Here is a 112,960-nt window from a genome sequence, read left to right as displayed (position 1 = left end):
AAGTGCGGACGCCCGCATTCGGTCTACCGCAAGTTCGGTCTGTGCCGGGTTTGCGTGCGGGACATGGCTCACCGCGGTGAGCTCCCCGGCGTGTCCAAGGCTTCCTGGTAACCGATAGCAACACCGCTTCGCCGTAGGCCTGCGCCACGTGGGAACCCCGGCGAGAAAGGTTGACGAACACCCATGACGATGACGGACCCGATCGCAGACATGCTGACGCGTCTGCGTAACGCCAACCAGGCGTACCACGACAAGGTGACCATGCCCTTCTCGAAGATCAAGGCGAACATCGCCGAGGTCCTCAAGGCTGAGGGTTACATCGCCTCCTGGACGGCTGAGGAGCCCGAGGAAGGCGCCGTCGGCCGGCGTCTGGTCGTTGAGCTCAAGTACGGCCAGAATCGCGAGCGCAGCCTCGCCGGCATCAAGCGCGTTTCCAAGCCCGGCCTCCGGGTGTACGCCAAGTCCGACGAGCTCCCTCGCGTGCTCGGCGGCCTGGGCGTCGCGATCATTTCGACGTCCCAGGGGCTGCTGACCGACCGGCAGGCCCGCAAGCGGAGCGTTGGCGGGGAAGTCCTCGCCTTCGTCTGGTAACTGGAGACTGAGAAACCATGTCGCGAATCGGACGTAAGTCGATCCCGGTCCCGGCCGGCGTCGACGTCACCATCTCGGGCCAGACCATCAAGGTCAAGGGCCCCAAGGGCGAGCTGTCGCACACCGTCTCCGAGCCGATCACGGTCGAGCAGGAGGGTGGCGAGCTGCACGTCAACCGCCCCAATGACGAGCGCAAGGCCAAGGAGCTCCACGGCCTCTCCCGTACCCTGGTCGCCAACATGATCGTCGGCGTCACCGAGGGCTACAAGAAGACGCTGGAGATCAACGGCACCGGTTACCGGGTCACGGCCAAGGGCAAGGACCTCGAGTTCGCCCTGGGCTTCTCGCACCCGGTCAACGTCGTGCCGCCGGCCGGAATCACGTTCTCGGTCGAGAAGCCGACCCAGTTCACGGTCGCGGGCATCGACAAGCAGCTGGTCGGCGAGGTCGCCGCCAACATCCGGAAGATCCGCCCGCCGGAGCCCTACAAGGGCAAGGGCGTCAAGTACCAGGGCGAGGTCATCCGCCGTAAGGCTGGAAAGGCAGGTAAGAAGTGACCGCCACGCTGCTCAAGCGTCGCAACGGCGCGGGTGCCGCCGCCAAGCGGGCTGTCGGAAAGGCGCGTCGGCACTTCCGGGTCCGTCGGAACGTTCGCGGTACCGCCGAGCGCCCCCGTCTGGTCGTCACCCGGTCGTCGCGGCACATCACCGCGCAGATCATCGACGACCTCAAGGGCCACACGCTGGCCTCGGCCTCTACCCTCGACACGTCCCTGCGGGGCACCGAGGGTGACAAGAGCGCCCTGGCCGGCAAGGTCGGCTCGCTCCTCGCCGAGCGGGCCAAGGCCGCAGGCGTGTCCAAGGTCGTCTTCGACCGCGGTGGCAACCGGTACGCGGGGCGGATCGCCGCGCTGGCCGATGCCGCTCGCGAAGCCGGACTCGAGTTCTAGGAGGAATTGACCAATGCCTGGTCAGCAGCGCCGAGGCGGCGGGTCCGGCGGTAACACCGAGGGTGGCAACCGCCGGGACAACCGCCGTGAGGGCGGTCGCGGCAACGCGCCCGTCGAGAAGACCCCGCATCTCGAGCGGGTCGTCGCGATCAACCGTGTCGCCAAGGTCGTCAAGGGCGGTCGTCGCTTCAGCTTCACCGCCCTGGTGATCGTGGGCGACGGCGACGGCACCGTCGGCATCGGCTACGGAAAGGCCAAGGAGGTGCCCGCGGCCATCGCCAAGGGTGTCGAGGAGGCCAAGAAGCACTTCTTCAAGGTTCCGCGGATCGGCGCCACGATCCCGCACCCGATCACGGGTGAGGCTGCCGCGGGCGTCGTGCTGCTCAAGCCGGCCTCCGCCGGTACCGGCGTCATCGCCGGTGGCCCGGTGCGTGCCGTGCTGGAGTGCGCGGGCATCCACGACGTGCTCTCCAAGAGCCTGGGTTCGTCGAACCCGATCAACATCGTGCACGCGACCGTCGCGGCCCTGAAGGGCCTCGAGTCGCCGGAGAAGGTCGCGGCTCGCCGTGGCCTGCCGGTCGAGGACGTGGCGCCGGCGGCCATGCTGGCGGCGCGTGCGGAAGCGGCGGTGCACTGATGGCCCGTTTGAAGGTCACCCAGATCCGGTCCGAGATCGGCCGCAAGCAGAACCAGCGGGACTCCCTGCGGTCGCTCGGGCTGAAGCGGATCAACGATGTGGTGGTCAAGGAGGACCGCCCCGAGATTCGGGGCATGATCTTCGCCGTGAACCACCTCGTGACTGTTGAGGAGGTCGAGTAATGGCGATCAAGGTCCACCACCTGCGTCCGGCGCCCGGAGCCAAGACCCCCAAGACCCGCGTGGGTCGTGGTGAGGGCTCCAAGGGCAAGACCGCCGGTCGCGGCACCAAGGGCACCGGTGCCCGCAAGAACACCTCGGCGGCGTTCGAGGGTGGGCAGATGCCCCTCCACATGCGTCTGCCGAAGCTCAAGGGCCTCAAGAACCGGCCCCGCAACAAGGTCGTCTTCCAGGTCGTGAACCTGGACCGCCTCGCCGAGCTGTTCCCGAACGGCGGCGAGGTCGGACCGGACGAGCTGTTCGAGGCCGGCGCGGTTCGCAAGAACCAGCCCGTCAAGGTCCTCGGCTCGGGCGAGCTGGGCGGCGTGTCGCTGACGATCAAGGCGCACGCGTTCAGCGAGTCGGCCAAGGAGAAGATCGCCGCAGCCGGTGGTTCGGTCACCGAGCTGTAGTTTTTCTTGAAAAAGGGCGGCCTGAGAAATCGGGTCGCCCTTTTTGGCAATGGCGAAGGGTGCCGCACGCGATCGCGTGCGGCACCCTTTCCGTTACCGGTCAGCCGGCGTCGGCAATCAGCCCGAGCAGGTGATGCGGACGTTGCTCGAATTCTTGACGAGGGTCGTTCCGCCGACCTGACGCGCCACCTGCTGGCCGCGATAGGTCTGTGTTCCCCGCCCGTTGCAGTTGAAGTCCAGGGAGCCGAATCCGCCGCCGCTGAGCGTGCGGCTGGCGACCGTTTCCCAGAACCCCGGGATCTGCTGACGCTGCAGGTTCAGCGTGGAGTTACCCGTACCGCAGTCGGTGTTGCGATTCCCGGTGACCCGGATGGTCGAGGTGCCCAGTTTCTGGGGAGCGGTCACGGAAATCGCACACGCGAACGCTTCCACCGGCGCGTCGGCCGAGGCCGGAGTGCTGGCGAATACGATTCCGGACGCGGCCAAGGTTGCGACGACCGCAACGGCCCTGATGCTGTGACGCATCTGATTCCTCCCGTAAACATCGGCCAACCCCGTGTTCGCCGATGCCCAAGGCAAACACAGCCATTCAGTGATGGTCAATGCGTATGGGGAGTGCACATTTCTATTCGGAATGAGCTTGTTTTGCAAAGCAATTCGGCCATGTCAATGTTCACAACCAATGCGGATCCTGCGGGTGTGCCGGTTCAGTGCGCTTCCGGGTTGATCGTCGTTAACAGGGGAGGGAGCGCCGCTCCGGGCCCCGGAAAATTTTTGTCCCCGCGCTCAGTCGCGCGGGCTGCTGGTTGCCGAGCGGGGCGTAACTGATACACTCCTCCGCTGGTAGCTTGTGCGACGAGAGTGCCTCTGGTGCTTAGTCGCAAGCTCGTGGGGGTGTCTTCCCGGCGCTGCGAACGCGAAGCTCGGGCAGCATCCCCTTTGTGGCGTCTGACCTGGTCTTTTACGGGCCTGGTCGATGCCTACGCGCGGTGACGGCTACCGTGACACACCGCGCTCCCGCAAGACTGTTAGAGTCCGTTCCCAGCTAGGGATATCGGTCGTCCGGACCGATGCCTTCCCCCATCCGCCGATTGCGGCGGTAACCTCGCGCAGGAGGAAGAAGTTGCTCTCCGCCTTTACTAGTGCGTTCCGGACGCCTGACCTGCGCAAAAAACTGCTGTTCACGATCTTCATCATCGCGCTGTACCGGCTTGGCGCCACCTTGCCCAGCCCGGGTGTGTCCTACACCAACGTGCAGCGGTGCATCGACATCGTGAACTCCCAGGACGCCGGCAACGGCGTGCTCAACCTGCTGAACCTGTTCTCAGGTGGCGCGCTGCTGCAGCTCTCGGTGTTCGCCCTCGGCATCATGCCGTACATCACGGCCTCCATCATCTTGCAGCTGCTGACCGTGGTCATTCCCCGCCTCGAGCAGCTCCGCAAGGAAGGCCAGTCCGGCCAGGCCAAGATCACGCAGTACACCCGGTACCTGACGCTCGGCCTCGCGGTCCTGCAGTCCTCGGCGTTCGTGGCCCTGGCGCGGACCGGTCAGCTGTTCGGCAACGCCTGCGACCAGAACGACGCCACGCTGCAGATCATCCCGGAGAACACCGGGCTGCCGATGTGGCTCACGCTCTCGGTCCTGGTGCTGACGATGACCGCCGGCACCGGCATGGTGATGTGGCTCGGCGAGCTGATCACCGACCGCGGCGTCGGCAACGGCATGTCCGTCCTGATCTTCACCTCGATCGCCGCCCGCCTCCCCGGTGAGGGCTGGACGATCAAGGAGTCGACCAACTGGGGCAAGTTCTCGCTCGTCATCGTTCTGGTTCTGGTCATCATCGCGCTGGTGGTCTTCATCGAGCAGGCGCAGCGGCGCATCCCCGTGCAGTACGCCAAGCGCATGATCGGCCGCCGGATGTACGGCGGCACGTCGACCTACATCCCGCTCAAGGTCAACCAGGCCGGTGTCGTCCCGGTCATCTTCGGCTCGTCGCTGCTGTACCTGCCGCAGCTGTACCTGCAGTTCTTCGACCCGAACAACCTCAAGGGCTACCAGCTCTGGATCCAGAAGTGGCTCGCCGACCCGACGAGCGCGCTGTACATCGGCGTCTACTTCCTGCTGATCATCTTCTTCACCTACTTCTACGTCTCGATCACGTTCAACCCGACCGAGGTCGCGGACAACATGAAGAAGTACGGTGGATTCGTGCCGGGCATCCGTCCGGGTAAGCCCACCGCCGACTACCTGGACTTCATCCTCAGCCGGATCACGCTGCCGGGCGCGTTGTACCTTGGTCTGATCTCGGTTCTGCCGAACTTCTTCTTCATCTGGCTGAATGCGCAGCAGTACCAGAACTTCCCGTTCGGTGGTACGGCAGTGCTGATCATGGTGGGTGTGGGTCTGGAGACGGTGAAGCAGATCGAGAGCCAGCTCATGCAGCGCAACTACGAAGGGTTCCTCCGGTAGTGGCGCCGCGGAGCCGGGGGGCTCTTGCGTCGAGGATCTCAATTCACCTAAGCGAGGCGATGTAGGTGCGGCTGGTGCTGGTGGGCCCTCCGGGGGCCGGCAAGGGGACCCAGGCTGAGTTCATCGCCGCCCATCTGGCCGTACCGAAGATCTCGACCGGCGACATCTTCCGGGCGAACGTCTCGCAGGGCACGCCGCTGGGCGTCGAGGCCAAGCGCTACATGGATGCTGGGCAGCTGGTTCCGGACGAGGTGACCATCAACATGGTCCGGGACCGGCTGGCCGAACCGGACGCCGGTGACGGCTTCCTGCTCGACGGCTTCCCGCGGACGGTTCCGCAGGCCTCGGCGCTGGACAAGCTGCTGGCCGACCTGGGCACCGCGCTCGACCTGGTCATGGAGCTCGTGGTCGACGACGACGAGGTCATCCGGCGGCTCTCGGGCCGGCGGACCTGCCGTGGCTGCGGCAAGATCTGGCACGTCGAGTTCGACCCGACCAGCAAGGAGAACATCTGCGACCGCTGCGGGTCGGAGCTGTTCCAGCGGGACGACGACAAGGCCGAGACGATCGCCAATCGCCTGGTGGAGTACGCGGAGAAGACCGCACCCCTGGTCGACTTCTACGGCGCTCAGGGCAAGCTGGTGGGGATCGACGCGACCGGACCGGTCGAGGACGTGACGGTGCGCGCCATCGACGCCCTGCGGTCGTACGGGGGCTGACATGCGCCGCCAGCAGCTGGACATCCAGCTGAAGACGCCCGACCAGATCGAGAAGATGCGCGGCGCCGGCCTGGTGGTCGCCGCCGCGCTCGACGCGATGCGGGAGGCGGTGGCGCCCGGAGTCTCGACGGCCGACCTCGATGCGATCGCCGAGAAGGTCATCCGGGACGCGGGCGCGGTTCCGTCGTTCAAGGGCTACCACGGCTTCCCCGCCTCGATCTGCGCCTCGGTCAACGAGCAGGTCGTGCACGGCATCCCTCGCGCTGAGCAGGTGCTGCGCGAGGGCGATCTGCTCTCGCTCGACTGCGGCGCGATCCTGGACGGCTGGCACGGCGACTCGGCGATCACCGTCGGGGTCGGCGAGACCGATCCCGCGCTGCTCAAGATGGCGCAGGTCGCCGAGGACGCGATGTGGGCCGGGATCGCGGCCGCGGCCCGCGGCGCCGCGAACGGCCGGGGCCGGCTGACCGACGTCTCGTTCAACGTCGAGAAGACCGTCCGTAAGGCGGGCCGCTACGGCATCGTCGACGGTTACGGCGGACACGGCATCGGCACCGAGATGCACCAGGACCCGCACGTGCTCAACCACGGCAAGCCCGGCAAGGGCCCGCGCCTGGAGCCCGGACTGTGCCTGGCGATCGAGCCGATGATCACGATGGGCTCACCCCGGACGGCCGAGCTGTCCGACGGCTGGACCGTGGTGACCCGCGACAACTCGATGGCCGCGCACGTCGAGCACACCATGTGCCTCCTCGAGGACGGCGTCTGGGTGACCACGGCCGTCGACGGTGGCCGGGGCCGGCTGGGCGAGCTGGTCACCTCGCGTCAGCCCTGACTACCGGTGGCTGTTTCCCTGGGGCATGCTGGGACGCATGGGACGGGGAGAGATGCGGGCCGGCGACGGAGACCGTAAACAGGTCGCGGAGCAGTTGAAGTCGGCGCTCGACGAGGGGCGTCTCGACCTCACCGAGTACGACGAGCGGTTGCAGCGGACGTACGCGGCCAAAACCTACGGCGATCTCGACGGGTTGCTCGACGACCTGCCCGGCACGACCCCGGTGCAGCATTCGCAGATCCAGCCCCTGGCCCCGCCGGCCGCACCGGTCGCCGCCGGGGCGCCCGCCCCGGACAATGCCCGGCCCTGGCTGGGCGGTTACGCGGGCGTGGTGGCGGTCTGTGTGCTCGTCTGGCTGTTCACGATGGTGGCGTCGCAGCACTGGATCTACCCGTGGCCCGTGTGGATGCTGATCCCGCTGGTGTTCGGCTTCTTCGGGCAGCGGTTCGGGCGCGGGCGCTGACCCCGCTCGTACTGGATGAGGGCTGTCACCATGGAGGGCATGGGCCGGGAGCAGATGCGGGCGGCTGATGAGGACCGCCGCAAGGTCGCCGAGCAGTTGCGGCTGGCGCTCGAGGAGGGCCGCCTCGACCTCGACGAGTACGACGAACGGGTCCAGGGTGCCTACGCGGCCAAGACCTACGCCGACCTCGACCGGCTGCTGACCGACCTGCCCAATGCGGCACCGGTGGTGCCGGCCACGCCGCAGCCCAGCCCGGTGCAGGTAGAGGAGAAGGCGACCGGCGCGTGGCTGGCCGACGTGTGGGGGCCGTGGGCCAGGACGGCCGCGTTTCTCACGCTGATCTGGGGCGTCGCCTTCCTGGCCAGCAATGACGGAGTCTTCTACTGGCCGGTCTGGGTGCTCGGGCCGTGGGGAATCGTGCTGCTGCTGCGGACTGCGGCCGGTCTGGCCCACGGCGAGCCGCGCAAGCACGCCGTCGAGCTGGAGCACCGGCGCCGCCTGCGCGCCCACAAGCAGGAACGCAAGTCGCTCTACCGCCGGGCGATCGCGGCCGGGGAGCTGCCCGCCAAGCCGACCAAGGAGCAGCGCAAGGCGTTCGTCGCGGAGGCGATCTCGCGTGGTGATTTGCCACCCAAGCCCCGTCGGCCCACCCCGGACGAGTGATCTGGGGGCTTTCGTCCGGTTTCCAAGGTCACGACACACCCGACCTCGGGTCAGGGCGACCTCGGTTTGGCGTGGCCCGTGCGGCGCGCGTACACTGGCTAGCTGGCGCGCAGCGTCCACTCCCGCATGTCTTCAGCGCTTCGAAGACCGCGGGTGCCGCGGCTGGTCCGAGTCCGTCAACGTACTCGGGTAAGACGTTGCACAGCCAGCCCCAAACCCCAGTGTCAGGTAGCGGAGGACATGCCTAAGAAAGACGGAGCCATCGAGATCGAGGGCCGCGTGATCGAGCCCCTGCCGAACGCCATGTTCCGCGTTGAGCTCGCCAATGGTCACAAGGTTCTTGCACACATCTCCGGCAAGATGCGGCAGCACTACATCCGCATCCTTCCCGAGGACAGAGTCGTCGTCGAGCTCTCGCCGTACGACCTCACCCGTGGGCGAATCGTCTACCGCTACAAGTAAACGGGTGCGGGGAGAACCGAGTTCCCGTCCGACTGAGAGTTAAGGCAAACCGTGAAGGTCAAGCCGAGCGTCAAGCGGATCTGCAACAACTGCCGGGTCATCCGGCGGCACGGTCGCGTCATGGTCATCTGCAAGACCGACGCGCGCCACAAGCAGCGCCAGGGCTGAGTCCCCGGTACAGCTGCCAGATCCGGCATCTGAACAAGCTCGTCCCAGCCACGTGAGTGGCCACCCCCGGTGCGGAGGCCGGGGCCCGTCCGGGCAGACGGGGTGGGAGGGGCACAGACCTCCGAACGATTCTGAGGAGCATGCCCACTTATGGCACGACTCGTCGGCGTCGATCTTCCCCGCGAGAAGCGGATGGAGATCGCGCTTACCTACATCTACGGGATCGGTCGCACCCGTGCCGTCGAGGCACTGACCGCCACCGCGATCGACCTGAACAAGCGCGCCAAGGACCTCACGGACGAGGAGCTGGTCCAGCTCCGCGACTACATCGAGGGCAATTTCAAGGTTGAAGGTGACCTGCGCCGCGAGGTCGCCGCGGACATCCGCCGCAAGGTCGAGATCGGCTGCTACGCCGGCATCCGCCACCGCCGGGGTCTCCCCGTGCGGGGTCAGCGCACCCGGACCAACGCGCGTACGCGCAAGGGCCCGAAGCGCACGGTCGCTGGTAAGAAGAAGCCGGGTCGGAAGTAATAGGAGCGCACTGACTTATGCCACCGAAGGCACGCGCAGGGGCCGCAGTCAAGAAGGTCCGGCGCAAGGAACGCAAGAACGTCGCCCACGGGCAGGCGCACATCAAGAGCACCTTCAACAACACCATCGTGTCGATCACCGACCCGACCGGTGCTGTCATCTCCTGGGCCTCCTCCGGCCAGGTGGGTTTCAAGGGCTCGCGCAAGTCGACCCCGTTCGCCGCGCAGCTGGCCGCCGAGGCCGCCGCGCGCCGGGCCATGGAGCACGGCATGCGCAAGGTCGACGTTTTCGTCAAGGGTCCCGGCTCCGGCCGTGAGACCGCGATCCGCTCGCTGCAGGCCGCCGGCCTCGAGGTCGGGCAGATCAGTGACGTCACGCCGCAGCCGCACAACGGTTGCCGCCCGCCGAAGCGCCGCCGGGTCTGAGGGAGAGACAGAGACAATGGCTCGTTACACAGGTGCGGACTGCAAGCGCTGCCGCCGCGAAAAGATGAAGCTGTTCCTCAAGGGCAGCAAGTGCGACGGGCCCAAGTGCCCGTTCGAGTCGCGTCCCTTCCCGCCCGGCCAGCACGGCCGTGGCCGGACCAAGGAGACCGAGTACCTGCTCCAGCACCGCGAGAAGCAGAAGGCCCGTCGCGTCTACGGCGTGCTCGAGAAGCAGTTCCGCGGTTACTACGAGGAGGCTGTCACCAAGCCCGGCAAGACCGGTGAGGTGCTGCTGCAGATCCTCGAGTCGCGTCTGGACAACGTCGTTTACCGGGCCGGCCTCGCGCAGTCCCGGGACATGGCCCGGCAGCTGGTCAAGCACGGCCACTTCCTGGTCAACGGCGTGAAGGTCGACGTTCCGTCGTACCGCGTCAAGGAGCACGACATCGTGACCACGCGGGAGAAGTCGAAGGAGATGACCCCCTTCGTCGTCGCCCAGGCGCAGGCCGGCCAGCGGCCCGTGCCGGCGTGGCTCGAGCCCATCCCGAGCGAGATGAAGGTTCTCGTTCACTCGCTCCCGGCCCGCGCTGTCATCGACACGCAGGTCCAGGAGCAGCTGATCGTCGAGCTCTACTCCAAGTAGCAGCTCTGCCCGGTGCCGGCCGCGTGGTCGGCACCGGGCTGCATCATCGGACGGCCATCAAATAGTGGGTGGCCTGACAGAAAGAAGAATTGCGTGCTCATCAGCCAGCGGCCGACCCTCTCCGAGGAGTCGATCAGCGAGACCCGCTCCCGGTTCACCATCGAGCCCCTGGAGCCGGGTTTCGGGTACACCCTCGGCAACTCGCTGCGGCGTACCCTGCTGTCGTCCATCCCCGGTGCGGCGGTCACCAGCATCAAGATTGACGGCGTCCTGCACGAGTTCACCACGATCCCCGGTGTCAAGGAGGACGTGGTCGAGCTGGTCATGAACGTCAAGGAGCTCACCGTCAGCTCCGAGCACGACGAGCCGGTCAGCATGTACCTGCGCAAGCAGGGCCCCGGCGACGTCACCGCGGGCGACATCCAGCCCCCGGCCGGTGTCTCCGTGCACAACCCCGACCTCAAGCTGGCCACGCTCAACAGCAAGGGCCGGCTCGACATGGAGCTCACCGTCGAGCGGGGCCGTGGCTACGTCACGGCGGCGCAGAACAAGAGCGCCGGCGCCGAGATCGGCCGCATCCCGGTCGACTCGATCTACTCGCCGGTCATGAAGGTGACCTACCGCGTCGAGGCGACCCGTGTCGAGCAGCGCACCGACTTCGACCGCCTGATCATCGACGTCGAGTCGAAGGCGTCCATCTCGCCCCGCACCGCGCTGGCCTCGGCCGGCTCGACCCTCGTCGAGCTGTTCGGCCTGTGCCGGGAGCTGGACGAGACCGCCGAGGGCATCGACATCGGCCCGTCGCCGCAGGACGCGCAGCTCGCGGCCGACCTGGCGCTGCCGATCGAGGAGCTCGACCTGACCGTCCGGTCGTACAACTGTCTCAAGCGTGAGGGCATCAACAGCGTTGGTGAACTCATCGGGCGGACGGAGGCCGACCTTCTGGATATAAGGAATTTCGGTCAGAAGAGCATCGACGAGGTCAAGATGAAGCTCGCCGGAATGGGCCTGGGCCTCAAGGACAGCGCGCCGTCCTTCGACCCCGCGCACGTCGTGGACTCGTTCGGCGACGTGGACTACGACACCGACGACTACCGCGAGACCGAGCAGCTCTAAGAGCCCCCGGTACGCCTTTTACAAGGAGCATTGGAAATGCCCACGCCCACCAAGGGAGCCCGCCTCGGCGGCAGCCCGGCGCACGAGAAGCTCATCCTGGCCAACCTGGCCACCGAGCTTTTCCGGCACGGGAAGATCAAGACCACCGAGGCCAAGGCGCGCCGGCTGCGCCCCCTGGCTGAGCAGCTCATCACCAAGGCCAAGCGCGGCGACCTGCACAACCGTCGCCGGGTGCTGGCCACGGTGAAGGACAAGGACGTCGTGTACGCCCTGTTCGAGCAGATCGCTCCGCGTTACGGCAACCGGCCGGGTGGCTACACCCGGATCACCAAGACCGGCCCGCGCAAGGGTGACGCCGCTCCCATGGCCGTCATCGAGCTGGTCGAGGAGCTGCAGGTCGCGGCGACCACCGCCCCGGCCAAGCGGACGGCCCGCAAGGCCGCCGCGCAGCAGGACAAGGTCGAGGCGCTGGCCCGCGAGGACGAGACGCCGGCTTCGAACGCGACCGAGGCCGACACCGCCGCCGACCAGGACGCCGAGCCGCCGGTGAACGCTTCCGGCGACAAGGGTGCCGAGGGTCCCGGCGACAAGGCCGAGGGCGAAGACACCGACGCCAAGTAGTTCTGCGAAATTGGGCCCGGCACCCCGTACGGGGAGCCGGGCCCTTTTCTTTTCTCAGGGAGCGCCACGATGACCGGAACCGTCCGCTTGCGGCTGGACGTCTCGTACGACGGCGCGGACTTCTCGGGCTGGGCGGTCCAGCCGGGGCGGCGCACGGTCGCCGGTGTGCTGGTCGAGGCACTGGGACGGCTGGTGGGTGCGGACACTCCGCTCGGCCTCACGGTCGCCGGTCGTACGGATGCGGGGGTGCACGCCTCGGGTCAGGTGTGCCACATCGACCTGCCCGTCGAGGCCTATGCGGAGCTCGAGGGGTCGCTGTTGCGCAGGCTGGCCGCACTGATGCCGTCGGATGCCCGCGTGAAGGCGATCACGCCGGTGCCGGAGACTTTTGACGCGCGCTTCTCGGCCACCTTCAGGCGGTACGAGTACCGGGTGGCCGACACCGTGTGGGGGCCCGAACCGCTGCGGCGGCACGACACGATCGGATGGGTCCGTCCGCTCGACGTGGGGCGGCTCACCGTGGCGGCGGCCGGGCTGACCGGCGAGCATGACTACGCGGCCTACTGCAAGCGCAAGGAGCACGCGACCACGGTGCGGGCGATCACCCGGTTCGACTGGCGGCGCGACCCCGACGGGGTGGTCGTGGCCACCGTGGAGGCCGACGCGTTCTGCCAGTCGATGGTGCGCAGCCTGGTCGGGGCGCTGCTGGCGGTGGGGGACGGGCGCCGCGATCCGGGCTGGCCGTCGACGCTGCTCACCCGTACGGAACGCTCCAGTGAGGTCACCGTGGCCCCGGCCCACGGGCTCACGCTGATCGCGGTGGGCTATCCGGCCGAGGACGCCTACGCGAGCCGGGCCGAGGCCACCCGGCGGCTGCGGGCCTGAGCGGGCTCAGAGGGCGGCCCCGCCGAGGTGGTTGTCCACGATCTCGGCGGTGATCCTTTTCGCGTACGGGTCGTCGTCGGGCACGAGTGCGCCGTCGGGCCGGGTGATCACGCAGTAGAGCAGCAGGTTGTCCCGCACGTGCCAGCCCACCGAGGCCGCCTCGGGGTCGCCGGAGGTCGCGGGCAGCGTGCGGAACCCGCCGAGCCCGCCCACCACCTGCTCGCGAACCAGATCGTTGACAGCGGCGGCGGCCCCGGCGTCGGCCAGCGCGAACACCCCGGCGGTGACCTGATATCCCTCGTACGGGGAGATCAGCCCGGCCCGCACCACCTCGGAGCAGCCGTGGCGGTCCAGCAGACCGCCCAGGTTGCCGGTGGTGGCGTCGGCGCAGTCCCGGCCGAAGTGCCGCATCTCGATCCGGTAGGCCCCCGCGGCGCCGGCCGGTCGCAACACGTCACTCGGGCCGAAGACGTCGCCCAGCGCGGGCGGCTGCGCGCCGGCCGGTTCCTGCTGCCGCCGGTCGGACCCCGTCACCAGCAGGCCGACCATCATGACCAGGCCGAGCAGGATGACCCCGGCCAGGCCCTGGGTCAGCCATTGCACGGCCCGTTGCGGTTCGACGGTGGGGAGCGCGACCACCGCCCGCCGCCGGCCGCGCTGAACCGGGACACGCGGGATCAGTGGCGCCGGCGGCGGCCGGTGCTGTCCGCCCGATCCGATGCCGCGGACCAGGAGCACCAGGCCGCCGTCGGCGGTCGCGCGGTGGGCTGGTCGAGAAGGGGTGCCGTACCGCATGCCGACCAGGCTAGAAGCGCACGGTGATCGATGAACGCACAGAATGTGCGGCACCCCGATGCGCGCTCGCGCGTTGTGCGGCGGCAGACTGGTCGGGTGAGCGCGGATCATTACTTCAGCGCCGAGCCGGCCACCCCCGACCGTCGCGGCGAGATCGAGTTCAGCGCGGCCGGCCGTGACTACCGGCTGGCCGTCGCGGCCGGCGTCTTCAGCGCGGGCCGGCTCGACCCGGGCACGGCCGTGCTGCTGCGCAAGGGCGACCTGCCCACGGCCGACGCCGGGGGGACCTTTCTCGACCTCGGCTGCGGCTACGGCCCGATCACCTGCGTGCTGGCCGCGGAGGCCCCGGCGGCGATCGTCTACGCGGTCGACGTCAACTCGCGGGCCCGCGAACTGACCGCGCTGAACGCCGGGACGCTCGGACTGTCGGCGCGGGTGCGGGTGACCGAGCCCGACGAGGTGCCCGACGGGGTGACGTTCGACCAGATCTGGAGCAACCCGCCGACCCACGTCGGCAAGAGCGAGTTGCGGGCGCTGATGGAACGCTGGCTGCCGCGCCTCGCCGACGGGGGTGTGGCCTGGCTGGTGATCAACCGGAATCTCGGTGGTGACTCGCTGCACACCTGGCTGGTCGAGAAGGGCTGGGAAGTGGAGCGTACGGCCAGCCAGAAGGGCTTCCGAGTGCTCAAGGTGACCCGGAAAACCGGCTGACTACCGCCGCCCGGGCCGGGATGATTGCCGCCATGGGTTACGTGGATGTCGCCGGAGCCGGTTTTGTGCTGCCCGACGGGCGCCGGCTCTTCGCCGACGTCGCCTTCCGGGTCGGCGAGGGGGCCAAGGTCGCGCTGGTCGGGCCGAACGGCGCGGGCAAGACGACGCTGCTGCGCATGGTCGCGGGCGATCTCGCGCTGCCCGAGGGCACGATCGCGCGCTCCGGCGGCCTCGGCGTGATGCGCCAGTTCATCGGCATGATCGGCGACGACCGTACGCTGGAGGATCTGGCTCTGTCGCTGGTCAAGCCCGAGCTCGGGGCGGCCGGTGAGCGCCTGGCCCGGGCCACCGCCGCGCTCGACGAGACCGAGCGCAGCCAACTGGCGTACGCGAACGCTCTGGCCCACTGGGGTGAGATCGGCGGCTACGACACCGAGGTGCTTTTCGACACGGTGGCCGTCGCGATCCTGGCCAAGCCGTGGGACGAAGTGCGCCACCGTCCGGTGCGGACACTGTCGGGCGGCCAGCAGAAGCGGTTCGCGCTCGACCTGCTGCTCCGCGGCGACGACGAGGTGCTGCTGCTCGACGAGCCCGACAACTTCCTCGACGTGCCCGGCAAACGCTGGCTCGAGGCGCGGCTGCGCGAGTCGCCCAAATCCGTGCTCTACGTCTCGCACGACCGGGAGCTGCTGGCCCAGACGGCCGACCGGGTCGTCGCCGTCGAGGGCGGCACGGCCTGGACCCATCCGGGCGGGTTCGCCTCGTGGCACGAAGCGCGCGTGCATCGCCACGACCGGATGGAGGAGAACCGCCGGCGCTGGGACGAGGAACACCAGAAGCTCAAGGACCTGGTGTTGTCGCTCAAGCAGAAGGCGACCTTCAACGACGGCATGGCCTCGCGCTATCAGGCCGCGCAGACCCGGCTGCGCAAATTCGAGGAGGCCGGTCCGCCGCCCACACCGCCCAAGGAGCAGTCGCTGCGGATGAACCTGCGCGGGGGGCGGACGGCCAAGCGCGCGGTGATCTGCGAGCAGCTCGAGATGGAAGACCTGACGTTCCCGTTCGACCTGGAGATCTGGTACGGCGACCGGGTTGCCGTGCTGGGCGCCAACGGCACCGGCAAGTCGCACTTCCTGCGGCTGCTGGCGGCCGGTGGCAGCGACCCCGAGGCCGAGAACAAACCGGTCGACGGCGCACCCCTGGCCCACGTGGCGCACAACGGGGTGGCCCGGCTCGGCGCGCGGGTGCGGCCCGGGCATTTCTCGCAGACGCACGACCGGCCCGAGCTGCTCGAACGCACCCTGGTCGAGATCCTGTGGCGCGGCGACGACCACCGGTCCGGAATGGACCGGGCGGGCGCGATGAAGGCCCTCAACCGGTACGAGTTGTCGGCCCAGGGCGACCAGCGGTTCGGCACGCTCTCCGGCGGTCAGCAGGCGCGTTTCCTGGTGCTGATGCTGGAGTTGTCGGGCGCGACGGTGCTGCTGCTCGACGAGCCGACCGACAACCTCGACCTGGCCTCGGCCGAGGCGCTGGAGGAGGGGCTGAACAAATTCGAGGGCACGGTGATCGCGGTCACCCACGATCGCTGGTTCACCAGGTCTTTCGATCGCTTCGTGCTGTTCCAGGGCGACGGCGAGGTCGTCGAGACCCCGGAGCCGGTCTGGGACGTGCGCTAGTTTTTTGGGCCTCGGCCGGGTTATGGTCCGAGGCAACACAACCCCACGGGAGTCCGGTGCACCGGGCTGAGAGGGGGGCTGACGCGGCCCCCGACCGTCGAACCTGATCCGGATCATGCCGGCGCAGGGAGGAGCGACAGTTGTTGTTGCCGCGTTTGCACATCGTCACCGACTCGCTCGACGTCGTCCGGGGCGTGCTGGGCCACGGCCCGGTGGCCGTCCAGATCAGAGTCAAGACCAACGACCGCGAGGCGTACGCCCTGACGACCGCCGCGCTCGAGCTGTGCCGGGCGGCCGGGGCGCTGTGCCTGGTCGACGACCGGATCGGGGTGGCCCTCGCGGCCGGGGCCGACGGCGTGCACGTGGGCGCCGACGACCTGCCGGTGGCGGCCGCCCGCCGGGTGCTCGGGCCCGGCCCGGTGGTGGGCGCGACCTGCCGCGATCCGGACTCCGCACGCGCGGCCGTCGCCGACGGGGCGACGTATCTCGGGGTCGGGCCGGCCTTCGCCACCAGCAGCAAGACCGGGTTGCCGGAGCCGATCGGGCCCGCGGGCGTCGCGGCGGTGACCCGGGCCGTGCCGGAGACGCCGGTGATCGCGATCGCGGGCATCACACCACCCCGGGTGGCCGAGCTCGACTGCTACGGGGTGGCCGCCATTTCCGCCGTCGTGGCCGACCCCGCCGGCGCGACGGCCGAGTTCCTGAAGGCGCTGTCCGGCTGCCCGAAGGTGCTGTCATGAGCGACATCACGGTCGTCGGGGGCGGGATCATCGGGCTGTCCATCGCGTGGCGGCTCGTGCGGCGCGGGGCCGACGTGACCGTGCTGGACGGCGGGGACGAGGGCGCCTGGCACGTGGCGGCCGGGATGCTGGCGCCGGGCGGGGAGTCCGAGCACGAGGACCCGGCCCTGATCGCGCTCCTGGAGCGATCCGCCCAGCTCTGGCCCGCGTACGTCCGGGAACTGGGGGTTGACGTCGGCTATGACGACACCGGGACCCTCGGCCTGGCGCTGACGGCCGACGACCTGGCCCAGCGCGCGCGTCTCTGGACCCGGCAGCAACTGCCCCTGCTGCGGCCGTCCGAACTGCGCGAGTTGGAGCCGGCGCTCTCCCCCCGCGTACGGGCCGGGGTCCTCGCCCCTCGCGAGACCCAGGTGGACCCGCGCAAAGTCGTGCACGCGCTGCGGGAACGGCTGGGGACGCGGATCGTGGTGAAGCGGGTGGAGTCGCTCGCCGATGTGGACTCACGGCAGGTCGTGGTGGCGGCCGGATGCGGCACGGCGGCGCTGACCGGATTGCCCATCCGGCCCGTGAAAGGCCAGGTGCTGCGGTTGCGGGGTGAACCCGGGCTGCTGCGGCACGTGCTCGACGGCTGCGAGGTCTACATCGTGCCGCGGGCCGACGGCGAGGTGGTGGTGGGCGCGACCCAGGAGGAGCGGGCCGATCGGCTGGTCACCGCGGGTGGCGTGCACGAACTGCTGCGCGCGGCGCTGGAGCTGGTGCCGGGCCTGGCCGAGTTCGAGCTGGCCGAGACCACCGTGGGGCACCGGCCCGGCACGCCCGACAACGCGCCGCTGCTGGGGCGGCTCGACGACCGGGTGATCGTGGCCGCCGGACACTTCCGCAACGGCATCCTGCTCGCGCCGGTCACCGCTGACCTGGTGGCCGGGCTGGTGCTGGACGGTCTCGACACTCCCGGCGACTTCGCGCCGCGGAGGTTCTCATGAAGCTGACAGTCAACGGGAACGTGGTCGAGAGCGACGCCGCGACCGTGCAGGCGCTGGTCGAGGCGATCACCGAGGCCCGGCGCGGGGTCGCGGTCGCGGTCAACGGCGAGGTGGTGCCCCGGTCGACCTGGGGGCTGACAGGGCTCGCGGCCGGCGACGTGGTCGAGGTGCTGACCGCGGCCCAGGGAGGCTGACGATGGAGTTCTTCGAGAAGTCCCGTCTCGTTCTCGGGACGGGTGGGGCCAACAGCCTGGCCGCGCTGGAGGAGGCGATCGTCGCGTCCGGCACCGGGCTGGTCACCGTGGCGCTGCGCCGGGTCGACGCGGCCGGGCCGGGCCTGCTGCCGATGCTCGACCGGCTCGGAGTGGCGGTGCTGCCCAACACGGCCGGTTGCTACACGGCGGGCGATGCGGTCAAGACCGCCCACCTGGCCCGGGACGCCTTCGAGACCGACCTCGTCAAGCTCGAGGTGATCGGCGACGAACGAACCCTGCTGCCCGACGGCGTGGAGCTGCTCAAGGCGGCCGAGACGCTGGTCGGGGACGGGTTCCGGGTGCTGCCGTACACGAGCGACGACCCCATCCTGGCCCGCCGCCTGGCCGATGTGGGCTGCGCCGCGGTGATGCCGGCCGGGTCGCCGATCGGCTCCGGGCTGGGCATCTCCAACCCGCACCACATCCGCCTGATCCGGCAGAGCGTCGACGTGCCGGTGGTGCTCGACGCGGGCATCGGGACGGCCTCCGACGCCGCGCTGGCCATGGAACTGGGCTGCGACGCGGTGCTGATCGCGAGCGCGATCACCCGGGCTGCGGCGCCGGCCGAGATGGCGTCGGCGATGCGGCACGCGGTGGTCGCGGGGCGGCTGGCCTTCTCCGCGGGGCGGATCCCGCGGCGGTTCCACGCCGTGGCGTCCACCTCGGATCTCGGGCTCGCGCAGTGGTGACGCCGGGCGGGCTGGTGGTGCTGACCGACCGGCGGATGGCTCGCGAGCCGGTCACGTCGGTGGTGCGGGCGGCGGTGCTCGGCGGCGCGGAGTGGGTGATCCTGCGCGAGCGGGATCTGCCGTACGCCGCCCGGGTTGAGCTCTGCGACGAGCTGCGGTCGGTCGTGCCGGCGGGGCGGCTGATCGTGGCGGGGCCGGATCCGCTCGGTGGGGATGCTGTTCATCTGGCTGCGACTGATCCACGACCGGGTTCTTCGGTGCGGTTGGTCGGACGGTCGTGCCATGACTCCTCGGGTCTGTCCGACGTGGACTACGTCACGTTGTCGCCGATCTATCCGACGGTGTCGAAGCCCGGATACGGGCCGGCGCTGGGGGCGTCCGCTGCGGCCCGGCTCGCGGGGAAGCGGGCCTGGCTGGCGCTGGGCGGGGTCGACTCCGCCGGGCGGGCCGCGGAGTGTGCGGCGGCCGGGGCGAGCGGGGTGGCGGTGATGGGGGCGGTCATGCGGGCGGACGACCCGGAAGGGGTGGCGCGGGAGTTGGCGGCCGCGTTTCGCCCGCAGGCGGTGTCGCCCTCGTGACCGGCTCGACGCCGCCGGTGGTGCTCACGATCGCCGGGTCCGACTCCGGGGGCGGCGCCGGCATCCAGGCCGACCTCAAGACGTTCGCGGCCCTCGGGGCGTACGGGACCTCGGTCCTCACCGCCGTGACCGCGCAGAACACCCTCGGCGTGACGGCGATCCACCCCATCCCGGTCGACGTCGTGGCGGCGCAGCTGGAGGCGGTGCTGGCCGACCTGCCGGTGGTCGCGGTCAAGGTCGGCATGATCGGAGACCCGGCGGTGGGGGAGCTGATCGCGTCGTGGGCCGACCGGCTGCCCAACCTGGTCGTCGATCCGGTGCTGGTGGCCACCTCGGGCGCGCGGCTGGCCGAGACCGCGTCGGTGGCGCCGCTGCTGACGTATCCGTGTGTGCTGACGCCGAACCGGCAGGAGGCGGCCGCCCTGGTCGGTGGGCCGGTCGTGACGATCGCGCAGATGGCCGCCGCGGCCGAGGAACTGGCCGGCCGGGGGGCACGGGCCGTGGTGGTGACCGGGAGTGAGCTGGCGGCCGATGTGCTGCGCAGCGACGGTGTCACCGAGACGCTGACCGGCGAGCCGGTGCCAACGGTCAACAATCACGGGTCGGGCTGCACGTTCTCGTCGGCGATCGCGGTGCGGCTGGCCCTGGGGGATCCGGTGCCCACGGCGGTGCGGGCCGCCAAGCGGTACGTGACTTCCGCGCTCGCCGGTGGGCGCGACTGGCGGCTGGGCGCCGGGCCCGGGCCCCTGAACCATTTCGCGGTCTGACAAAGCGATTCGACAGAGGACGCCGTCCACAGGGGACCAGTGCGTCCACCGAAGGGGAGGAAAGGTATATGAGGCGCAAAGTGTACGTCGAAGGAGTGCCGTTCACCGAGGTCGAGCTGAGCGACGGCAACGACCCCGTGCGGCTCTACGACACCTCCGGGCCGGGCAGCGACCCCACGGTGGGCCTGCCGCCGTTGCGTGCGCCGTGGGCCACCGGCCGCACCCAGCTGGCCGCGGCCCGGGCCGGTGTCGTGACCCCCGAGATGCAGTTCGTAGCGATCCGCGAGAACGTGCCGGCCGAGCTGGTGCGGGCCGAGATCGCGGCCGGGCGGGCGGTGCTGCCGGCCAACCGCAACCATCCCGAGTCGGAGCCCATGGTGATCGGGTCCCGGTTCCTCGTGAAGGTCAACGCGAACATCGGCACCTCGGCCGTGACGTCGTCGGTGGCGGAGGAGGTCGAGAAGCTGACCTGGGCCACCCGCTGGGGCGCGGACACGGTGATGGACCTGTCGACCGGGCCGCGCATCCACGAGACCCGCGAGGCGATCATCCGGAACTCGCCGGTGCCGATCGGGACCGTGCCGATCTATCAGGCGCTCGAGAAGGTCAAGGGCGACCCGGTCAAGCTGACCTGGGAGCTGTTCCGCGAGACGATCATCGAGCAGGCCGAGCAGGGGGTGGACTACATGACCGTCCACGCCGGAGTGCTGCTGCCGCACGTGCCGCTGGCCGCCGAACGGGTGACCGGCATCGTGTCGCGCGGCGGCTCGATCATGGCGGCCTGGTGCCTGGCCCACCACGAGGAGAACTTCCTCTACACCAACTACGACGAGCTGTGCCGGATCTTCGCGGACTACGACATCACGTTCTCGCTGGGGGACGGGCTGCGCCCGGGGTCGATCGCCGACGCCAACGACGAGGCCCAGTTCGCCGAGCTGCGCACGCTGGGCGAGCTCACCCACCGGGCCTGGGCGTACGACGTACAGGTGATGGTCGAGGGGCCGGGTCACGTGCCGATGCACAAGATCAAGGAGAACGTGGACCTGCAGGTCGAGCTGTGCGGCGGGGCGCCGTTCTACACGCTCGGGCCGCTCACGACCGACATCGCGCCCGCGTACGACCACATCACGTCGGCGATCGGCGCCGCGATGATCGGCATGTTCGGCACGGCGATGCTCTGCTACGTCACGCCCAAGGAACACCTCGGGCTGCCCGGCAAGGACGACGTGAAGGCCGGGATGATCGCCTACAAGATCGCGGCACACGCGGCCGACCTGGCCAAGGGGCATCCGGGCGCGCAGGAGTGGGACGACGCGCTGTCCAAGGCCCGGTTCGAGTTCCGCTGGGAGGACCAGTTCGAGCTGGCCCTCGACCCGCAGACCGCGCGCTCCTACCACGACGAGACGCTGCCCGCCGCGGCCGCCAAGACCGCGCACTTCTGCTCGATGTGCGGGCCCAAGTTCTGCTCGATGAAGATCAGTCATGAGCTCAAGGCGCGCGGGATGGATCAGAAATCGGCCGAGTTCATGTCCGCCGGCGGCCGGGTTTACGTGCCGGTAACAATTGCGTCGGATAAAACCGGGAACGGTTCCTAGGAGCCATTCCGAGCGCCATTTCCTGCGGATTCCCTGGAATTCACCGGCAGGGGCGACGGAATCCTTTCAGCGGCCGAGGCCGCTCACCCAGTCCGCGATCTCGCCGTCCGGGCCGGCCGGGTGATGGGAACGCTGCTGCTGCGCCGGCGGGGTGAAGCCGTCGAACGGGGGCATGGTGATGACCCCGGTGTCGGACGGCTTCAACTCGTGCTCGGGGCGCTGAGCGGCCACCGCGGCGTGGGCGGCCACCGAGGCCCGGCCGCTCGCGGTCCTCACGGCCGCCGTGCCCGCCTGCGGACCGGCCGCGGCCTTGGCGATGGCCGACTCGGGCTGGGCGTCGCGCTGCGGCAGGGGCGGGCGGTCGGGGGTGGGCGCGGCGCCGGGCGTGGCGCCGGGGAGCTCCGCGACCGGGCCGCGACGCAGCACCGCGGCGAGCACCGAACCGAAGACACCGGCGCCGGCCGCGGTCATGGCGCCCCAGTAGGGCACCTCCTGGAAGCGGCTCGCGCCCGGACCGGCGACCAGGTAGGCCACCGTGAGCAGGGCCGGACCGGGCAGGCCGGCCAGGGCGATCGCCGTCGTGGACAGCTTGCGGCGGCGGGCCGCGAGCCCGATGAGCAGGCCGCTGACCAGCGCGATGGCCGGCATCGTGAACAGGGCGAAACGCTCGATCAGGCCGTCGGGGACGAAGCCGGCGTCGAGCACGCCCAGCCGTACGGGGGGAAGGGTCTTGCCCCCGATCAGGGCGGGCGCCACCGAGACCAGCGCCACCAGCCAGGCCGCGGCGGCCACTGTGATCAGGCTCAGGTGCGACACGGAACGGCCCAGGGCGGCGTACGCGGCGAAGATGCCCGCGGCCGCGCCGAGCACGGCGCAGGCGCCGATCACGAACACGGCGTCGACACCCGCGATCTGGGCGCCGCGAGCGGGCTGCATGGTCAGCGGCACGATCGCCGCCGCGCCCAGACCGGCTGCGATGGCGCCGATCATCCGCGTGCCCGCACCGGCCGGCCGGGGCAGACGGGCCCGGCCGGCCAGACCACCGGCGGCGGCCGCGGTCATCGCGAACCACGCCACCCAGCCCAGCTGAAGAGTCCATTGATCACGCGCGGTTACGTCCACGACACGGGTGAAGCTGAGGATGCCCAGCCCGTAGGCGAGACCCAGCTGACCCGCGCCGACCAGCACCGCGGCGCCGAACGCGGCCCCTGCCACCTTCACCCATGTCCGAAAAGCCATGCCCGGCACGTTACGGTTTCCCCACCTGCGTGCTCAACCGCGGGACTCGATTCTTAAAATCCCGCTTAGATATTTATACAAAGAGTGACGGGCTACGCCATCAGCAGATCGTGCAGCAGGCCGCTGGCCCGGGCCACCTCGTCGGAGTGGGCCGTGCGGCCCAGGGTGCGCGGACGCGGGATGCGGACGTCGACGATCTCGCGGACCCGGCCCGGTCGCGGGCTGAGCACGACTACGCGGTCCGCCAGCAGCACGGCCTCGTCGATCGAGTGGGTGACGAAGACCGTGGTGGCCCGCTGCTCCATGTGGATGCGCTGCAGCTCGACGGAGAGCTCCTCGCGGATCAGCGGGTCGAGCGCCGAGAACGGCTCGTCCATCAGCATCACCTGCGGCTGCGCGATCAGCGCGCGGCACAGCGCCACCCGCTGCTGCATGCCGCCGGAGAGCTCGTGCGGCAGTCGTTTCTCGAAGCCGGTCAGACCGGTCAGCTCGAGCAGCTGGTGGGCGCGGTCGGTGAAGTCGGCCTTGCGCCGGCCGAAGATCTGCACCGGCAGCAGCACGTTGTCGAGCACCGAGCGCCACGGCAGTAGAGCCGGCCGCTGGAACATCATCGACACGTCGCGGCGGGGCTTGGCCACCGCGACCCCGCCGACCTCGATCGTGCCCCCGGTCGGAGGCAGCAGCCCGGCGATCATGCGCAGCAGCGTCGACTTGCCGCAGCCGGAGCGGCCCACCACGGCCACGAACTCGCCGTCGCCGACCTGCAGGCTGACGTCGCGCAGAGCCTCGACCGTGCCCGAACGGCCGGTGAAGGTGCGGGACACCTGGTCGATCCTGATCATGAGGCGAGCCGCCACCGGCCGCTGCGCGCCACCAGCAGGGTAAGCGCCTGCGGCATCAGGCCGGAGTGGTTGTCGGGGGTCAGGCGGATCGGGCCGGACAGACCGTCGACCTGTGACGTCTCGATGATCTCGCGGATCCGCGGCCGGTCGGCGCCGACCCGGGCCACCGCGTCGGCGATCAGGTCGGCGGCGTCGGCGGCGAACGAGGCCACGCCGGAGTAGCTGCCGTAGCGGGACGTGTAGTCGCGGAACCACTGCTTGCGGGACGACTTGGCCGGGGTCGTCGCGATCACGTCGTCGATCGCCAGGATCTGGGTGAACACCATCGTGGCGTTGTTCGTGGCGGCGACCGCCTCGCGCGGGATGAACAGGTCGCCCGCGGCCGCCGCGTCCAGGTAGACGCGGCCGCTGAAGCCGGCCGCGCGCGCGTCCCGGGCGGCCAGCTGGGCCAGGTCGGGCGGCGTGAGCACGACCAGCGCCTGCGGGGCGGCGTCGGTCAGCGTGCCGACGGACTGCGCGATGTCGGAGGCGCCGGGCTTGACCGAGCGGACCGCCTTCACGGTGATGCTCTCGGGGAGCGCGTTGTTGAGCGCGATGTTCGCGCCGCGTCCGTACAGATCGGTCGTGTAGAGCACCGAGATCGTCCGGATGCGCTGCCGGACCAGTTCGTTGACCAGTGCGGCGGTGCTGTCCTTGGAGTTCGGGCCGAGCTTGAAGACGTACTGCCGCTCGGACACCGGCGTCGTGACGGCGTCCGAGGCGGACAGGGCGATCGTCGGGATGGCCTTGTCGTTGATCGTCTTGGCCGCACCCACCACGCAGTCGTCGCACGAGCCGCTGACGACCGCGGCCACGGTCGGGTCGTCGGCGAACGAGGTGATGTTGCGCATCGACGCCGCCGGGTCGTTGCGGTTGTCCTTCGTGACCAGCCGCAGCTCACGGTCGCCCAGCTGCCCGGAGGCGTTGATCTGGTCGACCCGCAGCTGCAGGGCCCGGGCGTACGCGGTGTCGACCGACGAGTTGTTGAGGTCGGCCGCGATGACCACGACTTCGGCGCCGTCGGGGGCGTCGTCGTCGGAGGTGCAACCGGCCGCGCCGGCCAGAAGCATCGATGCCACGGCGGTGGCCGCGGTGATGCGGGGGAGCCGCACTGCGGTGCCTCCTATGGGGGCGGAAAGGCGGGGGCGCCAAGACATCGTGGTCGATGGGCGGGCGCGCCGGCACGGACAATGTGTCCGTTCGATCGCGCCAAACCTTGCCAACGTGAAGGCCCCTGGTCAAGCGGCTCACCATCGATGGATCGAGACGGTTGTCTCACATACTGGTTGGAATCTTGGGGGTTCAGCGTGACCGTGTCGTCACCCGATGTGTCGAGCGAGATATTCGCGCACGTCAAAGCGCATTCTTTGTCGAATGTAGAACGGGCAGGAAAACTTGCACTCGGACACCAAGTTCATTTCTGGGTGTTTCCTGGCTTCCCAAAGGGATGTCCGTTCTGATGAAATTCCCGGGCCGCGCGAGGTTCTGCGGGCGAAGAGCCACGGGGATGACCACGGAGGAGAAGTCGTGAGCACCGGATCTTCGACCCAGGTGACGCGCCGTGGTGTCTTCCCCCGCCTGCGAGACGCCCGGATCCGCGCCAAACTGGCTCTCATTCTGGTCGTTCCTCTGGTCGCGGTCATCGCCCTGGCGACCACGCGTCTGGTCGACGTCGGGCAGCGTGCCGCCGACGCCGGGCAGGTCGAGGAACTGACCAAGCTGGAGACCGACGTCTCCGCACTCACTCAGCTGCTGCACGTCGAGCGGATGGCCGCCGCCGCGTATCTCGGCAATCCCGTGCTCGACGCGCGCACCGACGCCTACCGGGCCGCCGTCCGGGCCAGCGACGCGCAGATCCAGGTCTACCGCGCGAACCGCGAGGAGATCGGCGAGCCGCCGGCCACCGTGCTCGACCGGCTCACCCGCATCGACGACCACCTGAACACGATGGACGCCACCCGCACGGCGGTGGGCGACCGCAACGGCATCGCCGTCGCCGAGGCCGTCTCGCGCTACAGCGTCGTGATCACCGACCTGGTCTCGTACGGCGAGGCGGTCAGCCAGTTCGCGGGCGACGGCGACATCGCCGACCGGCTGCGCGCGATCGCCGCGTTCGCCCGGGCCAAGGCGGGCACCGCCGAGCAGGAGGCCGTGTCCTACGCGGCCGCCGTCACTCGTGACCTCAGCGCCGAGCAGCGCGTCACGTTCATCGCCACCCAGACCGCCCAGCAGGAGGCGCTGCTGGCGTTCCAGCTGGTGGCCAGCCCGGAGCAGGCCGCCCTGGTCGACAACGTGGTCTCGGGCGACGCGGTCAACCTGGTCGACGGCGTCACCGCGCAGCTCGGCCGGGTCGCCAACGGCCAGGTCGTCGACGCCGACGAGGTCACCCAGTCCTTCGGGGCCGTGGTCGACCTGATGCGCTGGGCCGAGCAGGAGCTCGAGTCCGACGTGGTCGACCAGGCCTCCTCCGAGCGCGACAGCGTCGTCCGGCAGACCGCGATCGAGGCCGCCCTGGTCCTGCTCGTGCTGATCATCGCCATCACGCTGGCCGTGATCCTGGCCCGCTCGCTGAACATGTCGCTGCGGCGGCTGCGGGAGGGCGCCCTGGCGGTGGCCAACCGCGACCTGCCCGACGCCGTGGCCAAGCTGCGCGACGCCCGCAACCTGGGCGAGGGCGGCGCTGACGAGCTGGTCCGCCAGGTCCGCGACCCGATCAACCTGCCCAACAAGGACGAGGTCGGCCAGGTCGCCCAGGCGTTCAACGTGGTCCACCGCGAGGCGGTCCGCATCGCTGCCGAGCAGGCCGCCCTGCGCACCAGCGTCTCGACGATGTTCCTCAACCTGGCCCGGCGCAGTCAGTCGCTGGTCGACCGGATGATCGGCGAGCTCGACATGATCGAGCGCACCGAGGAGGACCCGAAGCGTCTGGCCCAGCTGTTCGAGCTCGACCACCTGGCCACCCGGATGCGCCGCAACGACGAGAACCTGCTCGTGCTGGCGGGCGCCGACTCCAGCGCCCCCCGCCGGGAGGACGCGCTCCTGGTCGACGCGCTGCGCGCCGCGCAGTCCGAAGTGGAGCTGTACAACCGCATCGAGTTCGGCACGGTCGACACCGACATCTCGATCGCCGCGCTCGCCGTCAACGACGTGGTGCGACTCGTCGCCGAGCTGCTCGACAACGCCACCCGGTTCTCGCCGCCGACCACCATCGTGGTCGCCGACGGCCGGCGGATCCGCGACTACGTCGTGATCCAGGTCGAGGACCGGGGCCTCGGCATGTCCGAGGAGCAGATGGACCAGCTCAACCGGCGCCTGGCCGAACCGCCGGGCGTCGACGTGGCCGCCTTCCGCCTGATGGGTCTGGCCGTGGTGGGCCGCCTGGCCTCCCGCTACGGCATCCGCGTCGAGCTGCGGGCCAACCTGGAGGGCGGCACGGTCGCCCAGGTCACGCTGCCGAGCAGCATCGTCGTGCTGCCGAGCCGCCGCCTCGACGCGCCGGTCCGGCCGCAGGAGCTGGGCACTGCGCCGTACGGGGGTGGCTGGGACGCCCGGTCCTCCCGGGCCGCCACCGCGACGCTGCCGACCATCTCGCCCGCATCCGCGCCCGAACCGGCGTGGCGCGAGCCGACCCCGCCGCCGCCGGCTGCGCACCCGCAGCTGCCGATGTTCCCGTCGCAGCGCCCGCCGTCCGAGCCGGAGACGCGTCCCACACCCAACCGGCCCCCGCTGCCGACCCGGGTGACGAAGACCATCGACGCGACGAACTCGTCGTCCACAATGAACGGTTTCGCCGCGGCCACCCCGGCCCCGCCGGTCGTCTCGGCGCCCCCGGTGGTGTCGGGCCCGCCGGCCCCCACGGGCAACGGGTGGGGTGCCGCCCTGGCCGCGATGCCGCCGGCGCCTCCGCCGCCGGTCGTCCCGTCGGCCGAGGAGCGCAACGACGCGCCGATCTTCGTGCAGATGCAGCAGAGCTGGTTCCGCAACCACGACAACGCGAGCCAGGAGGAGTGGGGCATGCCGACCGCCGGCTACGCCCCGCCGCCGAACGGAGCGACGAAGCCGACGTCTCCCGCTCCCGCGCCCGCCGCGGCCCCCGCGGCCGCACCGGCGCCGCCCCCGCCGTCGGCCGCCCCGGCGACCGGGCACAATGGACCGTCCGTGCCCAAGCCGCGTGCCGCGGCCGAGGACCGGTGGAAGACGACGGCCGACGAGGGGTGGCAGAAGGCGATGGCAGCGGCCGAGCCGGTCGACGCCGGCACGACGCGGTCCGGTCTGCCCAAGCGCGTTCCCCAGGCGCAGCTCGTGCCCGGGGGCGTGCAGTCCGGGCCCAAAACCCAAAACCGTCGCAGTCCTGATGAGGTCCGCGGACTACTTTCTGCGTATCACCGGGGAGTGCAACGAGGGCGGACGGACGGCACTGCCGAGTCCGCCACCTCCCAGGCTAAGGAGAACCAACCGTGACCAGGCCCCCCACCATGCAGGACATGGGCTGGCTGCTCAACAACTTCGCCAACAGCGTGGCCGGTATCGCCCACGTCGTGGCGGTCTCCGCGGACGGCATCCTGCTCGCCGCGTCGCGTGACCTGCCGGCCGACCGGGCCGACCAGCTCGCGGCCATCACGTCCGGTGTGGTCAGCCTGACCGAGGGCGCGTCGCGCATGTTCAACGCGGGCGAGGTCCAGCAGACGATCATCGAGATGGACTCCGGCTATCTGTTCCTCATGACGATCAGCGACGGCTCCTCGATGGCCGTGCTGGCCGCGCGCAGCTGCGACGTCGGTCAGGTCGGCTACGAGATGGCGCTGCTGGTCGAGCGGGTCGGCGCGTCGCTGTCGCCGGCCCCTCGGGAAACTGTCAATCACTAGTCGCCGGTTCGATGGAAGGGGGTGATCGCGCGATGGGCCAGCCGCAGGATCCGAGAGGCAACCTGGTGCGTCCGTACGCGGTCACCCGTGGACGCACCGAACCGCGCCGGGACATCCCGATCGAGGCGGTCCTGGTCGCCAGCCAGGCCGGTCTGCAAGAGGCCCGGTTCGCCGGGCATGACAAGTACCGCATCGCCGTGCTGTGCGAGGCGAAGGCGCAATCGCTGGCCGAGCTCTCGGCGCTCACCGGGCTACCGCTCGGTGTGGCGCGAGTCCTGGTCGCTGACATGGTGGCCGACGGACTGCTCTCGTTGCACAGCGCCGCTCCCAAAACTGGGTTCTCGGAGCGGATGAACCTGCTGGAAAGGGTGTTGAGTGGACTTCGCAAGCTCTGAGCGAGCGGGGGCGCAACCCAAAGAGATCACCTCAGCGAAAATTGTCGTCGCCGGGGGATTCGGCGTGGGCAAGACGACGCTGGTCGGGGCGGTCTCCGAGATCGAGCCGCTGACCACCGAGGCCGTGATGACCTCGGCCGGTCAAGGGGTCGACGACGCCTCCAAGGTGCCCGGCAAGGGGACCACCACGGTGGCGATGGACTTCGGCCGCATCACGATGGCCGACGACCTGATCCTCTACCTTTTCGGCACGCCCGGGCAGACCCGGTTCTGGTTCATGTGGGACGAGCTCATCCGGGGCGCGGTCGGCGCGGCCGTGCTGGTCGACACGCGCCGGATCGCCGACGCGTTCGCCCCGCTCGACTACTTCGAGAATCGGCACCTGCCCTACTTGGTCGCCCTGAACTGCTTCGACGGCGCGCCGCGCTACGAGCCCGACGAGGTGCGGGAGGCGCTGGCCATCCCGCCGCACGTGCCGCTGGTGATGTGCGACGCCCGCCACCGCGACTCGGTCAAGCAGGTGCTGGTGGCCGTCGTGGAGCACGCCATGGCCACGCTGATCAGCGAACAGGGCGGATATCCGGCACCCGTCGGCTGATTCGCGGCCTCAAGATCAAATTCCTTTGGTCCTCGCGGGGTGGGGGTACGGGCCGTCGCTCCCGCGGGGGCCCGGGCGGGCTGAGCAGGGCGCTGGCGCGCCCAGAACGCTCAACCCGCCCGGGCGACCTGCGTAAATGGTTGCGCCCGAAAACCAGAACCGTTGACCGGCCGCGCTGATCTTTTCCGCGCGCGGGTTACACCGGCAGCCGGTAGCCCCGTTTGACGACTGTCTGGATGACGCCGGGGGCGCTCAGGCCGGCCCGGAGGCGGGCCACGGCCATTTCCACGGCGTGTTCGTCGGCGCCCCGGGGGAGGGCGTGCAGCAAGGCGGCGCGGGAGAGCACGCGGCCCGGCACGGCGGCGAGGGCCCGCAGCACGGCCATCGGGGCCGGGGCCAGAGGGCGTAGTTCGCCGTCGACTATCGCGGCGTGGCCCCGCAGGGTGAGCGAGTGCCCGGCCACCTCGAGCGAGACGGCGCGCTGGGGCAACTCGTCGACGATGGTGCGGACCAGGGCGCTCAGCCGGGCCCGGGCCGGGGCCACCACCGGCACGTTGTGGCGGCGCAGCGGAGCGGCCGTGACCGGACCCACGCAGGCCGCCAGCACGTCGCCGCGCAGGGCGTCGAGCACGGCTTCGGAGCTGGGGCCGGCTGCGCGCAGCAACGCCTGCACGGCCGGGGCCGCGGTGAACGTGACCGCGTCGACCAGACGGGCCGTGATCAGGTCGACCAGGCGGTGCAGGGGAGCCGGGTCGGTCGGCGCGGCCCAGCGGTAGACCGGTACCTCGACCACCCGGGCGCCCGCCTGCTCCAGCGCCTCGGTGTATTCGGGCTGGCTCTCACCGTGCAGCTGCATCGCGACGGTCAAGCCGGCTATGCCGCGGGCCCTGAGGTGGTCGATCACCTCGTCGTAGCTCTCCCCTTCGGGGGACCATTGGTCGTGCAGCCCGGCCGACCGCACCGCGGCGCGTGCCTTGGGCCCGCGAGCGACCAGGTAGGCGTGCGACAGCACGCCCCGCAGCGGCTCGGCCAGCCCCCAGCCCTCGGCCGCCTCCAGCCAGCCGCGCATGCCGATACCGGTGTTGACCAGCACGATGTCGGGCGGATTGTCGAGGCAGGCCCGGGTGGCGGCGCGCAGCTCGGCGTCGTCGGCGATCGGGACGATCCGCAGCGCGGGGGCCAGCACCACGCGGGCCCCGCGGCCCTCCAGCAGGGTGGCCAGCTCGTCCCGGCGGCGGTCCGCGGTGACCCCGATCGTGTATCCGGACAGCGACGCGGCCGGCTCGGCCAGCGCGGCCGCCGTGATCACCGTCCGGCGCGTTCCCCCCGTGCGGTCGGTCATCGCAGCTGTTCAAGAAGTCGTGGCGCGGCCGTCCGGTCCACCGAAGGGCACGCTCGGATCCCGCCGTCCTCAGCGTCGACCCGCTCCCATGTCACGCCTGCGTTCTCCGCCGTACCTCCGGCCGGCGCGCGCCACGACTCCTCTTCGCCGGACCGGGAAGCCGATCCAGCGGTCACCGTCAGGTCCGTCCTCAACCCTGACGGTGGCTTCTCAATAGTGCGTCCTCTCCGCACGCGCGGGCCACGCCGGGCCTGCGTCGTGAAGGAGTCGGCGCCATTGCTCATGCCCCGAAGCGTGCCGGTGCGGAATTTCGCCCTTGCGTCCCGTTTGTTTCGAGCCTGCTAAGAGGCATCGACCTGTGACCTTCGCTACGCGTACGGGCCGGAAGTTCTTGACCATGGATCCCGCTGCCGGGCGCGTCACGGGAGCGGGTATGCTGGCAGATGGTTATTTTTGGAGGTCGCGTCCGCGTGCTGGGCGGGACCACCGATCGTGTGGACCCTTGCACGTTTTGACCACGCGCCGTGCAGCCGGGTATTGTTGCCTGCTGTTGTGCGACAGCTGCGAGCCCGCCCCTCCGGGTAGGCTCGGTGTTCGCGTTCTCCGCGACCAGCGCGCGACCCCAGACCGACGACAAGACAAGGTAATTCTGTGCGTACGTACAGCCCGAAGCCGGGTGAGATCGAGCGTCAGTGGCACATTATCGACGCTTCTGACGTCGTTCTGGGTCGCCTGGCCACCCACACCGCGAACCTGCTGCGTGGCAAGCACAAGCCGACCTTCGCGCCGCACGTCGACACCGGCGACTTCGTAGTGATCATCAACGCCGGCAAGGTTGCCCTGACCGGCAACAAGCGGCAGACCAAGGTCGCCTACCGCCACTCCGGCTACCCGGGCGGTCTCAAGCAGGTCGGCTACGAGGAGCTGCTGAGCAAGCGCCCCGAGAAGGCGATCGAGCTGGCCGTCAAGGGCATGCTCCCGCACAACAAGCTCGCGCGGCAGATCATCAAGAAGCTGAAGGTCTACCCGGGCGCCGAGCACCCGCACGCGGCCCAGCAGCCCCAGCCGTTCGAAATCACCCAGATCGCGCAGTGAGCGCGGGAGAAGGCAGCAGCATGTCCGACGTTATCGAGCCCGAGGTCGTCGAGACCGTCGAGGAGCCCGCCGGCACGGTCGTTGTCGAGACGCCCGCCGAAGAGACCGTGGTCGTCGTCGAGACGCCCGCGCCGGCCCCGGTCCGCGCCCCGCGCCCCGGTGACCGTCCGATCCAGACCGTCGGCCGCCGCAAGGAGGCCATCGTCCGGGTGCGTCTCGTGCCCGGCACCGGCAAGATCACCTGCAACGGCCGCGACCTCGAGGCCTACTTCCCCAGCAAGGTGCACCAGCAGCTCATCCGCGAGCCGCTCGTCACCGCGGAGAAGGAAGAGCAGTTCGACGTGATCGCGAACCTGCGCGGCGGCGGCATCACCGGCCAGGCCGGTGCGCTGCGCCTCGGCATCGCGCGGGCGCTGATCACGAACGAGCCCGACGACCGCCCCGCTCTCAAGAAGGCCGGCTTCCTCACCCGGGACGCCCGCGTCAAGGAGAGCAAGAAGTACGGCCTCAAGAAGGCCCGTAAGGCTCCGCAGTACTCGAAGCGCTGATTTTGCGCCGAGTCTGACAACGGCCGGGTTGTGCTCCTGGGTTTCCCGGGGGCACGCCCGGCCGTTTGCGTTCCCTCCCCTTTTATCGATGCAACGCACGCAAAGGAATCCGCATGGGTCGACTGTTCGGCACCGACGGCGTCCGGGGGCTCGCGAACGGCGAGCTGCTCACCCCGGAACTGGCCCTCAAAGTGGCGGTCGCGGCCGCGCGCGTCCTGGTCGAGAGCGACAGCAGCCACCAGCCGCTGGCGATCGTCGGGCGTGACCCGCGGGCCAGCGGCGAAATGCTGGAGGCGGCCGTCGTCGCCGGGCTGACCAGTGCGGGCGCCAACGTGGTGCGGGTCGGCGTGCTGCCCACCCCCGCGGTGGCGTTCCTGGTCGGGCAGACCAACGCCGACCTCGGCGTGATGCTTTCGGCCTCGCACAACCCGATGCCCGACAACGGCATCAAGCTCTTCGCGGCCGGCGGCACCAAACTGCCGGACGAGCTGGAGGAGCGCATCGAGAAGGCCATCGAGGACGGGCACGGGCTGATCGGCCGCCCCACCGGCGCCGGCATCGGCCGTGTGCACGACCTGCTGGACGGGGCCGAGCACTACGTGAAGCACCTGGTCGGGGCAACGCCGCACAGCCTTTCCGGCGTCAAGGTCGTGGTCGACTGCGCGAACGGCGCGGCCAGCGAGGTCGGCCCGGTGGCCTACGAGGAGGCCGGGGCCGAGGTCATCGCGATCCACGCCGATCCGGACGGCCTGAACATCAACGACGAGTGCGGCTCGACCCACCTCGACAAGGTGCGCGAGGCCGTGCTGGCCGAAGGGGCCGACCTGGGCCTGGCCCACGACGGTGACGCCGACCGCTGCCTCGCGGTGACCGCCGCGGGCGACGTCGTCGACGGCGACCAGATCATGGCGATCCTGGCCCTGGCGATGCGCGACGCGGGCACGCTGACCGACGACACGCTGGTCGCGACCGTGATGAGCAACCTCGGCCTGCGGATCGCCATGAAGCAGTCAGGCATCAAGCTGATCGAGACCAAGGTCGGCGACCGTTACGTGCTCGAGGAGCTCAACGCGGGCGGGCTGGCGCTGGGCGGCGAGCAGAGCGGGCACATCGTGATGCCGGCCTTCGCCACCACCGGCGACGGCGTGCTGACCGGCCTGCACCTGATGGCCCAGATCGCGGCGAGCGGCAAGTCGCTGGCCGACCTGGCCGCGGTGGTGCACCCGCTGCCGCAGGTGCTGATCAACGTGCGCGTCGGCGACCGGGACGCCGGTGCGTCGGCCCCCGGCGTGCAGGCCGCGGTGGCGCTGGCCGAGAACGAGCTGGGCGAGACCGGCCGCGTGCTGCTGCGTCCGTCGGGCACCGAGCCCCTCGTACGGGTGATGGTCGAGGCCGCCACCGAGGAGCAGGCCAGGTCGGTGGCCGAGCGGATCGCCGACGAGGTGCGCTCCGCTTCTCCCGCCTGACCTGGATCAGCGGCCCAGCTTCGACAGACGCTGGGCTGCTTCCTCGATCACGGACTCGCGCTTGCAGAAGGCGAACCGGATCAGGTGCCGGCCCGCGTCGCGATCGTCGTAGAAGACCTGCGTCGGCACCGCCACCACCCCGCAGCGCTCGGGCAGCTCCCGGCAGAACTCGATGCCGTCCGTGCCGCCCAGCGGGGTGATGTCGGCCGTCACGAAATACGTGCCCTCGGACGGCTGCACGGCGAACCCGGCCGCGGTCAGCCCGGCGGTCAGGTGGTCGCGACGAGCCTGCAACTCGTCGCGGAAACCGGTGAAATACGCCTCGGGCAGGCCCAGCGCCACGGCCACGGCGGGCTGCAACGGCCCCGCGTTGACGAACGTGAGGAACTGCTTGACCCGGGTCACGGCCGAGACCAGCCGGGCCGGGCCGGTCGCCCAGCCCACCTTCCACCCCGTACAGGAAAAGGTCTTGCCGGCCGACGAGATCCGCAGTGTGCGCTCGTGCATGCCGGGCAGGCTCGCCAGCGGGACGTGCGGCTCGGCGGCGTCGGTGAAGGCCAGGTGCTCGTAGACCTCGTCGGTCACGGCGTACGTGTCGAACTCCTGGCACAGGCCCGCGATCAGGCTCAGCTCGGCGCTGGTGAAGACCTTGCCGGTCGGGTTGTGCGGCGAGTTGAGCAGCACCAGCCGGGTGCGCGGACCGAACGCCGCCCGCAGCTCACCCTCGTCGAACGTGTAACGCCCGTCGGGGCCGGGGCGCAGCGTGACGGGCCGCCGGACGGCGCCGGCCAGCGTGATCGAGGCCGCGTACGAGTCGTAGTAAGGCTCGAACGTAACGACCTCGTCGCCGCGCTCGCACAACGCCAGGATCGCCGCGGCGATCGCCTCGGTCGCGCCCGCCGTCACGACCACCTCGGTGCCGGGGTCGCGGGGCAGGGCCCAGAAGCGCTGCTCGTGCTCCGCGATGGCGGCGCGCAGGGCGGGGATGCCGGGCAGCGGCGGGTATTGGTTGGCCCCCTCGCGCAGGGCCCGGGCGGCGGCGTCGAGCATTTCGGCCGGGCCGTCGGTGTCGGGGAAGCCCTGGCCCAGATTGATCGAGCCGGTGCGGGCGGCCAGGGCCGACATCTCGGTGAAGATCGTGGTGCCGAACGGGCGCATCCGTTCGACCAGCGGGTCACTCGTCACTGGAGGATTCTCACTCGATGGCGAAATGCGTGCACGACGCGGTGGCCACAGTCGACGAGCTCGAGGTGCGCTGCTTGACCTCGGCCCCGTCGACGAGGGCCCGGCAGGCGATCGTGCCCTCCGACGTGCCGACCCGCATGGCGACCACCGACACCAGGGCGGGCGTCTCCATCTCGGTCGTGAACTTCCACGGCAGGTTGACGTTCTGCAGCCGCTTGGGCGTCTCGCCGAGCTTCTCCACATACAGGATCTGGGAGGCCTGACCCTCGCCACTCACCTCGTACGTCACCGTGATCTTGCGGCCGGTCACGTCCGGCGCGTTCCCCGGGACGCTGGGCAGATCGGTCGGCAGATCGGGGATCTGCGGTGCGGCCGAGGGCAGCTGCGGCAGCTCGGGCAGCGCCTCCTTGGCCTTGTCGGTCACGTTGCGCACGAACATCACGCCCGCGGTGGCCACGCCGCCGCACAGCAGAAGGGTGACCGCGATCACGAGCAGGACCATCGGCGTCTTGCTCTTGCGCGGCGGCCGCGGCGGTTGTTGATAGCCGGGCGGGCCGTAGCCCGGAGGCGGACCGTACGCCGGCGGCGGCCCGTAACCCGGGGGCGGCGCTCCGTAACCCGGGGGCGGCCCGTAGCCGGGCGGCGGCTCAGTCCCGTGTCCGGGGGGCGGCCCGTAGCCGGGCGGCGGCTCAGTCCCGTGTCCGGGGGGCGGCCCGTAGCCGGGCGGCGGCTCAGTCCCGTGTCCCGGGGGCGGCCCGTAGCCGGGCGGCGGCTCGTAGGACTGCACCCGATACTGCTCCGTCGGCGCGGCCGGGAACTCCGACGTCGGCGGGTAGTCGGGGTTGGGTGGCTGCGGCAACGACGCGTACCCGGGTTGGAAGGTCGGCGGCGCGGGCGGCTGCGGCACGAAAGGCTCAGTCGTGCCGTCCGACGGCCGATTGTCCGGCTGATTGCTCATGTTTCTCCCGGTGCGTGCGCGCTGTTGTGGCGCGGTAGCCGACGGTACGCCAACGGCGCCAGCCGTGGGATGGGCCGGTCGGCCGTTCGGTCTGTTTTGCGCAGACGGTGTGCTCGAAAGGGTGCCTCTCGCGCATGACGGGTGAGCGGAAGTCCGCTAGAGTCACGGCCATGTGTGGCATCGTGGGGTACGTCGGCGGTCGTCCGGCGCTCAGCATCGTTCTTGACGGACTGCGCAGGCTGGAATACCGCGGATACGACTCCGCCGGTGTGGCGGTCGTCGACGACGGCGCCGTCCTGACCGAGAAGAAGGCCGGCAAGCTGGCCAACCTGGAAAAGGCGCTGGCCGAGTCCGGCGAATCGCGGATCGCGGCCGGGCTCACCGGCATCGGGCACACCCGCTGGGCGACGCACGGCGGCCCGACCGACCGCAACGCCCACCCGCACGTCTCGCAGGACGGCCGGGTCGCGGTCATCCACAACGGCATCATCGAGAACTTCGCCCGCCTGCGCGCCGAGCTCGAGGCGACCGGCGTCGAATTCACCAGCGACACCGACACCGAATGCGCCGCCCACCTGCTCGCGGCCGAGGTGCGCCAGCTCCGCGAAGCCGGCCTGCTCGAGGGCCCGCAGCTGCTGGCCGAAGGCATGCGCCGCACGGTTCGCCGGCTCGAAGGCGCGTTCACCCTGCTCGCCGTCGACGTCGACGTGCCCGGCGCGGTCGTCGCCGCCCGGCGCAACTCGCCGCTGGTCGTGGGCCGCGGCGAAGGCGAGAACTTCCTGGCCAGCGACGTGTCGGCGTTCATCGAGCACACCCGCCAGGCGATTGAGCTGGGCCAGGACCAAGTCGTGCTGATCACCCCGGCCGGCATCGAGATCACCGGGTTCGACGGCTCGCCCCAGGAGGGCAAGGAATACCACGTCAGCTGGGACGCCTCGGCCGCCGAGAAGGGCGGACACGACTACTTCATGCTCAAGGAGATCGCCGAGCAGCCCCAGGCGATCGCCGACACCCTGCTCGGCCGCCTCTCCGAACGCGGCGAGATCGTGCTCGACGAGGTGCGCCTGACCGACCAGGACCTGCGCGACGTCGATAAGATCTTCATCGTGGCCTGCGGCACGTCCTACCACGCGGGCATGGTGGCCAAGTACGCCATCGAGCACTGGGTGCGCATCCCGTGCGAGGTCGAACTGGCCAGCGAGTTCCGCTACCGCGACCCGATCCTCGACCGCTCCACCCTGGTCGTGGCGATCAGCCAGTCCGGCGAGTCGATGGACACGCTGATGGCGTTGCGCCACGCCAAGGAGCAGAAAGCCCGCGTGCTGGCGATCTGCAACACCAACGGCTCGACGATCCCCCGCGAGTCGGACGCGGTGCTCTACACCCACGGCGGGCCCGAGATCGCTGTCGCGTCGACCAAGGCGTTCCTGACCCAGCTCGTCGCCTGCTACCTGATCGGGCTGCACCTGGCCCAGATCCGCGGCGTCATGTACGCCGACGAGGTGTCCGCCGTGGTCGAGAAGCTGCAGCAGACGCCGGACAGCCTGCGCACACTGCTGGGCCGCATGGAGGAGGTGCGCGAACTCGCCCGCGACCTCAAGACGGCGTCGACCGTGCTGTTCATCGGCCGGCACGTGGGCTACCCGGTGGCCCTGGAAGGCGCGCTCAAGCTCAAGGAACTGGCCTACATGCACGCCGAGGGCTTCGCCGCCGGTGAGCTCAAGCACGGGCCGATCGCCCTGATCGACGAGGGCACACCGGTCGTCTGCGTGGTGCCCTCGCCGGCCGGCCGTGGCGTCATGCGCGACAAGGTCGTCTCCAACATCCAGGAGGTCCGCGCCCGCGGCGCCCGGACGATCGTGATCGCCGAAGAGGGCGACGAGGACGTGCGTGCCTTCGCCGACCACCTGATCCCGGTGCCCGCCACCCCGACCCTGCTGGCCCCGCTGATGACCACCGTGCCGTTGCAGGTGCTGGCGTGCGAGATCGCGGCCGCCCGCGGTCACGACGTCGACCAGCCCCGCAACCTGGCCAAGTCCGTCACCGTGGAATAGCCCACCGGCCTGCTGTGCCCGGCCGTCACCGCGCTGCCCCCGCGCGGTGACGGCCGTTCGCGTTCCCGCCCACCGGCACGTCCGCTGTCCGGGCCGGCCGCCGGCTGGGCCGCCCTCCTCGCCGGCTCCTTGGCTGTCCGCCGGCCGGGCCGTGGCCCCGTCGGCTCCTTGGTTGTCCGCCGGCTGGGCCGTGGCCCCGTCGGCTCCTTGGTTGTCCGCCGGCCGGGCTGCCTCCCGTCGACCCCCCTACCGGGCCGTCCCCAGGGTGATCGCCGTCAGCGTTTCCAGGGACGGGGAGCCGGGCTCCCAGTAGCCGACGTGGCCACCGCCGGGTGCGCTGGTGAAGACGTGGGCGCCGAAGGCCTCATCGCTCGGATTGTGGCCGAACCACAGGTCGCGCTCGGGCCGGCCGAAGGCCAGCAGCGCGCCGAGCCCGGGCACGGCGCCGGCCGTGCCCAGATCGCGCACCAGGCTGCCGGGGGAGACCGCCGCGTACTGCACGACGTCGTTGCGGGCGGTGCTCGACCACACCTCGCCCGAGGGCACCCGCAGATCGCGGGCCGAATCCACCCCGACCCCGGGCGAGCCGACGAACACCACACTGTCGGCGTCGAGACCACCGGCGGCGGCTGCCGTGCCGACCACCAGCGAGCCGTAGCTGTGCCCGAGCAGCACCTGCCGACCGGGCGGGCCCTCATGCGCGGCCCGCAGCCCCTCCTGGAAGTGCCGCAACGCGGGCGCCCCGGCCTCGGCCCGGCGGGCGCTCGCCGCCTCGTCGACGAAATCGGGCGCGTCGTAGTCGAGCCACATCACGGCGCTGGTCGCGACGGCCGGTCCGACCTCGGCGGCCCGCACGGCGACGCGTTCGGCCCGGGCCAGCTCGCCCCCGAACGAGGCCAGATCGGCCGTCATGCCGGGCACATGGGTGAGCACATTGTCGGCTCGGTCCGGATCGCCCAGCGCCACCACCGCGCGGCCCTCCTCGGCCACGTCGAGCCGGAGCAGATAGGCCCGCGGCCCGGAATCGTCGGCCAGCCGATGGTCGAGCGCGAACAAGCCGTTGCGGACCTCACGCAGCCGCTCGCGCTCCCGCCCGGTGGCCCTGGCGATCGCCCGGTCGAGCTCGGCCAGCCGGTCGTCGAGCAGGAGACGGTTCGCGATGTCGCGGTCGGCCGCGGGCAGCCCGTCGAGCCGGGCCAGCCCGGACGCCTCGGTCGCGAGCAGCCAGTTGCGCTGGTCGCGGGGGAGCCCGGCCCACCAGCGCCGCACCTCGGCGGGCGAAGCGGTGCAGTCGGGTCGACCGAGGGCGGGGCCGGGCGGCGCGGCCGGGGCACTGATCATGTCGGCCAGGCTGTGCAGGCGCTCGGTCGCCTCGGCGTCGGCCCGGGCCGCCAACGCGAGCGCCACGGCCGGCTCGCCGCCCGTGAGCGGGCGCGACAGCAGCGCCCTGGCCCGGGCCAGGGCGGCCGCGAACTCGCCGGCCGTCTGGTCGGCCCGCCAGCAGTGCAGGCGGAACAGGACCAGGCGGCGGCGCAGCTCCTCCAGCCGGTGGGCGGCGGCCGTAGCTGCGGTGCCGCGCCACACGGGCGGCAGGGCGGCCAGCCGGGAGACCAGCTCGGCGATCAGGTGACCGGTCAGCTCGGCCCAGCGGCGCCAGGAAAGGGCCAGCGCTCGCCACCGGGCCGGATCGGTGGCCTGCAGACGCGCTTGAACGGCGCTGGTCATCGGGCCGGCCTCCGGCGGGCAGCCGGACCGGCCGTCGTGGCGCCGGTCATCGGGTCAGCCGCAGGCGGGTGACGGCGCGGGCGTCGGCCAGCTCGTAAGCCTCCGCGGCCACGCTGATGCGGCGGGCCGTCTCCTCGATCTCGGCGCCGATCAGCGCCAGCTGGCGCGAGGCGGCCTCGCCGGCCAGCTGGGCCGCCTCGACGGTGGCCCAGCGCGGCACCTGTGGCGGCGCCGGGTCGTCGGCGGCCGCGGCGCTCACCCGGTCGCCGGTGGCCGCCACGCCTGATGCCGCACGGCGCAGGGCCTCGATGTCGGCTTCGAGATCAGGATTCATCAGCAACCTCCCGGAGGGGCGAACGGATGCGACGAACTTAGGGGCCGCAAGGCCGCCGTGGGGTGGCCTGTGGACAACGTCCGCGGTTGTCCACAGGCCCGGATGACGAGCGCTGACTACCGATAGGGTTGGGCGGTGATCGTGGCTGTCGGCATCGATGTGGTCCTGGTGGAGCGCTTCGCCCGCGCTCTCGAGCGGACGCCGCTGCTGGCGACCCGGCTCTTCACCGAGGGCGAGCGGCTGAGCTCCACCGGCAATCCGCGGTCGGCCGAGTCGCTGGCCGCCCGGTTCGCGGCCAAGGAAGCGGTGGCCAAGGCGCTGGGCGCGCCCGCGGGCATGCTGTGGCACGACTGTGAGATCGTCGCCGACCCCGACGGCCGTCCCTGGCTGACCGTCTCGGGCACGGTCGCCGCGGTCGCCGCCGAGCGCGGGGTCAATCGGTGGCATTTGTCGCTCTCGCACGACGGCGGCATCGCCTCGGCCATGGTGGTCGCCGAAACGTGACGCGTGCCCCCGGCCTGTGCGGGGGTGGCCGCCGGATCCTGACGCGGCCGGCATGCGTGGGTGGGTCGCCGGGCATGTGTGGGCGGGCGCCGGGCGGAGTCGGAGCGCGGCGCGGCGGTGGCGGGCGTGAAAATGTCGCAGCCTTGCGCTAGAACCGTCGGCAACACGAGATGGGTGGAGGACCGATGCGGCAGGCATGGCGGGTCGCGGATGTGCGCGCGGCCGAGAAAGCTCTCATGGCGACGCTGCCCGAGGGCACGCTGATGCAGCGGGCCGCCGCGGGCCTGGCCCGCCGTTGCGCGTTGCTGCTGCAGGACACGGGCGGCGTCTACGGCGCGCGCGTGGTGCTGCTCGTGGGCAGCGGCGACAACGGTGGCGACACGCTGCTGGCCGGGGCGGCTCTGGCCCGTCGCGGCGCCCAGGTGCGGGCCCTGCTGATGCGGCCCGACCGGGTCCACCTGGCGGGTTTGCGGGCGCTGCGTGCGGCGGGCGGTTTCACCGTCCGTGAGCTGCCCGACCGGGCCGACCTCGTGCTCGACGGCATCGTCGGCATCGGGGCCAGCGGTGGCCTGCGCAAGCCCGCGGCGGCTGTGGCCGAGCGGCTGGGCGAGCTGCGCGGCCGCGACGGGGCGCGGCCCGCGGTGGTGGCGGTCGATGTGCCGAGCGGGGTGGCCGTCGACACCGGCGATGTGCCGGGGGCGGCGGTCACGGCCGACGTCACGGTCACCTTCGGCTGCCTCAAGCCGGCCCACGTGGTCGGCCCCGCCTCGGTGCGCTGCGGCCAGGTCGAGCTGGTCGACATCGGTCTCGGGCCGGTGCTGCGGGCCGATCCGGCCGTCTCGGTGCCCGGCTCCGCCGACATCGCTGCCTGGTGGCCGCATCCCGGCCCCACTTCCGACAAGTACACCCGCGGCGTGGTCGGCATCGCCACCGGCTCGGCGACCTACCCGGGGGCCGCCCTGCTCGGCGTGGGCGGCGCCCTGGCCGGCCCGACCGGCATGGTGCGCTATGTGGGCAGCGCCCATGAGGAGGTGGTGCGGGCGCATCCCTCGGTGGTGGCCGTGCCTCGCCTGGCCAACGCGGGGCGGGTGCAGGCCTGGGTGTGCGGTTCCGGCCTGGGCACCGACGAGCAGGCCCGCACGACCTTGCGCAGCGTCCTGGCCACCGCGCTGCCCGTGGTGCTCGACGCCGACGCGCTGACCCTGCTGGTCGACGGCAAGCACGCCACGGATCTGCGCCGCGACGCCCCGGTGGTGGTCACGCCGCACGACGGCGAGTTCAAGCGGCTGGCCGGCGAGGCGCCCGGTTCGGACCGGGCCGGCGCGGCGCTCAAACTGGCCTCCTGGATGAACGCGGTGGTGCTGCTCAAGGGCGACCGGACGATCGTGGCCACCCCGGCCGGCGCGGTCTGGGCCAATCCGACGGGCACGTCCGCGCTGGCCACGGCGGGCAGCGGCGACGTGCTGGCCGGTCTGCTGGGGTCGCTGCTGGCCGGTGGGCTGCCGGCCGAGCGGGCCGCGGTCGCGGCGGCGTACGCGCACGGTCTGGCCGGCCGCCGCGCCGCGCAGGACGGCCCGGTGAGCGCCCCCGACATAGCCGCCGCTCTGCGTCCCACCGTTCGTGACCTGACCAGTCAGTAGGCTGGGATTCATGTGGCAGGCCGAGGTCCGGATCGATCTGGACGCCATCCGGGACAACGTCGCGTTGCTGCGCGCCAGGACGACCGCCGAGGTCATGGCCGTCGTCAAGGGCGACGGCTACGGGCACGGCATGCTGCCCTCGGCGCGGGCCGCCCTCGCCGGCGGGGCGACGTGGCTGGGCGTGGCGACGCTCGAGGAGGGCCTGGCGTTGCGCCGGGCCGGGTTCGAGGTGCCCGTGCTGGCCTGGTTGCATTCGCCCGGGCAGCCGTTGCACGAGGGCGTGGCGGCCGGCATCGACCTCAACGCGGGCAGCCTCGAGCTGCTCGGTGAGCTGGTCACGGCGGCCCGGCGCGCCGAGCGCACGGCCCGGGTCCACCTCAAGCTCGACACGGGGCTGTCCCGTGGCGGCGCCACCCCGGCCGAGTGGCCCGCGCTGCTCGAGGCGGCCGCGAAGGCTCAGGCCGACGGCGACATCGAGGTGGTCGGCGTCTGGAGTCACTTCGTCTACGCCGACGAGCCCGGTCACGAGACCATCGACCACCAGTTGGCCGTTTTCGCCGAAGGGCTGGCCACCGCCGAGCGTTTCGGCATCGCCCCGCGCTATCGGCACATCGCCAACTCGGCGGCCACGCTGACCCGCCCCGACTCGCATTACGACCTGGTGCGTCCCGGCATCGCGGTCTACGGCCTGTCCCCGGTGGCCGGTGAGACCTTCGGGTTGCGCCCGGCCATGACGGCGCGGGCGCGGGTCGCGCTGACCAAGCGGGTGCCGGCGGGCCAGGGCGTCTCCTACGGCCACACTTATTTCACCGAGCGCGAGACGACCCTGGCGCTGGTGCCGCTGGGCTACGCCGACGGGGTGCCCCGCGCGGCCTCCAACGCGGGTCCGGTGCAGCTCGGCGGCAGACGGCGTACGGTGGCCGGCCGGGTCTGCATGGATCAGATCGTCCTCGACGTCGGCGACGACCCGGTGGTGTCCGGTGACGTGGCCACGCTGTTCGGGCCGGGCGACGACGGCGGGCCCACGGCCGACGACTGGGCCGAGGTCGTCGGCACGATCAACTACGAGATCGTGACCCGGTTCGGCAGCACCCGGGTCCCGCGGGTCTACGACGGAGGTGCCGCGTGAGCCCGGCCGGCAAACGAGCCAAGCAGGTCGGCATCGCCGGCGCGGCCGTCGGTGTGCTCGCCGCGGGCCTGGCCACCGCGTTCGCCGTCGAGCGGGTGCTGGTGCGGCGCTCGATCAGCGCGCCCGGCGACCCGCACGCCGACGAGCCGTTCGGCGACCAGCCGTACGACCGGGAGGTGACCGTCACCGCGGCCGACGGCACCGAGCTGCACGTCGAGATCGTCGAACCGCGCGAGAAGAGCGACAAGCCGACGGTCGTCTTCGTGCACGGCTTCGCGCTCGACATGGGCACGTTCTACTTCCAGCGCAAAGCTCTCACCGAACGCGGCGACCACCGTCTGGTCTTCTGCGACCAGCCCGGTCACGGCCGGTCGAGCCGGCTCAACTCCGGCGACTACGACATCGCCGCGCTGGGCAAGTCGCTGGCCGCGGTGCTCGACCGCACGTGTCCCGAGGGGCACATCATCCTGGTCGGCCATTCCATGGGCGGCATGACGATCATGGCGTTCGCCGAGCAGTATCCGGAGTGGTTCGGCCGGCGCGTCACCGGTGTGGTGCTCATGTCCACCTCGGCCGGTCTGATCGACAAGACCAAGCTGGGCCTGCCGTCGCTGGTGGCCCGGGCCAGCGCGCCGTTCTTCCCGCTCTGGGGCAAGGCGGCCCATCTGGGCGGCACCACCATCGACCGGGCCCGGGTGGTCTCCTCCGACCTGGCCTGGCTGCTCACCCGGCGGTATGGCTTCGGTGAACCCAAGCCCAGTCCGTCGTTGGTCACTTTCGTGGAGAACATGAACTCCAAGACCTCGGTCGAGACGCTGACCAAATACCTGCACACGCTCTACACTCACAACCGCTTCCCGGCCCTGTCCGCCCTGCGCGGCACCCCGGTGCTGGTGATCGTGGGCACACGCGACTATCTGACCCCGGTGACCCATTCCGAGGAGATCCTGCGGCACCTGCCCGACGCCGAGCTCGTCAAGGTCGACAACAGCGGTCACGTCGTGATGCTGGAGAAGGCCGACGAGGTCAACGCCGCGCTGCTGCCGTTCCTGGAGCGGATCTCGTGAAGCTGCCCACGGTGGACGACACCCGCGCGTTCGGGCGGCGGCTCGCCTCCGTCCTGCGCCCGGGTGATCTGCTGCTGCTCACCGGCCCGCTCGGTGCCGGCAAGACCGCGCTGGTGCAGGGCATCGGGGCCGGGCTCGGAGTGACCGACGCGATCACGTCGCCGACCTTCGTGATCGCCCGCGTCCACCGAGGACGGATCCCGCTGGTGCACGCCGACGCGTACCGGCTGGGTGACAGCCCCGACCCGCGGGCCGAGATCGACGACCTCGATCTGGACGCCTCGGCCGACGACGCGGTCACCGTCGTCGAGTGGGGCGCCGGCCTGGTCGAGCAGCTCAACGACGAATATCTGCTGGTGCGGCTCGACCGCCTGGAGGACGACACCCGGGTGGCCGAGCTGATCCCGTACGGCGGAGACTGGGCCGCGCGCATCGCGCGCCTGCACACACTTGAGGAGAGACCTTGAATCTGGCGGAGTTGCTGCCGGCCGAGTGGCGAGCCGAGCTTGCCGGTTTTCTCGACGAGAAGGCCACGGCCGCGCTGGGCGAGTTCGTGGCCTCGGAATACGCGACCCACACGATCTATCCGCCGATCGAGGACCTCTTCTCGGCGTACCGGCTGTGCCTGCCCGAGCAGACCCGGGTGCTGATCCTGGGGCAGGACCCGTATCACGGCCCGGGCCAGGCCCACGGGCTCAGTTTCAGCGTGCGCGAAGGTGTGAAGATCCCGCCGTCGCTGCGTAACGTGTTCAAGGAGCTGGCCGAGGACGTCGCGGTCGCGCCGCCGGCCACGGGCGACCTCACCGGCTGGGCGCGGCAGGGTGTGCTGCTGCTCAACGCGGTGCTGACCGTGCGGGCGGGGGCAGCCGCATCGCACGCGGGCAAGGGCTGGGAGGCGTTCACCGACGCCACGATCCGGGCCCTCGACGCCCGCGACGACCGGGTGGTGTTTCTGCTCTGGGGCGGTTACGCACGCAAGAAGGCGGCACTGATCACCAACCCGGCCCACGTCGTGCTCGAGGCGGGGCACCCGAGCCCGCTCAACCGCGAAGGCTTCCGCGGCGCCCGTCCGTTCAGCGCGGCCAACAAGGCCCTCGCCGACGGCGGTCGTCCGGTCATCAACTGGGATCCGCGCACCGCGGGTTAGGGTCGAAACGTGCTGGTACTGGCTCTGGACACCGCAACGCCCGCGTCGACCGCGGCGCTGGTGGAAGTGACCGCCGACGGTCTTCGCGGCCTCGCCGAGCGGCGCACCGTCGACCCCCGCGCGCACGGGGAGAAGCTGGCCCCCGAGATCGAGGCCACCCTGGCCGAGTCGGGGGTGGGCCCGCGTGACCTCGGCGCGATCGTGGCCGGGCTCGGGCCGGGGCCGTTCACCGGTCTGCGGGTCGGCCTCGTCACGGCCGCGAGCATGGGGCAGGCGCTCGGCATCCCCACGTACGGGGTCTGCTCGCTCGACGGTCTGGGCCGGGCCGCCGGGCCGGGACGGGTACTGATCGCCACTGACGCCCGGCGGCGTGAGGTCTACTTCGCGACCTACCTCGACGGCGTCCGGGTGCTGGGGCCCGACGTCGCCCGTCCGGGTGACGTGGCCGCCGCGATCGTCCGCGCCGGCACCCCGACCCGCAGCCGCGCCCGCAACAGCGCCGCCACCGACGCCGCCGCCCTGGCCGAGTCCGAGACCCTGGAGGCCGCGATCTCGCTGGTCGGCGTGGACGCGGCCCGGGTCGCCGCCGCGCTGGCCCGGGCCGAGGCGGCCGACCTGATCGGCCAGGCCACCGCCCGCGACGACGGGGTCGACCTGACCGGCCGCCAGACCGAGGCCCCGGCCGCGGGCGTCGACGGACTGGTCGACCGGGCCGCGGGCGAGGGCGCCCTGAAGTACGGCGGCCTGTTCAATGTGCCGGTCGAGGAGCACCTGCTCTATCCGCCCGGCGCCGCCCTGGTCGCGCTGGCCGCCGAGCGTATCCGCGCGGGCGCGCCCACCGAGGCCCTGACCCCGCTCTATCTGCGCCGCCCGGACGCCGTCGAACCGGCCGGCCGCAAACCGGTGCTGACCTGATGCGGGTCGAGCGTTTCCGCTGGTGGCACATCGCCGAGGTGGTCCCGTTGGAACGAGACCTGTTCGGTGACGAGAAGTGGACGGCGGCGATGTTCTGGAACGAGCTCGCCCAGCGCAACTTCTACGTCGTCGCGCTCGGTGACGAGGACGAGGTGCTCGGCTACGGCGGGCTGGCCGCCACCGTGGACGAGGCGTGGGTGCAGAACATCGCCGTCCGCAAGTCCGGCCAGCGCCGCGGCACCGGGCGCAGGCTGCTCGAGGCGTTGCTCGACGAGGCCCACCGGCTCGGCATCAAGCAGACCCTGCTCGAGGTGGCGGTCGACAACGAGCCGGCCCAGCGTCTCTACGCCACGTACGATTTCGAGCCCGTCGGCATCCGGCGCGGCTATTACCAACCGAGCAACACGGACGCCCTGGTGATGATGCGCAATGGCTGACGAGCCCCTGGTCCTCGGGATCGAGACCTCCTGCGACGAGACCGGCATCGGCATCGTGCGCGGGCACACCCTGCTGGCCGACGCGCTGGCGTCCAGTGTGGACCAGCATGCCCGGTTCGGCGGCGTCGTGCCCGAGGTGGCCAGCCGGGCCCACCTGGAGGCGATCGTGCCGACCATGCAACGCGCGCTCGACGAGGCCAAGGTCACCCTGGCCGACATCGACGCGATCGCCGTCACCAGCGGACCGGGTCTGGCCGGGGCCCTGCTCGTCGGGGTGGCCGCGGCCAAAGGGTACGCGTTGGCCGCCGACAAGCCGGTCTACGGCGTCAACCACTTGGCGGCGCACGTGGCCGTCGACACGCTCGAACACGGCCCGCTGCCCGAACCCGCGATCGCCATGCTGGTCTCGGGTGGACACTCGTCGTTGCTCCTGGTCGACGACCTCACCAACGGGGTCACGCCGCTGGGGGCCACCATCGACGACGCCGCCGGCGAGGCGTTCGACAAGGTGGCGCGCCTGCTCGGGCTCGGCTTCCCCGGTGGGCCGATCATCGACCGTACGGCCAGGGAAGGGGACCCGGCGTCGATCGCGTTCCCTCGCGGTCTCACCGCACCCAAGGACCTCGCCGCCCACCGCTTCGACTTCTCGTTCTCCGGGCTCAAGACGGCTGTGGCCCGCTGGGTCGAGGCGCGCGAACGCGCCGGCGAACCGGTGCCGATCGCCGACGTCTCGGCCTCGTTCCAGGAGGCGGTGTGTGACGTGCTCACCGCGAAGGCGATCGAGGCGTGCCGGACCAACGGCGTACAGACCTTGGTCATCGGCGGTGGCGTGGCGGCCAACTCGCGGCTGCGGGTGCTGGCTGAGGAGCGCGCGGCCAAGCACGGCATCGAGGTGCGGGTGCCCCGGCCGGCGCTCTGCACCGACAACGGCGCGATGGTGGCGGCGCTCGGCTCACGGCTCGTGGCGGCCGGGGTGGCGCCGAGTCGTCTCGATCTGCCTGCAGACTCGGCGATGCCATTGACCGCGGTCAGCGTGGCGGGGTAGGAAGCCAACATGATCGCGCGGATGTGGGAGATACGCGCCTCGCTCAGCGGCTTCGACGAGCTGCTGTCGTGGGTGTGCGACGTGGCGGTGCCGCGTGTCGAAGTGCTGCCGCAACACGTGTCGAGCGACGTGTTCTCGTCCACCGACAACCGCATCGTGGTCATCTCGAAGTGGCGCCACAGCCCGGAAAACCTGCCCGCGCCGCCGCCCCATCTGATCGCCCGCGCGCCCCACGTGTGGGACTTCACACCTGTGGACCGCTGAGGAAAACGCGTCGCAAACTGTCGTACCCCGGTCGTAACGTCGGGGCTGCGATGAGGAACCTTCCCGAGGCCGATCCCGGCCCACCCGACGACCGCTCACCCGTCCGATATCTACGCTGGCTGATCAGCCGTTACCGGCGATCGGTGTACGCGGCGATCGTGCTGGCCATCCTCTGGATGCTCTGCCAGGCCTTCGTTCCCGCCATCGTCGGCAAGGCAATCGACGCCGCCACCGGTAGCGACCGCCGAGGCCTGCTCATCTGGAGTTCGGCGCTGCTCGCGGCGGGCATCGGGCAGGCCGCGTTCGGCATCGGGCGGCACCGGTTCGCAGTGGTCAACTTCGTGGGCGGCATGTTCAGCACGGTCCAGATCACGGTGCGCAAGGCGAGCCGGCTGGGGTCGGCGCTGTCCCGGCGGCTCGACACCGGCGAGGTCGTCGCGATCGGCACGGCCGACATCCGGCAGATCGGCGCCGCGATCGACATCACCGCCCGCGGCACCGGGTCGTTGCTGGCCGTCGTCACCGTCGCCGTCATCCTGCTCACCACGTCGGTGCCGCTCGGCCTCGTCGTGGTGCTGGGTGTGCCGCTGCTGATGTCGATCGTCGCCCTGCTCATCCGGCCCCTGCACGGCCGTCAGCAGGCCACCCGCGAGCAGCAGGGGCTGCTCACCGGGCGCGCGGCCGATCTGGTGGGCGGCCTGCGGGTGCTCCGCGGCGTGGGTGGCGAGGCAGTCATGGGCGAGCGCTACCGCGAGGAGTCGCAGGTGCTGCGTGCGGCCGGGGTGCGCACGGCGCGGGTCGAGTCGCTCCTCGAGGCGGCCCAGGTGCTGCTGCCGGGCATCTTCCTGGTGCTGGTCACGTGGCTGGGGGCCAGGTTCGCGCTCGACGGGCACATCACCGTGGGCCAGCTGGTCTCCTTCTACGCGTACGCGGCCTTCCTGGTCACGCCGTTGCGGCAGCTCACCGAGGCGATCGACAAGCTGACCCGCGGCCACGTCTCGGCCCGGCGGGTGGTGTCGATGCTCCGCGCGCGCACCGACCTGCCCGACCCCGCGGCCCCGGTCGGCGCCGACCGGTTGCGCGGCCCGCTGACCGACCCGGCGTCCGGGGTGACGATCCGGCCCGGCCGCACGACGGCAATCGTCGCCACCGTGCCCGCCGAGGCCGCCGCGATCGCCGACCGGCTGGGGCGGTATGCCGACGGCGCGCTGGCCGACGGGGTGCCGCTGGGCTCGTTCGAGCTGGCCGCCGTGCGCGAGCGGATTCTGGTCGCCGACAACGACGCCCGCTTGTTCACCGGGCCGCTGCTCGCCGACCTCGACCCAGGCGGCACCGGCCGTCTCCCTGACGCGCTGCACACCGCGGCGGCCACCGACATCGTCGAGGCGCTGCACGACGGCCTCGACAGCGAAGTGGCCGAGCGCGGTCGCACGTTCTCCGGCGGTCAGCAGCAACGCCTGCGGCTGGCCCGGGCGCTGGTGGCCGACCCCGAGACGCTGATCCTGGTCGAGCCCACGAGCGCGGTCGACGCCCACAGCGAGGCCCGCATCGCCGACCGGCTGGTGAGCGCCCGGGCCGGCCGCACGACGGTGATCTGCACGTCCAGCCCGCTCGTGCTCGACCGCACCGACCAGGTCGTCTTCGTCGACCAGGGCCGCGTCGTGTCCGTCGGCACCCACCGCGACCTGCTCCACGACGAGCCCCTTTACGCCCGCACGGTGCTGCGGGAGGAGACGGCATGAGCACCTTGCTGCCCGTCGCGGGCTCCGCCCAGGTCCGGCGCTACGCCCGTGACCTGCTGCGCCGCTATCCCCGAGCGCTCGGCCTGACCATCGGGCTGCATGTGCTGGCCGCCGTCGCGGGTCTGGTCGGGCCGCGCCTGCTGGGCGATCTGGTCGAGGCGATCCGGCACGGTGAGGGCATCGGCGTGGTCGACCGGCTGGCCGCCATGATCGCCGGGTTCGTCGTGCTGCAGGCGGTGCTGGTCCGCTTCGCCTATGTGGCGTCGGCCCAGCTCGGCGAGCGGATCCTGGCCCGGCTCCGCGAGGAGTTCGTCGAGCGGGTGCTCGCACTGCCGTTGTCCACGGTGGAGCGCGCGGGCTCCGGAGACCTGCTGACCCGGACCACCCGGGATGTCGACGCGCTGTCGCGATGTGTGCGGCTCGCGGTGCCCGAGACGATGATCGCGCTGATCACCGTGGCCCTGGTGGTCGGCGCGCTCGTGCTGACCGGACCGCTGCTCGCGTTGCCGCTGCTCATCGCCGTGCCCATCATCGTGGTGGGCACGCGGTGGTATCTGCGCCGGGCCCCCGCGGGCTATCTGCGGCAGAACGCGGTCTACTCCACTGTGACCGACGGGCTGGCCGAGACGGTCGAGGGCGCCCGCACGGTCGACGCGCTGCGCCGCCAACAACAGCGGATCGATCGCTCCGACGCCGACCTGCGTGTGTCGTGGGCCGCCGAGAAATACACACTCTTCCTCCGTACGGTGTGGTTCCCCGTCATCGAGGTGAGCTATGTGCTGCCGGTGGTCGCGACCCTGCTCGTCGGCGGCTGGCTCTATCTGCACGGCACGGTGTCGCTGGGCCAGCTGACGGCCGCGGTGATCTATGTGCAGTTGCTGATCGACCCGCTCGACCGGCTGCTCGGCTGGCTCGACGAGGTGCAGATCGGCGCGGCCTCGCTGGCCCGGCTGCTCGGCGTGGCCGCCGACGACGAGGCCCCGGCCGCGACCGCCGCCGAGCCGAAGGGGGCTCGCATCGAGGTCCGCGACCTGCGCTTCTCCTATGTGGCCGGGCGGGAGGTGCTGCACGGCATCGACCTGACCCTCGAACCGGGGGAGCGGCTCGCCGTCGTCGGGCCGTCCGGCGCGGGCAAGTCGACACTGGGCCGCCTGTTGGCCGGCGTGCATGAGCCGACCGGCGGCACGATCACGGTGGGCGGGGTGCCGCTGCCCGAGTTGCCGCTCGACCGGCTGCGCACCGAGGTGGCGCTGGTGACGCAGGAACATCACGTGTTCATAGGGACGGTCCGCGACAACATCGCGATGGTGCGGCCCGGCGCCGCGGAGGACGAGGTGCGGTCGGCGTTGTCCGCCGTGCACGCGCTGGAGTGGGCGCTCGCGCTGCCCGCGGGGCTCGAGACGGTCGTCGGCGCGGGCGGTCACCCGTTGACGGCGGCGCAGGCGCAGCAGCTCGCGCTGGCCCGGCTGGTGCTGGCCGACCCGCACACGCTGGTGCTCGACGAGGCCACGTCGCTGCTCGACCCGCGGGCCGCCCGCGATCTCGAACGTTCGCTGGCGGCCGTGCTGCACGGGCGCACGGTCGTGGCGATCGCGCACCGCCTGTTCTCGGCCCACGACGCCGACCGGGTGGCGGTGGTCGAGGACGGGCGCATCACCGAGCTGGGTTCGCACGACGAGCTGGTGGCGGCCAACGGCCCGTACGCGGCGTTGTGGCGCTCCTGGCACGGCGAACGCATCCCTGACCCGGGCGAGCCGGCCCCGGCGACCCGCTGACATCCCGCAGGCGGGCGCTGAGGGTAGCCGGGCAGGAGGCGCGGCGCGGGGAGGCGCTGGGGCGCGGGCGCGGGCGCGGCGCTGGGGCGCGGGGCCGCGGCGCGGGGACGCGCTGGGGCGCGGGCGCGGCGCTGGGTGCGGGGCCGCGGCGCGGGGAGGCGCTGGGGTACGGGGCGCGGGCGCGGCGCTGGGTGCGGGGCCGCGGCGCGGGGAGGCGCTGGGGTGCGGGGCGCGGGCGCTGGGAGGCGCTGGGTGCGGGTCGGGAGCGGATCAGGAGCGGATCAGCGCGATCAAGAAGCCGAGCAGGACAAGCGTGGCGGCGGCCACCGCCAGGAGGATCAGCAGGTCGCGGCTCGGTTCCTGAGTGTTGGCGGCGGCGCCCGACTCGGCGGGCAGGTCGTGCACGACGGCGGCCAGCTCGTCCAGGGTGCGCGCGCCGTGAGCGACCTTCGCGCGCTCGGCGAACTCGTCCAGCGTGAGGCGGCCCGCGCCGGCGTGCCGCTCGAGGTCGGCCACCGTGCGCTCGCGATCTTCGTCGGAAGCACGGATTTCCACGGCCGCACTCTACCGCCGCCACGCGACCCCGGGGTGGTGCACGTCGTGCTGGGCAATCATCGCTCGCGGAACGTCCGCTCCGGACGGCTGGCGGAGTCGACGTGGGATAAGGGCCGTGAGTCGGCATGGGATGAGGGGCCGTGAGTCGCCGTGGGATGAGGGGCCGTGAGTCGGCATGGGATGAGGGGCCGTGAGTCGCCGTGGGATGAGGGGCCGTGAGTCGGCATGGGATGAGGGGCCGTGAGTCGCCGTGGGATGAGGGGCCGTGAGTCGGCGCGGGATGAGGGGCCGTGAGTCGACGTGGGATGAGGGCTGCGAGTCGGCGTGGGATGAGGGCTGCGAGTCGGCGCGGGTGAGGGCCGCGGGGTGGGCGGCTGTGCGAGGAGGCAGGAAAGAGACCGGACAGCGGAAAGGCGCGCCCCGCACGGGGACGCGCCTTTCTTCCTGGCTGTGAATCAGAAGCCGGGGCCGTGCTGGTGGCCGTGACCACCGTGGCTGTGGCCGTGGCCGCCGCCGGCGGCGGGCTCGGGCTCGGCCGGCTTGTCGACCACGAGGCTTTCCGTGGTCAGGAGCAGACCGGCGATCGAGACGGCGTTGGAGACCGCGTTGCGGGTCACCTTGACCGGGTCGATGATGCCGGCCGCGGCCAGGTCGACGTATTCGTCGGTGGCCGCGTTGAGGCCGTGGCCCCAGCCCAGCTCGGCGACCTTGCCCACCACGACGTAGCCGTCGTGGCCGGCGTTCTGCGCGATCCAGCGCAGCGGCTCCACCAGCGCCTTGCGGACGATGGTGACGCCGATGGCCTCCTCGCCGGTGAGGCCCAGACCGCCGTCGAGCTCCGTGGCCACCTGGGCCAGGGCGGCGCCGCCGCCGGGGACGGTGCCTTCCTCGACCGCGGCCTTGGTCGCCGCGATGGCGTCCTCGATGCGGTGCTTGCGCTCCTTCATCTCGACCTCGGTGGCGGCGCCGACCTTGATCACCGCGATGCCGCCGGAGAGCTTGGCCAGCCGCTCCTGGAGCTTCTCGCGGTCCCAGTCGGAGTCGGAGGCCTCGATCTCCTTGCGGATCTGCGCGACCCGGTCGGTGACGTCGGAGGACTTGCCGCCGCCGTCGACGATCGTGGTGTTCTCCTTGTCGACCACGACGCGCCGGGCGGTGCCCAGCATGTCGAGGGTGACCTGGTCGAGCTTGTAGCCCAGCTCGGGGGCGATCAGCTCGCCACCGGTGGCGATCGCCAGGTCCTGCAGCATCGCCTTGCGGCGGTCGCCGAAGCCAGGCGCCTTGACGGCGGCCACCTTCAGCGTCTTGCGCAGCGCGTTGACCACCAGCGTGGACAGGGCCTGGCCCTCGACGTCCTCCGCGATGATCAGCAGCGGCTTGCTGGACTGCAGCACCTTCTCCAGCAGCGGGAGCATTTCCTCGATGCTGGAGATCTTCTGGGTCGTGATCAGGATGTGCGCGTCCTCGAGGACGGCTTCCTGCGACTCGGCGTCGGTCACGAAGTTCGGCGAGATGAAGCCCTTGTCGAACTGCAGACCTTCGGTGACGTCGAGCTCGGTGGCCATGGCCGAGCCCTCCTCGACGGTGATGACACCGTCGCGGCCGACCCGGTCCATCGCCTCGGCGATGAGCTCGCCGATCGTGGCGTCCTGGGCCGAGATGGTGGCCACGTTGGCGATCGCCTTGTGGTCGGCGACCTCGACGGCCTTGGCCAGCAGCGCCTTGGAGACGACCTCGGCGGCCTGGTCCATGCCGCGCTTGAGGCCGATCGGGTTGGCGCCCGCCGTCACGTTGCGCAGGCCCTCGCGCACGAGCGCCTGGGCCAGCACGGTGGCGGTGGTGGTCCCGTCGCCGGCGACGTCGTTGGTCTTGGTCGCCACCTCCTTGACCAGCTGCGCACCGAGGTTCTGGTACGGGTCGGTGAGCTCGATCTCCTTGGCGATGGTGACACCGTCGTTGGTGATCGTGGGCGCGCCGAACTTCTTGTCCAGGACGACGTTGCGGCCACGCGGGCCGAGGGTGACCTTGACCGTGTCGGCGAGCGAGTTGACGCCGTGCTCGAGCAGGTGGCGGGCGTCGTCAGAGAAGCTGAGAATCTTCGCCATATGGGGTCCCTTCACGCACCAACGCCCTGGCCCGTCAGGAACGAGCCAGGGCGGTCAGCACTGTCAGTAGGTCACTTCTCGATGACCGCGAGGACGTCGCGGGCGGAGAGCACCAGGTACTCCTCGCCGGCGTACTTGACCTCGGTGCCGCCGTACTTCGAGTAGAGGACCGTCTCGCCGACCTTGACGTCAACCGGGATGCGGTTGCCCTTGTCGTCGATGCGGCCGGGGCCGACAGCGAGGACGGTGCCCTCCTGCGGCTTCTCCTTGGCGGTGTCGGGGATCACGATGCCCGACGCCGTGGTCGTCTCAGCCTCGTTCGCCTGGACCACGATGCGGTCCTCGAGCGGCTTGATCGCAACCTTGGTCGCGGTAGTCACGGGCATACCCTCCTGGGTACAGGTTTGCCGACCAGAAAGCCTGGCCGGACTGATGCCTCATGCCACCGGGCGGGGCCGTCGTCGCGGGTGCCGGTCCGCCTGGTGCCAAGCCGCAGGCCCGGATGGGCTCGCGGCTGGCACCCTCATGTTGAGAGTGCTAATCGGAGATTAGGCCGGAACTAGCACTCCGTCAACCAGAGTGCCAACCAAAACGGGGCCGGGGAGAATGCCTGCGTGACCGCCTCACTGCGTACCCCCGAAGGGGTGAACGCCCTGGCCCTGGCGAGCGAGATCGCCGCCGGGGACCCGCTGGCCGCGGCGTCCGCGCTGCGCTCGCGGGGGGTGCCGCCCGAGCTGGCCGCGGCCGCGCTGACGCAGGTCGATCTGCGGCGCCGCGCGACCGCCAAGTTCGGCCCCGACGCGGAGTCGATGTTCTTCACGCGGGCCGGTCTCGAACAGGCGACCCGGGCGGTGGTGTCGAACCGGCGGGCGGCCCGGCTGGCCGCGGCGGGCGTGCAGACCTTGGCCGACCTCGGCTGCGGGCTGGGTTCCGACGCGATCGCCGCGGCGCGGGCCGGGATCGAGGTGTACGCCGTCGACGCCGACCCGGTCACGGCCGAGCTCGCCGCGGCCAACGTCGAGGCGCTGGGGCTGGGCGATCGGGTCCGGGTGGAATGCGCGGACGCGACGACCGTACGGGTGGAAGGATTTGACGCCGTTTTCGCCGATCCGGCGCGCCGGAAGGCCGGGCGTGGGCGCGTTTTCGACCCGAAGTCCTACTCGCCGCCGTGGGATTTCGTCGTGGGCCTGGCCGCCCGGGTGCCCCGTACGGTGCTCAAGCTGGCTCCGGGGATCGATCACGACTTGCTGCCGCCGGGCGCGGAGGGGGAGTGGGTGAGTGTGGGCGGTGACCTGGTGGAGGCCGCGTTCTGGTGCGGGCCGCTCGCCGCGACGCCGCGCCGCGCGACTTTACTGCCGGGTAGCGCCGCAATGTCCGGCGCACGGGGTGTCGAGCTGACCGGGAGCGGGACGCTGCGGGCGCCCGTGGGTGGTGTCGGCGCTTTCCTGTACGACCCTGACCCCGCTGTGGTGCGGTCCCATCTGGTGGCCGAGTTCGCCGAGAGCATCGGCGGGCGGCTGGCCGACCCCGACATCGCGTACGTCTACACCGATGACGCGCGCCTGACCCCGTACGGGAGAAGGTTGGAAATCACTGACGTGCTCGGGTTCTCGCTCAAGCGGCTGCGCGCCCTGCTGCGGGAGCGTGGTGTGGGCCGGCTCGAGATCCGCAAGCGCGGCTCGGCCCTGGAGCCGGATCAGCTGCGTCGCGATCTCAAACTGTCCGGCCCGGGGGCGGCTTCGATGGTGCTGACCCGGGTGGCGGGTGCCCCGACGGTGATCCTGTGCCGGCCGTGAGGTCGACGCGCCGGGAGTGAAGGCGCGCCGGAGTGAAGCCCGGCCGGGGTGAGGACGCGCCGGGAGGGTGCAGGCGGAGCGGGGCGCGGTAGTAGCGTGCGCGCCATGGCGAAGAAGGCCGCGGCCGGCACCCCGGCCACCGCGCTGCTCACCGCACAGAAGGTGGAGCACACCCTGCATCCGTACGAGGTCTCGCCGGAGGCGCCGAACTACGGCGCGCTCGTGGCCGAGGCGCTCGGGGTGGGGGCCGAGCGGGTCTTCAAGACGCTCATCGCGGAGGTCGACGGCGAGCTGGTCGTGGGCGTCGTGCCGGTGACCGGTGACCTGGATCTGAAGGCGCTCGCGCACGCCGCCGGGGGTAAACGGGCAAACCTTGCTGATCGCGCGGCCGCGGAGCGCAGCAGTGGTTACGTGCGAGGCGGGATCAGCCCGCTCGGGCAGCGTAGGAAACTGCCCACTGTCGTCGACGACTCGGCTGTTGCTCTCGATCGGATGTATGTCTCGGCGGGCCGTCGCGGGCTTCAGGTGGCCCTCGCGCCGGCCGACCTCATCCGCCTCACGGAAGCGGTTACGGCGACAATTCGGACATAAGGTCAGAAATCTCCGATCGGTTGCGAGCCGTTACGACAACGTTACGCGCCGCGGGGATCTTTCTCCCGAGAAGAGGGCAGACCGGACGGCTACCTGACTTAGCGTCACAACGTGAGTCACGTCAGCGATCGATTCAGGCCGCCCACCCCGGCCGAGCCCGCTCTATCACTGCCGTGTTGCCGGATTGTTATGCCGGGTTACGAGATCGGCCGGTGACACCGCTTGTGTATCCGGCCGCAACAGGAATACGTTGCCGGACACAACAAACTAGCTCCTGATCAATGTGATCTCTCTGGCGTCTCGGGGAGCGACACTCCCGCAGCGCACACCATCGAAATCCGATGAAGGCCCGGATTTACCCGAAAGGAAACCTAGGAATGCGTAAGGGAATGTTCGCCCTTGCCGCGGTGAGCCTGCTGGCCACCGGCAGCATCGCCGCCTGCGGCGGCGACGACAGTGGCACCCCCTCCGGCAGCGGCGCCAGCGGCGACAACTCCGCCGCGGGCAAGGTCGGCATCATCCTGCCCGACACCAAGAGCTCGCAGCGGTGGGGCACCGACGACCCGAAGTTCCTCAAGGCGGCGTTCGACGCGGCCGGCGTTCAGGTTGAGATCCAGAACGCGCAGGGTGACAAGACTCAGTTCCAGACCATCGCCGACGGCATGATCTCGAGCGGCGTCAGCGTCCTCATGATCGTCAACCTGGACTCCGGCACCGGTAAGGCCGTCCTCGAGAAGGCCAAGAAGGCCGGTATCGCGACGATCGACTACGACCGCCTGACCCTGAGCGGCGGCGCCGACTACTACGTGTCCTTCGACAACGTGAAGGTCGGCCAGCTCCAGGGCGAGGGCCTGGTCAAGTGCCTCGAGGACAAGAAGTACCAGAAGCCGGTCGTCGCCGAGCTCAACGGCTCCCCGACCGACAACAACGCCACCCTGTTCGCCCAGGGCTACGACAGCGTCCTCGACCCCAAGTACGCCGACGGCACCTTCCAGAAGGGCCCGAACCAGGACGTTCCGGACTGGGACAACGCGCAGGCCGGCACCATCTTCGAGCAGATGCTGACCTCGAACAAGAACATCAAGGGCGTTCTGGCGGCGAACGACGGTCTCGGCAACGCGGCCATCTCGGTGCTGAAGAAGAACAAGCTCAACGGCCAGGTCCCGGTCACCGGCCAGGACGCGACCGTTCAGGGTCTGCAGAACATCCTCGCCGGCGACCAGTGCATGACGGTCTACAAGGCGATCAAGAAGGAGGCCGACGCGGCTTCCGAGCTGGCGATCGCCCTGGCCAAGAAGCAGAAGCCGACCACGGCCACCGGTACCACCAAGGACCCGGAGTCGGGCAAGGACGTCCCCTCGGTGCTGCTCGACCCGCAGTCGATCACCAAGGAGAACGTCAAGGACGTCATCGCTGACGGCTTCGTGACCAAGGACGCGGTCTGCACCGCCGACTTCGCCAAGGCCTGCACCGAAGCGGGAATCAGCTGAGAATCCTCAACTGATGACGGGCTAGACCCGAACTGACGACGGCGCCGCTCATTCCCCTGGTCAACGGGGGCGTGGGCGGCGCCGGAATTGGGTTACCCCCCACCCTGCCGTCCCCGGCCGCGCGCCGGGGGCGGCAAACCGGTCACTTAGCGAAGGAGAAACACCGTGGCCGCGACACCCCTCTTGGAACTCAGCGGGATCAACAAAGGCTTCGGTCCCGTTCAGGTTCTGCATGACGTCGGCCTGAGCGTCTACCCCGGCGAGGTCACTGCTCTCGTCGGCGACAACGGCGCCGGCAAGTCGACGCTGGTCAAATGCATCAGTGGCATCTATCAGATCGACTCCGGCACGGTGACCTTCGAAGGCAACCAGGTCGCGATCCACAGCCCGAGCGACGCCTCCGGGCTGGGCATCGAGGTCGTCTACCAGGACCTGGCACTGTGCGACAACCTGGACGTGGTCCAGAACATGTTCCTCGGACGCGAGAAGAAGCGCGGCATCGTGCTCGACGAGCCGACCATGGAACAGATGGCCGGCGACGCCCTCGCCAGCCTCTCGGTGCGCACCTTGAAGTCGCTGCGGCAGCTTGTCGCCAGCCTTTCCGGTGGGCAGCGACAGACCGTGGCGATCGCCAAGGCCGTGCTGTGGAACTCGAAGATCGTGATCCTGGACGAGCCGACCGCCGCCCTCGGCGTCGCGCAGACCGCGCAGGTGCTCGAGCTGGTGCGCCGCCTGGCCGACAACGGCCTGGGCGTCGTGCTGATCTCGCACAACATGAACGACGTGTTCGCGGTCTCCGACCGGATCGCGGCGCTCTACCTCGGCCGGATGGCGGCCCAGGTCAAGACCACCGATGTGACCCACTCGCAGGTGGTCGAGCTCATCACCGGCGGCCGCAGCGGCAACATCGGCCTGCCTCCCGAGAAGCCGGCAGCTGACTTCGGCGGGGACGTCGTCGACATCACGCCGGGAGGCGACAAGTGACCACCACCACGACCACCACGGCCGGCGGCGTCAAGGTCGTCAAGCCGACCGTCGCCAGCTACATCAACGACTACTGGGCCCGGGTGCGCGGCGGCGACCTCGGCACCCTGCCCGCCATCCTGGGCCTGATCGTCCTGAGCCTGATCTTCGGCATCGCCCGGGACACGTTCTTCAGCGGCCTCAACTTCGCGAACCTGTTCAACCAGAGCGCGCAGGTCGTCTTCATCGCGATGGGCCTGATCTTCGTCCTGCTGCTGGGCGAGATCGACCTCTCCGCCGGTTTCGCCTCCGGTGTGTGCGGCGCGGTCGTCGCGATCCTGCTGACCAACCACGGCTGGGACTGGTACACCGCCATCCCGGTCGCGCTGGTCACCGGCATCGTCATCGGCTTCGTGCTGGGCTTCCTGGTGGCCAAGCTGGGCATTCCGTCGTTCGTGGTCACCCTGGCGGCGTTCCTCGCCTTCCAGGGCGTTCTGCTCGTCCTGCTCGGCGGCGGCACCAACATCTCGACCCGTAACGAGTTCTTCAACGCGCTCAACAACAACAACCTGTCGGTGACGTGGAGCTGGCTGCTGGCCATCCTCGCCGTCGTCGGTTACGCCGCGGTGCAGTTCAACCAGATGCGGAGCCGGGCCAAGCGGGGCCTGGTCACCGACCCTCTGGGCATCGTGCTGCTGCGCATCGGCGGTCTGGCGGTGCTGCTGCTGGTGGCGACCGCGATCCTCTGCCAGGAGCGCGCGATCAACCCGGCGATCAACTCGCTCAAGGGCGTGCCGATCGTCGTCCCGATCATCGGCTTCTTCCTGGTGCTGTGGACCTTCGTCCTGGGCCGCACCAGCTACGGCCGGCACGTCTACGCGGTCGGTGGCAACACCGAGGCGGCCCGTCGCGCCGGTATCCCGGTCGACCGGATCCGCATCTCGGTCTTCGTCATCGGCTCGTTCATGGCCGCGATCGGCGGCATCATGGCCGTCAGCCGGGCCAGCTCGGTCGACCCGAACACCGGTGGCAGCAACATCCTGCTGTACTCGGTGGGCGCGGCCGTCATCGGTGGCACCAGCCTCTTCGGTGGCAAGGGCAAGGTGATCAACGCGGTGATCGGCGGCGCGGTGATCGCCGTGATCGACAACGGCATGACGCTGATGGGCTTCAACTCCGGCACCAAGTTCATCGTGACCGGTCTGATCCTGCTGGTCGCCGCGAGCGTCGACGCCTTGGCCCGGCGCAGAGCGGCCGCTACCGGCAACCGATGAACACGATCCGCCTGGAACCGGGGACGGCACGCTGATGCGGGCCGGCCCCAGCCAGGAGGAGGTGCGCCGGCACAATCTCGGGACGCTGCTCCGGTACGTACACGTACACGGGGCGACGTCGCGGGCCGAACTCACCAACCGGCTCGGTCTGAACCGGAGCACCATCGGGGCCCTGACCGCCGACCTGACCACCGCAGGGCTGGTCAGCGAGGCGGCACCACGAGAGACCGGCCGGGCCGGACGACCGTCGCTGGTCGTCCGGCCCGAGTCGTCCCGGGTGTATTCGTGGGCCCTGAGCATCGAGGTGGACCGCCTGCGGGCGGCTCGTGTCGGGCTGGGCGGGCGCATCCTGGACCGCCGTGAGACCGACCGGCCGCGCGGCATGCAGGTGCTCGACGCGGTGCAGCCGCTGGCGGAGTTCGTCCACGAGATGCGGGCCGGCGTGCCCGACGACACCCGTTACGTCGGCACCGGCGTGGCGGTCGCGGGAATGGTGCGCCGCGCCGACGGCGTGGTGCGCCTGGCCCCCACCATCGGCTGGGTCGAGGAGCCGGTAGGCGCAGCGCTCCGCGCCGAACTCGGTGACGCCGGCCGGCTCACCCTGGGCAACCACGCCGACGTGTCGGCCCTGGTCGAACACAGCCGGGGCGCGGCCGCGGGCTGCGACAACGTCATCTACCTGTACGGCGACGTCGGGGTGGGCGCCGGCATCATCGCCGACGGCCGCCGGGTGGCCGGGCACGGCGGGTACGGCGGCGAGGTCGGTCATATGGTCGTCAACCCGTACGGCCGCGAGTGCAGTTGCGGCTCGCGCGGCTGCTGGGAGACCGAGATCGGCGAGTACGCCCTGCTCAAGCACGCCGGGCGGGGCGATCAGAGCGGGCGCGAGGCGGTGCTGGGCGTCGTTGACGCGGCCATGCGTGGCGACAGCCAGGCCCAGTTCGCCGTGCGTCAGGTCGGCGAGTGGATCGGCTTCGGCGTCGGCAACCTGGTCAACATCTTCAACCCCGAGGCCGTGATCTTCGGCGGCACCCTGCGCGACGTGTACCTGGTGGCCGCGGCGCAGATCCGCAGCCGCCTGAACGCGATCGGCCTGCCGGCGTGCCGCGAGCACATCCGCCTGCGCACCCCGGAACTGGGCGACGACGCGGCCCTGATCGGCGCGGGCGAGCTGGCCTTCGAGCACCTCCTGAAAGACCCCCTGATCAACTGACTTCCCGTACGAGGGCCAGCCCGCCCACGACTGCCGACGAGGCCGTTCCCGCCGCCGCGGAACGGCCTCGTCGCCGGTTACGGCTTCCTTACGGCACGGCCCGGGCCGTCGTCGTTCGGCCCGGCGCGGAGCACGATGGGATCGTGAAGCTTTCGGTACGCGCCGGGTTGTCCGGTGTGGCGGCGGCCGCGGTTGCCGTGGGGGCCGCCGAGGTGGTCGCCGTTCTGACCGGCCCGTTGTCGGCGCCGCTGATCGCCGTGGGTGGCGTGGTGGTCGACAACGTGCCCGCGCCGGTCAAGGACTTCGGCGTACGGGTCTTCGGCGTGCACGACAAGACGGCCCTGATCGTGGGCACGTCGATCCTGCTGGCGGCCTACGCGTACGGGGTGGGTGTGGCCGCGCTGCGGTCGTGGCGGCTCGCGGTGGGCGGGATCGGGCTGTTCGCACTGGTCGGCGTGCTGGCCGCGATGACCCGGCACGACGCCGGGGTGTTCGCCTGGCTGCCCACGGTGGCCGGGGCTGCGCTGGCCGTGTGGGTGCTGCGGCAGCTGCTGGAACAGGCCGGGGTGCCCGCGGCGGCATTGACCCTGCGGGCCGGCCACCGTGTCCGGGCCGGGGAACGCACCACGGTCCCGGCGGCGGTCCGGGCCGGGGCCGGGGTGGGCCCCGGCGCCACCACCGGGGCCATCCCGCAGCGGGCGGACGACCCGGCGCGCGAAGGCGCCGAGGCCGGTCGGGACCCGTACGGGGAAGGTCGCCGGGGTTTCCTGAAGAGTCTGGGGCTGGCCGCGGGGGCGGCGGCCGTGTCGGGGCTGGCCGGGCGCTGGTGGACGTCGCGGCAGGCGGTGACCACGGCCCGCAGCCAGGTGGTGCTGCCGGCGGCCCGGCAGAACGCGCCGCCGGTGCCCGCCGGAGCGCAGGTGCCGGGGGCGACGCCGTACATCTCGCCCAACAAGGACTTCTACCGGATCGACACGGCGCTCATCCCGCCGCGGATCGACCCGGCGAACTGGCAGTTGCGGATTCACGGGATGGTGCGTAACCCGATCACCATCACCTGGGAGCAGCTGCTGCAACGGCCGATGATCGAGCGCTACGTGACGCTGGCCTGCGTCTCCAACGAGGTCGGGGGCGATCTGATCGGCAACGCGCTCTGGCTCGGCACGCCGATCCGCGAGCTGCTGGAGGAGGCGGGGCCACTGCCCGGCGCCGACCAGGTGGTGCAGCGGTCGGTCGACGGCTGGACCTGCGGCAGCCCGACCTCGGTGCTGATGGACGGGCGGGACGCGCTGCTCGCGGTCGGCATGAACGGCGAGCCGCTGCCGGTCAGCCACGGTTTCCCCGTACGGATGGTGGTGCCCGGTCTGTACGGCTACGTCAGCGCCTGCAAGTGGATCACCGAGATCGAGCTCAGCCGTTTCTCCGACTTCGACGCCTACTGGGTGCCCCGAGGCTGGGCGGCGCAGGCCCCGATCAAGACCGCGGCCCGGATCGACACGCCGCGCGACGGGGGCAAACGCCCGGCCGGGCCGGTCGTGGTGGGCGGCGTGGCATGGGCCCAGCATCGCGGGATCACGAAGGTCGAGGTTCAGGTCGACGACGGCGAATGGGCCGAGGCGACTCTGGCCGCGACGGTTTCGAGCGACACGTGGCGTCAGTGGAGCTGGTCGTGGCCGGCTACCCCGGGGGAGCACTCACTCCGGGTGCGGGCGACCGACGGCCAAGGGGTGACGCAGACGAGCACTCCGGCTCCGCCCGCGCCCGACGGGGCGTCCGGGTGGCATCAGATCCGGGTGGGCATCGAGAACTGACATCAGCGGAACGCGAAGGTGCCGGTTACTTGAAGGCCGCACCTGCGGTCCGTCGCCGGTGCGCAAGTCGCTCATACGGTGGCTTGCATGTCCACCAATGCGGTTGATGAAGAGCCGTCGAACAACTCGACCCGGCCCCCGAACGGGGACCGGATCGTCATGGTGATGCCTAGGGTGCGGCGTCAGGCCGCCGGGGCCTGCCGCTGCGCGGGAACGGCTGACTTGTGGGGCCGGCCGAGCCGGGCCTCCAGCCGGGCCAGGTCGACTCGTCCGTGATGGCGGTCGGCGGTGTCCTCCCAACCGACGGCGAGCAGCCGCAGCCGCTCCGCTTCGGTGAGGCCGCCCCAGACCCCGTACGGCTCGCGAACCGCGAGGGCGTGCGCGGCGCACTCGGCCCGGACGGGGCACGCGCCACACATGCTCTTGGCTTTGGCTTCCCGGCGGTTGCGGGACGAACCGCGTTCGCCGTCCGGGTGGAAGAATTGAGCGCTGTCCCGGCCTCGGCACAGACCAAGTCGCTGCCAGTCCCACAGGTCGGCGATGGGCCCGGGCAGTCTGCGAACGTTCGACATGTAACACCCTCCTCCCGCGCGGCACCGCGGAGTGTCGTCACGAGGGCCCTTGCTCAGGCCTGCCGCGGTGTTACCCCGGTGATCCCAGGCTCACACGCAACATGTCGATGTCTTCTGAAGCCGCATGGCATCGGGCAAGCTACTGATACCGATCTTTCCCATTTTTTCCATCTAAAGCGCGTAATGCTGCGGCCCTCGCGTGATCTCCTCTGAGAGAGAAGGAGGATCACTGTGCGTACCGTCCTCGTGTGCGTCCGTACCCCGCTGGCGGCCCAGACCGTCGCGTCCACCGCGGCCCGGCTCGGCATGACCGGCGTCGTCCGGACCGCGGTCAGCGAGACCGAGGCCATGATCCGCCTGGCTGAACGGCCGGCTGAAGTGGTCCTGGCTGACACCGCCGTGACTCGTCCCGACAGCGTCGGTTTCACCCGGCGCGTCCTTGCCCGTGCGCCCCAGGCGCAGGTGGTGCTCTTCGGCGCCGAGGACCCGCGGGTGGCCGCGGCGGCCGTCGCCGCCGGTGCCCGCGGCGTCATCCGCGGCGTCGAGCACGACCTGGTCAGCGTCGTGGCCAAGGCACTGCTCCTGCTGCTGCTCCCGGTGCGCCCGCAGGGCATGCCGATCAACGGGGCGAACGCCCAGCCGGCGGCAGTCGCCGGCGGAGCCCGCAACAACAACTCGACGGCGGCCCGGGCGGCCTACCAGAACGGTCTGTCCGTAGGGGCGCCGAACGCGGCGGCCGTGCCGGCCGTGCTCGGTCCCAACGCGCCCATGGTGCCGTCGCAGCGTGGCGACGCCCCGATCGATCCCGCCACCGGCCGGCCGATGGTGGCCTGGCCCGGCAACGAGACCCAGGTCGGGGTGGCCGACCCGGCGCCCGCGGGCCGGCGGCTGACGCTCACCGAGCGCGAGCTGCAGGTGCTGCGGGGGATGGCCGACGGCAAGAGCAACGCCGAGATCGGCCGCGAGCTCTTCGTCTCGGAGGACACCGTCAAGACCCACGCCCGGCGGCTCTTCCGGAAGCTCGGGGCCCGGGACCGCGCCCACGCGGTCGCGGCCGGCTTCCGGGCCGGGCTGGTGGCTTAACAGTCACACTTCCGGCGATCGCCGCCGGTGAGATGGCAGTCGGTTTTTCGACGCCCGCGGGGTTTGCGGGTGGCGGAAATCGCCTGCCATCTCACCGGTTACAAGGCGATTGCCACGCGGAGCGAAGCGGAGCCATCAGACTCAGGCCCCCGTTCCTTTATTCCTTGTCGTCCTCGTTGCCCTCGGTCAGCGTGTCGTGAACGCCGTCGGCGTAACCGCGCGCGTACTCCCACGTGACGTAGTGGTCGGGATCGGGATCGTAGGCCGGCTCGTGCACTCGGGGACGCCCGCTGCTCAGCAGATGCCGCAAGTTGCCCCGCAGCAGATCCCAGTCGAAGTAGTGCGGCTCGTGGCAGTCCTCACACTCGATGACCAGGCCGCGGATGCCGGTCGGGCTCAGGAGCGCCTGATAGATCTCCAGGTCGGAGAGATCCTCGAGGACGTCCTGCCGTTCGGCGTCGGTCAGCGGCTCGGACTCGGCGTCGTCGCTGACGTCGTCGAGACCGGCGGCCGGGTCGGCGGGGTCGCCGTTGAACGGGTCGATCGGCTCTTCTTGCACCCCCTTACCGTACTCACCCTCCACGGATGTGTGCTGGCCCGCACGTCCTGTCCGTCCCCCGAGGTTGCCGAAGACGGATGGGTACGATGAACCATCCGTCTTCCGGCTTTAGGGATGCTCCGTGGAAACTGACTCGGCCCGTACGGTTCCGCTCGGTCTGACCTTCGACGATGTGCTTCTCCAGCCCGGCGAATCGGACATCGTGCCGAGCCGGGTCAACACGAACACGCGGCTCACCCGCAACATCAGCTTGACCATCCCGCTGCTGTCGGCCGCGATGGACACCGTCACCGAGGCCCGCATGGCGATCGCCATGGCCCGTGAGGGTGGCATCGGCGTGCTGCACCGCAACCTCTCCGCGGAGGACCAGGCGGCCCAGGTCGACCTGGTCAAGCGGTCCGAGTCGGGCATGATCACCAACCCGGTCACCTGCAGCCCCGACGACACGCTGCGCGAGGTCGACCAGCTCTGCGGCCGTTACCGCATCTCGGGCGTGCCGGTCACCGACGCCGACGGCACCCTGGTCGGCATCGTGACCAACCGCGACATGCGCTTCGTCACCGACGAGAACGCGCAGGTGCGCGACGTCATGACCAAGATGCCGCTGATCACCGCCCCGGTCGGGGTGACCAAGGACCAGGCGCTCGGCCTGCTCCAGCAGCACAAGATCGAGAAGCTGCCGCTGATCGACGACAGCGGCAAGCTGCGCGGCCTGATCACGGTCAAGGACTTCACGAAGAGCGAGCAGTACCCCAACGCGACGAAGGACGCGCAGGGCCGCCTGCGGGTCGCGGCCGCGGTGGGCGTCGGCGACGAGTCCTACAAGCGGGCCCGCGGCCTGATCGACGCCGGCGTCGACGTGATCATCGTGGACACCTCGCACGGTCACCAGCGCCAGGTGCTCGACATGATCGCCCGGCTCAAGCGCGACACCGGCACCGACATCGTGGGCGGCAACGTCGCGACGTACGCGGGGGCCAAGGCGATGGCCGAGGCGGGCGCCGACGCGGTCAAGGTCGGTGTCGGTCCCGGCGCCATCTGCACGACCCGCATCGTGGCCGGGGTCGGCGTCCCGCAGATCACCGCCGTGATGGAGGCGCAGCGTGCGTGCGCGCCGTTCGGCGTCCCGGTGATCGCCGACGGCGGCATCCAGTACAGCGGCGACATCGCCAAGGCGATCGTGGCCGGCGCCGAGACCGTCATGCTGGGCGGCCTGCTGGCCGGCTCGGAGGAGAGCCCCGGCGACCTCATCTTCGTCAACGGCAAGCAGTACAAGTCGTACCGGGGAATGGGTTCGCTCGGCGCCATGCAGTCGCGCGGTCAGGCCAAGTCCTACTCCAAGGACCGCTACTTCCAGCATGATGTGCCGGAGGAGAAGCTCGTGCCCGAGGGCGTCGAGGGCCAGGTTCCCTACCGTGGCCCGCTCTCCCGGGTGGTGGCTCAGCTCGTCGGCGGTGTCCGGCTGGCGATGGGCTACGCCGGGGCCGAGACGATTCCCGACTTGCAGCAGCGTGGGCAGCTCATCAGGATTACCGCGGCGGGCCTCAAGGAAAGCCACCCGCACGACATCCAGATGACCGTCGAGGCTCCGAACTACCACTCGCGATAAAGAGGGCTTGAATCATGCGTGACGTCGTGGAGATCGGTCTGGGCAAGACCGCTCAGCGCGGATACCACCTGGACGACATCGCCATCGTCCCGAGCCGCCGCACCCGCGACGTGGACGACGTGTCCACCGAGTGGCGCGTCGACGCCTACCCCTTCAAGATCCCCTGCGTCGCGCATCCGTCCGACGCGACCATGAGCCCGGAGTCCGCGATCGCCCTGGGCCGCCTCGGCGGCCTGGGCGTGCTCAACGCCGAGGGCCTGTGGACGCGTTACGAGGACCCGACCAAGATCCTGGAGGAGCTGGCCTCGCTCGACGAGGACGCCGACGCCACCCGGCGCCTGCAGGAGGTCTACTCCGAGCCGATCAAGCCGGAGTTGATCGCCGAGCGCGTGCGCACGATGCGCGAGGGCGGCATCACCGTCGCCGTCCGGGTGTCGCCGCAGCACACCCTCGCGCTGGCGCCGGTCGTGCTCGACGCCGGGGTCGACCTGCTCGTCATCCAGGGCACCCTGGTCAGTGCCGAGCACGTGTCCACGACGGACGAGCCGCTCAACCTCAAGGAGTTCATCGCCGACCTCGACCTGCCGGTCATCGTCGGCGGCTGCACCGACTACAAGACAGCGCTGCACCTGATGCGCACCGGTGCGGCCGGCGTGATCGTGGGGGTCGGGGCCGACGAGTGGTCGACCACCGACACCGTGCTCGGCATCCGCGTGCCGATGGCCACCGCGATCGCCGACGCCGCGGCCGCCCGCCGTGACTACCTCGACGAGACCGGCGGCCGCTACGTGCACCTGATCGCCGACGGCGGCATCTCGACCTCGGGCGACATCGCCAAGGCGATCGGCTGCGGCGCCGACGCGGTGATGCTCGGCGAGCCGCTCTCACTGGCCGAGGGCGCCCCGGCCGGCGGTGCCTGGTGGCATTCGTCGGCCAGCCACCCGCAGCTTCCGCGCGGCGGGTTCTGCATCGCGGGCGAGCCCGACGGCACCCTCGAGGAGCTGCTCTACGGCCCGGCCAACCGGCCCGACGGCCAGCTCAACCTGTTCGGCGGGCTGCGGCGCGCGATGGCCAAGTGCGGTTATCGCGACGTCAAGGAGTTCCAGAAGGTCGCGCTCGTCCTCGACAAGTAGGCCTTTCCCGTGCCTTTCGCCGGGCGGAGCTAACCTCGCGCCTATGAAGCGTGCGGGTGTTGCCGGAGTCCTCTGTGTCGCGCTGGCAGTCGCCGGCTGTTCCTCCGACGACGAGCCGGCCCCGGCCCCGAGTCAGGCCCCGTCCTCCGCGCCGGTTTTCGCCCCCGGTGCGGAGGGCATCGGCGACCCCTATTTCCCGAAGTACGGCAACGGTGGCTACGACGTGGCCGGCTACGACCTCAAGCTGCGCTACGACCCACGGAGCGAGCAGCTCACCGGCACGGCGACGATCACCGCCACCGCGACGCAGGACCTGTCCCGGTTCAACCTCGATCTGTCCAAGCTGGTCGCGAAGAGCGTGACGGTCGACGGCGTACGGGCGAAGTCGTCGGCCGCGGGCACCGAGCTGATCATCACCCCGGCCGCCGGCATCCCCACCGGGCGCGCGTTCACCACAGTCGTCGAGTACGGCGGCCGGCCCGCGCAGCTCGGCGACGCGGTGCTCGGCCAGGGCGGCTGGCTGGAGAATCAGCAGGGTGCGGTCGCGCTGGGCCAGCCCGAGTCGGCCAGCACGTGGTTCCCGGTCAACGACCACCCGCGCGACAAGGCCACCTTCAAGCTCGAGATGACCGTGCCCGAGGGCGTCGAGGCGATCAGCAACGGCGTGCCCGGCCCGCAGCGCACCAGCGGCGGCTGGACGACGTGGACGTGGTCGCAGAGCGCGCCCATGGCGAGCTACCTGGCGATGGTCGTGATCGGGCAGTACCGGGTCACCACCACCGAGCACAACGGCAAGCCGATGGTGATCGCGATTTCCGAGGCGCTGCCCGCCGACGGCGCGGCCGCCCAGTCGCTGGCCCGGACGGCCGAGATCACCGACTTCCTGGCCACCAAGTTCGGCCCGTATCCGTTCGACGCGAACGGCGGGGTCGCGGTCGACGACCAGCGCATCGGGTACGCGCTGGAGACGCAGAGCCGGCCGGTGTACGGGCCCGCGTTCTTCACCGGCGGCCCCAACCAGGGCGTGGTCGCCCACGAGCTGGCCCACCAGTGGTTCGGCGACAGCGTGGCCCTGGAGAAGTGGCAGGACATCTGGCTCAACGAGGGCTTCGCCACGTACGCGGAGTGGCTGTGGGACGAGCACTCGGGCGGCGACAGCGTGCAGGCCAACTTCGACAACGTCTACAACTCGTACGCGTGGAACCAGCCCGGCCAGGCCGGCAACCCCGGGGCGAACCGCATCTTCGGGCAGGCCGTCTATCAGCGCGGCGGCATGACCGTCTTCGCGCTGCGCAAGGCGATCGGCGACCCCGCGTTCGACCAGCTGCTCAAGCGGTGGACCAGCGAGCACAAGGACGGCAACGCCGGCACCGACGACCTGATCGCGATGGCCGAGGAGATCTCGGGCAAGCAGCTCGACGACCTGTTCCAGGCCTGGCTGTTCAGCGACGAGAAGCCGGCCAAGCCCTGACGCCTGATACCTATTTGTCTACGAGCTTGGGGTGGCTCACGAGGTAAGCGGCCGCTTTGCCCTGCGCGACGGCCCGGACGAAGCCGCGGCCCTCCTCGGTGAGCTGCTCACCGAGGTAGCCGCTGCCCCGGCCGACCCCGCGCCCGGGCAGGCTGACCCGGGTGATCTTCGAGGGGGAGAGGTCGCGGAGCGCGTACGCGTATTCGACCGGTTTGCGCCCGCCCAGGTAGACAAGCGTGTCGCCGAGCGCGGAGACCAACTGGTCCAACTTTTCCGGCTGGGTGGGCAGACCTTGACTCATCGCTTTGGTCAGCAGGGCCGCGACGAGCTGGCGCTGATGCCGCTGCCGGTCGTAGTCGCCGTCGGGCAGCCCGTAGCGCTGCCGGGCGTAGTCGATCGCCTGCCAGCCGACGAGGCGCCGGCGGCCCGGCTCGTAGACGGCCTGCGGTCCGATGTAGTCGCCGCCGGAGAGCGGCCGCAGCGATCCGTCCGGTTTGCGGTGCCGCGACTTGACCTTCTGGTCGATCACCAGGTCGACCCCGCCGAGCTGGTCGGTCAGCCGGGCCAGGCCGCCGAAGTTGAGGATCGCGCCGGCCTGGAACTCCTTGATGCCGGTGTAGCCGCTGAGCGTCCGGGTCAGCAGCTGATAGCCCTTCTGCACGTCCGGCACCTTGCTGCCGGCGACGCGCGAGCCGAGGCTCATCGCCTCGGTGACCTTGCGCGTGCCGTGGCCGGGCACCGCGACCCGGGTGTCGCGGGGGATCGAGTAGAGGTACGCGGAGTCGAGCCCGCGTTCGACGTGCAGCAGCATGATGGCGTCGGCGTGCGGCTCCCAGCCGGGGATCGAGACGCGGGTGTCGACGCCGACGAGCACGAGGTCGAGCGGCCCGGTGATGTCGGCCCCGGGCGACGGGGCGGCGCTGGTGGGGGCGGCAGGCGTCGCGGGCGGGGCCGAGCCGGCGGGCGCCGCCGTAGGCTTGTCCGGCCCGGAGCGGACGGCCCACGCGATGCCACCGCCGGCCAGCAGCGCGACGGCCACCGCGCCGCCGATCCACAGGCTCACCCTCTTGTTCCGCATGTCGGAACAGTAAGCGAGCTTGATCCCCAGCTCAATGTCTGCAGATCTCGCAATGTGAAACCGGTCATTGCTTTCCGTTGATTCGCCCGTACGCTGACCGCCGCGAATCAACGGGGGAGGCAAACGCTTCAATGAAGCTCACCAAGCGACGGGTCACCGTCGGTCTCATCTCCACCGCCGTCGTCGTTTCGATGACGAGCGTGACCACGTGGGCGCTGGCCGCCGACACCAAGAAGGTTCCGGCAGCGGCTGCGGCGTCGTCCGTCCGCCTCGTCGTCGGTTACAAGACCGGCGCCGACCGCAGCGCCGCCACCCGGACCATGTCCGCCGCGGGCGCGCGGGTCACCACCGGTGACGCCGCCGCGACCTCGGCCTTGTCCGCCATCAACGCTTCCAGCGTGTCGGTGCCGTCCGGCCGCAGCTCCGCGATGATCTCCGCGCTGCGCAGCGACCCGAACGTGGCCTATGTCGAGCAGGACGTGCAGACCAAGGCGTTCGACGTCACGCCGACCGACCCCTCGTTCAAACTGCAGAACGAGATGTACACGGTCAAGGCGCCCGCGGCGTGGGACACGACGACCGGTGGAGCCACCCCGATCACCGTCGCCGTCATCGACACCGGCGTCGCCAATGAGGGCGACCTGGTCGGCGCGCTCGTGCCCGGTTACGACTTCGTCAACAAGGACGCCAGCCCGGCCGACGACGAGGGCCACGGCACCGCCGTCGCCGCCCTGATCGCCGCTCGCGGCAACAACGGCCAGGGCATGGCCGGCGTCTGCTGGACCTGCAAGATCATGCCGGTCAAGGTGCTCGACAGCGAGGGCAGCGGCTGGGACAGCGACGTCGCGAAGGGCATCATCTGGGCCGTCCAGAAGGGCGCGCGCATTCTGAACCTGTCGCTCGGCTCGCCCCAGTCGACCAAGGTGCTGGCCGACGCGGTGGCCTACGCCAACATGAACGGCGCCCTCGTGGTGGCGGCCGCGGGCAACGCGGGCAACACCGTGAAGCAGTACCCGGGCGCCTACGGTGACGTGCTCACCGTGGCCGCGACGAACCGCTGCCCGGCGTTCGCCAGCGACCCCGACTGCACGTCCGGCACGACGACCCGCTCCGCGTTCTCGTCCTACAACAAGGCCGGCGACTCGTGGGTCGACGTGGCCGCCCCCGGCACCGTGCTGAGCATGGACCGGTTCGGCAACTACAGCAGCGGCATCCAGGGCACCTCGTTCTCGTCGCCGATCGTGGCCGGCGCGGCCGCCCTGATCAAGTCGCAGCACCCCAACTACACCGGCTGGTCGCTGGCCAGCGCCATCTACTCCGGCGCGGCCCAGCGGAAGCTGGCCAACGGCGGCGTCAACTACGGCCTGATCGACATCCCGGCCTCGCTCCCGGTGGGCACCGACACCACCGCGCCGACCGCCACCGGCATCACGCCGGGCAACGGCGCGGTCAAGCGCGGCACCTTCGCGGTCAGCCCGCTGGGCCTCAAGGACGACCGCTCCGGCATCCGGAACACGACGCTCTGGGTGAACAACAAGTTCGTCGGGTACAGCCGGAACGCGCCGTTCGGCGTCAGCTTCAACTTCAGCTCGTACAAGGGCCCGACCAAGATCGAGCTGCGCATCTTCGACCGGGCCGGCAACAACAAGATCGTGTCGAGCACCATCACGATCGACAACACGAAGCCGGCCGTGCGGATCACCTCGGCCCCCAAGAGCGGCTCCAAGCTCAAGGGCAAGGTGACGATCGGCTACACCGGCTCCGACGCGTACGGCATCAACCGCTTCGAGCTGCTGCTCAACGGCAAGGTGGCCCAGAAGCACACCAACACCACGGCCTTCGCGTTCGCCACCACGGCGGTGCCGTCGAAGTTCACCGTGCAGGTGCGCGCCTATGACCGGGCCGGCAACTCGAGCCTGTCCGCGAAGTACAGCTACACCCGCTAGACAACCCGCTCGCTCCGGGGATCCACCCGGACCGACCGAACGTGAAGGAGCCGGCCATCGTGGCCGGCTCCTTCATTTTTGCGAGGTCCGAGGAATGCGGAAGCTGCTCGCCGGTCTGGCCGCCGCCGGCTCCATGCTGGTCGCGACGCCCGCCCAGGCCGCCGTCGCGCAGCCCGGCCTGATCGAGGCCCGGGTCACCGCGGCCTGGGCGTCCACCCGCGGCTCGTCCCGGGTGATCGTCGCGGTGATCGACACCGGCGTGAGCCGGCTGCCCGACCTGGCCGGCCGTCTGCTGACCGGCCGCGACTTCGTCAACCACGACGACGACGCGTCCGACGACAACGGGCACGGCACCATGGCCGCCACCGTGATCGCCGCGGCCACCGGCAACCGCACGGGCGTCGACGGCGTCTGCGGTAACTGCCGGATCCTGCCGGTCAAGGTGCTCAACGCCAAGGGCGGCGGCAGCTACACCGACATCGCGCTGGGCATCCGTTACGCGGCCGACCGCGGCGCGGCCGTGATCAGCCTGTCGCTGGGCGGGGCGGACGACAGCTCGCTGCTGCGCGACGCCGTCGGCTACGCCGAGAGCAAGGGTGCGCTGGTGGTGGCCGCGGCCGGCAACCGCGGTGTCTCCACTCCGCACTATCCGGCGGCCATCGGGTCCGTGCTCGCGGTCGGCGGGGTCACGTCGACCGGCGCTCGCTACGACTGGTCCAACTTCGGCAGCTGGGTCGGGGTCACCGCGCCCGGCTGCAACCCGGCCCAGGGCCCCTCGGGCACCGTGGGGCAGTACTGCGGAACTTCGTCGGCCACTCCGTTCGTAGCGGGCGTGGCGGCCCTGCTGGCCTCGACCGACCCCACACCCTCGGCCGCCCTCATCCGCACCACGCTGATCTCGACCCGGACCCGCCGCTCCGGACGCGTCGACGCCCTGGCCGCGCTGCGGGCCCTGCCGATCGACGGCGACGTCGTTCGTCCGTCGCTCGCCTTCGGGGCCGTGCGCCCGCTCGTCCGGGGCCGGGTCACGGTCACGGCCGGCGCGGCCGACCAGCACGGCGTCCGGAGGGTCCAGCTGTACGCCGCGGGCCGCCTGATCGCCACCGACACCACCGCGCCGTACTCCTTCGTCTGGCAGTCCGCCCCCCGCACCGGCCCGGTGCCGCTGGAGCTGCGCGCCTACGACCGCAAGGGCAACCTGACCGTCGTACGGCGGACCGTGCGCGCCGACAACGCCGCGCCCGTCCTGCGGCTGGCCAAGTCGGGGCGCACGGTCACCGCGCGTGCCACCGACCCGTCCGGCCTGGCCCGTCTCGAACTGATCGTGAACGGCAAGGTCACTGCCCGTTCAGCGGCCGCCGCCCACCGTTTTGTAGTGCCCGCGCGAGCACGTACCGTAGTGGTCCGGGCGGTCGACCGGGCCGGGAACGCGCGGGTCGCCAACGGTAAACTCGGCGGGTGAGTACTCCCCGCCCGGTTCTCGTCGTCGACTTCGGCGCCCAGTACGCCCAGCTGATCGCCCGCCGTGTCCGTGAGGCGCGGGTCTATTCCGAGATCGTCCCGCATTCCATGCCCGTGGCCGAGATGCTGGCCAAGGACCCGGCCGCCATCATCCTGTCCGGCGGCCCGTCCAGCGTCTACGAGCCCGGCGCGCCGGTGCTCGACGCCAAGCTGTTCGACAACGAGGTGCCCGTCTTCGGCATCTGTTACGGCTTCCAGGCGATGGCCCAGGCGCTCGGCGGCACGGTCGCGCACACCGGCTCGCGGGAGTACGGGCGCACCCACCTGACCGCTCAGGGCGGCACGCTGCTGCGCGAGCTGCCCGACGACCTGCCGGTCTGGATGAGTCACGGCGACAGTGTGGCCGTGGCCCCGCAGGGCTTCGCGGTCACCGCCTCGACACCGGGTGCGCCGGTGGCCGCCTTCGAGGATCTCAACACCCGCCGGGCCGGCGTGCAGTTCCACCCCGAGGTGGCGCACACCGAGCAGGGGCAGGAGATGCTCAAGCGGTTCCTCTACGACATCGCCGGCCTCGAGCCGACCTGGACCCCGGGCAACATCATCGAGGACCAGGTGGCCGCGATCCGCGCCCAGGTGGGCGACAAGCAGGTGATCTGCGGGCTCTCCGGCGGGGTCGACTCGGCGGTCGCCGCCGCGCTCGTGCAGAGGGCGATCGGCGACCAGCTGACCTGTGTCTTCGTCGACCACGGCCTGCTCCGCGCGGGCGAGGCCGAGCAGGTCGAGAAGGACTTCGTGGCCGCCACCGGCGCCCGGCTCAAGGTGGTGGACGCGGCCGACGTGTTCCTGGGCCACCTGGCCGGCGTCACCGACCCCGAGCAGAAGCGCAAGATCATCGGCCGCGAGTTCATCCGCGCGTTCGAGGGCGCGGCCCGCGAGCTCGACGCCGAGCGGCACATCGAGTTCCTGGTGCAGGGCACGCTCTACCCCGACGTGGTGGAGTCGGGCGGCGGCACGGGCACGGCCAACATCAAGTCCCACCACAATGTGGGCGGCCTGCCCGACGACCTGCAGTTCGCGCTCATCGAGCCGCTGCGCACCCTGTTCAAGGACGAGGTGCGCGCCCTGGGGGCCGAGCTCGGCCTGCCGGAGGAGATGGTGCAGCGTCACCCGTTCCCCGGCCCCGGCCTGGCCATCCGCATCATCGGCGCGGTCGACCGCGACCGGCTCGACCTGCTGCGCGCGGCCGACCTGATCGCCCGCGAGGAGCTGACCGCGTCGGGGCTCGACCGTGACGTCTGGCAGTTCCCGGTGGTGCTGCTGGCTGACGTGCGCAGCGTCGGCGTGCAGGGCGACGGCCGGACGTACGGGCATCCGGTCGTGCTGCGGCCCGTCTCCAGCGAGGACGCGATGACCGCGGACTGGTCACGGCTGCCCTACGACGTGATCGCGAAGATCTCGACCCGGATCACCAACGAGGTGCGCGAGGTCAACCGGGTCGTTCTCGACGTCACGAGCAAGCCCCCGGGCACCATCGAGTGGGAGTGAGCGGTTCTCAGATGCCCGGGGTCTCCTCGGGCATCAGGAACCACATGATCGGGTAGGCGAGCAGCGCCGCACCCGCGGTGATCACGGCGAGCAGGGCGAAACCGACCCGGACGAGCACGGGGTCGACGCCGAAGTAGCGTCCGACACCGCTGCAGACGCCCGCCGCGAGACGGTCGTCGAGGGGCCGGCGGAGTTGCTTGTACGGGGTCTGGAGGCCGCCGTCGGGGAGCTGTGTCATGTACCCATGGTGGCTCCCGGACGACCCCGGCGACCTCGGTGAGCCCCCGGATACGGACCCTGAAATAACGGTCACGCGTTGTAGTTGATCGAGGGCCCAATGTGCCTAATGATGCTCTGATCAGCGATTACGCAGCGCGAACCCCCTGTCAGGAATCCGACAGACGATTTCTGGAGTTAACATATTCCGGGCAGAATGCCGCCCGTGACCCCCGCACTGGAACCGCTCCGCCGGATCGCCGCCTACGCCGTCGCCACCGATGACGAGGGCCGGGTGCTGCTCGTGCGCGCCTCCAGCAAGTCCGGCACGCCGGGCGTCTGGTCGTTGCCCGGCGGCGCCGTCGACCACGGCGAAGATCCCAACCACACCGTCGTCCGCGAGACGGCCGCCGAGACCGGGCTCTCGGTCGCCGTCACCGGGCTGCGCGACGTGCTGGCCGACATGCGCTCGCTGCCGCACCGCGGCGTCACCATCCACACCGACCGCCTCATCTACTCGGTCTCGATCCGGGGCGGCACCATCGTGGACCGCGTCGGCCACCCCACCGACCTGGCCCGGTGGCACACGCTGGAGGAAGCCGAGGGGCTCAAGCTCCGGCAGTTCACGGCGGATGCGCTCGGCCTGGGCAGTGCCTCGGCCGACCTGCGCCCCGAGACGGCCCCGACGTTCCCGTCCTTCTACGCCCACCCCGGGCCGGACGGGCTGCACCGGGCCCAGCGCTTCGCCGCGTACGCCATCGCCACGGACCCGCACGACACCAGCCTGCTGCTGACCCGGATCGCTCCGGGTTATCCCGGAGAGGGTCGCTGGCATCTGCCCGGCGGTGGCACCGACTACGGCGAGCAGCCCGGCACCGCCCTGATCCGCGAACTCGTCGAGGAGACGGGTCAGGCCGGCCGGCTGGTCGAGCTGCTCGGCGTGGCCAGTCACCGCGACGCGGCCTCGCTCGGCCCCGAGGGTTACCCGATCGACTGGCACGGCGTCCGGGCCTTCTACCGGGTGATCGTCGACGAGCCGACCGAGGTCGAGATCCGGGATGTGGGCGGCTCCACGTCCGAGGCCCGCTGGGTGCCGGTCAAGCAGGTGGCCGACCTGCCCGAGGACGAGCTGACCGAAGTGACCGCGGAGGCGCTGCGGAAGGCGGGGCTAATCTAGGCCCGGTGAAGATCAGACGGGTCGGGGCGTACGGGATCTGCCGCGACGACTCCGGGCGGGTGCTGCTCGCCCGGAACTCGTCCCTGAGCAATTTCCCCGGCCTGTGGACCCTGCCCGGCGGCGGCGTCGAGCAGGGTGAGCACCCGGACGCCGCGGTGGTGCGCGAATTCGGCGAGGAGACCGGTCTGTCCGTCCGGATCGACGGGCTGCACGCCGTCGCCGCCGACGTCTTCCGGCTCCCCGGCGGCGACCTCGAACACACCGATCGCATCGTCTACGACGTGTCGGTGACCGGCGGGACACTGCGCGCCGAGGCGCTCGGCACCACCGAGTCCGTCGAATGGGTGACTTCCGGGCGCATTGCCGCGTTGCCGTTGATGCCCTTCACGGCGGCGGCGCTCGGCGGACCGGCCGTGGTTTCCGACAAATCAGATGTAGATGAGGAAACCGCTCGTCCGTCGCGAGTACAACGTTTTGGCGCGTACGGGGTGGTGACCGACCCGAACGGGCGGATTTTGCTCACCCGGATCGCCGATGGTTATCCGGGCGCCGGCCGCTGGCATCTGCCTGGCGGCGGCACCGATCACGGCGAGACGCCCAAGGCTGCGCTGGCCCGCGAACTGATCGAGGAGACGTCGCAGACGGGCCGGGTGACCGGCCTGCTCGGGGTCTCGCACCGGCACGATCCCGCCGCGTACGGGCCGGAAGGGGTGCCGATCGACTGGCACGTCATCCGTGTCCTGTTCAGGGTTCAGGTCGATGTGCCGACGGAACCTGTAGTGACCGAGGAGGCAGGCGGATCCACCGCCGAGGCCCGCTGGTTCACGCCCGCCGAGGCCGGGCGGTTGCGCCTCACCGAGCTGGGTGCCGACGCTGTAGCCCGGGTCGGAGCGGAACGGACGAGTTAAAATCAGCGGAGGGAGAGGTGAACAGGTGGCCTGTCCCGCGGGGCGAGCCGCTGGAATTGACCGCTCGCCAACATCGTTCGGGTATGCGAAGGTGTAAGCCGCAATTTTCCCGGCTCCGCATGTGCGGCGGGCTACCGGGCCACAACCCACCGCGACAGACGGTGGCCCACCGATCCCATGGAGGAAGCACGTGCCGAGAACCCCTTGGCGCCGGCGTCGTACGACGGATAGCCCCCGTCCCGCCGGTCGTCGTTGGGCAGGCCGGTTGCGCCGCAGCGGAAGTCTCGCGCGGCAGGCCCTGGTACGGGTGGGTGGCCGCAATACCGGCCGCGCCGCCACCGCCACCCGGGCCGAGGTGATCTACACCGGGGCGCCCGTCGTTCCGCACCTGGCCATCCCGGCGCCCGTCGAGGTCGAGGAATCAGCCCGGAGCACGTCGCTTCTTCCCGGCGAGCAGACCGCGGCCCGCCGCGTCCGCTTCGCCATCGTGCAGGGGTGCACCCTGGCCAGCCTGGCCCTGGGCATGCTGGCCATCGTGCTGGCCATGCACGACGAGGTCCGCCTGGCCGCCGCCTTCCTGGTCGCCTGCGTGGTCTTCGACGGCGTCGACGGCGCCCTGGCCCGCAAGCTGGGCGTGCAGAGCCCGTTCGGCGCGCAGATGGACTCGCTGGCCGACATGTGCTCGTTCGGCCTGGCCGCGCCCGTGGTGGTCTACGCCTCCCTGGCCCACTCGGTGCCCACCCCGGCCGCCGCGGTGGCCTGCATGCTGGTCGCCGGCTGCGCCGCGATCCGGCTGGCCCGCTTCAACGTCTCGCCCAAGGACGGCACGTTCTTCAGTGGCGTCCCGACGACGCTGGTCGCGGCCGTGCTCGCCCTCACCGTGCTGATCGACCTGCCACTGCCCGGCGCGGTCATCCTGGGCGGGGTGGCGCTGCTCGCCTTCGCGATGGTCTCCAGCTTCCCGTACGCCAAACTCGCGCGCCTGGTCAAGCTGCCGGCTTGGTTCTGGCTGCTGCCCGTGGTCGGCGCCCTGGTCGACGCCCGCCTCACGTTCGTCATGCTGGTCGCGGCCTACCTGGTCAGCGGGCCCATCATGTGGATGCGAGCCAAGCGAGTTTGATCCCAGTGTTTTCCGGCAGGCCGTCCCCGTTCGGGGGCGGCCTGTTCGCTCCACCGACTATGGTCAGGCGTCGTGCGCGACGTGGTATTGCGACTGTCGACCGACTGGTCCGGTGCGCGGGCCGAGTTGATCTCCCGCGGCGCGGAGGCGGTCGGGCCGCTGATCGCTGAACTGTCCGACGAGGCGTCGCCGGTCCAGTGGCACCACCCCGGCGGGATTTTGCGTGAGCTCGGCCGGCTGGCGTTCGCCCCGCTGGCCGAGGCTATCGGCAGCGCCGCCACACCCGAGGTCGCGCGGCGCCTGGGCTGGGCGTTCATGGGCTTCGGAGTCGATCTTCTCGACGACTACACGGGCGCGCTGGCCCACCCGAGCGCCCGGGTGCGAGAGACCGCCGCCCTCGGCATTCAGTACTGCCGAGAGTTCGGCGCCCCCGCGGTGCCCGCCCTTGTCGGGTTGCTCGACGACCCGGACGCGGAAGTGCGTCAGCGGGTCGTCTGGGCGCTCGGCGAGATCGGTCAAGCTGCCGCCTCGGAACTGCGGTGGGTACGCCGGCACGGTCCGGGCCGGCGCCGGGCTGCCGCGCTGCGGGCGCTGGCCGGGATCGGGGGCTTCGAGGCGTTGGCCGAGCCGGACCGGGCGGCGGTGGAACGCCTCATCCGGGTGAAGCTGGTCGACGAGCGGATCGAGGGCGAGGAGCCGCACGGGCGCTGGCTCGCCCTGCCGACCGGGGATCAGACCGCGGTGCTGGAGGCGCTCGCCCTGTCGTCGCCCCGTCCCGCCACGATGCGGCTCGGCCGGGCGGTGGCGGGGGCGGCCAGCCACGGTTCGGTGCGGGAGGAGTGGCGCCGGGCGGTGGTGTTCGTGAGCCCCCAACTGGACGGCTGGACCCTGGTGTTCGGTCACTGGGCCGACGACGACAGCGAGCATGAGGGGCTTCGCCGGCTGAGCACCCGGTTCGGCCGGGCCCAGGCGTACTGGTACGACGACCACACGGGTTCCTCAGGCTGGACCGTGGCCGAGAACGGCATCCTGGTCCGGCACTACTCGGACATCGGCGACGAGCCGATCGGGGAGCGCCTGCCGATCGAGCGGGGAAAGCTCACCAACACCGACCTCGAGGAGCTGCCGGTCGACCGGTGGCCGGACGACGACGCCGGCATCTGTGACGCGTTGGCGGTGGCCGCCGCGATGTCGATCTCACCGTCGGAGCTGGGACCCGAGACCCTCGTACGGGGAAACGGGGTCCTCGCTGTGACGGAAGCCGGCCGGGACCTCGTCGGGTGCCCGGCCGGCGCCTTTCCGATCTAGAGCCAGCGGGCGATGACCGACGCCCCGCCGATGACCTTGTCGTTGACGCTGACCAGCGCCTCGGCCCGGTCGGCGGGCAGGTAGACGTCGGTGCGGGAACCGAAGCGGATCAGGCCCATGCGTTCGCCCCGGGCGACCAGCGTGCCCACCGGGACGCGCTGCACGATGCGGCGGGCGATCAGGCCCGTACGCTGGACGACTCCCACGGGGCCGTGCTCGGTGTCGAGCACCGTGTACGCCGCTACGTTGTGCTCGGCGGCGGCGGTCATGGCGTTGGCGTAGCCGCCGTCCTCGACGAAGTAGTCGGTCACCCGCCCGGCCACCGGCACCCGGTTGACGTGCACGTCGAGCACGGACAGGAACACGGCGATGCGCAGGAACTCGCCCGGGCCGATCCGCTCGTCGGCCATCCGTTCGACCGACAGCACCCGGCCGTCGGACGCTGCGACCACCGCTGACGGGTCGTCCGGCAGCTCGCGCTCGGGGTCGCGGAAGAACGCCGCGACCGGGGCCGCGGCCAGCGCGGGGAGCAGCCAGAGCTTCGACTTGGGCCGGGCCACACGGGCCACGGCGGCCAGGCCGAGGGCGATGCCGGCGGCGGCCACACCGTTGGAGTCGATGTGCATGCCCCGGGTGACCGGCACGCTGGACGGGCGGTAGGCCGGGGCCAGCGTGTCGGCGACCGCGGTGCCGGCCGCGGTGAACCGCAGCTTGTGCACGCGCAGCGGTGACGGGTTGCGGAGCACGAGGTCGGAGCCGACGCCGAAGAGCGCACTCTGGCGGAACAGCTCGGCCGCGGCCCCGCCCGTGCGGCCCGGGGTGGCCGGCACGGCCAGCGTGACCACGCCGCCGTCGCTCAGGTGCTTGCCCAGACGGTCGAGCAGGTCACGCGCGTCGGCGGCGGTGCCGGTGAGCGGCTCGCCGACGATCACCACGTCGGCCTGGCCGGCCTCGTCGAGCGTCTCGACCACCTGCACCCGGTCGGCGATCCAGCTGCCCAGCCCGGCGATGTGATCACGCAGCAGGTCGGCCGTGCTGCGCTCGCCGGCGACCAGGGTGAGACGGTCGCCCGGCAGCAGGGCCTCGACCGCGCTGGCCACGACGGGCGAGGCGTGGTCGGCGCCCGCCACGATCGCGGTGGTGGCCGCGTTGTGACGGGCGAACTCGGCGGTGAGGGCGCGGGCGGCCGTGGCGCCGACTCCGACGATGGGTGCACGGGACACGGCGGGGAACGGAGTCATGACGACGAGTTTATTGCGCCTTGCGGGGCTGCTCCGCGGTCAGGGTCGGGTGCTCCTGGCTGATCCGATCCACCGCGTCGTCCATCAGCTCCTGGACGATGGACGCGTGCATCTCGGGGGTCAGGTCGCCCGGTAGCTCGGGCCCGGCCGGCTGCTCGACGGTGGACGGGACCGGGACCGCAGCCGACTCGGCCGGGGTGCGGGCCGAGCGCAGAGCGCCCAGAAGCCCGATCACGCCGAAGACGATCAGGCCGCCGGCCACCAGCCAGCCCACCGCGGGCAGGTGGATGGTGATCACCCGGGACACCGCCCACCACAGGGCGACCAGCAGAAACAGGACGCCGAAGCTGAGCGAGACCCCGTCCATGCGGTGCGGCTTCATCGGATGACCTCCACGTTGCCCGTGTCCATCTGCAGGTCCAGGTTGAGGGTGCCACCACCGGCGCCGTCGCGCCCGAGGTCGATCAAGTTCTGTGCGCTGACCTCGCCGTCCTCGAACTTCTGACCGAACACCACGGCCCTCCCGTTCTGCACCTGGAGCAGCGTGGTGGTGTCGACGTTCTCGGGCAGCAGCACGCGGATCTGCCCGAACTTCATGGTGACGACCACGTTCTGCTCCTGGCCGGTGAAATTCACCTGACGGAGGTCGAGCGTGGCGCTGCCGGCGGTGAAGTCGTACCGGTCGGCCACCCCGGCCGCCGAGGCCGGGCGGTAGACGCTGTTACCTACCTCGGCGCCCCAGCGCTCGGTGCCGGTCGAGATGAGCAGGCCGATCGAGAGCAGGATGCCCAGCGCGATCAGCCCGCGAGCGCGGCCCAGCCAGGCCCCGACGACCAGGCCGAGCGCGACGGTGACCAGGGCGCCCGCGAAGTACACCGAGACGGCGACGCTCGCGCCGGCCGTGTCGATAGCGGCGATCACGCCGATCACCATGAGCGCGGCGAAGAACGTGAGCCGGCCCAGCTTGGACCGCTCGCGCTTGACCTTCGGCGGCTTGGGCGCGGCCGGCGGCGGGGGCGGGACGCGACCGGGCGCATACGTGACCGGGGTGGGCCGGGCGTACGGGCCGTGGGGTGCGAACGGCGGCCGATAACCGCTGGTGGGCGGGGCGTACGGCGGGGGCGCGGGGGTCATCGGCTCCGTGGGCGGTGCGGCCGCGGGCGGCGGACCGGGCGGGGGCGGAACAGTGCCGAACTCGGCCGTCTTCTCGAACGGGCTGGGCTCGAACGGGCCGGGCGGTGCCGGCGGGGCCTGCGCGGGAAAGGCGGCCGGCTGCTGCTGACCGCTGCCGCTGCGCTTGATCAGCAGGATCGCGCCGACGATGACCGCGCAGGCCAGAAGGCTGGCCCGCACCCCGTCCTGGACGATGAAGGCGAAGGTCAGGACGGCCGCGCCACCGAGCAGGATCACCGAGGCCGGGGCCATGCCGGAGCGGCCCTTGCCGAGCAGCGACTCGATCGGCGAGGCGGTGTCGCCCTCGGCCGGCATGACCAGCCAGCCGATCAGGTAGAGCAGCACACCGACGCCGCTGAGCACGCCCAGCACGGCCAGCAGCACGCGCCACAGCACCGGGTCGGTGTTCGTGGCCCGGGCCAGGGCGCCGCAGACGCCGGCCACGTAACGGCCCTGGCGGGGGCGCACCAGCTTGTCGCGGGAGAAGGCGTCACGGGAGAAGAACGGGCCCGCGTCGGGACCGCCACCGGCCGGCGGGAACCACGGCGGCGGATTACCGGCACCGGGACCGGGCTCGGTAGCGGGACCGGGCTCGGTGGCGGGACCGGGCTCGGTGGCGGGACCGGGCTCGGTGGCGGGACCGGGCTCGGTGGCGGGACCGGGCTCGGTGGCGGGACCGGGCTCGGTGGCGGGACCGGGATCGTCGGGGACGGCCTCGGCGCGCAGGTCGGCGGTCGGCGGCTCGGCGGGAGCCGGCGTTGAAGTCGCCGGCGGGGTGGGTGCGTCGGCGGCGGACGCCGGCACGTCCTGTGGCGGACGGGACGGGCCCCGCGACTCGGCAGCTTCGTCGTTCATGACACCGATCCTCGCCTCGCGGGCACCCCAGCCGCCTCGGGCGCCGACCCTGAGACCACCCTGAGATCCTGCCACCCGGATACCAGGGGTTGTTCCCCGTGGTCCGGGCCGGCAGAACGTGTGACGATCGGAGGACACAACCGAGGAGGGGCCATCACCACCGCCGTCAACCCGCCGTCACGCCGGCTGTACCGGCCGCGCGACCACCGCGTCATCGCGGGCGTCGCGTCGGGCCTGGCGCAGCACCTGGGCGTTCCCGTGCTGGTCGTGCGCATCGCGTTGGTGGTGCTGCTCGGCTTCAACGGCCTCGGCCTCCTGCTCTACGCCGCGTTCTGGGCCGTGCTCCCGCAGCAGGTCGTCACGGCCGATCCGCCGCAGCGCCGCGACCTGGCCATGCTGCTGCCGTTCGGCGCGATCGGCCTCGGTGTCGTGCTGCTGCAGGCGCTCGTCTTCGACGACAGCGTGGCCGGCACCGCCGGCTGGCTGATCGCGGTCACCGCGGTCGGCGCCGGCATCATCTGGCATCAGTCCGACCCCACCCGCCGTCACCTGGGCGGCGCGGTCCCGCAGCAGCCGTGGCTGGCCGCGGTGGTGGCCGAGAGCGACCGCCGCTTCTTCCTGTTCCGCTTCATCGGCGGCGGGGTGCTGGTGGCCACGGGCATCATCGGTGTCGTCGCCGTCTACGCCCCCGCGGGCAGCCTGACCGCCGTGGTCAACGGTGTGATCTTCGCGCTGGTCGGCCTGCTCGGGGTGGGTGTCGTGGCCGCGCCGCTGCTGTGGCGCATGTTCAACCAGCTGCGGGCCGAGCGTGAGGGCCGCATCCGCGAGCAGGAGCGGGCCGAGCTGGCCGCCATGATCCACGATCAGGTGCTGCACACGCTGGCCCTGATCCAGCGCAACTCGGCCGACATCAAAGAGGTGCAGCGACTGGCCCGCGGCCAGGAGCGCAGCCTGCGCAACTGGCTCTACAAGCCGTCCGCCTCGCCCACCGAGCGCTTCGCGGCCGCCCTCGAGCAGGCCGCGGCCGAGGTCGAGGACACGTACGCGATCAGCGTGGAGACCGTCGTGGTGGGCGACACCGAGTGCGATGAGCGGGTGGCCGCCCTGGTCGCCGCCGCCCGCGAGGCGCTGGTCAACGCGGCCCGCCACGCCGGGGTGTCGACGGTGTCGCTCTACGCCGAGGTCGAGGAGAGCGAGCTGAGCGTCTTCGTGCGCGACCGCGGCGCCGGTTTCGACATGGCCGGCGTGCAGGAGTCGCGGCACGGCGTGCGAGGCTCCATCATCGGGCGAATGCAGCGGCACGGCGGCAAGGCGGAGATCCGCAGCGCCGTCGGCGACGGCACAGAGGTCCGGCTGACCCTCCCCGCGTCCCGGGAGAGCGTGGCAGCCGCTAAGGAGGCAGCACGATGACGGAGGTTCAGGACACCGGGACCGATCGGCGGCTCACCGTCTTCCTGGTCGACGACCACGCGATGTTCCGGGCCGGCGTGCGCGCCGAGCTGGGCGCGCACGTCGAGGTGGTGGGCGAGGCGAGTTCCGTGGCCGAAGCGGTCAGCAAGATCGCGGCGATCGAGCCCGACGTGGTGCTGCTCGACGTGCACATGCCCGACGGCGGCGGCCGCGCGGTGCTCGACGCCATGCGCCGCAGCCACCCCCACGTCAAGTTCCTGGCCCTCTCGGTCTCCGACGCCGCCGAGGACGTGATCGGCCTGATCCGGGCGGGCGCCCGGGGCTACGTGACCAAGACGATCTCGCCCGACGAGCTGGCCGCGGCGATCCGCCGGGTGGCCGACGGCGACGCGGTGTTCAGCCCCCGGCTGGCCGGCTTCGTGCTCGACGCCTTCGCCTCGCGGCCCGACGTGCCGGTCGCCGACCCCGAGCTCGACCAGCTCACCAACCGCGAGCGCGAGGTGCTGCGCCTGCTTGCACGGGGATACGCGTACAAGGAAATCGCCAAGGAACTCTTCATCTCCATCAAGACGGTGGAGACACATGTCTCGAACGTCCTGCGGAAGCTGCAAATGAGCAACCGTTACGAATTGTCACGATGGGCGGCTGATCGACGGCTCGTCTGAACGGCCGGAATCGCATCGCTGCGGTGGGTCGCGGGCCGTGCACCCACCGATGTTCTCCCAGGTCAAAGGCATAAATCGAGCCGCGCAAAAAGCCCTGCGGTAAGGGCTGACTAGTATCGGCTTGATAACAGGGCTCGGGCTGTCGTTGGCTCTGTGTCACAGTTGCTGGCGTCTCACACGACCCCCGTGAGCGCCCCTGAAGGAGACACCCCTCATGCCTGGGAAAAGCCCGTGGAAGGTGGCTGCCGCATCGGCTGTCATCGCCCTGCTGGCGGCCGGTTGCAGCGGCACTGACTCGGACGACACCGAGGTTGTGCCCAACAGCATCAGCATCGGCATCGCCGAGCCCTCGAGCCTGATCCCGTCGAACTCCATCGAGTCGAGTGGCTCGCAGGTGCTGGCGTCCTTGTTCTACCCGCTCGTGCGGTTCGACCCCACCAACAAGCCCTACCTGGTGGCGGCCCAGTCGATCACGCATGACAAGACGAACCGGGTCTGGACCGTCCGGCTCAAGCCGGGGTTCACCTTCAGCAACGGCGAGCCGGTCGTGGCCGACAACTACCTCGACGCCTGGAACTACGGCGCCTACGGGCCGAACGGTCAGCTCGCGTCGTACTTCTTCAGCCGCATCGACGGCTTCGCCGACCTGCAGTCGAAGGACCCCGACGACGACGGCCCGGAGAAGGCGCCCGAGCCCCGGGCCAAGAAGCTGCGCGGCCTCAAGAAGATCAACAACCTGACCTTCACGGTGACCCTCAGCGAGGCGTTCGCGGGCTGGCAGTCAGTCATGGGCTACGACGCTTTCTACCCGCTGCCCAAGGCCGCGTTCTCCGGCGACGGGGTGCTCAACAAGGAGTTCGCCGAGGCCCCGATCGGCAACGGCCCCTTCAAGATGAAGGGCACCTGGCAGCACGACGAGAAGATCACCGTCGAGAAGGTAGCCGACTTCAAGGGCACGATCCCCAAGGTCAACGGCATCACCTGGAAGATCTATCAGGAGCTCAGCGCCCAGTACGCCGACCTCAACGCGGGCAACCTCGACATCGAGACGAAGATCCCGATCGAGAACCTCGCCTCCGCCTCCGGTGACCTCGGCGACCGGCTGGGCCGCACGGACAGCTCGGCCTTCTCGTTCGTCGGCTTCCCGATGTATCTCGACAAATACAAGGACCCGAACATCCGCCGCGCCCTGTCCATGGCGATCAACCGCGACGAGATGACCGACCAGGTCTTCCTCGGCTCCGAGAAGCCGGCCACCTCGTTCGTGTCGCCGGCCATCGAGGGCGCCCGGTCCAACAGCTGCGGCCAGTGGTGCGAATACAACCCGACCCGGGCCAAGCAGCTTTACACCGCGGCCAACGGCCCGAAAGACATCAAGATCGCGTACAACGTGGACGGCGGGCACAAGGCCTGGATCGACGCGATGTGCAACCAGATCAAGGTGTCCCTGGCGATCAACTGCACCGGTTCCGGCCTGCCCAAGCTGGGCGACGTCGTCAGCCGGGCCCGGGCCGGGGAGGACATCGGCCTGATCCGGCTGGGCTGGACGATGGACTACCCGCTGATGGAGAGCTACCTCGGCCCGCTCTACACCAGCGACGGCTCCTCGAACTACTACGGCTACAAGAACAGCACGTTCGACAGCCTGGTGCGTCAGGGTTCGGCCGCGACCAGCACCAAGCAGGCCGAGCAGCTGTGGAACGAGGCGGAGAACCAGCTCGTCCGGGACATGCCGGTGATCCCGCTGCGGTTCGGCCAGAACGTCTTCGGCTGGTCGGAACGGGTCACCGACGTGACGATGGACCTCTTCCAGAAGGTCGACATCTACACGGTCGACATCGCGAGCTAAATGTTCCGCTTCATCGTGCGGCGCCTGCTGCAGATGGTCGTCACCTTCTTCGGGGCCACCTTCGTCGTCTACGCGCTGATGTTCGCGTACGTCGACGACCCGTACCAGGCGCTGGCCGGCGACCGTCCCCTCACCGACACCCAGCGGGCTGCGCTCGACGCCCGCTTCCACCTCGACGACGGCTTCTTCCAGCAGTACTGGCACTACGTGACGGGCCTGCTCACCGGCGACCTCGGCGAGACGACGACCGGCCGCTCGATCGGCGATCTGCTGGCGGAGGCCTGGCCCGTCACCATCCGGCTGGCGCTGCTGGCGATCGTCATCGCCGCGATCATCGCCGTCGGGGCCGGTGTGCTCTCGGGCATCCGCCGCGGCGGCGTGTTCGACACCGTCACCCTGGTGCTGACGCTGCTGGTGCTGGCCATGCCGATCGTGGTGCTGGCTCCGCTGGCCCAGCTGGTGTTCGGCATCCAGCTCGGCTGGTTCCCGCCGACCGCCGGGCGCGACGCCGGCCTGTACGAGCTGCTGCTGCCCGCCGTGGTGCTGGGCAGCCTGGTGATCGCGACCGAGCTGCGGGTGACCCGTACGTCGGTGGCCGAGAACCTGCGCGCCGACTACGTGCGTACGGCCCGGGCCAAGGGCCTCGCGCCCAAGCGGGTGATCGGGGTGCACGTGCTGCGCAACTCCCTGATCCCGGTGGTCACGTTGATCGGCGTGGACATCGGTGTGCTGATGTCGGGGGCGATCGTCACCGAGGGCGTGTTCAACATCCCCGGCGTCGGCTTCAACCTGTTCCGCGGCATCCGGGCCGAGGACGGACCGCTCGTGGTCGGGTTCGTGAGCGTCCTGGTGATCGTCTTCCTGGTGATCAACCTGGTCGTCGACCTGCTGTACGCCGCCCTCGACCCCAGGATCCGCTATGAGTGAGGTCGAAGCGGTGACCAGGGCCACCGGCAAGCCGCGCAGCCTGGCCGGTGACGCCTGGCGCGACCTGCGGACGAGCAAGGTCTTCTGGATCGCCGCGGTGCTGGTCGTCGTCGTGCTCGTGATGGCGGCCTGGCCGTCGCTGTTCACCTCGGCCGACCCGCGCGACTGCCTGCTCGCCCGCAAGAACGCCGGACCCACGGGCGCGGCGATCTTCGGTTTCGACTTCCAGGGCTGCGACGTCTACGCCAAGACCGTGTACGGCGCCCGCGACTCGATCCTCGTCGCGGTCGGCGCCACCCTGCTGGCCGGCGTGATCGGTCTGATCGTCGGGCTCATGGCCGGTTACTTCGGCGGCTGGCTGGACGCGCTGCTGTCCCGCTTCATCGACGTCATGCTGGGCGTCCCGTTCCTGCTCGGCGCGATCGTGCTGGCCAAGCGACTGTCGTCCGACCCCGGCAGCAACGGCGTGCTCGCGGTGACCGTGACGCTCGGGGTGCTCGGCTGGACGACGGCGGCCCGGGTGCTGCGCTCGGCCGTGCTGACCACGAAGAACCAGGACTACGTGGCCGCGGCCCGGATGCTCGGGGCGGGCCCGGGGCGGCTGATGATCCGCCACATCCTGCCCAACTCGATCAGCCCGTTCATCGTCGTGCTGACCATCCTGCTCGGCATCAACATCGCCGGCGAGGCCACCCTGTCGTACCTCGGCGTGGGTCTCAAAGGTGACGCCGTGAGCTGGGGCATCGCGATCGCGGAGGCCGGACCCTTCGCCCGTACGGCGGCGGCCCCGCTGGTCTGGCCCTCGGTGTTCCTGGCGGCCACCGTGCTCGCCTTCATCATGCTCGGCGACGCCGTCCGCGACGCCTTCGACCCGAAACTGCGGTGAGACGCCGATGACCGCCCCCCTGTTGGACGTCCGCGATCTGCACGTCGAATTCCGTACGCGGGAAGGTGTGGCTCGCGCGGTCAACGGCGTCAACCTGCGGCTGCACCCGGGGGAGACGCTCGCCGTGCTGGGCGAATCGGGCTGCGGCAAGTCGGTGACCGCCCAGGCGATCATGGGCATTCTGGACACTCCGCCCGCGCACGTGACCGGCGGCGAGGTCCTCTATCGCGGTACCGACCTGCTGCGGCTGCCCGAGAGTGAACGCCGCAAGATGCGCGCCAACCACATCGCGATGATCTTCCAGGACGCCCTGAGCGCGCTCAATCCGGTCTTCACTGTCGGGTTCCAGCTGGCCGAACTGTTCCGGGTGCACCGGGGCCTGAGCCGCCGCGACGCCAAACGCCGGGCCGTCGACCTGCTCGACCAGGTCCGCATCCCCGACGCCGGACGCCGCGTCGACGACTACCCGCACCAGTTCTCCGGCGGCATGCGGCAACGCGTCATGATCGCGATGGCGCTGGCCCTCGACCCCGACGTGCTGATCGCCGACGAGCCCACCACGGCCCTCGACGTCACCGTGCAGGCCCAGATCATGAGCTTGCTGGCCGAACTGCAGCGCGAACGCACCATGGGGCTGCTGCTGATCACACACGACATGGGTGTGGTGGCCGACGTGGCCGACCGGATCGCGGTCATGTATGCCGGGCAGGTCGTCGAGGAGGCGCCGGTACACGACATCTACGCGCGGCCGGCCCACGCCTACACCAAGGCGCTGCTCGAATCGATCCCGCGGCTCGACCACAAAGGCCGGGCGCTCAACGTGATCGGCGGGCTGCCGCCGGCGCTCACGGACATCCCGCGCGGCTGCGCCTTCCACCCCCGGTGCGCGTACGCGCGGGAGATCTGCCGGCTCGAACCGCCGCCCGCCTACCGGATCGCGCCGCAGCGGATCGCCAGCTGTCACTTCGTACGGGAGGTTCTCGGTGTCTGACGTCGTGCTCGAGACCCGTGGACTGGTGAAACACTTCGGCGCGGTGCGAGCGGTGGACGGGGTCGACCTGCAACTGCGGCGGGGCGAGACCCTGGGCGTCGTCGGGGAATCGGGCTGCGGCAAGTCGACGCTGGCCAAACTGCTGGTCGGGCTGGAGAAACCGACCGGCGGCGAGATCCGCGTCCGGGGGGACGACCTGTCCCGGCTGCGCGGCGGCGGCCTGCGGCGGGCCCGGCGCAACATCCAGATGGTGATGCAGGACCCGTACACGTCGCTCAACCCGCGCATGACGGTCGGCGACATCCTCGGCGAGCCGTACGACATCCACCCCGACGCCGTGCCGCACACCGGCCGGCAGCGCGCCGTGCAGGAACTGCTCGACCTGGTCGGGCTCAACCCCGACCACCTCAACCGCTACCCGCACCAGTTCTCCGGCGGCCAGCGCCAGCGCATCGGCATCGCCCGCGCCCTCGCCCTGCGTCCCGAGATCATCGTGTGCGACGAGCCGGTCTCCGCCCTCGACGTGTCGATCCAGGCCCAGGTGATCAACCTGCTGGAGGGTCTGCAACGGCATCTCGGGCTCGCCTACATCTTCATCGCGCACGACCTGTCGGTGGTGCGGCACATCTCCGACCGGGTCGCCGTCATGTACCTCGGCAAGATCGTCGAGACCGGCAACCACATGGCGATCTACGACCAGCCGACCCACCCGTACACGCAGGCGCTGCTGTCGGCCGTCCCGGTGCCCGACCCCCGGCTGCGCGGCCGCCGCGACCACATCATGCTCACGGGCGAGGTGCCGTCGCCGGCCGCACCGCCGTCGGGATGCCGTTTTCGGACGCGCTGCTGGAAGGCCCAGCCGGGGTGTGCCGAACATGAGCCGACACTGGAGATCCGGGAGCGGTCGCCGCACCCGAGCGCCTGCCACTACGCCGAGGTTCGCGACGTGATGCGCCGCTTCTGATCTGTCGTACCCGGGTGACACACTCCCGGTCATGCTGCGACCGTCGTCCCGCCGGGGTCTCACCTACGCCGATGCCGTCCACTTCCTCGGGGCGGGAGAGAGCAAGTTCCTCTCGTACGTGGGACGACTCGCCGGGATCCCGGCCGGCGCGGCGGCGCTGGCCACGCTGAGCTCGGTCGACCTGCTGGCGGCGCGCAACGAGATCGTCGAATGGGGACAGTCGGCGTTCCGCTCCTTCGTCGAGCGCCGGGCCGGGCTCAGCCGCTTCGACCGCACGGAACGATTGGTGGCGGCGCACACCGTGCTGGTGGTCAACGCGTTCTTCGAGTGCTGGGGTGACACCGGGATCACGGCGTCCGAGCAGGCCGCCCTGGCCGCCCGCTCCACATCGGAGTCGACTCCCGCCCAGGTGGCCGAGGTGCTGGCCAAGGCGACCGTGCCGATGCCCTCGGCGGCGGTGCCGCCGGAGAAGCTGCGCGCCGACCTCGAGACGTATTACTTGATGCTGGCCGCGGCGTCGGCCCGATTCCTCGAGGGGCTGTCGTTCCCGCCGCCTCACCACCCGGACAAGGCCGCAGTGGTGGAAGCGGCGATCCGGCAGTACGAGATCACCTATCGGTCCCTGGCCGCGGATGTGCCGGAGTTCGCGATCTGGGCCGCCATGACCGACGCCGCCGCCGGCCGTGCCACCACCGAACGGGTGGGCGGCGAACTGGCGACCGGTCTCGCCGACATCCGAGCGATGGTGGCCGGACTGACCGGTGCCGCCGCGGCCTGCCGGGCCGACCTGGCCGACCAGTACCGGCGGGAACTCGGCCGCCCGATTGTCGACGTCGGTGACCTGCCGGACGGGGTGACCTTGCCGGCCACGGCCGACCTCTACGTCAACCCCCGGGCCCGGGCCGGTCGCGCCGAGCAGGGATCGCCGGTTGCCGCCGAGTCGTGGTGGGCGGAGGCGGCCGAGGTCCCCGAGATCCAGGCGTTCCTGGCCGGCTACCTGACCGGGTGGGACGCTGTGGCGGCGCCGCTGGTCGTGCTGGGGCAGCCAGGATCCGGCAAGTCGATGCTGACCCGCGTGCTGGCCGCGACGCTGCCGCCCTCGGAGTACCTGGCCGTGCGGGTGGAGTTGCGCTCGGTCGCCGCCGACGCCCCGCTCCAGGACCAGATCGAGGCGGCCGTCTACGACACGATCGGCGAGCGGGTGCCGTGGCCGGAACTGGTGCGGTCGGCCGGGGGAGCGCTGCCGGTGGTGCTGCTGGACGGCTTCGACGAGTTGTTGCAGGCATCGGGGGCCAACCGGGCCGACTACCTGGAACAGGTCCGCGACTTCCAACGCCGCGAGGCCGACCGCGGTCGTCCGGTGGCGGTGCTGGTCACCTCGCGCATCGTGGTGGCCGACCGGGCGCGTGTCCCCGACGGCAGTGTGGTGCTGCGCCTGGATCCCTTCGACGACAAGCAGATCGAGACCTGGCTGTCGGTCTGGCGGGCCACCAACCAAGGGGGACTGACTACGCCGCTGCCGGTCGAGGTGGCCCTGCGCTATCGCGAGCTGGCTGAGCAGCCGTTGCTGTTGTTGATGCTCGCCCTGTACGACGCGCGGAACAACGATCTGCGCGAGGGCGGCGACCTGAACAGGACCGATCTGTACGAGCGGTTGTTCGCCGAGTTCGCCCACCGCGAACTGGCCAAACGCGAACCGTCGGCCCCGATCGACGCCGCGGCGATCGCCCGCGAGCTCCGCCGGTTGGAGTACGTGGCCATGGCTCTCTTCGTCCGCGGCGCCCAGGTCGTCACCGAACACGAGCTGGAAAACGACCTCCGGGAACTGCTGCGAAACGACCGGGTGGATCGGCCGGACCGCGCTCGTTCGCTGAGCGCGACACAGTTGCTGGTAGGCCGGTTCTTCTTCCTGCACGAATCCCGCGCCCGGGAAGGCGTGGACCAGCCGGAGCGCTGTTTCGAGTTCCTGCACGCCACCTTCGGTGAGTTCCTGGTGGCGCGCCTGGTGGTGACCACGCTGACCGACCTGGCCGAGGAAGGCAAGCACCAGGCCCGGCGGCCTTACCCCGGCCCGTTGGACGCCGGCCCTCTTTACGCCTGGCTGTCCTTCGCGGTGCTCACCGGCCGTCGATCCGTGATCGAATTCTGCGGGGCGATGATCGGGCGATTGTCTCCTGAGCTGCGGGATGCCTGCGACAGCCTTCTCCGGGAACTGCTGCGGGGCGCGGCGTTTCCGCCGTCGACCTGGTCGCTCGGCGGTTATCAGCCGTTGCGCCGGTCGGCGTCCGGACGGGAAGCGGCCTTCACCGCCAACCTCACGACGCTGATCGTGCTGGTGTCCCCCTCGGAGGGAGTCGATCCCGAGTCGCTCGGCGTCTCCTGGCGGGCGCAGGCGCTCCTGTGGGAGAGCCAGCTGTCCGGCGACGCCTGGCAAAGCCTCTGGACCACGATGCGCCTGGTGCACAGCAGAAGTCCCGACGAACGAGCGACACTCGCCCTCGACGACGGATCGAGCGTCAGTCTGTGGCAGTCGGTGCCATATCGGTCCGACGCGTCTGCCGAATCGATCCGGCCGGAACCCATTTTTCGAGACGTCACCGCCGAACCGGGGACCTATCTGGGCGGGTCGTTGCGGATGGCGGCTTTCCGAGCCGACATCGGCCTACCGAAAGTGCTCGCCCACAGCGCGGCCCCGTTTCTGCGGTTGGCGCCGCTCATGACGATCCACGACGCCGCCTCAGCAGGCACAAATCTCGAAGTGATCATGGAGGTGCTCTTCGCGTCTCGCGATGACGGTCCCGAGGCGCGGCACCTGTCCAACACCTATCAAGCTGCTCTCAGCTCAGGCATTGACGCCGAGAGCGCCGTTGTCATGCGCCTACTCGAAGGAGACGCCCACCGCATCGAGCCGCGCACTGTGTTGAACGTGCTGCTCGAGGCCGCGCAGCAGACGAACGCCTTCTCGCGCAGCTATATGACCGAATTCGCTGACGGGCCGGCGCGAATCCTGGCCATCTGTCACCGGCGCAACAGCGACCCCGAGCTGATCCGCGCCGTCTACGACCGGATCGGTGGGCACACCAAAGTCAATCCTGGCCAGCAGCGCTTTCGTGACTTGCTGCGGCAGGAGTTCGAGATACTCGGTGTGCCGTTCCCCGAGGAGTTGTTCGCCTAGAGGGGGCCGCGGCCGGCGCGAAGGATCATCAGGGCGACCTGCGCCCCGTCGGCGCCCAGGGCCTCGCGGAAGCGCTCCACGATCTCGCGCTCGCGTGAAAGCACCAGACGGGTGCCGCCGCTGGCCATGCGGGTCTTCCCGACGGTTTGCGAGAGGCGGGCGCGTTCCAGCCACAGGTCGATGATGGCCTGGTCGATCTCGTCGATCCGTTCGCGCATGGCGCGGATCTCGTCGGCGGCCAGCGGCTCGCCCGCGCCGGTGTTCTGGTCCATCACGTCGGCGGTCATGTCGTGCTCCTCGGGTGCTGGCGCCCCGGTCGACCCGGCCCGGGCAGCATCGAGCCCCGGGCGGGAAGGCCCGGGGCTCGATGTAGGTCTGTCGTTCAGACGCTAGCTACGGCAGCGGGACTCCCGGTGCCATAGAAAAATCGCGTCTGCTGGATCACGAGGCCGAGTATGCCCCCGGCACGAGCGGCTTCGCAAGAAAACCGCCCGATCCGTGGGACGGCGAAACTAACCGACGGTGGTGATCCGGTTGGCCGGGCCGGGCGCGACCGGTGCGCCGGCGCCCAGGTAGGCCACCAGGGCGTCGATGTCGAAACCGGGTGCGGTGGTCCGGCCCGTTCCGGCGGTCAGCGCGGAGAAGCCGTCGCCGCCGTTGGCCAGGAAGTCGTTCGTCGTCAACCGGTACGAGGCGGCGGGGTCGATCGGCGTCCCGTTGAGGGCCAGGTTCGAGACCTTCGAGCCGAGGGCGGCGGAGGCGCTCCAGGTGTAGGTGAAGCCGTTCGACACCTGCAGCATCTTGGTGGTGGTCTGCCCGTTGTGACCGGCGAACTGCTGTTCCAGCACGGCCTTGAGCTGCGCCCCGGTGAAGGTCTGGGTGACCACGAGGTTGTTGAACGGCTGGACCGTGAAGGCTTCCCCGTACGTGACCTCGCCGTTGGCCTCGCCCCCGGCGGACGCCTCGGCGTCGAAGTCGGCCCGGATGCCACCCGGGTTCATCAGCGCGATCTGGGCGCCGTCGCCTGTCGTCCGGGCCAGCTGGGCGTCCGCGATCACGTCGCCGAGCGGGCTCTCGCCGGCCGGGGTCGCCGTACGGGTGATGTCGGCGGTGATGCGTCCCACCACCCGGTTGGCGATGGGTGCCACCGCCGTACGGTACTTGTCGGCGATCTTCTTGGCGGCCGCGTCGACGGTGGCCGGGTTCTTGAGGTACACGCCGTTGGCGTCCTTCTGCCAGCCGCCGTTGCCGTCGGGCACGCCGTTCTCGACGATCACGTTCTTCGCGGTGATCTCGGAGAAGCGTCCCGTACGCCGGTCGACCGCGTAGTCGATGTCGGTGATCAGCTGGCCGTTGGTGCCGGCGCTGGTGACCACTGACTTGCCGTTCTTGTTGGGCAGGGTGCACGAGTAGAACCGGTGCGTGTGACCCGAGACGACCAGCCCGAACTCGGGGTTGAGCCCGGCCACGATCGGCACGATGGGTCCGCTGAAGCCGGTGCAGTCCGACACGCCCGGGGTCGGCGTGGCCGTGGCCTGCGAGCCGCCCTCGTGCACGAGCAGCACCTGGGCTTTCACGCCGAACAGCTTGAGCAGGTTGCCCCACTTGTTGGCTGTCGTGATCTCGTCGGTGAAGTGCACGTTCTTGATGCCGGCGGGGTTGACGATGCCGGCCGTGCCTTCCAGCGTCATGCCCACGAAGCCGACCGGCACGCCGTTGACCAGCTTGATGTCGATGGGCGGGAGAATCGGCAGCTTCGTCCGGTTGTCGATCGTGTTCGCCGCGAGGTACGTGAACTTGGCCCCGCCGAAGCCGTCGCCGTCCTGGCAGCCGTCGACCGGGTGGCACCCGCCGCGCTGCAGCCGGAGCAGCTCGTCGACGCCCTCGTCGAACTCGTGGTTGCCGACCGAGCTGACCTGCAGGCCGATCTGGTTCATGAGCTCGATCGTCGGCTCGTCGTGGAACGCGGCGCTGACCAGCGGGGTCGCGCCGATGAGGTCGCCCGCGCCGACGGTCAGCGTGGAGCGGCCCTCGGTCTTGGCCTGGGCCCGCAGCTGCTTGAGGTAGGTGGCCAGGTATTCGACACCGCCGGCGGGCGTCGACGTGCCGGACGCGTTGACGACCGCGCCGCTGCCGGCGGGCGGGTCGATCGCGCCGTGGAAGTCGTTGTAGCTCAGGAACTGGCCCTTGACGGTCGCGCCGGAGGGCAGCCCGTAGTTGACGCTGACGGACTGGAACTCGGGCGGCGGGGCCGCGGCGGCCGGGGTGTCCGCGGGACGGGTCAGCGGCAGCGCCGCGACGACGGCGAGCGCGAGCGCGGGCGCGGCGAGGTGACGCAGCGCGGCCCGGCCGCGGAAGCGGGGACGGTCCATGATGTTCGGTCTCCCGATCAATGTTGTGAAGTCAACTACGACAGAGTGGTGTATCGATGCGCGTGAGCGCTAGCGCCGCAGGGTCAACAAGGCGACGAATTCTTGTCGGGGGGTCGGCATAGACTTCACCCCGCGATGCGACCTTCTTCTGAGACCCACGACAACGCCCTGTTCGCTGTGCCGTCCACGCGGCCCGAGCAGACGGCGCCGCGCAGGCCGCGGCTCGACCCGGAAGCGCTGCTCACGGGGCTGAACGGCCCTCAGCGCGACGCCGTCACCCACGCCGGTTCGCCGCTGCTGATCGTGGCCGGCGCCGGCTCGGGCAAGACCCGTGTGCTCACGCATCGCATCGCCTACCTGCTCGCCGCGCGCGACGTGCATCCGGGCCAGATCATCGCGATCACGTTCACCAACAAGGCCGCCGGCGAGATGAAGGAGCGGGTGGCCCAGCTCGTCGGCCCCCGGGCCCGGCTCATGTGGGTGTCGACGTTCCACTCGGCGTGCGTGCGCATCCTGCGCGCCGAGCACGAGCACGCCGGTCTCAAGAGCAGCTTCTCGATCTACGACGCCGACGACTCGCGCCGCCTCATGACGCTGGTGATCCGCGAGCTCGACCTCGACCCGAAGCGGTATTCCGCGCGCGGCCTGGCCGCCCAGGTCTCCAACCTGAAGAACGAGCTGGTCGAGCCCGAGGAGTTCAAGGAGAAGGCCAAGGGTCCGGCCGAGCGGGCGGTCGCCGAGGCGTACGAGCTGTATCAGCGCCGCCTCCGGGAGGCGCACGCGCTCGACTTCGACGACATCATCATGACCACGGTCCACCTGTTCCAGTCGCATCCCCACGTCGCCGAGACCTATCGTCGCCGGTTCCGCCACGTGATGGTCGACGAATACCAGGACACCAACCACGCGCAGTACATGCTGGTCAAGGAGCTGGTCGGGACGCAGGGGGGCGACGTCGGGCCGGCCGAGCTGTGCGTGGTGGGCGACGCCGACCAGTCGATCTACGCGTTCCGTGGCGCCACGATCCGCAACATTCTCGAGTTCGAGCGCGACTATCCCGACGCCCGCACGATCCTGCTCGAGCAGAACTACCGCTCGACCCAGACGATCCTGTCGGCGGCCAACGCGGTGATCGACCGCAACACGTCGCGCAAGCCGAAGCGGCTCTGGAGCGACCAGGGCGCGGGCGAGCAGATCGTGGGTTACGTCGCCGACACCGAGCACGCCGAGGCCGACTGGGTGGCCCGCGAGATCGACCGGCTGACCGACCGGGGGGAGATCCGCCCGGGTGACGTGGCCGTCTTCTACCGCACCAATGCGCAGTCGCGGGTCTTCGAAGAGGTGTTCATCCGCGTCGGCCTGCCCTACAAGGTGGTCGGCGGCGTCCGGTTCTACGAGCGCAAGGAGGTCCGCGACGCGCTGGCCTACCTGCGCGCGGTGGTCAACGACGACGACACGGTGAGCATCCGCCGGGTGCTCAACACCCCCAAGCGCGGCATCGGCGACCGGGCCGAGGCGTGTGTCGAGGCACTCTCCAACCGCGACCGCATCTCGTTCGGTCAGGCCCTGCGGCACGCGAAGGACGCGCCCGGCATCGCCGCCCGTTCGGCCAACAGCATCGCCGATTTCGTGCAACTGCTCGACGACCTGCGCACGGCCGCCGCGACGTCACCGCCCGAAGAGGTGCTGGAGATGGTGCTGCAGCGTTCGGGCCTGCTCTCCGAGCTGGAGGAGAGCCTCGACCCGCAAGACCAGGGCCGCGTGGAAAACCTGCAGGAGCTGGTCAGCGTGGCCCGCGAGTACACCGAGCGCGTCGAGGCCCAGGCCGACGAGGACGAGGAGGCCCCGGCGGCCACCCTCGCCGGCTTCCTGGAGCAGGTCGCGCTGGTCGCCGACGCCGACCAGCTGCCCGACGACGACCCCGACCACCAGGGCGTGGTCACGCTGATGACGCTGCACACGGCCAAGGGCCTGGAGTTCCCGGTCGTCTTCCTGACCGGCCTGGAGGACGGCGTCTTCCCGCACACCCGCGCGCTCGGCGACAACAACGAGCTCGAGGAGGAGCGCCGCCTGGCCTACGTGGGCATCACCCGGGCCCGGCAGCGGCTCTACTTGTCCCGCGCGGTCACCCGCGGCGCGTGGGGCCAGCCGCAGTACAACCCGCCCTCACGCTTCACCGATGAGCTGCCGCCCGAGCTGATCCGCTGGGAGCGTACGGCCGGCAACTACACGTCCTGGTCGGGCACGGGTGGTGGCGTCGGCGGCCGCGGCGGGGGAGACCGTTATCGCGGCGGGGGCTTCTCCGGCGGCACGCCGAAGGCACAACAGCTCGCGAGCCGGCTCGGCATCGACGCCAGCAAGTTGTCGACGGCCAGCGAGCTGCCGCAGGCGCCCAAGGTGTCGGCGGGCGACCGGGTCAACCACCAGCGGTACGGCTTGGGCCGGGTGGTCACGGTCGAGGGGCAGGGCCCCGGCGCGCGGGCCCAGATCGACTTCGGCGACCAGGTGATGTGGCTGATCCTGCGGCACGCGCCGATCGAGAAGATCTAGGACAGCGAACAGCCGTCCAGGGTGACGCCGCGCTCGTGCAGCCAGCGCACCGGCTCGATCGGGTTCTTGTAGAAGCCGAGGTGCACCTCGAAGTGCAGGTGCGGCCCGGTGGAGTGACCGGTCGAGCCCTCGTCGCCGATCTGCTGGCCGGCCTCGACCCGCTGCCCCTCGTGCACGGCGATCGCCGACATGTGCCCGTAGTGGGTGAGGTAGCCGTGGCCGTGGTCGATGAGCACGGCGTTGCCGTAGCCCTGGGCTGCGCCCGCGCGCACCACGACACCCGCTCCGGCGGCGAGGATCGGCGAGCCGTCCGGTCCGGCGATGTCGACGCCCGCGTGCAGCCGGCCCCAGCGCGGACCGAAGCACGACGTGACGCGGCCCGCCGGGTTGGGGTTGACCCAGGCCGGGACGACGACGGGCGCCTTGGTCACGACGACGCGCGGCTTGAGCTTGCGGCGGACGCCGGCGGCCTCGCCCTCGGCCGGCGGCTTCCACGGCCCGGTGTCGACGACCGGGTCGGCGACCGTGAGCGACTCTCCGGGCGCGACGCCGGCCACCGGTACGGCCTGTTTGTCGGCGGCGGCTGCGGCGGTGCCACCGGCGATCCCGGTGGCCAGCGCGGCGCCGAGGGCGGCGGTCAGCAGCGTGGCCCGGCCCCGGTCACCGGTGAGGAAGGCGAGGGGCGCCCGGTGGCGGCGGACCTGGGCCCGGCGGTGACGACCGGCGGCACGGGTCTCGTCTTGAAGCGCCACGCGGCACGACCTCCCAGGCAGATATGAGCACCGACATGTGCTTGTCGGCCTGCCTGCAGGATTCGTGAAGAGGAGCCGCCCGGTTCAACCGAGTTGCAACCGCAGAGGTTTGCCGGCCCGTAGGTGGGTACTCCGAGGGTCAGGAGGCGGCGGCCACGCCGGCGAACACCGACTCGACCCGCAGCTTGATGTCGACGCCGCGATCGCGCAGGAACGGGATCGGGTCGGTCGGGGTGCCGTTGACGTGGATCTCGAGGTGCAGGTGCGTGCCGTACGAGGCGCCCGTGTTGCCGACCAGGCCGATCACCTGACCCGCCTTGACCTCGTCGCCCGCCTTGACGAGCAGGCGGCGCGAGTGGGCGTAGATGACCTCGTTGCCCTCGGTGTCCTGGATCGTGATCTGGTAGCCGTAGCCACCGTAGTAACCGGCCTTGGTGACCTTGCCCGCGTGGATCGCCTTGTAAGGCATGCCCTCGGGACCGGCCAGGTCGATGCCGGCGTGCAGCTTGCCCCAGCGAACCCCGTAGGCCGAGGTGAACTGGAAGTCGTCCATCGGGAGCAGCCAGACGTCGGCCGTGGCCTCGTCGGCGCTCACCTTCTGCTTGGTGGCCGAGTCGCGGTTGTTGCTGCGGGAGGCGGCCGAGTCGTCGGCGGCGCGGTCGGCGATGGCCTCGTCGACGGACTGGACGGCGCCGTGGGCCTGCAGGGCCTGCGGGTCGACGTTCTTCTGGTCGGGGAAGTTGGACGCCGCGCCGATCGCGACGACACCGGCACCGGCGAACGCCGCGGTGACTGCGACGGCGTAGCGGCTGCGCGGAGGGGTGGGAACGCGACGACGACCCCGATAGCGATCGGGCTCAGACGACAAGCGCTGGCGCACGAACAACCCTCCGTCGGTGGCAAATCGGCGGTGGCCACAGCACCGAATTAACCGGTGAACCGTGCCCGTCCGAGCTGTCAGATCAGCGTTAACTGGTTGACAGCCGGGAGCCACGGTAACGAAACGGCTCGGGGGCCACAAGTCGAAGCGCCAAATCGCTGACACTTCCGAGTCCGCATTGCGCAGCGAATGTCCGAATTGGTCACCTTTCCTCACGCAGTTGTTCGCGTACGCGGAGTAATTGCCGAGAAAACAGATAGTGAGGTGACGCAGAATACATTTTCTGTTACCGCAGGTGATCACGGGTTCCGGTCGGGCGCTACCCCCGGGCCCGCGCGCAGGTTAACGTTGGTTCAGGTGACATCGCGGTCAGCGCTCGGAGGGTCAGATGCAGGCACGGATCAGAGTTGTCGTCGCCAAGCCGGGGCTGGACGGGCACGATCGCGGGGCGAAGGTGGTGGCCCGGGCGCTGCGCGACGCGGGCATGGAGGTGGTCTACACCGGCCTGCACCAGACGCCCGAGCAGATCGTCGAGACCGCCATTCAGGAGGACGCCGACGCGATCGGTTTGTCCGTCTTGTCCGGCGCCCACATGACATTGTTCCGCCGCGTAATTGCACTGTTGGCGGAACGTGACGCGGCCGACATCGTCGTATTCGGCGGAGGCATTATTCCGGCCGAGGACATCGCCGAATTGGAAAAACTCGGAGTGGCCCGCATTTTCACTCCCGGCGCCACTACCGCGTCCATCATCGAATGGGTACGCGCCAATGTCAGTTCACCGGTGGCCTGACCAGCCGTCCCTACTCGTTCAGTAGGTAAAGCAGGAAGCAAGGGGAGAGGCCGGACGCACCCCTCACACGTCCGGCCTCTCCATGCACGATGCCCCGCCGCCACCCCTCGACCGACAGGGCATCGGCCGCCTGCGCGCCGGCTCGCCGTAGCGTTCCGACACCACACTCAACGACGCCCTGAGAAGCTGGTTACGCACCGATTCGGGGAAATTCGGCGACTCCTGCGGCCACTCGCGGCCCAACCGTCACCGCCGCCTCCGGTGTGTGGTCTTGCACACCGCGCACCCGCGCCTTCGGGGCGGGTTCCCAGGTCGCTAGTCTGCGAATGAAGGCCCGCAGGGCCGGACATTCTTCACGCCGGCGACGCCGCTCAGAGGCCGCCGCGCACACAGGTCGGGACGCAACGGTGCGGCTTGCCGGCGCTTGGCGTCGCGAGCGAAAGGAGACACGTGGACCTGTTCGAATATCAGGGGCGCGACCTCTTCGAACGGCACGGGCTGCCCGTGCTGGGCGGTGGCGTCGCCGAGACCCCGCAGGAGGCCCGGGCGATCGCCGAGCGCCTCGGCGGCAAGGTCGTGGTCAAGGCGCAGGTCAAGGTCGGCGGTCGCGGCAAGGCGGGCGGCGTCAAGCTGGCCGACGGGGCCGACGAGGCCGAGGCCCGGGCGACCGACATCCTGGGCATGGACATCAAGGGCCACACGGTGCACAAGGTGATGCTGGCCGAGACGGCCGACATCAAGGAGGAGTACTACTTCTCCTACCTGCTCGACCGGGCCAACCGCACGTTCCTCTGCATCGCCAGCGTCGCCGGTGGCATGGAGATCGAGACGGTGGCCGAGGAGCAGCCGGAAAGGGTCGCCAAGATCGCGATCGACGCCAGCAAGGGTGTCGACGAGGCCAAGGCCCGCGAGATCGTCGCCGCCGCGCAGTATCCGGCCGAGGTCGCCGACCAGATCGTCGAGATCGCGGTCAAGCTGTGGCAGGCCTTCGTCGCCGAGGACGCCACCCTGGTCGAGGTCAACCCGCTGGCCAAGGTGGGCGACGGCCGAGTGCTGCTGCTCGACGCCAAGATCACCCTGGACGAGAACGCGTCGTTCCGGCACCCCGACCACGAGGCGCTGGTCGACCAGTCCGCGGTCGACCCGCTGGAGCAGGCGGCCAAGGCCAAGAACCTCAACTACGTGAAGCTGGACGGCGAGGTCGGCATCATCGGCAACGGCGCCGGCCTGGTCATGTCGACCCTCGACGTGGTGGCGTACGCGGGTGAGCAGCACGGCAACGTCAAGCCGGCCAACTTCCTCGACATCGGCGGCGGCGCCAGCGCCCAGGTGATGGCGAACGGCCTCGAGATCGTGCTCGGCGACCCCGCCGTGAAGTCGGTCTTCGTCAACGTCTTCGGTGGCATCACCGCGTGCGACGAGGTCGCCAACGGCATCATTCAGGCCCTCGCCCTGCTCAGTGAGCGTGGCGAGCAGGTCACCAAGCCGCTCGTGGTGCGGCTCGACGGCAACAACGCCGAGGCCGGGCGGGCCATTCTCGACGGCGCCAACAACCCGCTGGTCGAGCGAGTAGACACGATGGATGGAGCGGCCGCGCGCGCCGCCGAGCTCGCGTTTGCGGGGAAGTGACTGTCATGGCGATCTGGCTCACCAAGGACTCCAAGGTCATCGTTCAGGGCATGACCGGCTCCGAAGGCTCCAAGCACACCCGGCGCATGCTGGCCGCGGGCACCAACGTGGTCGGCGGCGTGAACCCGCGCAAGGCCGGCACGACCGTCGACTTCGACGGCACGGGGCTCCCGGTGTTCGCGTCGGTGGCCGAGGCCATCAAGGAGACCGGCGCCGACGTGTCGGTCATCTTCGTGCCGCCCGCGTTCACCAAGGCCGCGATCGTCGAGGCCATCGACGCCGAGATCCCGCTGGCCGTCGTGATCACCGAGGGCGTCCCCGTGCAGGACAGCGCGGCCGCCTGGGCGTACAACGTGGACCGCGGTCAGAAGACCCGGATCATCGGCCCGAACTGCCCGGGCATCGCCTCGCCGGGCGCCAGCAACGCCGGCATCATCCCGGCCGACATCACGCCGGGCGGCCGCATCGGCCTGGTCAGCAAGAGCGGCACGCTGACCTACCAGCTCATGTACGAGCTGCGCGACTTCGGCTTCTCGACGGCAGTCGGCATCGGTGGCGACCCGGTCATCGGCACCACCCACATCGACGCGCTCAAGGCGTTCCAGGACGACCCGGAGACCGACGCCATCGTCATGATCGGCGAGATCGGCGGCGACGCCGAGGAGCGGGCCGCCGAGTTCATCAAGGCGAACGTCACCAAGCCGGTGGTCGGCTACATCGCCGGCTTCACCGCCCCGCCCGGCAAGACCATGGGTCACGCCGGCGCGATCATCTCGGGTTCCGCGGGCACCGCGGACGCCAAGAAGGAAGCCCTCGAGGCCGCGGGCGTCAAGGTCGGCAAGACGCCGAGCGAGACCGCCCGGCTCATGCGCGAGATCATGAGCTGACGCTGGACGCCATGCGATCGGCGCGCCGTCGTCCGGGTCCGCGCGACCCGAATGACGGCGCGCCGCCGTTTCTGCGTCGCCGACCCGCCTCCGGCGTGGAAAAGTAGGCGGCGATGCCGACCACCCCCGACCGTCCCACCGACTCGGACGACCCGTACGCGGTCGCCGAGGCGGCGCAGGTCGCCCGCGAGACGGAACCGGTCGACGTCCAACGGCCCACGGAGGGCATCGACCGCCCCACCGAGGGGGTTGAGGCGCCGGCCAAGGAGCGGCGCACCGTCCTGGTCGACGAGAAGGTGCTGGCCGACCGCGAGACGGTTCAATTGCCCACCCAGCGCCGGCCGCCGCAGCGCCCCCAGCGCCGGGCCCCGCTGCCGGTGGCGGCCGCCTTCGCCACGCTCTGGGCCGCCCTGCTGTCCTATCTGCCGGTGGCCGTGGTCATCGGGCTCGCCCGCACCCTGGAGGGCAACGGCGGCCTGCTCGGCGCGGCCCACGCGGGCCTGGCCGGCTGGCTGCTCGGCCACGGTGTGCCCATCGGCACCTCGATCGGCTCCCTCGGCCTGGCCCCGCTGCTGCTCAGCATCCTCATCGTGTGGCGGCTCAACCGGGCCGGGCTGCACGTCATCCGGGCCGTCGGGGCCCGCCGTACGGGCTCGACCGTACGAGCGCTGTCAGTGGCGTTCGCCATCGGGCTGGGCTATTCGCTGCTCGGCTCGGTCTGCGCGTTGCTGGTCGACGGTCGCGGCACCGAGGTCACCCCGGCCCGCGCGGCGCTCACCTTCTTCCTGATCGGTGGGCTCGGCTCGCTGGTCGGCTCCCTGCGCGGCACCGACGCGCTCAGCGTGTGGGCGAGGCGCCTGCCCGGCGTGGTGCGCCACGGGTTACGCACGGGTGTCGTCGCGGCCCTGTTCGTGGTGGCCGCGGGAGCCGGCGTCACCGGGCTCTCGGTCGCGATCGGCGGCGGGCAGGCGGCCGACATGATCTCGAACTATCGCACCGGCGTGGCCGGTCAGGCCGGCCTCACCCTGGTCAGCCTGGCCTACGGGGCGAACGGCGTGATCTGGGCGTCGGCGTATCTGCTCGGCCCCGGCTTCGCGCTCGGCACCGGATCGGTGATCCGGCTCACCGAGGTGACGGCCGATCGGCTCCCCGCCCTGCCGTTGCTGGCCGGGCTGCCCGACGGCCCGATGGGAGCGACCGGCACCCTGCTGCTGGCCCTGCCCGTGCTGGCCGGTCTGGCCGCGGGCTGGCTGCTCGTGCTCCGCCTGACCCGCGAGGCCCGCGACGGCAAGGGCGCACCGGCCTGGTCGCTGGTGATCGGCAGCGGCCTGCTGGCCGGCCCGGCCGCGGGCGTGGTGCTCGGGCTGCTGGCCAAGGTCTCCGGCGGGCCGCTGGGCGACGGCCGGCTGGCCACCGTCGGCCCCGACCCGTGGGCGGTCGGCCTGGTCGCGACGGCCGTGCTCGCCGTCTCGGTGGCCCTGGGCGCGGCCGGCACCAGATTGTTCGTCAAAGCATGACGGGCCGGCGCGCATCCGCGCCGGCCCGCATCAGAACCCGTACGGGGTCAGTTGGTGCTGTTCTGGTCGATCCAGGTCTGCCAGTCGAACGTGTTGGCCCAGATGCTCAGGATGAGGACCGCGAGGCCGAGCACCACGCCGACGATGGAGCAGATGAGACCGGCCTTGGCCTGGCTACGGTTGCTGGCCAGACCCTGGTTCGCCTTCTGCAGGCCGAGGTAGCTGAACACGCCGCCGACGATGCCGACGATCATGCCGATCCAGGCGCAGCAGGCGAGCGGGATCGAGATGATGCCGACGATCATGCCGACGAGGCCGAAGGTGTTCTGCTGGCCCTGCGGCTGAGCGGCGGGGTCGCCTCCGGGCGGACCGTAGTAAGGGGGCGGAGGTGTCGTCACGAGAATCTTCCTTTACGGCGTACGGAGAAAGTCTTCGAATATCGGAAGGACCGGCAGCGTAACCGATGATCAGCGGTTTCGCCTGCCCCATGGCCCACCCGATGTCGGCTGATCGACTTACCGGCGATAGGGTTTCCGGGTGACCGACCCCGCGCCCGCCCGCCTGGTCGTCCTCGTCTCCGGTTCGGGCAGCAACCTGCAGGCCCTGCTCGACGCCTCCGCCGACCCCGCCTACGGCGCCCAGGTCGTGGCCGTGGGGGCCGACCGTGACGGCATCGCCGGTCTCGACCGCGCCGCCGCGGCCGGTGTGCCGACTTTCGTCGACGCGGTGAAGGCCTACGAGACGCGTGACGATTGGGATGCCGCCCTTGCCGCCCACGTCGCCGAGTTCAAGCCCGACCTGGTCGTCTCGGCCGGCTTCCTCAAGCTCGTCGGGCCGCAGTTCCTGGCCGCGTTCGGCGATCGTTACATCAACACGCACAACGCGCTGCTGCCGTCGTTCCCCGGCATTCACGGGCCGCGCGACGCGCTCGCCTACGGCGTCAAGATCGCCGGGGCGACCCTCTTCTTCGTCGACGCCGGCGTCGACACCGGCCCGATCATCGCCCAGGTCGCGGTGCCCGTGCTCGACGACGACACGGAAGACACGCTGACCGAGCGGATCAAGGTGGCCGAGCGGGCCCAGCTGGTCGAGTTCGTCGGCCGCCTGGTGCGCGAGGGCTGGACCATTCAGAACAGGAAGGTACGCATTCCATGAGCGTCTCCGACGAGGGCCGCCGCCCGATCAAGCGGGCACTGCTGAGCGTTTACGACAAGACCGGCCTCGTCGAGCTGGCCCAGGCGCTCGCCGCGGCCGGCGTCGAGATCGTCTCCACCGGCTCGACCGCCTCCACCGTCGAGGCCGCCGGTGTCCCCGTCACCCGGGTCGAGCAGCTCACCGGCTTCCCCGAGACCCTCGACGGCCGGGTCAAGACGCTGCACCCCCGCGTGCACGCCGGTCTGCTGGCCGACCTGCGCCTCGACACCCACGCCGCGCAGCTCGCCGAGCTCGACGTCCAGCCGTTCGAGCTACTGGTCAGCAACCTCTATCCGTTCACGCAGACGGTGGCGTCGGGCGCGAGCGTCGACGAGTGCGTCGAGCAGATCGACATCGGCGGCCCGGCCATGGTGCGCGCGGCCGCGAAGAACCACCCGTCCGTCGCCGTCGTCACGGCCGTGGAGGCGTACGGGCTGGTCTCGGAGGCCCTGCAGAACGGCGGCTTCACGCTGACCCAGCGCAAGGCGCTCGCGGCCCGGGCCTTCGCCGACATCGCGGAGTACGACGTCGCCGTGGCCAATTGGACGGCTACCACGCTGGTCGAGGAGGAGGGCTTCGCCGGGTTCACGGGCATCGCGCTCAAGAAGCAGAACACGCTGCGCTACGGCGAGAACCCGCACCAGCAGGCCGCGCTCTACACCGACCCCAACGCGCCCGCCGGGCTGGCCCAGGCCGAGCTGGTGCACGGCGGCGAGCTGTCGTTCAACAACTACGTCGACGCCGACGCCGCCTGGCGCAGCGCCAACGACTTCACCGAGCCCTGCGTGGCCATCATCAAACACGCCAACCCGTGCGGCATCGCGATCGGCGCCGACATCGCCGACGCCCACCGCAAGGCCAACGACTGCGACCCGGTGTCGGCGTTCGGCGGCGTCATCGCGGCCAACCGCGTCGTCACCGAGGCGCTGGCCAAGCAGCTCGACGGCATCTTCACCGAGGTGATCGTGGCCCCGGCCTATGAGGAGGCCGCGCTCGACATCTTCCGCACCAAGAAGAAGCTGCGCGTGCTGATCGCCCCCGCCTGGGCCCCCGCGCCGATCGAGATCAAGCAGGTCGGCGGGGGCATGCTGGCGCAGACGGCCGACCGGATCGACGCGCCCGGCGACGACCCGGCCGGGTGGACGCTGGCCACCGGCGAGGCGGTCTCGGCCGACGACCTGGCCGACCTGGCGTTCGCCTGGCGCGCCATCCGCAGCGTCAAGAGCAACGCGATCCTGCTGGCCTCGGACGGTGCGACCGTCGGCGTCGGCATGGGCCAGGTCAACCGAGTCGACGCCGCGCACTTGGCGGTCAGCCGGGCCGGGGCCGACCGGGCCAAGGGCAGCGTGGCCGCGTCCGACGCGTTCTTCCCGTTCCCCGACGGGCTCGAGGTGCTGCTTGCGGCGGGCGTGAAGGCGGTCGTGCAGCCGGGCGGCTCGATCCGCGACGACCAGGTGATCGAGGCCGCCAAGAAGGCCGGAGTCACCCTCTACCTGACCGGCACGCGGCACTTCTTCCACGGCTGACATGGAACTCGTACAGGACACCACGTTCCGGGGCTGCGACTGGGCCCTGGAAGAAGTGGCCGGTGCCCGGTACGAGGACTGTGCGTTCCACGACGTCGACTGGTCGGAGGCGCGGCTCACCGGCTGCGTCTTCACCAACTGCACGTTCGGCAACGTCCGGTTCAACGCGGCAGTCCTGCAACGCGTGGCGATCATGCAGTCGACGCTGCAGCGCTGCTCGTTCTTCGACGCCGAGCTGACCGACTGCAAACTGACCGGCTCCCGGTTCCTCGACTGCGGGCTGCGGCCGTTGAAGGTTGACGGAGGCGACTGGGGTTTCGTCTCGCTGAGCGGACAGAATCTGACCGGGGTGAGCCTGGGCGGACTACGGTTGCGGGAGGCCGACCTGGCGGGCGCCGACCTCAGCCGGGCCGACCTGCGCGGGGCCGACCTGTCCCACGCCCGGCTCACCGGCGTGACCCTCCAGGGAGCCGACCTGCGCGGCGCCGACCTGGACGGCGTCGAGCTGCGCGGGGTCGACCTGACCGGGGCGAAGATCGACCTCGGCCAGGCAGTGCAGTTCGCCACCGCGTACGGCGCGACAGTGGCTTAACTCGCGTTGAGGCGACCGGCCGGTAATACGCCGGTAACCGACTGATAGCGTCCGGAAAAATTGTCCCGGGAATGGGAGTGAGAGAGCTATGGGCAAGAAGGTAACCGTCGTAGGTGCCGGTTTCTACGGCTCGACGACCGCGCAGCGACTGGCCGAGTACGACATCTTCGAGACCGTGGTGCTCACCGACATCATCGACGGCAAGCCCGCCGGCCTGGCGCTCGACATGAACCAGTCCCGGCCGATCGAGGGCTTCGAGACCAAGATCGTCGGCGTCACCACCGGCCCCAACGGCGAGGGCTACGAGGCCATCGAGGGCTCCGACGTCGTCGTCGTGACCGCCGGCCTGCCCCGCAAGCCCGGCATGAGCCGCATGGACCTGCTCGAGGTCAACGCGAAGATCGTGCGCCAGGTCGCCGAGAACATCGCCAAGTACGCCCCCAACGCCGTCGTCATCGTCGTGTCGAACCCGGTCGACGAGATGACCGCGCTGGCCCAGCTGGCCACCCAGTTCCCCAAGAACAGGGTCTTCGGCCAGGCCGGCGTGCTCGACACCGCCCGCTTCACCAACTCGATCGCCGAGACGCTGAACGTGCCGGTCAAGAGCGTCAAGGCGCTCACGCTGGGCTCGCACGGCGACACCATGGTCCCGGTCCCGTCGCGCTGCACCGTCGACGGCAAGCCGCTCTCCGAGCTGCTCCCGGCCGACAAGATCGAGGAGCTCGTCGTCCGCACCCGCAACGGTGGCGCCGAGGTCGTCGCGCTGCTCAAGACCGGCTCGGCGTACTACGCGCCGTCCGCTGCGGCCGCCCGCATGGCCAAGGCCGTCGTCGAGGACTCCGGCGCCGTGCTGCCGGTCTGCGCCTGGGTCGAGGGCGAATACGGCATCTCCGGCGTCTACCTGGGTGTCGAGGCGCAGATCGGCGCCGAGGGCATCAAGAAGGTCGTCGAGGACAAGCTGACCGACACCGAGATCGCTGGCCTCAAGGAGGCCGCCGAGGCGGTGCGGGCCAAGCAGGCGGACGTCGCCAACCTCTGAGTTCCTGACGAGGGAAGGCCGGGACCATCTGGTTCCGGCCTTTTCTCGTACGCGTTGTGACCGCCGCAGAAGCGGTTATGAGATGAACTCCGGCCCGAGGTGCGAGACGGCAAGCGTCGCTCCCCGGTTCCGCGCCTCGTCCAGCGCCCCGGTTCGCGACCGGCCGGCCTGATCCGGGTCCATGTCACTGGCGTACGGCAGATCGGGGTCGGTCAGCTGGATGGCGTGGACCAGCAGGTCGCCGGTGACGAGCAGGCTGTCGTCGCCCGACTCGACCCACACCGACTGGTGGCCCGGGGTGTGCCCGGGTGTCGGCACCACGCGAACCCCCGGCGCCAGCACCCGCTCGCCCGTGATCGCCTCCAGCCGTCCCGCCGCCCGCAGCGGCTCGACGAGCAGGTCGTACTGCCCCGCATGCGCGCGGTTAAGGGCGTACGCGTCGATGTCGGCCTGCTGCATGACGACGCGGGCCTCGGTGAACGGCGAGTCGCGCGGCACGGCCCACCCCATGTGGTCGTTGTGCAGGTGCGTCAGCACGATCGCCGACACGTCACCCGGCGCGATGCCCGCCTCGGCCAGCGCGTCGGGCAGGCGCCCCGGAACCGGCGCCCAGTCGGCGGCGAGCGACCCGGCCGGCCCGATACCCGCGTCGACCAGGATCACCGGGCCGCTCCCGACCCGTACGGCATAACTCCGAAACCGCAGCAGCCACTCACCGCCCACTGAGCGCGCGGCGGGGTCGAATGTGTCGGCCGCCGCCCACTGCTCCGCCGTCGCCGTGGGAAACGCCTGTTCACGTGGGGCAAAGAACGGCCCTGCCGCATCCTCGAGAGCGATGACCGTGAGTTGGCCCACGGTGTGAGTCACTGGCATGTGCCCATTCTGGCGGCGTTGTCCGGCCCGCGTTGTCCCGTGGACAACCGCCCGGGGTACCGAAGAACCGAGCACCGATCGCGGGAAGCGACGACACTGGGGTCGGCGAAGGACGAATGCGAGTCCTGCAGTACGCTCGTACTGCTAAGCACGGTTTTCGGGAGAGGAGCGCCGGCCGCATGGCGAAAATCAAGGTCACAAACCCGGTCGTGGAGCTCGACGGCGACGAGATGACCCGGATCATCTGGAAGCAGATCCGGGAGCAGCTGATCCTGCCCTACCTGGACGTCCCGCTCGAGTACTACGACCTGTCGATCCAGTACCGCGACGAGACCGACGACCAGGTGACGATCGACGCGGCCAACGCCATCAAGCAGCACGGCGTCGGCGTCAAATGCGCCACGATCACCCCGGACGAGGCCCGCGTCGAGGAGTTCGGCCTCAAGAAGATGTGGCGGTCGCCCAACGGCACCATCCGCAACATCCTCGGCGGCGTCGTCTTCCGCGAGCCGATCATCATGCAGAACGTGCCGCGGCTGGTGCCGGGCTGGACCAAGCCGATCATCATCGGCCGCCACGCCCACGGCGACCAGTACAAGGCCACCGACTTCGTCGCGCCCAGCGCCGGCAAGTTCACCATGACCTTCACGCCCTCCGACGGCTCGGAGCCGATCGAGTTCCACGTGGCCGACTTCCCGGCCGGCGGCGTCGGCATGGGAATGTACAACTACGACAACTCGATCCGCGACTTCGCGCGCGCCTCGTTCCGGTACGGGCTGGCCCGCAACTACCCGGTCTACCTGTCGACGAAGAACACGATCCTCAAGGCGTACGACGGTCGCTTCAAGGACCTGTTCGCCGAGGTCTTCGAGAGCGAGTTCGCCGAGGAGTTCAAGGCGAAGGGCCTCACCTACGAGCACCGGCTGATCGACGACATGGTCGCGGCCGCGATGAAGTGGGAGGGCGGCTACGTCTGGGCCTGCAAGAACTACGACGGTGACGTGCAGTCCGACACCGTGGCCCAGGGCTTCGGCTCGCTCGGCCTGATGACCTCCGTGCTGATGACGCCGGACGGCAAGACCGTCGAGGCCGAGGCCGCGCACGGCACGGTCACCCGGCACTACCGGCAGTGGCAGAAGGGCGAGAAGACGTCGACCAACCCGATCGCGTCGATCTTCGCCTGGACCGGCGGCCTCAAGCACCGCGGCATCCTCGACGGCACCCCCGCGGTGACCGAGTTCGCCGAGACGCTGGAGAAGGTCTGCATCGAGACCGTCGAGGGC

111 protein-coding genes and 1 riboswitch (2 of these 112 cut by a window edge) are annotated in these 112,960 nt (G+C 70.7%); of the genes, 85 read left to right on the top strand and 26 right to left on the bottom strand.

All coding sequences use genetic code 11. From position 1 onward, the window contains the following. From BKA14_RS27450 to rplO, 7 genes are all read left to right on the top strand, one after another. Positions 1 to 111, top strand: partial view of a type Z 30S ribosomal protein S14 gene (locus tag BKA14_RS27450; RefSeq protein WP_014440734.1) — the 3' portion only. The gene continues 75 nt to the left of window position 1, outside the view; 111 of the gene's 186 nt are visible here — the last part of the coding sequence; its start codon lies beyond the left edge, outside the window; the stop codon is at positions 109 to 111. Between the two features lie 72 nt (positions 112 to 183). Further along, on the top strand, positions 184 to 591 hold the full coding sequence (gene rpsH / locus BKA14_RS27445) for a 30S ribosomal protein S8 (RefSeq protein ID WP_184953716.1): 408 nt from the start codon (positions 184 to 186) through the stop codon (positions 589 to 591). Positions 592 to 608: 17 nt separating this feature from the next. Further along, positions 609 to 1,148: a 50S ribosomal protein L6 gene (gene rplF, locus BKA14_RS27440; RefSeq protein WP_184953715.1), complete on the top strand. Its 540-nt coding sequence runs from the start codon at positions 609 to 611 to the stop codon at positions 1,146 to 1,148. Beyond that, positions 1,145 to 1,540 (top strand): 50S ribosomal protein L18, encoded by a 396-nt coding sequence (rplR, locus tag BKA14_RS27435; RefSeq protein WP_438861909.1) that lies wholly within the window; start codon positions 1,145 to 1,147, stop codon positions 1,538 to 1,540. Before rplF ends, rplR begins: the two co-directional genes overlap by 4 nt. A 13-nt stretch (positions 1,541 to 1,553) precedes the next feature. Then, on the top strand, positions 1,554 to 2,177 hold the full coding sequence (gene rpsE / locus BKA14_RS27430; RefSeq protein WP_020513602.1) for a 30S ribosomal protein S5: 624 nt from the start codon (positions 1,554 to 1,556) through the stop codon (positions 2,175 to 2,177). Then, positions 2,177 to 2,359 carry a 50S ribosomal protein L30 gene (gene rpmD / locus BKA14_RS27425; RefSeq protein WP_014687772.1) on the top strand — a complete coding sequence of 61 codons (183 nt, stop codon included), beginning with the start codon at positions 2,177 to 2,179 and terminating at the stop codon, positions 2,357 to 2,359. The genes rpsE and rpmD overlap by 1 nt, the downstream gene beginning before the upstream one ends. Then, positions 2,359 to 2,808, top strand: coding sequence for a 50S ribosomal protein L15 (rplO, locus tag BKA14_RS27420; RefSeq protein ID WP_184953714.1), 450 nt, complete (start codon positions 2,359 to 2,361; stop codon positions 2,806 to 2,808). Before rpmD ends, rplO begins: the two co-directional genes overlap by 1 nt. Positions 2,809 to 2,925: 117 nt before the next feature. Here rplO and BKA14_RS27415 read toward each other — a convergent pair whose 3' ends face one another. Continuing rightward, positions 2,926 to 3,333 carry a hypothetical protein gene (locus BKA14_RS27415; RefSeq protein ID WP_221477334.1) on the bottom strand — a complete coding sequence of 136 codons (408 nt, stop codon included), beginning with the start codon at positions 3,331 to 3,333 and terminating at the stop codon, positions 2,926 to 2,928. 598 nt (positions 3,334 to 3,931) lie between these two features. Between BKA14_RS27415 and secY the strand changes: the two genes are divergently transcribed. The 13 genes from secY (at position 3,932) to truA (ending at position 12,809) form a co-directional block, all read left to right on the top strand. Next, complete coding sequence (gene secY, locus BKA14_RS27410) at positions 3,932 to 5,278, top strand: preprotein translocase subunit SecY (RefSeq protein WP_184953712.1); 1,347 nt, start codon at positions 3,932 to 3,934, stop codon at positions 5,276 to 5,278. Positions 5,279 to 5,343: 65 nt separating this feature from the next. Then, positions 5,344 to 5,997: an adenylate kinase gene (locus BKA14_RS27405; protein ID WP_030436520.1), complete on the top strand. Its 654-nt coding sequence runs from the start codon at positions 5,344 to 5,346 to the stop codon at positions 5,995 to 5,997. 1 nt (position 5,998) lies between these two features. After that, complete coding sequence (gene map / locus BKA14_RS27400; RefSeq protein ID WP_184953711.1) at positions 5,999 to 6,832, top strand: type I methionyl aminopeptidase; 834 nt, start codon at positions 5,999 to 6,001, stop codon at positions 6,830 to 6,832. 37 nt (positions 6,833 to 6,869) lie between these two features. Then, positions 6,870 to 7,295: a DUF1707 SHOCT-like domain-containing protein gene (locus tag BKA14_RS27395; RefSeq protein ID WP_239093728.1), complete on the top strand. Its 426-nt coding sequence runs from the start codon at positions 6,870 to 6,872 to the stop codon at positions 7,293 to 7,295. Between the two features lie 15 nt (positions 7,296 to 7,310). Then, positions 7,311 to 7,958 carry a DUF1707 SHOCT-like domain-containing protein gene (locus BKA14_RS27390; protein WP_239093731.1) on the top strand — a complete coding sequence of 216 codons (648 nt, stop codon included), beginning with the start codon at positions 7,311 to 7,313 and terminating at the stop codon, positions 7,956 to 7,958. Between the two features lie 240 nt (positions 7,959 to 8,198). Further along, complete coding sequence (gene infA / locus BKA14_RS27385; RefSeq protein ID WP_007073013.1) at positions 8,199 to 8,420, top strand: translation initiation factor IF-1; 222 nt, start codon at positions 8,199 to 8,201, stop codon at positions 8,418 to 8,420. 51 nt (positions 8,421 to 8,471) lie between these two features. Further along, on the top strand, positions 8,472 to 8,588 hold the full coding sequence (gene rpmJ, locus BKA14_RS27380; protein WP_015619018.1) for a 50S ribosomal protein L36: 117 nt from the start codon (positions 8,472 to 8,474) through the stop codon (positions 8,586 to 8,588). Positions 8,589 to 8,738: 150 nt separating this feature from the next. Next, positions 8,739 to 9,119, top strand: a complete 381-nt coding sequence (rpsM, locus tag BKA14_RS27375; protein ID WP_133873210.1) for a 30S ribosomal protein S13 — start codon at positions 8,739 to 8,741, stop codon at positions 9,117 to 9,119. Positions 9,120 to 9,136: 17 nt separating this feature from the next. Further along, entirely contained in the window at positions 9,137 to 9,544 is a 408-nt protein-coding gene (gene rpsK / locus BKA14_RS27370; RefSeq protein WP_014440747.1) for a 30S ribosomal protein S11, read from the top strand. A gap of 16 nt (positions 9,545 to 9,560) precedes the next feature. After that, positions 9,561 to 10,187 carry a 30S ribosomal protein S4 gene (gene rpsD / locus BKA14_RS27365; protein ID WP_184953710.1) on the top strand — a complete coding sequence of 209 codons (627 nt, stop codon included), beginning with the start codon at positions 9,561 to 9,563 and terminating at the stop codon, positions 10,185 to 10,187. A 93-nt stretch (positions 10,188 to 10,280) separates the two neighbouring features. Further along, entirely contained in the window at positions 10,281 to 11,303 is a 1,023-nt protein-coding gene (locus BKA14_RS27360; RefSeq protein ID WP_097322755.1) for a DNA-directed RNA polymerase subunit alpha, read from the top strand. Between the two features lie 36 nt (positions 11,304 to 11,339). Continuing rightward, on the top strand, positions 11,340 to 11,924 hold the full coding sequence (rplQ, locus tag BKA14_RS27355; RefSeq protein WP_184953709.1) for a 50S ribosomal protein L17: 585 nt from the start codon (positions 11,340 to 11,342) through the stop codon (positions 11,922 to 11,924). A 69-nt stretch (positions 11,925 to 11,993) separates the two neighbouring features. Next, on the top strand, positions 11,994 to 12,809 hold the full coding sequence (truA, locus tag BKA14_RS27350; RefSeq protein ID WP_184953708.1) for a tRNA pseudouridine(38-40) synthase TruA: 816 nt from the start codon (positions 11,994 to 11,996) through the stop codon (positions 12,807 to 12,809). Between the two features lie 6 nt (positions 12,810 to 12,815). Here the strand turns inward: truA and BKA14_RS27345 are convergent, their stop codons facing one another. Continuing rightward, entirely contained in the window at positions 12,816 to 13,604 is a 789-nt protein-coding gene (locus tag BKA14_RS27345; RefSeq protein WP_184953707.1) for a hypothetical protein, read from the bottom strand. Positions 13,605 to 13,700: 96 nt separating this feature from the next. Between BKA14_RS27345 and BKA14_RS27340 the strand changes: the two genes are divergently transcribed. The 9 genes from BKA14_RS27340 (at position 13,701) to thiC (ending at position 21,603) form a co-directional block, all read left to right on the top strand. Beyond that, positions 13,701 to 14,315 carry a class I SAM-dependent methyltransferase gene (locus BKA14_RS27340; RefSeq protein ID WP_184953706.1) on the top strand — a complete coding sequence of 205 codons (615 nt, stop codon included), beginning with the start codon at positions 13,701 to 13,703 and terminating at the stop codon, positions 14,313 to 14,315. 32 nt (positions 14,316 to 14,347) lie between these two features. Then, positions 14,348 to 15,994, top strand: a complete 1,647-nt coding sequence (locus BKA14_RS27335; protein WP_184953705.1) for an ABC-F family ATP-binding cassette domain-containing protein — start codon at positions 14,348 to 14,350, stop codon at positions 15,992 to 15,994. A 35-nt stretch (positions 15,995 to 16,029) separates the two neighbouring features. Beyond that, positions 16,030 to 16,141, top strand: a riboswitch (TPP riboswitch). Beyond that, positions 16,135 to 16,734, top strand: coding sequence for a thiamine phosphate synthase (locus BKA14_RS27330; protein WP_438861908.1), 600 nt, complete (start codon positions 16,135 to 16,137; stop codon positions 16,732 to 16,734). Its footprint overlaps the riboswitch before it by 7 nt. After that, a complete protein-coding gene (gene thiO, locus BKA14_RS27325; RefSeq protein ID WP_184953704.1) occupies positions 16,731 to 17,720 on the top strand; it encodes a glycine oxidase ThiO in 990 nt (329 codons plus the stop codon). Before BKA14_RS27330 ends, thiO begins: the two co-directional genes overlap by 4 nt. Then, positions 17,717 to 17,914 (top strand): sulfur carrier protein ThiS, encoded by a 198-nt coding sequence (thiS, locus tag BKA14_RS27320; RefSeq protein WP_184953703.1) that lies wholly within the window; start codon positions 17,717 to 17,719, stop codon positions 17,912 to 17,914. The genes thiO and thiS overlap by 4 nt, the downstream gene beginning before the upstream one ends. A 2-nt stretch (positions 17,915 to 17,916) precedes the next feature. Next, on the top strand, positions 17,917 to 18,663 hold the full coding sequence (locus tag BKA14_RS27315; protein WP_184953702.1) for a thiazole synthase: 747 nt from the start codon (positions 17,917 to 17,919) through the stop codon (positions 18,661 to 18,663). Beyond that, the gene (locus BKA14_RS27310; protein ID WP_184953701.1) at positions 18,657 to 19,241 is read left to right on the top strand and encodes a thiamine phosphate synthase; all 585 of its coding nucleotides are present in this window, start codon (positions 18,657 to 18,659) and stop codon (positions 19,239 to 19,241) included. The genes BKA14_RS27315 and BKA14_RS27310 overlap by 7 nt, the downstream gene beginning before the upstream one ends. Then, positions 19,238 to 20,008: a bifunctional hydroxymethylpyrimidine kinase/phosphomethylpyrimidine kinase gene (gene thiD / locus BKA14_RS27305; RefSeq protein ID WP_184953700.1), complete on the top strand. Its 771-nt coding sequence runs from the start codon at positions 19,238 to 19,240 to the stop codon at positions 20,006 to 20,008. Before BKA14_RS27310 ends, thiD begins: the two co-directional genes overlap by 4 nt. A gap of 68 nt (positions 20,009 to 20,076) precedes the next feature. Continuing rightward, positions 20,077 to 21,603, top strand: a complete 1,527-nt coding sequence (gene thiC, locus BKA14_RS27300) for a phosphomethylpyrimidine synthase ThiC (protein WP_184953699.1) — start codon at positions 20,077 to 20,079, stop codon at positions 21,601 to 21,603. Between the two features lie 66 nt (positions 21,604 to 21,669). Here the strand turns inward: thiC and BKA14_RS27295 are convergent, their stop codons facing one another. From BKA14_RS27295 to BKA14_RS27285, 3 genes are all read right to left on the bottom strand, one after another. Continuing rightward, on the bottom strand, positions 21,670 to 22,842 hold the full coding sequence (locus tag BKA14_RS27295) for a hypothetical protein (protein ID WP_184953698.1): 1,173 nt from the start codon (positions 22,840 to 22,842) through the stop codon (positions 21,670 to 21,672). A gap of 92 nt (positions 22,843 to 22,934) precedes the next feature. Beyond that, a complete protein-coding gene (locus BKA14_RS27290; RefSeq protein ID WP_184953697.1) occupies positions 22,935 to 23,684 on the bottom strand; it encodes an ABC transporter ATP-binding protein in 750 nt (249 codons plus the stop codon). Next, a complete protein-coding gene (locus BKA14_RS27285; protein WP_260417372.1) occupies positions 23,681 to 24,793 on the bottom strand; it encodes an ABC transporter substrate-binding protein in 1,113 nt (370 codons plus the stop codon). The genes BKA14_RS27290 and BKA14_RS27285 overlap by 4 nt, the downstream gene beginning before the upstream one ends. 457 nt (positions 24,794 to 25,250) lie before the next feature. Here BKA14_RS27285 and BKA14_RS27280 point away from each other — a divergent pair, with 457 nt between their 5' ends. The 4 genes from BKA14_RS27280 to BKA14_RS27265 are packed head-to-tail and all read left to right on the top strand — an operon-like array spanning position 25,251 to position 29,581. Beyond that, positions 25,251 to 28,184, top strand: a complete 2,934-nt coding sequence (locus BKA14_RS27280; protein WP_184953695.1) for a sensor histidine kinase — start codon at positions 25,251 to 25,253, stop codon at positions 28,182 to 28,184. Then, positions 28,181 to 28,588 carry a roadblock/LC7 domain-containing protein gene (locus tag BKA14_RS27275; protein ID WP_184953694.1) on the top strand — a complete coding sequence of 136 codons (408 nt, stop codon included), beginning with the start codon at positions 28,181 to 28,183 and terminating at the stop codon, positions 28,586 to 28,588. The genes BKA14_RS27280 and BKA14_RS27275 overlap by 4 nt, the downstream gene beginning before the upstream one ends. A 32-nt stretch (positions 28,589 to 28,620) precedes the next feature. Further along, positions 28,621 to 28,983: a DUF742 domain-containing protein gene (locus BKA14_RS27270; RefSeq protein ID WP_184953693.1), complete on the top strand. Its 363-nt coding sequence runs from the start codon at positions 28,621 to 28,623 to the stop codon at positions 28,981 to 28,983. Continuing rightward, complete coding sequence (locus tag BKA14_RS27265) at positions 28,964 to 29,581, top strand: GTP-binding protein (RefSeq protein ID WP_184953692.1); 618 nt, start codon at positions 28,964 to 28,966, stop codon at positions 29,579 to 29,581. Before BKA14_RS27270 ends, BKA14_RS27265 begins: the two co-directional genes overlap by 20 nt. Before the next feature lie 196 nt (positions 29,582 to 29,777). Here the strand turns inward: BKA14_RS27265 and BKA14_RS27260 are convergent, their stop codons facing one another. Next, a complete protein-coding gene (locus BKA14_RS27260) occupies positions 29,778 to 30,923 on the bottom strand; it encodes a uroporphyrinogen-III synthase (protein WP_184953691.1) in 1,146 nt (381 codons plus the stop codon). Between the two features lie 651 nt (positions 30,924 to 31,574). On the opposite strand from BKA14_RS27260, the gene rplM reads away from it, so the two are divergent. From rplM to glmM, 3 genes are all read left to right on the top strand, one after another. Then, the gene (rplM, locus tag BKA14_RS27255; RefSeq protein WP_133873190.1) at positions 31,575 to 32,018 is read left to right on the top strand and encodes a 50S ribosomal protein L13; all 444 of its coding nucleotides are present in this window, start codon (positions 31,575 to 31,577) and stop codon (positions 32,016 to 32,018) included. Between the two features lie 20 nt (positions 32,019 to 32,038). Beyond that, positions 32,039 to 32,566 (top strand): 30S ribosomal protein S9, encoded by a 528-nt coding sequence (gene rpsI / locus BKA14_RS27250; protein ID WP_221477332.1) that lies wholly within the window; start codon positions 32,039 to 32,041, stop codon positions 32,564 to 32,566. Between the two features lie 113 nt (positions 32,567 to 32,679). Beyond that, positions 32,680 to 34,032 (top strand): phosphoglucosamine mutase, encoded by a 1,353-nt coding sequence (glmM, locus tag BKA14_RS27245; protein ID WP_184953690.1) that lies wholly within the window; start codon positions 32,680 to 32,682, stop codon positions 34,030 to 34,032. A 6-nt stretch (positions 34,033 to 34,038) separates the two neighbouring features. Here glmM and BKA14_RS27240 read toward each other — a convergent pair whose 3' ends face one another. Together BKA14_RS27240 and BKA14_RS27235 are read right to left on the bottom strand one after the other, a co-directional pair. Next, a complete protein-coding gene (locus BKA14_RS27240; protein ID WP_184953689.1) occupies positions 34,039 to 35,217 on the bottom strand; it encodes a pyridoxal phosphate-dependent aminotransferase in 1,179 nt (392 codons plus the stop codon). A 10-nt stretch (positions 35,218 to 35,227) separates the two neighbouring features. Then, positions 35,228 to 36,175: an MmpS family transport accessory protein gene (locus BKA14_RS27235; RefSeq protein WP_184953688.1), complete on the bottom strand. Its 948-nt coding sequence runs from the start codon at positions 36,173 to 36,175 to the stop codon at positions 35,228 to 35,230. A gap of 170 nt (positions 36,176 to 36,345) precedes the next feature. Between BKA14_RS27235 and glmS the strand changes: the two genes are divergently transcribed. Next, a complete protein-coding gene (gene glmS, locus BKA14_RS27230) occupies positions 36,346 to 38,229 on the top strand; it encodes a glutamine--fructose-6-phosphate transaminase (isomerizing) (RefSeq protein ID WP_184953687.1) in 1,884 nt (627 codons plus the stop codon). Positions 38,230 to 38,475: 246 nt separating this feature from the next. Here the strand turns inward: glmS and BKA14_RS27225 are convergent, their stop codons facing one another. Both BKA14_RS27225 and BKA14_RS27220 read right to left on the bottom strand, forming a co-directional pair. Beyond that, a complete protein-coding gene (locus BKA14_RS27225; protein WP_184953686.1) occupies positions 38,476 to 39,954 on the bottom strand; it encodes an alpha/beta hydrolase in 1,479 nt (492 codons plus the stop codon). A 46-nt stretch (positions 39,955 to 40,000) separates the two neighbouring features. Continuing rightward, complete coding sequence (locus tag BKA14_RS27220; RefSeq protein WP_184953685.1) at positions 40,001 to 40,288, bottom strand: hypothetical protein; 288 nt, start codon at positions 40,286 to 40,288, stop codon at positions 40,001 to 40,003. 135 nt (positions 40,289 to 40,423) lie between these two features. Here BKA14_RS27220 and BKA14_RS27215 point away from each other — a divergent pair, with 135 nt between their 5' ends. The 12 genes from BKA14_RS27215 to BKA14_RS27160 all read left to right on the top strand — a co-directional run bounded on the left by BKA14_RS27215 (position 40,424) and on the right by BKA14_RS27160 (position 51,953). Further along, positions 40,424 to 40,792, top strand: coding sequence for a holo-ACP synthase (locus BKA14_RS27215; RefSeq protein WP_184953684.1), 369 nt, complete (start codon positions 40,424 to 40,426; stop codon positions 40,790 to 40,792). Between the two features lie 185 nt (positions 40,793 to 40,977). Beyond that, the gene (locus tag BKA14_RS27210; protein WP_184953683.1) at positions 40,978 to 42,432 is read left to right on the top strand and encodes an NAD(P)H-hydrate dehydratase; all 1,455 of its coding nucleotides are present in this window, start codon (positions 40,978 to 40,980) and stop codon (positions 42,430 to 42,432) included. 10 nt (positions 42,433 to 42,442) lie between these two features. Continuing rightward, positions 42,443 to 43,561 carry an alanine racemase gene (alr, locus tag BKA14_RS27205; protein ID WP_184953682.1) on the top strand — a complete coding sequence of 373 codons (1,119 nt, stop codon included), beginning with the start codon at positions 42,443 to 42,445 and terminating at the stop codon, positions 43,559 to 43,561. After that, entirely contained in the window at positions 43,558 to 44,628 is a 1,071-nt protein-coding gene (locus BKA14_RS27200; RefSeq protein ID WP_184953681.1) for an alpha/beta fold hydrolase, read from the top strand. The genes alr and BKA14_RS27200 overlap by 4 nt, the downstream gene beginning before the upstream one ends. Then, positions 44,625 to 45,095 carry a tRNA (adenosine(37)-N6)-threonylcarbamoyltransferase complex ATPase subunit type 1 TsaE gene (gene tsaE / locus BKA14_RS27195; RefSeq protein ID WP_184953680.1) on the top strand — a complete coding sequence of 157 codons (471 nt, stop codon included), beginning with the start codon at positions 44,625 to 44,627 and terminating at the stop codon, positions 45,093 to 45,095. Before BKA14_RS27200 ends, tsaE begins: the two co-directional genes overlap by 4 nt. Then, positions 45,092 to 45,775 carry a uracil-DNA glycosylase gene (gene ung / locus BKA14_RS27190; RefSeq protein WP_184953679.1) on the top strand — a complete coding sequence of 228 codons (684 nt, stop codon included), beginning with the start codon at positions 45,092 to 45,094 and terminating at the stop codon, positions 45,773 to 45,775. The genes tsaE and ung overlap by 4 nt, the downstream gene beginning before the upstream one ends. A gap of 9 nt (positions 45,776 to 45,784) precedes the next feature. Continuing rightward, complete coding sequence (gene tsaB / locus BKA14_RS27185; RefSeq protein WP_184953678.1) at positions 45,785 to 46,690, top strand: tRNA (adenosine(37)-N6)-threonylcarbamoyltransferase complex dimerization subunit type 1 TsaB; 906 nt, start codon at positions 45,785 to 45,787, stop codon at positions 46,688 to 46,690. After that, positions 46,690 to 47,127 carry a ribosomal protein S18-alanine N-acetyltransferase gene (gene rimI / locus BKA14_RS27180; RefSeq protein WP_184953677.1) on the top strand — a complete coding sequence of 146 codons (438 nt, stop codon included), beginning with the start codon at positions 46,690 to 46,692 and terminating at the stop codon, positions 47,125 to 47,127. The genes tsaB and rimI overlap by 1 nt, the downstream gene beginning before the upstream one ends. Next, a complete protein-coding gene (gene tsaD, locus BKA14_RS27175; protein WP_184953676.1) occupies positions 47,120 to 48,172 on the top strand; it encodes a tRNA (adenosine(37)-N6)-threonylcarbamoyltransferase complex transferase subunit TsaD in 1,053 nt (350 codons plus the stop codon). The genes rimI and tsaD overlap by 8 nt, the downstream gene beginning before the upstream one ends. A gap of 9 nt (positions 48,173 to 48,181) precedes the next feature. Next, positions 48,182 to 48,436, top strand: a complete 255-nt coding sequence (locus BKA14_RS27170; protein ID WP_184953675.1) for a hypothetical protein — start codon at positions 48,182 to 48,184, stop codon at positions 48,434 to 48,436. Positions 48,437 to 48,486: 50 nt separating this feature from the next. Further along, complete coding sequence (locus BKA14_RS27165; RefSeq protein ID WP_184953674.1) at positions 48,487 to 50,178, top strand: ABC transporter ATP-binding protein; 1,692 nt, start codon at positions 48,487 to 48,489, stop codon at positions 50,176 to 50,178. Continuing rightward, complete coding sequence (locus BKA14_RS27160) at positions 50,175 to 51,953, top strand: ABC transporter ATP-binding protein (protein ID WP_184953673.1); 1,779 nt, start codon at positions 50,175 to 50,177, stop codon at positions 51,951 to 51,953. Before BKA14_RS27165 ends, BKA14_RS27160 begins: the two co-directional genes overlap by 4 nt. A gap of 270 nt (positions 51,954 to 52,223) precedes the next feature. Here the strand turns inward: BKA14_RS27160 and BKA14_RS27155 are convergent, their stop codons facing one another. The 3 genes from BKA14_RS27155 to groES all read right to left on the bottom strand — a co-directional run bounded on the left by BKA14_RS27155 (position 52,224) and on the right by groES (position 54,993). Further along, the gene (locus BKA14_RS27155; RefSeq protein ID WP_184953672.1) at positions 52,224 to 52,508 is read right to left on the bottom strand and encodes a DUF1707 SHOCT-like domain-containing protein; all 285 of its coding nucleotides are present in this window, start codon (positions 52,506 to 52,508) and stop codon (positions 52,224 to 52,226) included. Positions 52,509 to 52,963: 455 nt separating this feature from the next. Further along, complete coding sequence (groL, locus tag BKA14_RS27150) at positions 52,964 to 54,613, bottom strand: chaperonin GroEL (protein ID WP_184953671.1); 1,650 nt, start codon at positions 54,611 to 54,613, stop codon at positions 52,964 to 52,966. Between the two features lie 71 nt (positions 54,614 to 54,684). Next, positions 54,685 to 54,993: a co-chaperone GroES gene (groES, locus tag BKA14_RS27145; RefSeq protein ID WP_015619077.1), complete on the bottom strand. Its 309-nt coding sequence runs from the start codon at positions 54,991 to 54,993 to the stop codon at positions 54,685 to 54,687. Positions 54,994 to 55,227: 234 nt separating this feature from the next. On the opposite strand from groES, the gene BKA14_RS27140 reads away from it, so the two are divergent. The 7 genes from BKA14_RS27140 (at position 55,228) to BKA14_RS27110 (ending at position 63,751) form a co-directional block, all read left to right on the top strand. Then, positions 55,228 to 56,409, top strand: a complete 1,182-nt coding sequence (locus BKA14_RS27140; protein WP_239093540.1) for a class I SAM-dependent methyltransferase — start codon at positions 55,228 to 55,230, stop codon at positions 56,407 to 56,409. 105 nt (positions 56,410 to 56,514) lie between these two features. Further along, complete coding sequence (gene ybaK, locus BKA14_RS27135) at positions 56,515 to 57,000, top strand: Cys-tRNA(Pro) deacylase (RefSeq protein ID WP_184953670.1); 486 nt, start codon at positions 56,515 to 56,517, stop codon at positions 56,998 to 57,000. Between the two features lie 377 nt (positions 57,001 to 57,377). Beyond that, complete coding sequence (locus BKA14_RS27130) at positions 57,378 to 58,490, top strand: sugar ABC transporter substrate-binding protein (RefSeq protein ID WP_184953669.1); 1,113 nt, start codon at positions 57,378 to 57,380, stop codon at positions 58,488 to 58,490. Between the two features lie 165 nt (positions 58,491 to 58,655). After that, positions 58,656 to 59,474, top strand: a complete 819-nt coding sequence (locus BKA14_RS27125) for an ATP-binding cassette domain-containing protein (RefSeq protein WP_184953668.1) — start codon at positions 58,656 to 58,658, stop codon at positions 59,472 to 59,474. Further along, positions 59,471 to 60,727, top strand: a complete 1,257-nt coding sequence (locus BKA14_RS27120) for a sugar ABC transporter permease (protein ID WP_184953667.1) — start codon at positions 59,471 to 59,473, stop codon at positions 60,725 to 60,727. Before BKA14_RS27125 ends, BKA14_RS27120 begins: the two co-directional genes overlap by 4 nt. Positions 60,728 to 60,761: 34 nt before the next feature. Beyond that, positions 60,762 to 61,940, top strand: a complete 1,179-nt coding sequence (locus tag BKA14_RS27115; protein ID WP_184953666.1) for an ROK family transcriptional regulator — start codon at positions 60,762 to 60,764, stop codon at positions 61,938 to 61,940. A 236-nt stretch (positions 61,941 to 62,176) separates the two neighbouring features. Further along, positions 62,177 to 63,751 (top strand): molybdopterin-dependent oxidoreductase, encoded by a 1,575-nt coding sequence (locus tag BKA14_RS27110; RefSeq protein ID WP_438861949.1) that lies wholly within the window; start codon positions 62,177 to 62,179, stop codon positions 63,749 to 63,751. A 182-nt stretch (positions 63,752 to 63,933) separates the two neighbouring features. Here BKA14_RS27110 and BKA14_RS27105 read toward each other — a convergent pair whose 3' ends face one another. Beyond that, a complete protein-coding gene (locus BKA14_RS27105; RefSeq protein WP_184953664.1) occupies positions 63,934 to 64,323 on the bottom strand; it encodes a WhiB family transcriptional regulator in 390 nt (129 codons plus the stop codon). Positions 64,324 to 64,554: 231 nt separating this feature from the next. On the opposite strand from BKA14_RS27105, the gene BKA14_RS27100 reads away from it, so the two are divergent. Next, positions 64,555 to 65,406, top strand: coding sequence for a response regulator transcription factor (locus BKA14_RS27100; RefSeq protein WP_184953663.1), 852 nt, complete (start codon positions 64,555 to 64,557; stop codon positions 65,404 to 65,406). 157 nt (positions 65,407 to 65,563) lie between these two features. Here BKA14_RS27100 and BKA14_RS27095 read toward each other — a convergent pair whose 3' ends face one another. Continuing rightward, the gene (locus BKA14_RS27095) at positions 65,564 to 65,965 is read right to left on the bottom strand and encodes a DUF5319 domain-containing protein (RefSeq protein ID WP_184953662.1); all 402 of its coding nucleotides are present in this window, start codon (positions 65,963 to 65,965) and stop codon (positions 65,564 to 65,566) included. Between the two features lie 121 nt (positions 65,966 to 66,086). Here BKA14_RS27095 and guaB point away from each other — a divergent pair, with 121 nt between their 5' ends. The 3 genes from guaB to BKA14_RS27080 are packed head-to-tail and all read left to right on the top strand — an operon-like array spanning position 66,087 to position 70,178. Beyond that, positions 66,087 to 67,574, top strand: a complete 1,488-nt coding sequence (gene guaB, locus BKA14_RS27090; RefSeq protein WP_184953661.1) for an IMP dehydrogenase — start codon at positions 66,087 to 66,089, stop codon at positions 67,572 to 67,574. A gap of 14 nt (positions 67,575 to 67,588) precedes the next feature. Then, entirely contained in the window at positions 67,589 to 68,707 is a 1,119-nt protein-coding gene (locus BKA14_RS27085) for a GuaB3 family IMP dehydrogenase-related protein (protein WP_184953660.1), read from the top strand. Between the two features lie 43 nt (positions 68,708 to 68,750). Then, positions 68,751 to 70,178, top strand: coding sequence for a M1 family metallopeptidase (locus tag BKA14_RS27080; RefSeq protein ID WP_184953659.1), 1,428 nt, complete (start codon positions 68,751 to 68,753; stop codon positions 70,176 to 70,178). Between the two features lie 10 nt (positions 70,179 to 70,188). Here the strand turns inward: BKA14_RS27080 and BKA14_RS27075 are convergent, their stop codons facing one another. Next, positions 70,189 to 71,256 carry an LCP family protein gene (locus tag BKA14_RS27075; protein ID WP_184953658.1) on the bottom strand — a complete coding sequence of 356 codons (1,068 nt, stop codon included), beginning with the start codon at positions 71,254 to 71,256 and terminating at the stop codon, positions 70,189 to 70,191. Between the two features lie 131 nt (positions 71,257 to 71,387). On the opposite strand from BKA14_RS27075, the gene BKA14_RS27070 reads away from it, so the two are divergent. The 3 genes from BKA14_RS27070 to guaA all read left to right on the top strand — a co-directional run bounded on the left by BKA14_RS27070 (position 71,388) and on the right by guaA (position 76,208). Continuing rightward, the gene (locus BKA14_RS27070; RefSeq protein ID WP_184953657.1) at positions 71,388 to 73,202 is read left to right on the top strand and encodes a S8 family serine peptidase; all 1,815 of its coding nucleotides are present in this window, start codon (positions 71,388 to 71,390) and stop codon (positions 73,200 to 73,202) included. A 94-nt stretch (positions 73,203 to 73,296) separates the two neighbouring features. Then, positions 73,297 to 74,664 carry a S8 family serine peptidase gene (locus tag BKA14_RS27065; RefSeq protein ID WP_184953656.1) on the top strand — a complete coding sequence of 456 codons (1,368 nt, stop codon included), beginning with the start codon at positions 73,297 to 73,299 and terminating at the stop codon, positions 74,662 to 74,664. Beyond that, a complete protein-coding gene (gene guaA, locus BKA14_RS27060; RefSeq protein WP_184953655.1) occupies positions 74,661 to 76,208 on the top strand; it encodes a glutamine-hydrolyzing GMP synthase in 1,548 nt (515 codons plus the stop codon). The genes BKA14_RS27065 and guaA overlap by 4 nt, the downstream gene beginning before the upstream one ends. 7 nt (positions 76,209 to 76,215) lie before the next feature. Here the strand turns inward: guaA and BKA14_RS27055 are convergent, their stop codons facing one another. Beyond that, positions 76,216 to 76,446 carry a PspC domain-containing protein gene (locus tag BKA14_RS27055; protein WP_184953654.1) on the bottom strand — a complete coding sequence of 77 codons (231 nt, stop codon included), beginning with the start codon at positions 76,444 to 76,446 and terminating at the stop codon, positions 76,216 to 76,218. Positions 76,447 to 76,650: 204 nt separating this feature from the next. On the opposite strand from BKA14_RS27055, the gene BKA14_RS27050 reads away from it, so the two are divergent. From BKA14_RS27050 to BKA14_RS27035, 4 genes are all read left to right on the top strand, one after another. Next, entirely contained in the window at positions 76,651 to 77,601 is a 951-nt protein-coding gene (locus BKA14_RS27050) for an NUDIX hydrolase (RefSeq protein ID WP_184953653.1), read from the top strand. A gap of 5 nt (positions 77,602 to 77,606) precedes the next feature. Then, positions 77,607 to 78,509: an NUDIX hydrolase gene (locus BKA14_RS45230; protein WP_184953652.1), complete on the top strand. Its 903-nt coding sequence runs from the start codon at positions 77,607 to 77,609 to the stop codon at positions 78,507 to 78,509. 265 nt (positions 78,510 to 78,774) lie between these two features. Continuing rightward, positions 78,775 to 79,629 carry a CDP-alcohol phosphatidyltransferase family protein gene (locus tag BKA14_RS27040; protein WP_184953651.1) on the top strand — a complete coding sequence of 285 codons (855 nt, stop codon included), beginning with the start codon at positions 78,775 to 78,777 and terminating at the stop codon, positions 79,627 to 79,629. Positions 79,630 to 79,701: 72 nt separating this feature from the next. After that, a complete protein-coding gene (locus BKA14_RS27035) occupies positions 79,702 to 80,937 on the top strand; it encodes a HEAT repeat domain-containing protein (protein ID WP_184953650.1) in 1,236 nt (411 codons plus the stop codon). Here BKA14_RS27035 and BKA14_RS27030 read toward each other — a convergent pair. The 3 genes from BKA14_RS27030 to BKA14_RS27020 are packed head-to-tail and all read right to left on the bottom strand — an operon-like array spanning position 80,934 to position 84,206. Then, on the bottom strand, positions 80,934 to 82,178 hold the full coding sequence (locus BKA14_RS27030) for a phosphatidylserine decarboxylase (RefSeq protein WP_184953649.1): 1,245 nt from the start codon (positions 82,176 to 82,178) through the stop codon (positions 80,934 to 80,936). The two genes, BKA14_RS27035 and BKA14_RS27030, sit on opposite strands and share 4 nt — an antisense overlap. 10 nt (positions 82,179 to 82,188) lie before the next feature. After that, positions 82,189 to 82,560, bottom strand: a complete 372-nt coding sequence (locus tag BKA14_RS27025) for a hypothetical protein (RefSeq protein ID WP_184953648.1) — start codon at positions 82,558 to 82,560, stop codon at positions 82,189 to 82,191. After that, the gene (locus BKA14_RS27020) at positions 82,557 to 84,206 is read right to left on the bottom strand and encodes a PspC domain-containing protein (RefSeq protein WP_184953647.1); all 1,650 of its coding nucleotides are present in this window, start codon (positions 84,204 to 84,206) and stop codon (positions 82,557 to 82,559) included. Before BKA14_RS27020 ends, BKA14_RS27025 begins: the two co-directional genes overlap by 4 nt. A gap of 120 nt (positions 84,207 to 84,326) precedes the next feature. Here BKA14_RS27020 and BKA14_RS27015 point away from each other — a divergent pair, with 120 nt between their 5' ends. From BKA14_RS27015 to BKA14_RS26980, 8 genes are all read left to right on the top strand, one after another. Further along, the gene (locus BKA14_RS27015; protein ID WP_438861907.1) at positions 84,327 to 85,616 is read left to right on the top strand and encodes an ATP-binding protein; all 1,290 of its coding nucleotides are present in this window, start codon (positions 84,327 to 84,329) and stop codon (positions 85,614 to 85,616) included. Then, positions 85,613 to 86,281 carry a response regulator gene (locus BKA14_RS27010; RefSeq protein ID WP_184953646.1) on the top strand — a complete coding sequence of 223 codons (669 nt, stop codon included), beginning with the start codon at positions 85,613 to 85,615 and terminating at the stop codon, positions 86,279 to 86,281. The genes BKA14_RS27015 and BKA14_RS27010 overlap by 4 nt, the downstream gene beginning before the upstream one ends. Before the next feature lie 214 nt (positions 86,282 to 86,495). Further along, entirely contained in the window at positions 86,496 to 88,130 is a 1,635-nt protein-coding gene (locus BKA14_RS27005; RefSeq protein WP_184953645.1) for a peptide ABC transporter substrate-binding protein, read from the top strand. Continuing rightward, positions 88,131 to 89,057 carry an ABC transporter permease gene (locus BKA14_RS27000; protein ID WP_184953644.1) on the top strand — a complete coding sequence of 309 codons (927 nt, stop codon included), beginning with the start codon at positions 88,131 to 88,133 and terminating at the stop codon, positions 89,055 to 89,057. Then, positions 89,050 to 89,943 (top strand): ABC transporter permease, encoded by an 894-nt coding sequence (locus BKA14_RS26995; RefSeq protein ID WP_184953643.1) that lies wholly within the window; start codon positions 89,050 to 89,052, stop codon positions 89,941 to 89,943. The genes BKA14_RS27000 and BKA14_RS26995 overlap by 8 nt, the downstream gene beginning before the upstream one ends. Before the next feature lie 7 nt (positions 89,944 to 89,950). After that, positions 89,951 to 90,934, top strand: coding sequence for an ABC transporter ATP-binding protein (locus BKA14_RS26990; protein ID WP_184953642.1), 984 nt, complete (start codon positions 89,951 to 89,953; stop codon positions 90,932 to 90,934). Beyond that, positions 90,927 to 91,898: an ABC transporter ATP-binding protein gene (locus BKA14_RS26985; protein ID WP_184953641.1), complete on the top strand. Its 972-nt coding sequence runs from the start codon at positions 90,927 to 90,929 to the stop codon at positions 91,896 to 91,898. Before BKA14_RS26990 ends, BKA14_RS26985 begins: the two co-directional genes overlap by 8 nt. A gap of 31 nt (positions 91,899 to 91,929) precedes the next feature. Beyond that, the gene (locus BKA14_RS26980; protein WP_184953640.1) at positions 91,930 to 95,073 is read left to right on the top strand and encodes an NACHT domain-containing protein; all 3,144 of its coding nucleotides are present in this window, start codon (positions 91,930 to 91,932) and stop codon (positions 95,071 to 95,073) included. Here the strand turns inward: BKA14_RS26980 and BKA14_RS26975 are convergent. Next, positions 95,070 to 95,360 carry a chorismate mutase gene (locus BKA14_RS26975; RefSeq protein ID WP_184953639.1) on the bottom strand — a complete coding sequence of 97 codons (291 nt, stop codon included), beginning with the start codon at positions 95,358 to 95,360 and terminating at the stop codon, positions 95,070 to 95,072. The two genes, BKA14_RS26980 and BKA14_RS26975, sit on opposite strands and share 4 nt — an antisense overlap. A 225-nt stretch (positions 95,361 to 95,585) precedes the next feature. Continuing rightward, a complete protein-coding gene (locus tag BKA14_RS26970; protein WP_184953638.1) occupies positions 95,586 to 97,445 on the bottom strand; it encodes a bifunctional metallophosphatase/5'-nucleotidase in 1,860 nt (619 codons plus the stop codon). Between the two features lie 135 nt (positions 97,446 to 97,580). Here BKA14_RS26970 and pcrA point away from each other — a divergent pair, with 135 nt between their 5' ends. After that, entirely contained in the window at positions 97,581 to 99,995 is a 2,415-nt protein-coding gene (pcrA, locus tag BKA14_RS26965; protein WP_184953637.1) for a DNA helicase PcrA, read from the top strand. Here pcrA and BKA14_RS26960 read toward each other — a convergent pair. Together BKA14_RS26960 and BKA14_RS26955 are read right to left on the bottom strand one after the other, a co-directional pair. After that, on the bottom strand, positions 99,992 to 100,747 hold the full coding sequence (locus BKA14_RS26960; protein WP_239093533.1) for a M23 family metallopeptidase: 756 nt from the start codon (positions 100,745 to 100,747) through the stop codon (positions 99,992 to 99,994). The two genes, pcrA and BKA14_RS26960, sit on opposite strands and share 4 nt — an antisense overlap. Positions 100,748 to 100,886: 139 nt before the next feature. Beyond that, complete coding sequence (locus BKA14_RS26955) at positions 100,887 to 101,627, bottom strand: M23 family metallopeptidase (protein ID WP_184953636.1); 741 nt, start codon at positions 101,625 to 101,627, stop codon at positions 100,887 to 100,889. A gap of 388 nt (positions 101,628 to 102,015) precedes the next feature. Here BKA14_RS26955 and icmB point away from each other — a divergent pair, with 388 nt between their 5' ends. The 4 genes from icmB to BKA14_RS26935 all read left to right on the top strand — a co-directional run bounded on the left by icmB (position 102,016) and on the right by BKA14_RS26935 (position 106,453). Further along, on the top strand, positions 102,016 to 102,420 hold the full coding sequence (icmB, locus tag BKA14_RS26950) for a coenzyme B12-dependent isobutyryl CoA mutase small subunit (protein ID WP_184953635.1): 405 nt from the start codon (positions 102,016 to 102,018) through the stop codon (positions 102,418 to 102,420). 450 nt (positions 102,421 to 102,870) lie between these two features. Further along, positions 102,871 to 104,049: an ADP-forming succinate--CoA ligase subunit beta gene (gene sucC / locus BKA14_RS26945; RefSeq protein ID WP_184953634.1), complete on the top strand. Its 1,179-nt coding sequence runs from the start codon at positions 102,871 to 102,873 to the stop codon at positions 104,047 to 104,049. A gap of 5 nt (positions 104,050 to 104,054) precedes the next feature. After that, a complete protein-coding gene (gene sucD / locus BKA14_RS26940; protein ID WP_184953633.1) occupies positions 104,055 to 104,936 on the top strand; it encodes a succinate--CoA ligase subunit alpha in 882 nt (293 codons plus the stop codon). A gap of 113 nt (positions 104,937 to 105,049) precedes the next feature. Next, on the top strand, positions 105,050 to 106,453 hold the full coding sequence (locus BKA14_RS26935; RefSeq protein ID WP_184953632.1) for a cell division protein PerM: 1,404 nt from the start codon (positions 105,050 to 105,052) through the stop codon (positions 106,451 to 106,453). Positions 106,454 to 106,500: 47 nt separating this feature from the next. On the opposite strand, the gene BKA14_RS26930 is transcribed toward BKA14_RS26935, so the two are convergent. After that, on the bottom strand, positions 106,501 to 106,851 hold the full coding sequence (locus BKA14_RS26930) for a DUF4190 domain-containing protein (RefSeq protein ID WP_184953631.1): 351 nt from the start codon (positions 106,849 to 106,851) through the stop codon (positions 106,501 to 106,503). Between the two features lie 139 nt (positions 106,852 to 106,990). Here BKA14_RS26930 and purN point away from each other — a divergent pair, with 139 nt between their 5' ends. The 4 genes from purN (at position 106,991) to mdh (ending at position 110,804) form a co-directional block, all read left to right on the top strand. Continuing rightward, positions 106,991 to 107,608 (top strand): phosphoribosylglycinamide formyltransferase, encoded by a 618-nt coding sequence (gene purN / locus BKA14_RS26925; RefSeq protein ID WP_184953630.1) that lies wholly within the window; start codon positions 106,991 to 106,993, stop codon positions 107,606 to 107,608. Continuing rightward, on the top strand, positions 107,605 to 109,173 hold the full coding sequence (purH, locus tag BKA14_RS26920) for a bifunctional phosphoribosylaminoimidazolecarboxamide formyltransferase/IMP cyclohydrolase (RefSeq protein ID WP_184953629.1): 1,569 nt from the start codon (positions 107,605 to 107,607) through the stop codon (positions 109,171 to 109,173). The genes purN and purH overlap by 4 nt, the downstream gene beginning before the upstream one ends. Before the next feature lies 1 nt (position 109,174). After that, positions 109,175 to 109,765, top strand: coding sequence for a pentapeptide repeat-containing protein (locus tag BKA14_RS26915; protein ID WP_184953628.1), 591 nt, complete (start codon positions 109,175 to 109,177; stop codon positions 109,763 to 109,765). Between the two features lie 88 nt (positions 109,766 to 109,853). After that, positions 109,854 to 110,804: a malate dehydrogenase gene (mdh, locus tag BKA14_RS26910; protein ID WP_184953627.1), complete on the top strand. Its 951-nt coding sequence runs from the start codon at positions 109,854 to 109,856 to the stop codon at positions 110,802 to 110,804. A 75-nt stretch (positions 110,805 to 110,879) separates the two neighbouring features. Here mdh and BKA14_RS26905 read toward each other — a convergent pair whose 3' ends face one another. Next, positions 110,880 to 111,677, bottom strand: coding sequence for an MBL fold metallo-hydrolase (locus BKA14_RS26905; RefSeq protein ID WP_184953626.1), 798 nt, complete (start codon positions 111,675 to 111,677; stop codon positions 110,880 to 110,882). A gap of 179 nt (positions 111,678 to 111,856) precedes the next feature. On the opposite strand from BKA14_RS26905, the gene BKA14_RS26900 reads away from it, so the two are divergent. Continuing rightward, positions 111,857 to 112,960, top strand: partial view of an NADP-dependent isocitrate dehydrogenase gene (locus tag BKA14_RS26900; protein ID WP_184953625.1) — the 5' portion only. Its footprint extends 114 nt past the window's final position; only the first 1,104 of its 1,218 coding nucleotides appear in the window; its start codon is at positions 111,857 to 111,859; the stop codon falls past the right edge of the window.

The sequence above is a fragment of the Paractinoplanes abujensis genome, from assembly GCF_014204895.1.
In the GTDB taxonomy this organism is placed as follows: Bacteria; Actinomycetota; Actinomycetes; order Mycobacteriales; family Micromonosporaceae; genus Actinoplanes; species Actinoplanes abujensis.
This window is presented reverse-complemented; position numbering and strand designations above follow the sequence as displayed.

Coding starts and splice junctions, on each gene's coding strand:
- BKA14_RS27225 (WP_184953686.1), bottom strand. CDS start 39,954: ATGACCAGCGCCGTTCAAGCGCGTCTGCAGGCCACCGATCCGGCCCGG.
- tsaD (WP_184953676.1), top strand. CDS start 47,120: ATGGCTGACGAGCCCCTGGTCCTCGGGATCGAGACCTCCTGCGACGAG.
- BKA14_RS27000 (WP_184953644.1), top strand. CDS start 88,131: ATGTTCCGCTTCATCGTGCGGCGCCTGCTGCAGATGGTCGTCACCTTC.
- map (WP_184953711.1), top strand. CDS start 5,999: ATGCGCCGCCAGCAGCTGGACATCCAGCTGAAGACGCCCGACCAGATC.
- thiS (WP_184953703.1), top strand. CDS start 17,717: ATGAAGCTGACAGTCAACGGGAACGTGGTCGAGAGCGACGCCGCGACC.
- BKA14_RS27260 (WP_184953691.1), bottom strand. CDS start 30,923: ATGACCGACCGCACGGGGGGAACGCGCCGGACGGTGATCACGGCGGCC.
- BKA14_RS27065 (WP_184953656.1), top strand. CDS start 73,297: ATGCGGAAGCTGCTCGCCGGTCTGGCCGCCGCCGGCTCCATGCTGGTC.
- BKA14_RS26995 (WP_184953643.1), top strand. CDS start 89,050: ATGAGTGAGGTCGAAGCGGTGACCAGGGCCACCGGCAAGCCGCGCAGC.
- rpsE (WP_020513602.1), top strand. CDS start 1,554: ATGCCTGGTCAGCAGCGCCGAGGCGGCGGGTCCGGCGGTAACACCGAG.
- BKA14_RS27220 (WP_184953685.1), bottom strand. CDS start 40,288: ATGAATCCTGATCTCGAAGCCGACATCGAGGCCCTGCGCCGTGCGGCA.
- sucD (WP_184953633.1), top strand. CDS start 104,055: ATGGCGATCTGGCTCACCAAGGACTCCAAGGTCATCGTTCAGGGCATG.
- BKA14_RS26980 (WP_184953640.1), top strand. CDS start 91,930: ATGCTGCGACCGTCGTCCCGCCGGGGTCTCACCTACGCCGATGCCGTC.
- rpsD (WP_184953710.1), top strand. CDS start 9,561: ATGGCTCGTTACACAGGTGCGGACTGCAAGCGCTGCCGCCGCGAAAAG.
- BKA14_RS27070 (WP_184953657.1), top strand. CDS start 71,388: ATGAAGCTCACCAAGCGACGGGTCACCGTCGGTCTCATCTCCACCGCC.
- ybaK (WP_184953670.1), top strand. CDS start 56,515: ATGGCGAAGAAGGCCGCGGCCGGCACCCCGGCCACCGCGCTGCTCACC.
- BKA14_RS26935 (WP_184953632.1), top strand. CDS start 105,050: ATGCCGACCACCCCCGACCGTCCCACCGACTCGGACGACCCGTACGCG.
- BKA14_RS27395 (WP_239093728.1), top strand. CDS start 6,870: ATGGGACGGGGAGAGATGCGGGCCGGCGACGGAGACCGTAAACAGGTC.
- BKA14_RS27235 (WP_184953688.1), bottom strand. CDS start 36,175: ATGAGCAATCAGCCGGACAATCGGCCGTCGGACGGCACGACTGAGCCT.
- rpsM (WP_133873210.1), top strand. CDS start 8,739: ATGGCACGACTCGTCGGCGTCGATCTTCCCCGCGAGAAGCGGATGGAG.
- glmS (WP_184953687.1), top strand. CDS start 36,346: ATGTGTGGCATCGTGGGGTACGTCGGCGGTCGTCCGGCGCTCAGCATC.
- BKA14_RS27270 (WP_184953693.1), top strand. CDS start 28,621: ATGGGCCAGCCGCAGGATCCGAGAGGCAACCTGGTGCGTCCGTACGCG.
- BKA14_RS27020 (WP_184953647.1), bottom strand. CDS start 84,206: ATGAACGACGAAGCTGCCGAGTCGCGGGGCCCGTCCCGTCCGCCACAG.
- BKA14_RS26905 (WP_184953626.1), bottom strand. CDS start 111,677: ATGCCAGTGACTCACACCGTGGGCCAACTCACGGTCATCGCTCTCGAG.
- BKA14_RS27130 (WP_184953669.1), top strand. CDS start 57,378: ATGCGTAAGGGAATGTTCGCCCTTGCCGCGGTGAGCCTGCTGGCCACC.
- thiC (WP_184953699.1), top strand. CDS start 20,077: ATGAGGCGCAAAGTGTACGTCGAAGGAGTGCCGTTCACCGAGGTCGAG.
- BKA14_RS27025 (WP_184953648.1), bottom strand. CDS start 82,560: ATGAAGCCGCACCGCATGGACGGGGTCTCGCTCAGCTTCGGCGTCCTG.
- BKA14_RS27010 (WP_184953646.1), top strand. CDS start 85,613: ATGACGGAGGTTCAGGACACCGGGACCGATCGGCGGCTCACCGTCTTC.
- BKA14_RS26915 (WP_184953628.1), top strand. CDS start 109,175: ATGGAACTCGTACAGGACACCACGTTCCGGGGCTGCGACTGGGCCCTG.
- BKA14_RS27390 (WP_239093731.1), top strand. CDS start 7,311: ATGAGGGCTGTCACCATGGAGGGCATGGGCCGGGAGCAGATGCGGGCG.
- BKA14_RS27115 (WP_184953666.1), top strand. CDS start 60,762: ATGCGGGCCGGCCCCAGCCAGGAGGAGGTGCGCCGGCACAATCTCGGG.
- BKA14_RS27075 (WP_184953658.1), bottom strand. CDS start 71,256: ATGCGGAACAAGAGGGTGAGCCTGTGGATCGGCGGCGCGGTGGCCGTC.
- groL (WP_184953671.1), bottom strand. CDS start 54,613: ATGGCGAAGATTCTCAGCTTCTCTGACGACGCCCGCCACCTGCTCGAG.
- rpsI (WP_221477332.1), top strand. CDS start 32,039: ATGTCCGACGTTATCGAGCCCGAGGTCGTCGAGACCGTCGAGGAGCCC.
- BKA14_RS27210 (WP_184953683.1), top strand. CDS start 40,978: ATGCGGCAGGCATGGCGGGTCGCGGATGTGCGCGCGGCCGAGAAAGCT.
- BKA14_RS26990 (WP_184953642.1), top strand. CDS start 89,951: ATGACCGCCCCCCTGTTGGACGTCCGCGATCTGCACGTCGAATTCCGT.
- BKA14_RS27345 (WP_184953707.1), bottom strand. CDS start 13,604: ATGCGGTACGGCACCCCTTCTCGACCAGCCCACCGCGCGACCGCCGAC.
- infA (WP_007073013.1), top strand. CDS start 8,199: ATGCCTAAGAAAGACGGAGCCATCGAGATCGAGGGCCGCGTGATCGAG.
- BKA14_RS26970 (WP_184953638.1), bottom strand. CDS start 97,445: ATGGACCGTCCCCGCTTCCGCGGCCGGGCCGCGCTGCGTCACCTCGCC.
- BKA14_RS27415 (WP_221477334.1), bottom strand. CDS start 3,333: ATGCGTCACAGCATCAGGGCCGTTGCGGTCGTCGCAACCTTGGCCGCG.
- glmM (WP_184953690.1), top strand. CDS start 32,680: ATGGGTCGACTGTTCGGCACCGACGGCGTCCGGGGGCTCGCGAACGGC.
- purH (WP_184953629.1), top strand. CDS start 107,605: ATGAGCGTCTCCGACGAGGGCCGCCGCCCGATCAAGCGGGCACTGCTG.
- BKA14_RS27105 (WP_184953664.1), bottom strand. CDS start 64,323: ATGTCGAACGTTCGCAGACTGCCCGGGCCCATCGCCGACCTGTGGGAC.
- alr (WP_184953682.1), top strand. CDS start 42,443: ATGTGGCAGGCCGAGGTCCGGATCGATCTGGACGCCATCCGGGACAAC.
- BKA14_RS27315 (WP_184953702.1), top strand. CDS start 17,917: ATGGAGTTCTTCGAGAAGTCCCGTCTCGTTCTCGGGACGGGTGGGGCC.
- BKA14_RS27335 (WP_184953705.1), top strand. CDS start 14,348: ATGGGTTACGTGGATGTCGCCGGAGCCGGTTTTGTGCTGCCCGACGGG.
- rpmD (WP_014687772.1), top strand. CDS start 2,177: ATGGCCCGTTTGAAGGTCACCCAGATCCGGTCCGAGATCGGCCGCAAG.
- rplQ (WP_184953709.1), top strand. CDS start 11,340: ATGCCCACGCCCACCAAGGGAGCCCGCCTCGGCGGCAGCCCGGCGCAC.
- BKA14_RS27085 (WP_184953660.1), top strand. CDS start 67,589: ATGCGTGACGTCGTGGAGATCGGTCTGGGCAAGACCGCTCAGCGCGGA.
- BKA14_RS27285 (WP_260417372.1), bottom strand. CDS start 24,793: ATGCTTCTGGCCGGCGCGGCCGGTTGCACCTCCGACGACGACGCCCCC.
- BKA14_RS27170 (WP_184953675.1), top strand. CDS start 48,182: ATGATCGCGCGGATGTGGGAGATACGCGCCTCGCTCAGCGGCTTCGAC.
- BKA14_RS26975 (WP_184953639.1), bottom strand. CDS start 95,360: ATGACCGCCGACGTGATGGACCAGAACACCGGCGCGGGCGAGCCGCTG.
- BKA14_RS27290 (WP_184953697.1), bottom strand. CDS start 23,684: ATGATCAGGATCGACCAGGTGTCCCGCACCTTCACCGGCCGTTCGGGC.
- BKA14_RS27055 (WP_184953654.1), bottom strand. CDS start 76,446: ATGACACAGCTCCCCGACGGCGGCCTCCAGACCCCGTACAAGCAACTC.
- BKA14_RS27165 (WP_184953674.1), top strand. CDS start 48,487: ATGAGGAACCTTCCCGAGGCCGATCCCGGCCCACCCGACGACCGCTCA.
- rplF (WP_184953715.1), top strand. CDS start 609: ATGTCGCGAATCGGACGTAAGTCGATCCCGGTCCCGGCCGGCGTCGAC.
- pcrA (WP_184953637.1), top strand. CDS start 97,581: ATGCGACCTTCTTCTGAGACCCACGACAACGCCCTGTTCGCTGTGCCG.
- truA (WP_184953708.1), top strand. CDS start 11,994: ATGACCGGAACCGTCCGCTTGCGGCTGGACGTCTCGTACGACGGCGCG.
- rpsK (WP_014440747.1), top strand. CDS start 9,137: ATGCCACCGAAGGCACGCGCAGGGGCCGCAGTCAAGAAGGTCCGGCGC.
- BKA14_RS27005 (WP_184953645.1), top strand. CDS start 86,496: ATGCCTGGGAAAAGCCCGTGGAAGGTGGCTGCCGCATCGGCTGTCATC.
- mdh (WP_184953627.1), top strand. CDS start 109,854: ATGGGCAAGAAGGTAACCGTCGTAGGTGCCGGTTTCTACGGCTCGACG.
- icmB (WP_184953635.1), top strand. CDS start 102,016: ATGCAGGCACGGATCAGAGTTGTCGTCGCCAAGCCGGGGCTGGACGGG.
- BKA14_RS27080 (WP_184953659.1), top strand. CDS start 68,751: ATGAAGCGTGCGGGTGTTGCCGGAGTCCTCTGTGTCGCGCTGGCAGTC.
- BKA14_RS27030 (WP_184953649.1), bottom strand. CDS start 82,178: ATGACTCCGTTCCCCGCCGTGTCCCGTGCACCCATCGTCGGAGTCGGC.
- rplO (WP_184953714.1), top strand. CDS start 2,359: ATGGCGATCAAGGTCCACCACCTGCGTCCGGCGCCCGGAGCCAAGACC.
- BKA14_RS27295 (WP_184953698.1), bottom strand. CDS start 22,842: ATGGCTTTTCGGACATGGGTGAAGGTGGCAGGGGCCGCGTTCGGCGCC.
- rpsH (WP_184953716.1), top strand. CDS start 184: ATGACGATGACGGACCCGATCGCAGACATGCTGACGCGTCTGCGTAAC.
- thiO (WP_184953704.1), top strand. CDS start 16,731: ATGAGCGACATCACGGTCGTCGGGGGCGGGATCATCGGGCTGTCCATC.
- BKA14_RS27160 (WP_184953673.1), top strand. CDS start 50,175: ATGAGCACCTTGCTGCCCGTCGCGGGCTCCGCCCAGGTCCGGCGCTAC.
- rimI (WP_184953677.1), top strand. CDS start 46,690: ATGCGGGTCGAGCGTTTCCGCTGGTGGCACATCGCCGAGGTGGTCCCG.